The organism is Pararhizobium capsulatum DSM 1112 (assembly GCF_030814475.1).
Lineage (GTDB): Bacteria > Pseudomonadota > Alphaproteobacteria > Rhizobiales > Rhizobiaceae > Pararhizobium > Pararhizobium capsulatum.
The window spans coordinates 1,871,834-1,984,583 of record NZ_JAUSVF010000001.1; the positions used below are offsets into that span (position 1 = coordinate 1,871,834).

Annotated in this window: 113 protein-coding genes, 1 tRNA gene and 1 pseudogene (2 of these 115 cut by a window edge); 56 read left to right on the plus strand and 59 right to left on the minus strand. The window is 59.5% G+C overall.

The annotated features are described in order from the left end of the window. Nucleotides 1-153, minus strand: partial view of an endo-1,4-beta-xylanase gene (locus tag QO002_RS08960; RefSeq protein WP_307228771.1) — the start only. Its footprint begins 1,038 nt before the window's first position; the window shows 153 of its 1,191 coding nt (coding positions 1-153); its start codon is at nt 151-153; the stop codon falls past the left edge of the window. Nucleotides 154-340: 187 nt separating this feature from the next. Here QO002_RS08960 and QO002_RS08965 point away from each other — a divergent pair, with 187 nt between their 5' ends. Further along, nucleotides 341-703 carry a hypothetical protein gene (locus QO002_RS08965; RefSeq protein ID WP_307228774.1) on the plus strand — a complete coding sequence of 121 codons (363 nt, stop codon included), beginning with the start codon at nt 341-343 and terminating at the stop codon, nt 701-703. A 117-nt stretch (nt 704-820) separates the two neighbouring features. On the opposite strand, the gene QO002_RS08970 is transcribed toward QO002_RS08965, so the two are convergent. Beyond that, a complete protein-coding gene (locus tag QO002_RS08970; RefSeq protein ID WP_307228776.1) occupies nt 821-1,039 on the minus strand; it encodes a hypothetical protein in 219 nt (72 codons plus the stop codon). 306 nt (nt 1,040-1,345) lie between these two features. Between QO002_RS08970 and QO002_RS08975 the strand changes: the two genes are divergently transcribed. From QO002_RS08975 to QO002_RS08985, 3 genes are all read left to right on the plus strand, one after another. Next, nucleotides 1,346-1,435, plus strand: a tRNA-Ser gene (locus QO002_RS08975). An 851-nt stretch (nt 1,436-2,286) separates the two neighbouring features. After that, entirely contained in the window at nt 2,287-2,922 is a 636-nt protein-coding gene (locus tag QO002_RS08980; RefSeq protein WP_307228777.1) for a hypothetical protein, read from the plus strand. Nucleotides 2,923-3,120: 198 nt separating this feature from the next. Next, nucleotides 3,121-3,510 (plus strand): nuclear transport factor 2 family protein, encoded by a 390-nt coding sequence (locus QO002_RS08985; protein WP_307228779.1) that lies wholly within the window; start codon nt 3,121-3,123, stop codon nt 3,508-3,510. Between the two features lie 331 nt (nt 3,511-3,841). Here QO002_RS08985 and QO002_RS08990 read toward each other — a convergent pair whose 3' ends face one another. The 4 genes from QO002_RS08990 to QO002_RS09005 all read right to left on the minus strand — a co-directional run bounded on the left by QO002_RS08990 (nt 3,842) and on the right by QO002_RS09005 (nt 8,088). After that, on the minus strand, nt 3,842-5,221 hold the full coding sequence (locus QO002_RS08990) for a transposase (protein ID WP_307228781.1): 1,380 nt from the start codon (nt 5,219-5,221) through the stop codon (nt 3,842-3,844). A 537-nt stretch (nt 5,222-5,758) separates the two neighbouring features. Next, nucleotides 5,759-6,388 (minus strand): hypothetical protein, encoded by a 630-nt coding sequence (locus tag QO002_RS08995; protein ID WP_307228783.1) that lies wholly within the window; start codon nt 6,386-6,388, stop codon nt 5,759-5,761. Nucleotides 6,389-6,535: 147 nt separating this feature from the next. Then, complete coding sequence (locus QO002_RS09000; RefSeq protein ID WP_307228784.1) at nt 6,536-7,642, minus strand: hypothetical protein; 1,107 nt, start codon at nt 7,640-7,642, stop codon at nt 6,536-6,538. Nucleotides 7,643-7,653: 11 nt separating this feature from the next. Continuing rightward, nucleotides 7,654-8,088, minus strand: coding sequence for a helix-turn-helix domain-containing protein (locus tag QO002_RS09005; RefSeq protein ID WP_307228786.1), 435 nt, complete (start codon nt 8,086-8,088; stop codon nt 7,654-7,656). A 38-nt stretch (nt 8,089-8,126) separates the two neighbouring features. On the opposite strand from QO002_RS09005, the pseudogene QO002_RS09010 reads away from it, so the two are divergent. Further along, a pseudogene (locus tag QO002_RS09010) lies at nt 8,127-8,259 on the plus strand (integrase core domain-containing protein); the annotation flags it as partial. A 19-nt stretch (nt 8,260-8,278) separates the two neighbouring features. Here QO002_RS09010 and QO002_RS09015 read toward each other — a convergent pair. From QO002_RS09015 to QO002_RS09025, 3 genes are all read right to left on the minus strand, one after another. After that, nucleotides 8,279-8,506, minus strand: a complete 228-nt coding sequence (locus QO002_RS09015; protein ID WP_307228788.1) for a hypothetical protein — start codon at nt 8,504-8,506, stop codon at nt 8,279-8,281. A gap of 827 nt (nt 8,507-9,333) precedes the next feature. Next, nucleotides 9,334-9,852, minus strand: a complete 519-nt coding sequence (locus QO002_RS09020) for a hypothetical protein (protein WP_307228790.1) — start codon at nt 9,850-9,852, stop codon at nt 9,334-9,336. Nucleotides 9,853-10,149: 297 nt separating this feature from the next. Continuing rightward, a complete protein-coding gene (locus tag QO002_RS09025) occupies nt 10,150-10,593 on the minus strand; it encodes a hypothetical protein (protein ID WP_307228792.1) in 444 nt (147 codons plus the stop codon). A 442-nt stretch (nt 10,594-11,035) separates the two neighbouring features. On the opposite strand from QO002_RS09025, the gene QO002_RS09030 reads away from it, so the two are divergent. Further along, the gene (locus QO002_RS09030; protein ID WP_307233273.1) at nt 11,036-11,290 is read left to right on the plus strand and encodes an HGGxSTG domain-containing protein; all 255 of its coding nucleotides are present in this window, start codon (nt 11,036-11,038) and stop codon (nt 11,288-11,290) included. 263 nt (nt 11,291-11,553) lie between these two features. Here the strand turns inward: QO002_RS09030 and QO002_RS09035 are convergent, their stop codons facing one another. From QO002_RS09035 to QO002_RS09055, 5 genes are all read right to left on the minus strand, one after another. Next, on the minus strand, nt 11,554-13,719 hold the full coding sequence (locus tag QO002_RS09035) for a DUF3987 domain-containing protein (protein ID WP_307228794.1): 2,166 nt from the start codon (nt 13,717-13,719) through the stop codon (nt 11,554-11,556). Next, the gene (locus QO002_RS09040) at nt 13,709-14,005 is read right to left on the minus strand and encodes a hypothetical protein (RefSeq protein ID WP_307228796.1); all 297 of its coding nucleotides are present in this window, start codon (nt 14,003-14,005) and stop codon (nt 13,709-13,711) included. Before QO002_RS09040 ends, QO002_RS09035 begins: the two co-directional genes overlap by 11 nt. After that, entirely contained in the window at nt 14,005-14,244 is a 240-nt protein-coding gene (locus QO002_RS30885) for a helix-turn-helix domain-containing protein (RefSeq protein WP_370878470.1), read from the minus strand. The genes QO002_RS09040 and QO002_RS30885 overlap by 1 nt, the downstream gene beginning before the upstream one ends. 970 nt (nt 14,245-15,214) lie before the next feature. Next, on the minus strand, nt 15,215-16,384 hold the full coding sequence (locus QO002_RS09050; protein ID WP_307228801.1) for a tyrosine-type recombinase/integrase: 1,170 nt from the start codon (nt 16,382-16,384) through the stop codon (nt 15,215-15,217). Nucleotides 16,385-16,795: 411 nt separating this feature from the next. After that, complete coding sequence (locus QO002_RS09055) at nt 16,796-19,021, minus strand: caspase family protein (protein WP_307228803.1); 2,226 nt, start codon at nt 19,019-19,021, stop codon at nt 16,796-16,798. 277 nt (nt 19,022-19,298) lie between these two features. Here QO002_RS09055 and QO002_RS09060 point away from each other — a divergent pair, with 277 nt between their 5' ends. The 3 genes from QO002_RS09060 to QO002_RS09070 all read left to right on the plus strand — a co-directional run bounded on the left by QO002_RS09060 (nt 19,299) and on the right by QO002_RS09070 (nt 21,538). After that, nucleotides 19,299-19,655 carry a PilZ domain-containing protein gene (locus QO002_RS09060; protein WP_307228806.1) on the plus strand — a complete coding sequence of 119 codons (357 nt, stop codon included), beginning with the start codon at nt 19,299-19,301 and terminating at the stop codon, nt 19,653-19,655. A gap of 254 nt (nt 19,656-19,909) precedes the next feature. Continuing rightward, complete coding sequence (locus QO002_RS09065) at nt 19,910-20,281, plus strand: PilZ domain-containing protein (protein ID WP_307228808.1); 372 nt, start codon at nt 19,910-19,912, stop codon at nt 20,279-20,281. 135 nt (nt 20,282-20,416) lie between these two features. Beyond that, nucleotides 20,417-21,538, plus strand: coding sequence for a pyridoxal phosphate-dependent aminotransferase (locus QO002_RS09070; RefSeq protein ID WP_307228809.1), 1,122 nt, complete (start codon nt 20,417-20,419; stop codon nt 21,536-21,538). A gap of 100 nt (nt 21,539-21,638) precedes the next feature. Here QO002_RS09070 and QO002_RS09075 read toward each other — a convergent pair whose 3' ends face one another. Beyond that, nucleotides 21,639-21,899 (minus strand): SEL1-like repeat protein, encoded by a 261-nt coding sequence (locus QO002_RS09075; protein WP_307228810.1) that lies wholly within the window; start codon nt 21,897-21,899, stop codon nt 21,639-21,641. A gap of 532 nt (nt 21,900-22,431) precedes the next feature. Here QO002_RS09075 and QO002_RS09080 point away from each other — a divergent pair. The 3 genes from QO002_RS09080 (at nt 22,432) to QO002_RS09090 (ending at nt 23,642) form a co-directional block, all read left to right on the plus strand. Next, on the plus strand, nt 22,432-22,773 hold the full coding sequence (locus QO002_RS09080) for a DUF2147 domain-containing protein (RefSeq protein ID WP_307228812.1): 342 nt from the start codon (nt 22,432-22,434) through the stop codon (nt 22,771-22,773). A 484-nt stretch (nt 22,774-23,257) separates the two neighbouring features. Then, entirely contained in the window at nt 23,258-23,440 is a 183-nt protein-coding gene (locus QO002_RS09085) for a hypothetical protein (protein ID WP_307233274.1), read from the plus strand. 28 nt (nt 23,441-23,468) lie between these two features. Beyond that, a complete protein-coding gene (locus tag QO002_RS09090) occupies nt 23,469-23,642 on the plus strand; it encodes a hypothetical protein (protein WP_307228814.1) in 174 nt (57 codons plus the stop codon). A gap of 76 nt (nt 23,643-23,718) precedes the next feature. Here QO002_RS09090 and QO002_RS09095 read toward each other — a convergent pair whose 3' ends face one another. Then, nucleotides 23,719-25,083: a glycosyltransferase family 4 protein gene (locus QO002_RS09095; RefSeq protein WP_307228816.1), complete on the minus strand. Its 1,365-nt coding sequence runs from the start codon at nt 25,081-25,083 to the stop codon at nt 23,719-23,721. A gap of 607 nt (nt 25,084-25,690) precedes the next feature. Here QO002_RS09095 and QO002_RS09100 point away from each other — a divergent pair. The 11 genes from QO002_RS09100 (at nt 25,691) to QO002_RS09150 (ending at nt 39,080) form a co-directional block, all read left to right on the plus strand. Beyond that, nucleotides 25,691-27,169 carry a VpsF family polysaccharide biosynthesis protein gene (locus tag QO002_RS09100; RefSeq protein ID WP_307228818.1) on the plus strand — a complete coding sequence of 493 codons (1,479 nt, stop codon included), beginning with the start codon at nt 25,691-25,693 and terminating at the stop codon, nt 27,167-27,169. Continuing rightward, complete coding sequence (gene recO, locus QO002_RS09105; RefSeq protein WP_307233276.1) at nt 27,072-27,758, plus strand: DNA repair protein RecO; 687 nt, start codon at nt 27,072-27,074, stop codon at nt 27,756-27,758. The genes QO002_RS09100 and recO overlap by 98 nt, the downstream gene beginning before the upstream one ends. Before the next feature lie 30 nt (nt 27,759-27,788). Continuing rightward, nucleotides 27,789-28,301, plus strand: coding sequence for a PaaI family thioesterase (locus tag QO002_RS09110; protein ID WP_307228820.1), 513 nt, complete (start codon nt 27,789-27,791; stop codon nt 28,299-28,301). A gap of 101 nt (nt 28,302-28,402) precedes the next feature. Next, the gene (locus QO002_RS09115; protein WP_307228822.1) at nt 28,403-31,279 is read left to right on the plus strand and encodes a DUF2339 domain-containing protein; all 2,877 of its coding nucleotides are present in this window, start codon (nt 28,403-28,405) and stop codon (nt 31,277-31,279) included. A gap of 30 nt (nt 31,280-31,309) precedes the next feature. Beyond that, a complete protein-coding gene (locus QO002_RS09120) occupies nt 31,310-31,966 on the plus strand; it encodes an HD domain-containing protein (RefSeq protein ID WP_307228823.1) in 657 nt (218 codons plus the stop codon). A 79-nt stretch (nt 31,967-32,045) separates the two neighbouring features. Then, the gene (locus QO002_RS09125; protein WP_307228825.1) at nt 32,046-32,891 is read left to right on the plus strand and encodes an MOSC domain-containing protein; all 846 of its coding nucleotides are present in this window, start codon (nt 32,046-32,048) and stop codon (nt 32,889-32,891) included. A gap of 180 nt (nt 32,892-33,071) precedes the next feature. Then, nucleotides 33,072-34,313 (plus strand): MFS transporter, encoded by a 1,242-nt coding sequence (locus QO002_RS09130; RefSeq protein WP_307228827.1) that lies wholly within the window; start codon nt 33,072-33,074, stop codon nt 34,311-34,313. 162 nt (nt 34,314-34,475) lie between these two features. After that, a complete protein-coding gene (nadA, locus tag QO002_RS09135) occupies nt 34,476-35,552 on the plus strand; it encodes a quinolinate synthase NadA (protein ID WP_307228829.1) in 1,077 nt (358 codons plus the stop codon). 295 nt (nt 35,553-35,847) lie between these two features. Next, on the plus strand, nt 35,848-37,446 hold the full coding sequence (locus QO002_RS09140) for an L-aspartate oxidase (protein ID WP_307228831.1): 1,599 nt from the start codon (nt 35,848-35,850) through the stop codon (nt 37,444-37,446). Nucleotides 37,447-37,597: 151 nt separating this feature from the next. Beyond that, a complete protein-coding gene (gene nadC, locus QO002_RS09145) occupies nt 37,598-38,500 on the plus strand; it encodes a carboxylating nicotinate-nucleotide diphosphorylase (protein ID WP_307233278.1) in 903 nt (300 codons plus the stop codon). Between the two features lie 67 nt (nt 38,501-38,567). Further along, nucleotides 38,568-39,080 (plus strand): superoxide dismutase family protein, encoded by a 513-nt coding sequence (locus QO002_RS09150; RefSeq protein WP_307228833.1) that lies wholly within the window; start codon nt 38,568-38,570, stop codon nt 39,078-39,080. 36 nt (nt 39,081-39,116) lie between these two features. Here the strand turns inward: QO002_RS09150 and QO002_RS09155 are convergent, their stop codons facing one another. The 9 genes from QO002_RS09155 to QO002_RS09195 form a co-directional block, all read right to left on the minus strand. Beyond that, a complete protein-coding gene (locus QO002_RS09155; protein WP_307228835.1) occupies nt 39,117-39,935 on the minus strand; it encodes a mechanosensitive ion channel family protein in 819 nt (272 codons plus the stop codon). A gap of 68 nt (nt 39,936-40,003) precedes the next feature. Next, a complete protein-coding gene (locus QO002_RS09160) occupies nt 40,004-41,014 on the minus strand; it encodes an NUDIX hydrolase (protein WP_307228837.1) in 1,011 nt (336 codons plus the stop codon). Continuing rightward, the gene (locus QO002_RS09165; RefSeq protein ID WP_307233280.1) at nt 41,004-41,585 is read right to left on the minus strand and encodes a tyrosine phosphatase family protein; all 582 of its coding nucleotides are present in this window, start codon (nt 41,583-41,585) and stop codon (nt 41,004-41,006) included. Before QO002_RS09165 ends, QO002_RS09160 begins: the two co-directional genes overlap by 11 nt. 1 nt (nt 41,586) lies before the next feature. Then, nucleotides 41,587-42,195: a YfbR-like 5'-deoxynucleotidase gene (locus tag QO002_RS09170; protein WP_307233282.1), complete on the minus strand. Its 609-nt coding sequence runs from the start codon at nt 42,193-42,195 to the stop codon at nt 41,587-41,589. After that, nucleotides 42,192-43,037: a CAF17-like 4Fe-4S cluster assembly/insertion protein YgfZ gene (gene ygfZ / locus QO002_RS09175; RefSeq protein WP_307228839.1), complete on the minus strand. Its 846-nt coding sequence runs from the start codon at nt 43,035-43,037 to the stop codon at nt 42,192-42,194. Before ygfZ ends, QO002_RS09170 begins: the two co-directional genes overlap by 4 nt. Before the next feature lie 88 nt (nt 43,038-43,125). Then, a complete protein-coding gene (locus QO002_RS09180; RefSeq protein ID WP_307228841.1) occupies nt 43,126-43,890 on the minus strand; it encodes a hypothetical protein in 765 nt (254 codons plus the stop codon). A gap of 12 nt (nt 43,891-43,902) precedes the next feature. Beyond that, the gene (locus tag QO002_RS09185; RefSeq protein WP_307233283.1) at nt 43,903-44,172 is read right to left on the minus strand and encodes a hypothetical protein; all 270 of its coding nucleotides are present in this window, start codon (nt 44,170-44,172) and stop codon (nt 43,903-43,905) included. A 126-nt stretch (nt 44,173-44,298) separates the two neighbouring features. Continuing rightward, nucleotides 44,299-44,727, minus strand: coding sequence for a TIGR02301 family protein (locus tag QO002_RS09190; RefSeq protein WP_370878471.1), 429 nt, complete (start codon nt 44,725-44,727; stop codon nt 44,299-44,301). Between the two features lie 55 nt (nt 44,728-44,782). Next, on the minus strand, nt 44,783-45,196 hold the full coding sequence (locus tag QO002_RS09195; protein ID WP_307228844.1) for an NUDIX hydrolase: 414 nt from the start codon (nt 45,194-45,196) through the stop codon (nt 44,783-44,785). An 86-nt stretch (nt 45,197-45,282) separates the two neighbouring features. On the opposite strand from QO002_RS09195, the gene QO002_RS09200 reads away from it, so the two are divergent. Further along, nucleotides 45,283-46,050 carry an SOS response-associated peptidase gene (locus tag QO002_RS09200; RefSeq protein ID WP_307228847.1) on the plus strand — a complete coding sequence of 256 codons (768 nt, stop codon included), beginning with the start codon at nt 45,283-45,285 and terminating at the stop codon, nt 46,048-46,050. On the opposite strand, the gene QO002_RS09205 is transcribed toward QO002_RS09200, so the two are convergent. Beyond that, nucleotides 46,047-46,190 (minus strand): hypothetical protein, encoded by a 144-nt coding sequence (locus QO002_RS09205; RefSeq protein ID WP_307228849.1) that lies wholly within the window; start codon nt 46,188-46,190, stop codon nt 46,047-46,049. The two genes, QO002_RS09200 and QO002_RS09205, sit on opposite strands and share 4 nt — an antisense overlap. A 409-nt stretch (nt 46,191-46,599) precedes the next feature. Here QO002_RS09205 and cysS point away from each other — a divergent pair, with 409 nt between their 5' ends. The 9 genes from cysS to cimA all read left to right on the plus strand — a co-directional run bounded on the left by cysS (nt 46,600) and on the right by cimA (nt 53,443). Continuing rightward, nucleotides 46,600-48,054: a cysteine--tRNA ligase gene (gene cysS / locus QO002_RS09210; protein ID WP_307228851.1), complete on the plus strand. Its 1,455-nt coding sequence runs from the start codon at nt 46,600-46,602 to the stop codon at nt 48,052-48,054. A gap of 58 nt (nt 48,055-48,112) precedes the next feature. Next, nucleotides 48,113-48,355 (plus strand): antitoxin, encoded by a 243-nt coding sequence (locus QO002_RS09215; RefSeq protein ID WP_307228853.1) that lies wholly within the window; start codon nt 48,113-48,115, stop codon nt 48,353-48,355. Between the two features lie 14 nt (nt 48,356-48,369). After that, a complete protein-coding gene (locus QO002_RS09220) occupies nt 48,370-48,801 on the plus strand; it encodes a type II toxin-antitoxin system VapC family toxin (protein WP_307233288.1) in 432 nt (143 codons plus the stop codon). Beyond that, entirely contained in the window at nt 48,798-49,181 is a 384-nt protein-coding gene (locus QO002_RS09225; RefSeq protein ID WP_307228855.1) for a VOC family protein, read from the plus strand. Before QO002_RS09220 ends, QO002_RS09225 begins: the two co-directional genes overlap by 4 nt. A gap of 13 nt (nt 49,182-49,194) precedes the next feature. Continuing rightward, complete coding sequence (locus QO002_RS09230; RefSeq protein WP_307228857.1) at nt 49,195-49,686, plus strand: GFA family protein; 492 nt, start codon at nt 49,195-49,197, stop codon at nt 49,684-49,686. After that, nucleotides 49,683-50,183 (plus strand): GFA family protein, encoded by a 501-nt coding sequence (locus QO002_RS09235; RefSeq protein ID WP_307228859.1) that lies wholly within the window; start codon nt 49,683-49,685, stop codon nt 50,181-50,183. The genes QO002_RS09230 and QO002_RS09235 overlap by 4 nt, the downstream gene beginning before the upstream one ends. After that, nucleotides 50,180-50,656 carry a GFA family protein gene (locus QO002_RS09240; RefSeq protein WP_307228861.1) on the plus strand — a complete coding sequence of 159 codons (477 nt, stop codon included), beginning with the start codon at nt 50,180-50,182 and terminating at the stop codon, nt 50,654-50,656. The genes QO002_RS09235 and QO002_RS09240 overlap by 4 nt, the downstream gene beginning before the upstream one ends. Continuing rightward, a complete protein-coding gene (gene pip / locus QO002_RS09245; RefSeq protein ID WP_307228863.1) occupies nt 50,653-51,603 on the plus strand; it encodes a prolyl aminopeptidase in 951 nt (316 codons plus the stop codon). The genes QO002_RS09240 and pip overlap by 4 nt, the downstream gene beginning before the upstream one ends. A gap of 217 nt (nt 51,604-51,820) precedes the next feature. After that, nucleotides 51,821-53,443, plus strand: coding sequence for a citramalate synthase (cimA, locus tag QO002_RS09250; protein WP_307228865.1), 1,623 nt, complete (start codon nt 51,821-51,823; stop codon nt 53,441-53,443). A gap of 155 nt (nt 53,444-53,598) precedes the next feature. Here cimA and QO002_RS09255 read toward each other — a convergent pair whose 3' ends face one another. Together QO002_RS09255 and QO002_RS09260 are read right to left on the minus strand one after the other, a co-directional pair. Next, nucleotides 53,599-53,994, minus strand: coding sequence for an ester cyclase (locus QO002_RS09255; RefSeq protein WP_307228867.1), 396 nt, complete (start codon nt 53,992-53,994; stop codon nt 53,599-53,601). A 25-nt stretch (nt 53,995-54,019) separates the two neighbouring features. Continuing rightward, complete coding sequence (locus tag QO002_RS09260; RefSeq protein WP_307228869.1) at nt 54,020-56,005, minus strand: bifunctional 2',3'-cyclic-nucleotide 2'-phosphodiesterase/3'-nucleotidase; 1,986 nt, start codon at nt 56,003-56,005, stop codon at nt 54,020-54,022. Between the two features lie 202 nt (nt 56,006-56,207). On the opposite strand from QO002_RS09260, the gene rarD reads away from it, so the two are divergent. Further along, nucleotides 56,208-57,146: an EamA family transporter RarD gene (rarD, locus tag QO002_RS09265; protein ID WP_307228871.1), complete on the plus strand. Its 939-nt coding sequence runs from the start codon at nt 56,208-56,210 to the stop codon at nt 57,144-57,146. Between the two features lie 74 nt (nt 57,147-57,220). On the opposite strand, the gene QO002_RS09270 is transcribed toward rarD, so the two are convergent. Further along, on the minus strand, nt 57,221-57,841 hold the full coding sequence (locus tag QO002_RS09270; RefSeq protein WP_307228873.1) for an LOG family protein: 621 nt from the start codon (nt 57,839-57,841) through the stop codon (nt 57,221-57,223). A gap of 258 nt (nt 57,842-58,099) precedes the next feature. On the opposite strand from QO002_RS09270, the gene QO002_RS09275 reads away from it, so the two are divergent. From QO002_RS09275 to pssA, 4 genes are all read left to right on the plus strand, one after another. Further along, nucleotides 58,100-59,965, plus strand: coding sequence for a LysM peptidoglycan-binding domain-containing protein (locus tag QO002_RS09275; protein WP_307228875.1), 1,866 nt, complete (start codon nt 58,100-58,102; stop codon nt 59,963-59,965). Between the two features lie 186 nt (nt 59,966-60,151). Beyond that, nucleotides 60,152-62,035 (plus strand): ABCB family ABC transporter ATP-binding protein/permease, encoded by a 1,884-nt coding sequence (locus tag QO002_RS09280; RefSeq protein ID WP_307228877.1) that lies wholly within the window; start codon nt 60,152-60,154, stop codon nt 62,033-62,035. A 209-nt stretch (nt 62,036-62,244) separates the two neighbouring features. After that, nucleotides 62,245-62,943, plus strand: a complete 699-nt coding sequence (locus QO002_RS09285; protein WP_307228880.1) for a phosphatidylserine decarboxylase — start codon at nt 62,245-62,247, stop codon at nt 62,941-62,943. A 29-nt stretch (nt 62,944-62,972) separates the two neighbouring features. Beyond that, a complete protein-coding gene (gene pssA / locus QO002_RS09290; RefSeq protein ID WP_307228883.1) occupies nt 62,973-63,845 on the plus strand; it encodes a CDP-diacylglycerol--serine O-phosphatidyltransferase in 873 nt (290 codons plus the stop codon). A 72-nt stretch (nt 63,846-63,917) separates the two neighbouring features. Here pssA and QO002_RS09295 read toward each other — a convergent pair whose 3' ends face one another. From QO002_RS09295 to QO002_RS09325, 7 genes are all read right to left on the minus strand, one after another. Next, complete coding sequence (locus tag QO002_RS09295) at nt 63,918-64,658, minus strand: SDR family NAD(P)-dependent oxidoreductase (RefSeq protein ID WP_307228886.1); 741 nt, start codon at nt 64,656-64,658, stop codon at nt 63,918-63,920. Nucleotides 64,659-64,788: 130 nt separating this feature from the next. Then, nucleotides 64,789-66,273 (minus strand): amidophosphoribosyltransferase, encoded by a 1,485-nt coding sequence (purF, locus tag QO002_RS09300; protein ID WP_307228888.1) that lies wholly within the window; start codon nt 66,271-66,273, stop codon nt 64,789-64,791. Nucleotides 66,274-66,422: 149 nt separating this feature from the next. Further along, nucleotides 66,423-67,052 carry a CvpA family protein gene (locus QO002_RS09305; protein WP_307228890.1) on the minus strand — a complete coding sequence of 210 codons (630 nt, stop codon included), beginning with the start codon at nt 67,050-67,052 and terminating at the stop codon, nt 66,423-66,425. 146 nt (nt 67,053-67,198) lie between these two features. Then, a complete protein-coding gene (gene radA, locus QO002_RS09310) occupies nt 67,199-68,602 on the minus strand; it encodes a DNA repair protein RadA (RefSeq protein WP_307228892.1) in 1,404 nt (467 codons plus the stop codon). A gap of 70 nt (nt 68,603-68,672) precedes the next feature. Then, a complete protein-coding gene (locus tag QO002_RS09315; protein WP_307228895.1) occupies nt 68,673-68,879 on the minus strand; it encodes a type II toxin-antitoxin system ParD family antitoxin in 207 nt (68 codons plus the stop codon). Between the two features lie 69 nt (nt 68,880-68,948). Beyond that, on the minus strand, nt 68,949-70,085 hold the full coding sequence (gene alr / locus QO002_RS09320; protein ID WP_307228898.1) for an alanine racemase: 1,137 nt from the start codon (nt 70,083-70,085) through the stop codon (nt 68,949-68,951). Nucleotides 70,086-70,090: 5 nt separating this feature from the next. Continuing rightward, nucleotides 70,091-71,593, minus strand: a complete 1,503-nt coding sequence (locus QO002_RS09325; RefSeq protein WP_307228900.1) for a replicative DNA helicase — start codon at nt 71,591-71,593, stop codon at nt 70,091-70,093. A gap of 339 nt (nt 71,594-71,932) precedes the next feature. On the opposite strand from QO002_RS09325, the gene QO002_RS09330 reads away from it, so the two are divergent. From QO002_RS09330 to QO002_RS09340, 3 genes are read left to right on the plus strand one after another with little or no spacing between them, the layout of a single operon-like run. Beyond that, nucleotides 71,933-72,379 (plus strand): MarR family winged helix-turn-helix transcriptional regulator, encoded by a 447-nt coding sequence (locus tag QO002_RS09330; protein ID WP_307228903.1) that lies wholly within the window; start codon nt 71,933-71,935, stop codon nt 72,377-72,379. A 7-nt stretch (nt 72,380-72,386) separates the two neighbouring features. Then, nucleotides 72,387-74,096, plus strand: coding sequence for an MFS transporter (locus QO002_RS09335; protein ID WP_370878472.1), 1,710 nt, complete (start codon nt 72,387-72,389; stop codon nt 74,094-74,096). A 21-nt stretch (nt 74,097-74,117) separates the two neighbouring features. Continuing rightward, the gene (locus QO002_RS09340; protein ID WP_307228905.1) at nt 74,118-75,167 is read left to right on the plus strand and encodes an HlyD family secretion protein; all 1,050 of its coding nucleotides are present in this window, start codon (nt 74,118-74,120) and stop codon (nt 75,165-75,167) included. Nucleotides 75,168-75,356: 189 nt separating this feature from the next. Here the strand turns inward: QO002_RS09340 and rplI are convergent, their stop codons facing one another. The 5 genes from rplI to QO002_RS09365 all read right to left on the minus strand — a co-directional run bounded on the left by rplI (nt 75,357) and on the right by QO002_RS09365 (nt 80,128). Next, entirely contained in the window at nt 75,357-75,932 is a 576-nt protein-coding gene (rplI, locus tag QO002_RS09345; protein ID WP_307228907.1) for a 50S ribosomal protein L9, read from the minus strand. Between the two features lie 25 nt (nt 75,933-75,957). After that, nucleotides 75,958-76,929 carry a DUF2232 domain-containing protein gene (locus tag QO002_RS09350; protein WP_307228909.1) on the minus strand — a complete coding sequence of 324 codons (972 nt, stop codon included), beginning with the start codon at nt 76,927-76,929 and terminating at the stop codon, nt 75,958-75,960. 209 nt (nt 76,930-77,138) lie between these two features. Continuing rightward, nucleotides 77,139-77,387, minus strand: a complete 249-nt coding sequence (gene rpsR, locus QO002_RS09355) for a 30S ribosomal protein S18 (protein WP_307228911.1) — start codon at nt 77,385-77,387, stop codon at nt 77,139-77,141. 18 nt (nt 77,388-77,405) lie between these two features. After that, a complete protein-coding gene (gene rpsF, locus QO002_RS09360; protein ID WP_307228913.1) occupies nt 77,406-77,852 on the minus strand; it encodes a 30S ribosomal protein S6 in 447 nt (148 codons plus the stop codon). Between the two features lie 275 nt (nt 77,853-78,127). Further along, complete coding sequence (locus QO002_RS09365) at nt 78,128-80,128, minus strand: putative bifunctional diguanylate cyclase/phosphodiesterase (protein ID WP_307228915.1); 2,001 nt, start codon at nt 80,126-80,128, stop codon at nt 78,128-78,130. Between the two features lie 279 nt (nt 80,129-80,407). Between QO002_RS09365 and QO002_RS09370 the strand changes: the two genes are divergently transcribed. After that, on the plus strand, nt 80,408-81,451 hold the full coding sequence (locus QO002_RS09370) for a class I SAM-dependent methyltransferase (RefSeq protein ID WP_307228917.1): 1,044 nt from the start codon (nt 80,408-80,410) through the stop codon (nt 81,449-81,451). A gap of 105 nt (nt 81,452-81,556) precedes the next feature. On the opposite strand, the gene QO002_RS09375 is transcribed toward QO002_RS09370, so the two are convergent. After that, nucleotides 81,557-82,600 carry an aldo/keto reductase gene (locus tag QO002_RS09375; protein ID WP_307228919.1) on the minus strand — a complete coding sequence of 348 codons (1,044 nt, stop codon included), beginning with the start codon at nt 82,598-82,600 and terminating at the stop codon, nt 81,557-81,559. Between the two features lie 262 nt (nt 82,601-82,862). On the opposite strand from QO002_RS09375, the gene fabD reads away from it, so the two are divergent. From fabD to gmk, 7 genes are all read left to right on the plus strand, one after another. Beyond that, the gene (gene fabD / locus QO002_RS09380; RefSeq protein WP_307228920.1) at nt 82,863-83,804 is read left to right on the plus strand and encodes an ACP S-malonyltransferase; all 942 of its coding nucleotides are present in this window, start codon (nt 82,863-82,865) and stop codon (nt 83,802-83,804) included. Between the two features lie 79 nt (nt 83,805-83,883). After that, a complete protein-coding gene (gene fabG / locus QO002_RS09385) occupies nt 83,884-84,621 on the plus strand; it encodes a 3-oxoacyl-[acyl-carrier-protein] reductase (protein ID WP_307228922.1) in 738 nt (245 codons plus the stop codon). A 313-nt stretch (nt 84,622-84,934) separates the two neighbouring features. Next, nucleotides 84,935-85,171 (plus strand): acyl carrier protein, encoded by a 237-nt coding sequence (locus tag QO002_RS09390; protein ID WP_056314938.1) that lies wholly within the window; start codon nt 84,935-84,937, stop codon nt 85,169-85,171. A gap of 219 nt (nt 85,172-85,390) precedes the next feature. After that, a complete protein-coding gene (gene fabF, locus QO002_RS09395) occupies nt 85,391-86,653 on the plus strand; it encodes a beta-ketoacyl-ACP synthase II (RefSeq protein WP_307228925.1) in 1,263 nt (420 codons plus the stop codon). A gap of 335 nt (nt 86,654-86,988) precedes the next feature. Continuing rightward, nucleotides 86,989-88,167 (plus strand): endolytic transglycosylase MltG, encoded by a 1,179-nt coding sequence (gene mltG / locus QO002_RS09400; protein ID WP_307228927.1) that lies wholly within the window; start codon nt 86,989-86,991, stop codon nt 88,165-88,167. A gap of 172 nt (nt 88,168-88,339) precedes the next feature. Then, nucleotides 88,340-89,227: a YicC/YloC family endoribonuclease gene (locus QO002_RS09405; protein ID WP_307228929.1), complete on the plus strand. Its 888-nt coding sequence runs from the start codon at nt 88,340-88,342 to the stop codon at nt 89,225-89,227. A gap of 2 nt (nt 89,228-89,229) precedes the next feature. Beyond that, nucleotides 89,230-89,892, plus strand: a complete 663-nt coding sequence (gene gmk / locus QO002_RS09410; RefSeq protein WP_307228931.1) for a guanylate kinase — start codon at nt 89,230-89,232, stop codon at nt 89,890-89,892. Between the two features lie 27 nt (nt 89,893-89,919). On the opposite strand, the gene rsmA is transcribed toward gmk, so the two are convergent. The 6 genes from rsmA to lptF all read right to left on the minus strand — a co-directional run bounded on the left by rsmA (nt 89,920) and on the right by lptF (nt 97,573). Continuing rightward, complete coding sequence (rsmA, locus tag QO002_RS09415; RefSeq protein WP_307233292.1) at nt 89,920-90,750, minus strand: 16S rRNA (adenine(1518)-N(6)/adenine(1519)-N(6))-dimethyltransferase RsmA; 831 nt, start codon at nt 90,748-90,750, stop codon at nt 89,920-89,922. Continuing rightward, nucleotides 90,750-91,778, minus strand: coding sequence for a 4-hydroxythreonine-4-phosphate dehydrogenase PdxA (pdxA, locus tag QO002_RS09420; RefSeq protein ID WP_307228933.1), 1,029 nt, complete (start codon nt 91,776-91,778; stop codon nt 90,750-90,752). Before pdxA ends, rsmA begins: the two co-directional genes overlap by 1 nt. A gap of 6 nt (nt 91,779-91,784) precedes the next feature. Continuing rightward, nucleotides 91,785-92,738, minus strand: a complete 954-nt coding sequence (locus QO002_RS09425; RefSeq protein ID WP_307228935.1) for a SurA N-terminal domain-containing protein — start codon at nt 92,736-92,738, stop codon at nt 91,785-91,787. Between the two features lie 238 nt (nt 92,739-92,976). Further along, nucleotides 92,977-95,313 (minus strand): LPS-assembly protein LptD, encoded by a 2,337-nt coding sequence (locus tag QO002_RS09430; RefSeq protein ID WP_307228937.1) that lies wholly within the window; start codon nt 95,311-95,313, stop codon nt 92,977-92,979. Beyond that, on the minus strand, nt 95,313-96,398 hold the full coding sequence (gene lptG, locus QO002_RS09435) for an LPS export ABC transporter permease LptG (protein WP_307233294.1): 1,086 nt from the start codon (nt 96,396-96,398) through the stop codon (nt 95,313-95,315). The genes QO002_RS09430 and lptG overlap by 1 nt, the downstream gene beginning before the upstream one ends. Further along, nucleotides 96,398-97,573, minus strand: a complete 1,176-nt coding sequence (gene lptF / locus QO002_RS09440) for an LPS export ABC transporter permease LptF (protein ID WP_307228939.1) — start codon at nt 97,571-97,573, stop codon at nt 96,398-96,400. Before lptF ends, lptG begins: the two co-directional genes overlap by 1 nt. Before the next feature lie 405 nt (nt 97,574-97,978). Between lptF and QO002_RS09445 the strand changes: the two genes are divergently transcribed. The 3 genes from QO002_RS09445 to QO002_RS09455 all read left to right on the plus strand — a co-directional run bounded on the left by QO002_RS09445 (nt 97,979) and on the right by QO002_RS09455 (nt 101,017). Beyond that, entirely contained in the window at nt 97,979-99,469 is a 1,491-nt protein-coding gene (locus tag QO002_RS09445; protein WP_307228941.1) for a leucyl aminopeptidase, read from the plus strand. A gap of 7 nt (nt 99,470-99,476) precedes the next feature. Further along, nucleotides 99,477-99,926 (plus strand): DNA polymerase III subunit chi, encoded by a 450-nt coding sequence (locus QO002_RS09450; RefSeq protein ID WP_307228943.1) that lies wholly within the window; start codon nt 99,477-99,479, stop codon nt 99,924-99,926. 296 nt (nt 99,927-100,222) lie between these two features. Continuing rightward, nucleotides 100,223-101,017, plus strand: a complete 795-nt coding sequence (locus tag QO002_RS09455) for a hypothetical protein (RefSeq protein ID WP_307228945.1) — start codon at nt 100,223-100,225, stop codon at nt 101,015-101,017. 56 nt (nt 101,018-101,073) lie between these two features. On the opposite strand, the gene QO002_RS09460 is transcribed toward QO002_RS09455, so the two are convergent. After that, a complete protein-coding gene (locus tag QO002_RS09460; RefSeq protein WP_307228947.1) occupies nt 101,074-102,000 on the minus strand; it encodes a Gfo/Idh/MocA family protein in 927 nt (308 codons plus the stop codon). 151 nt (nt 102,001-102,151) lie between these two features. Here QO002_RS09460 and QO002_RS09465 point away from each other — a divergent pair, with 151 nt between their 5' ends. Further along, a complete protein-coding gene (locus tag QO002_RS09465; RefSeq protein WP_307228950.1) occupies nt 102,152-102,994 on the plus strand; it encodes a GNAT family N-acetyltransferase in 843 nt (280 codons plus the stop codon). 3 nt (nt 102,995-102,997) lie between these two features. Here QO002_RS09465 and QO002_RS09470 read toward each other — a convergent pair whose 3' ends face one another. The 5 genes from QO002_RS09470 to QO002_RS09490 all read right to left on the minus strand — a co-directional run bounded on the left by QO002_RS09470 (nt 102,998) and on the right by QO002_RS09490 (nt 107,464). Beyond that, nucleotides 102,998-103,219, minus strand: coding sequence for a hypothetical protein (locus QO002_RS09470; RefSeq protein ID WP_307228952.1), 222 nt, complete (start codon nt 103,217-103,219; stop codon nt 102,998-103,000). 82 nt (nt 103,220-103,301) lie between these two features. Further along, complete coding sequence (locus QO002_RS09475; RefSeq protein WP_307228954.1) at nt 103,302-105,185, minus strand: ABC-F family ATP-binding cassette domain-containing protein; 1,884 nt, start codon at nt 105,183-105,185, stop codon at nt 103,302-103,304. 69 nt (nt 105,186-105,254) lie between these two features. Next, nucleotides 105,255-106,334, minus strand: coding sequence for a GGDEF domain-containing protein (locus tag QO002_RS09480; protein WP_307228957.1), 1,080 nt, complete (start codon nt 106,332-106,334; stop codon nt 105,255-105,257). Between the two features lie 138 nt (nt 106,335-106,472). Further along, on the minus strand, nt 106,473-106,880 hold the full coding sequence (locus QO002_RS09485) for a Rap1a/Tai family immunity protein (protein WP_307228959.1): 408 nt from the start codon (nt 106,878-106,880) through the stop codon (nt 106,473-106,475). Between the two features lie 68 nt (nt 106,881-106,948). Next, nucleotides 106,949-107,464 carry a DinB family protein gene (locus QO002_RS09490; RefSeq protein WP_307228961.1) on the minus strand — a complete coding sequence of 172 codons (516 nt, stop codon included), beginning with the start codon at nt 107,462-107,464 and terminating at the stop codon, nt 106,949-106,951. A gap of 206 nt (nt 107,465-107,670) precedes the next feature. On the opposite strand from QO002_RS09490, the gene ndk reads away from it, so the two are divergent. After that, nucleotides 107,671-108,093, plus strand: coding sequence for a nucleoside-diphosphate kinase (gene ndk, locus QO002_RS09495; RefSeq protein WP_307228963.1), 423 nt, complete (start codon nt 107,671-107,673; stop codon nt 108,091-108,093). A gap of 255 nt (nt 108,094-108,348) precedes the next feature. Here the strand turns inward: ndk and QO002_RS09500 are convergent, their stop codons facing one another. Further along, on the minus strand, nt 108,349-108,846 hold the full coding sequence (locus QO002_RS09500; protein ID WP_307233296.1) for a hypothetical protein: 498 nt from the start codon (nt 108,844-108,846) through the stop codon (nt 108,349-108,351). Nucleotides 108,847-108,875: 29 nt separating this feature from the next. Then, entirely contained in the window at nt 108,876-109,436 is a 561-nt protein-coding gene (locus QO002_RS09505) for a CGNR zinc finger domain-containing protein (protein WP_307228965.1), read from the minus strand. 65 nt (nt 109,437-109,501) lie between these two features. Here QO002_RS09505 and QO002_RS09510 point away from each other — a divergent pair, with 65 nt between their 5' ends. Next, complete coding sequence (locus QO002_RS09510; protein WP_307228967.1) at nt 109,502-110,398, plus strand: branched-chain amino acid ABC transporter permease; 897 nt, start codon at nt 109,502-109,504, stop codon at nt 110,396-110,398. Nucleotides 110,399-110,499: 101 nt separating this feature from the next. On the opposite strand, the gene QO002_RS09515 is transcribed toward QO002_RS09510, so the two are convergent. The 3 genes from QO002_RS09515 to pgsA are packed head-to-tail and all read right to left on the minus strand — an operon-like array spanning nt 110,500 to nt 111,825. Next, nucleotides 110,500-110,970, minus strand: a complete 471-nt coding sequence (locus tag QO002_RS09515; RefSeq protein ID WP_307228970.1) for a molybdenum cofactor biosynthesis protein MoaE — start codon at nt 110,968-110,970, stop codon at nt 110,500-110,502. Between the two features lie 4 nt (nt 110,971-110,974). Next, a complete protein-coding gene (gene moaD / locus QO002_RS09520) occupies nt 110,975-111,235 on the minus strand; it encodes a molybdopterin converting factor subunit 1 (RefSeq protein WP_307228973.1) in 261 nt (86 codons plus the stop codon). Continuing rightward, on the minus strand, nt 111,232-111,825 hold the full coding sequence (gene pgsA / locus QO002_RS09525) for a CDP-diacylglycerol--glycerol-3-phosphate 3-phosphatidyltransferase (protein WP_307228974.1): 594 nt from the start codon (nt 111,823-111,825) through the stop codon (nt 111,232-111,234). The genes moaD and pgsA overlap by 4 nt, the downstream gene beginning before the upstream one ends. Before the next feature lie 273 nt (nt 111,826-112,098). Between pgsA and QO002_RS09530 the strand changes: the two genes are divergently transcribed. After that, nucleotides 112,099-112,750, plus strand: partial view of a helix-turn-helix transcriptional regulator gene (locus QO002_RS09530; protein ID WP_307228976.1) — the 5' portion only. Its footprint extends 443 nt past the window's final position; the window shows 652 of its 1,095 coding nt (coding positions 1-652); its start codon is at nt 112,099-112,101; its stop codon lies off the right edge, out of view.

Genomic DNA, 112,750 nt, shown 5'->3' on the forward strand with positions numbered 1-112,750 from the left:
TGCTGCAAAGCCCGAGCGGCCGCGGCAGTGTCGCTCAAGACCTGCCGCATCGATGCGCGTGCTGCCGCTTGCGGTGACCCGAAGACTATCGCCCGGCGGGTGCCCGGGCGGGCCTCCCTGAGATAGCCCAACTTCAATTCCTCCAGCCTGCATTGATAATGTCCTTTCGCTCCGGTGCCGCGTGCTGGCGCGGACAATTCGGCCAAGCATGCGGCTGCGGCGAAAGGCGGGAATGAACGGGGACGATCACCCCATTTTTGGCGCGAAGGCGACGGATGAGCGGGATATCGGCGCATTCGACGAACTGCTAAAACAACGGTCCATCTATCGGGGGAATCACATGAAAAGATATCTCTCATACGCGCTGGCAAGCATGGCATTTGCTCTGCCCGCACAGGCGCAGACCGTCAGCGCCGGCACCTATACTGTCGAGGGTACGAACCTCGACGGCTCTGCCTATGGCGGTACGGCGACCATAACGCTGACCAGCGAAACGACCTGCGTCATCGAATGGAAGACGGGGGAGACAACGTCGGAAGGCATCTGCATGCTGCATGAAGACGCCTTTGCCGCCGGCTACGTGCTCGGCGACGCCGTCGGTCTTGTCGTCTACAAGGTCAAGGATGGCGGCGTTCTGGACGGCACCTGGACCATCACCGGCAAGGACGGCGCCGGCACCGAAAAACTGACGCTGCAGCCATAAGGCAATTTCAAATCAGTTCTACCGATAAAAAAATCTCCGCCGGCAACGGCGGGGACCTATCTGCATGCGTTCCAGCGTCCGGCCCTCTCCGTGGCAGGGGGAAAGCGCCGAGCAAGTTCAAATATAGTCTGCGCGAGCGCATGCAATCGCAAGGCTTTCGCCGATGTAAATCTCGGTCAGTGCCAACTCTTCGCGAAGCCTTTTGCGCTCGTTGAGCAATCCACGGATAGTCGCCCGCACGTCGCCGTCATGACGGCTGAGCGCGGCTGCAACCTCGTCGATAGGCGCGCTGTAGATGACGTCATGGGTAATGCTGTCCATCGCCCTCACAGACATGGATTCATCCTTTTGCGTCCTCAGATTTAGAGGGTAGGGCGGACTGTCCAAGATTTGTTCTTATTGTGTTCCGTTTCAGGCAAGAGTCAATGACGGTCAGACAAGCCTATTGAGATTCCTCCACCGGGCATTGCTCGTTCCGGCGCTTGGTTTCCATAGCGACCCGATTATGGTGAGCATGTCGATGTTGACAGGAAATACCACCTTAGTCCCACCGAAATCGCATTTTACGGATTTCGGATTTTCACGGCATAAACTGAAAAACCGCTTGATCACCAAGGCATTTCACCCTATCAGGGCGCTAACGGAGAGGTGGCCGAGTGGTCGAAGGCGCTCCCCTGCTAAGGGAGTATACCCGGAAGGGTATCGTGGGTTCGAATCCCATCTTCTCCGCCATTTGCTACCATTATATTATTGGTATCATTCACTTTTTTCTTTGACCGAAATTCTTCCTGCACTTCTTCCTGCACCGGCTGACCGCAGAGCCAAGGTTTCTCAGTCCCGCTCCCTGCCGACCAGGTTATCGCCTCGAGGAGTAGTTCACCTCAGATATGCGCTTAGGATGGGTGAGGCATCCTATGAGAGCTTGCCCGATCCGATGGTGCGAAACTCGTCGCTTGTTCAGAACGACCTGTGTGCCCCACAAAGTACCTACCCTCATTAACGAATGGGGCATGGTATGAGCCCGCCAGCCCCCATACCCCTAAGATTGTCGTCCGCGTTGGGAATGCGCGCATATTATTTCGCACAGGCGGGCTGCTAGGTTCTAAATTTTTTTCAAAAAATTTCACACTTGCGGATATGTGAAAACCAAGGCCCTGGTTAACCGTCTGTATTAAAAGGATATTTGTCGACGTGGTAACAGCGTTTCTGCCCGCTATCCTGCACCTTTTTGTTGTGCTTGGCTCGGAATGCTGGATGCTGGCTGGGTGGCTGTGACTGCCATCGCAATTCCTCACAAGTACGGACGGCCGAATAGGGCAATTGCAGGTACCTATCCCTTGAAAAATATGGGGCCATAGGGAGGCCCTCCACCCCGCCCCCCATGGATTAGATGGCGCTCCCAAATCGCTGCAAACTAATTAGCTCGAACACCAGCGAAAAAAATCTCAAAGAAAAAATCGCGGGTTGTGGAATTCTTGGTATTGTCGGAAGGTCCAGTGACAATCCCGGTCAGCGGTTCAATAGCGACTGCGATCTCGGCACGTCAAAACGTACGATTGGCTCAATAGTCGTGAGTGGCGCTGATGAACGAAAAAAAGTCCGACAATGCGCAGTGGCTTCTGACCTTTCTGCATTCGGCTGTTACGGACAAATTATGTACCAAAATCAGCTGCACTACGTGCGGCGCGCGCAAATTCAGGGTGCGGTTGGCGGCGGAGACACAAGAGGCATTCGCCCGCTACGACAGAAAAGAAATTCAACGAAAGGCGCTTCAATTCGACCGGGGCGGAGATAGCGATATTGTGTTCATGTTGACAGAAAGCTTCGCTCAGGTATCTCCGCCAAAAAGCGATCAACTTCGAATGCGTGACGCGGCGATGCTCCTCCTGTTTGATCTCGACCGGATTTTTTTGCACGGCGGAGATCAGTTCTTGCTTGACGAGATGCTTGGAAAAAGTTGGGCGGGCGACGTGCTTGCAGCCATGCGAGCCCGTTACGAAATTGATGAACAGCGCCGACGAGATCAGGCACTGCGCGCGAACCCAAAATTTGTCCAGGCAGAGAGGGAGCGGAAGAAAGCCGAGAGAAACAAGCTCCATTTGGCAAGAGTGGCCAGAAAGGAAGAGAGGCTAAGAAAATGGTTAGACAGCAACGCAAAAAAGGAAGCATTGTTGCCAACATCGACATTGATAGACGAGAAAAGTGAGGGCTCTTACTAGGTTAAACTGTGAACGTTTGGCGATCCAAATGGTGCGTTCGCAGTTGCGATGAATTATGTGGTGGCTGTTTGGGGGATTAGAAGAGAAGTTAATGGTACTTGGCCTACATCGCGACCGTGAAAGCGAAGAGATGGACCTTGAGCATGCTGCTCGGGGCCGACCTACCGCTGGCGGCAGATACTAGCTGGGAAATCAACATTGACATTGACCGTTAAAGACGCCTTACGAGCATATGCACGAATGCTCAACACTTGCGATCTCGAACCGCTATCGCCTTTTCTCAGTGATGATTTTCGCTATACGTCGCAAATGGTGCTCACCAGCATAGGGAGCAAGGCGGACTTTCTCACCTACATGCGAGAGAAACTGGATGTCATCCGGGGTCGCGATGATCGGCCTGTAGCGGAGATGGGCTATTTACCAGCGATGTTTAACCGGCCGTGCCTTGTCTTGTCTGAGCGCGACAGTAATACGGCGATCTGCACTGTTCTCACGGAAGTAAGCAATCAAAAGCTTGTGCAGATTGACCTCTGTCTGATCCCAACTCCGGGTAGCGCGAAACGAACTGGCGAGCGACCAGGAGAATGACGAAAACATAGTGCAAAGCGGCGCGACAGCGTTGTAACTCCGCATTGCTTCGTCTGCTCCTCAGGATTAGCTTCAATGCATGTGGCCGCTATCATTCGGCAACAACGCTGGGAGGCAGTTGGCGGATCGCCCTCCGATCCGCGCGGCGATTAGGATACAAGCTTGAAGTTGTTGCGATAGCGTTCAAACAGCTTGTTGATTTCATCGATACGCCGATATCGTTGAAAAACTCGACGGATTATCCGCTCACACGCCCTTTTCGGTCTTTTGGGCGGTGCACTATGCTGCGATCTGCCTACGCCTTAGCGCAGGGTATCGGTCGATGCCGCCCTCAAGCGGCGATGGCACCGCATGGCGGCATCTGAGGCCTGAGTTTGGCCAGCCTCCTCAGGTTCTGTGCGGTTGCGGCAAGCAGGAATTCGTCTCTCGCACCACACGGCCCTCGAAGCCTTAAACGTGCCATCCGTAGTATGCGCTTGAGGTGAGCGAAGAGCATTTCGACCTTCTTTCGACGATGCCGTGACTGCTCATACTCCGGTGTCTTGGCAATCGCTCGGGCGACATCGCGTGCATCCTCATTGAGATCGCGCGGTACTTTGCGCATAGGCATGTTCGGGCAGCATCGAGGCTTCAGTTCACACTGATCACAGTCCTTCTTGCTGGCACGATAAAGCCGGGTTCCCTCGGCCGTGATCCCCGATCTGGGTGGGTCGTAAGTGCGGTGGAATTGTTTCAGCTCCTTTCCGGCAGGGCAAAGGTATTGCTCCTTCTCGGCTTCCCAGGTGAAGTCGGAACGCGAGAAGGTGCCATCCGTCCGCTTCGACTTGTCGAAGACCGGAATGTGCGGCGCGATCTCCTTCTCGTTGACCAACCAGGCGAGGTTGTCGGCAGAACCGTAGGCACTGTCGGCCGCGAGGTAATCGGGCCGCAAGCCGAAGCGGTTCTCGGTCCTGCCGAGCATTGTGCGGGATGCACCGACCTCCGCCTGGCGGATCGCCCGTGTCGCCTCCACATCCAGAATGACGCCGTGGTCTGTATCGATCAGATAGTTGGTCGCATAGGCGAAGAAGGCGTGGCCTTTGTGGGCACCGGTCCATTGGGCGGCCGGATCAGACGAGGAGATGAACTTCGGCGTGACCGGCGAGGCAGCGCCGAAAGCAGCATCATCGAGAACAGCCAGATATTCCTGTACCGAGCGTCCCGCATCTTCTTTGGCTTCCCATTCCGATCCTGGTACCGAGCGCTGCTTGTTTGCATCCGCCGCGATCAAGCTGGCATCGACTGCAAATCCTTCCGTACCAACCAACCCTTGAGAGAGGCAGCGCTCCACTACCGTTTCGAACATATGCCGCAGGATGTCGCTTTGCCGGAACCGGCCATGGCGGTTCTTCGAGAAGCTTGAGTGATCAGGGACCTTGCCGTCCAGACCGAGGCGGCAGAACCAGCGATAGGCGAGATTGAGGTGGACCTCTTCGCAAAGCCGTCGCTCCGAGCGAATGCCCATGGAATAGCCGATGATCAGCATTCGCATCATAAGCTCGGGATCAATCGAGGGGCGACCCGTGGCGCTGTAGAAAGGCTTCAAGTGCGCTCGTACGCTGTCGAGTTCGAGATGGCGGTCGATCCCGCGCAGCATGTGGTCGGCAGGAACGTGATCATCAAGGCAGAAGTCGTAGAAGAGCTGCGCTGGAGCTGTCTGGCATCCCATCATCACTCAATCCCCCGCAAATCAATGCGACGATTGAATCATGACATCCCAATGCCGACAACGGTTAGTTTTTCAACAGTATCCGCCAATAGCGGACATTGGCAGTCTTGGAGGTTGGCTTGTCTTGGCGGGCCACCGCATTGGCAGCGCCGGTCTGCGGCGTGAACACGTGGTTGCAACCGTTTCGCTGGCCCGCCGGGCGCGTCGAGTTTCGCCATGATCTACGCCAAGGGCGCTGGCGCCGCACTTCTTGCTGCTGCGGGTCGGTTAGGGCCATTTCCTTGGCCTCGACCATCACTCCGGCGGGGGTCGGTGCGATGTGGTAGTTCGGTCGTCGAAGCTGCTCAGACCTTCGCCAAGGAAGTACTGCCGAAGCTGGGCCCTCACAACATGTGGAACGCCTTTTCGATCCTGAAAGCGTGCTTCGCCCTGTTCAGTGATTGCCGCAATTAGCCCGCATTGACGACATCGTAACAGACCTTGCGGGAACCCGACACCAGCATGTCGATGCCGTTGTTACCTCGGAACCGCTGTTGCCGCTCATCTCGGCCCCCCGCGCCACAAGCGCAGAACCAGCATGCGCGCCTGATGCAGAAATCCGGGCCGTCGGGGCGGCAGCGGTGCAAGAACAGCCGCCCCTGCCGTTGCTAGTTTGTGAAACTCGTCATCTGGCGGCATCCGGCCTGCGGCGACTTCCCGGCCTGTTATCTCCGCCAGCGCTATGGGATCGATCAGGCCATCCGTTTTCCCGATCATGACTTCCTTGATGAGCAGCAAATTATAGTCCTGCCGCCTCGTTTTCCTGAAGCACTCTACGTCACTGACCGCGCCGTGCCGCTCGACGGCATCCATGATGGCTTTGTGCACGCCCAAACAAAGCACCCGCTCCGCAGCGTTGGTCGCTAGGTCATGCGCGTCATGTATCTCCTCGCGTGCCTGACGCCAGTCGATCTGGCCGCTTTGGCCGCGCGCCAAGATCCGCTCGACCAGCAGTTCGGCGGGGGATTTCTGTTCTTCTTGCTGGGTCATTTCAAAGCTTCCGGTCCGCTGTGTCGTCGATAACGCTTTTGATGATATACCTGCCTGCTCACAAATGGGAAGTAGGCCAAAGCGCTGCTTGCCTTGCGATGCCACAGACTTGCTGTGGGGGTCGCGAAAGCGCAGAAGCAAGCCGCCCGTCGCCGGGTAGAAACCATGACCGGCAAAACGGGCTCTAAGCAAGTAAGCAAGTAACCAAAGATGTCGTAAGGTTGGCAAGGGGACCTGCGCGCTGGGGGTAGGCCGTCCTGCATCGACTTTAGCAATGACCTCCTCCCCTCAATTGCCATCCAGCCCCATCCACGAGCCGTTGGTTCGGATGGGGCGCGGTCCTTTCGATCTTGGTCCCAACGCTTTCGGTACGCCCGTCTTGACGTCTTGGGAGTTCGGCAAGATCGCGCCGGTCTTCTCGATGAACAGCTCGGCTGCGGACTTCACACCCGCAAGCTTCGCGCTTCCTGGAAGCGCCCCCTGATCCCTGCCGTAATGTTCGAACCACGGCAGTCCGGCATCGCTGTACTGCTTTGCCGTCGGCGGCTGATTGGGCGCAGCCTCGCCAGTGATCGTCTTCCAGTCCTTCGCGTGGAGCAAGCTGACGAAGACGCGGTCGGCGGCAGCGATATCCCAATCGTCGATCTGAAATGGATCGGGATGAATTTCTTGCACCATCCTGCCGCCAGCAGACAGACCCATCGGCTCAGCCACCGAAAGGGAAGGCATGCGATGCTCGGCAGACATTGGTACGTCTGCTCGCCGCTGCTGCTGTTCCAGCAGCCACTTTTGCTCCTCTTCTCGCCGCCGCTCCTGCTGTTCTTCCCATTCGCGCCGCCTCTGCTGCCAGACCTCGGCTTTGAGCGGAGCAACCGAAATCTGCAGGCCGCCCCACTCGGCCTCGCCGGTCAGCTGTTCTTCGACGGAATAACCTTCGCCGAGCGGCATGGCGACGAATTGCCGGATGACGCCCTTTTCGATTGCAAAGCCATCAAGCCAGGGTTGCTCGGGCGAAACCATGTAATCCTGGGGCTCGCGATGAAGTCCTGAGCGCCAGCTATCTCCCGTTACCGCGTTGATCTTGCCGGCTGCCACCTTGATCGCCACCGGAAAATTGAGATCCCAGTTCGGACCAGAGTTGCGAAAGCTCAACCACATTGCCTCCGCCTGCCACATCGGCAGGATGACACCACCGCGAGCCGTCGTCTCGGCTGGCAGTTTCCCTGGATAGTCTTCGACGTGCCGCAGAGGGAACGAGCCCAGCCCAGGCGGTAGGGGGTAGGTCTTCTCTGTATCCGGTATCCGCAGCGTACGTTGGAAATTAATGGAAAAGCGGGCGCTTTCCTCGATCTGCGGAAAGCGAAAGACGAGGCGGTTGTTTTCAAGTGTGGGCATAAGGTCCTCTTTTACCAGGCGCCGTCGCGGACTTCCCGCACGATGCGCAAGACTGTATTGTCAGGCATGGTCTTGATCGCCCGGATCAACTCGGCAAAGAGCTGTGGCCGGGCGAGAATTACGGAACGCAAATCGGCTGAAATCTTGCCAGCCATCGCGAGCATCACGTCTTTATCCTCGCCGAGTTCGTGCGCGAGCTTGACGAGGGTCTCCTCACTCGGAGGTGCCACTTCGCCGCGTTCGACGCGCGATAGATAGGCCGCAGTCACGCCGCAGCGCGCAGCCACCTGCCGCAGCGAGAACGTCGCGTCTGCCCCCATCCGCAGCTCTCTCAGCCTGCGAATGTGTTCCCCAAAACCGAGCCAGTCGATATGATGTTCATGGCGTTGCATGTTGCCTATATGGGTGACACTCACTGCTTTGTCAAGTTCGCTCTCCGTCGTCAAAATCGCGGGAAGAGCCGCCGGGGGATTGCGTTGAACGTAGCAAGACGGCCTACGTCATACCGGGCAGCCCCTGGGAAAACGACCTTCAATTCGAAGCTGAGAGACGAACTGCTCAACGGAGAAATCTTCAACACGCTGAAAGTGGCTAATATCATCATCGATGGCGTTCGTGCCTTATCACTTTCGATCCTTAATGGGAAAGCGAGCCCACAATCTCGGGCAAGACTTGGATCGTGAGGAAGACGAAAAGCGCGCCGACGAAGAAGTCTACGGCCCGGAACCGCCGTGCCAGCCTGCGCCTTGTTGTCGGCGATTGCGTCACGACCCGCTCGTGACTGATGCCGGTGCCCGGAAGGCTGGTCGACAGGTCTTTGATATGCCTAACGAGTTTCGGTCGATCTTCTTCGATATCACCCATGAATATTCTCCCTTGGGCTTCGATATGGTCGAAAATTTGGGCCGTCGGGTCGGCGCCGGTATTCTTCGGGCGCGGAAATCAGTTCGTCTGTAACGATGGCGCCGGAGGTTTATTTCAAGAGTTTTGGGGCGGTCTTGGCCACCTGTCTCAACTTGTATTCAGCTTTACCGAAGGGACGACGCGGTTGTTGACGTGGCGACGCCAGAAAGCCGGGCATTCGCGCCCAGTCAGTTCGGCGGAAATGTAAATATTCACGTCATTGAAAATTGCTCCACGTGATCGGTTGCCTTTCTCGACCACGACCACCTTCAGGTCGCCCTGATGGATGTCCACATCGGGGAAAACGCGCGCGATTGCTGGGCGGCAAGGAGCAGTTCAGGGCCTTTGGCAGAAAGGCGCAAAATAATGGCAACGGAGAACAAGACGACCCGCAAGCGATCAGTTCAAGGCGATGGTCGAGGGAAATCTTGGACGCCACCGCCTGACCTGAAAGTGAAGGCGAGGCTGCGATCCGGCATAGTTGGACGGGTTCGACACACTTGCGGGGTGAAGAAAAACTGCGTCACGCAAGGTTGATAGCGTTTCAGTCCTAAAGCTAAACCCGGGCTGCGCCGAGTTATCATGCCTCGCGGGGATTGTCCGGCGGTGGCGGTGCGGCGGCGATGAACGGGTCGTTGGTGATCTCGACCCGCCCGGTCATGCCGTTGTAGACAAGCAGAAAGTGCCGTAGGAACGACCGTTCCCAATGGCCATCACCACCGGGATGGCCTCCTTCCTGACCTTCGCTGACGAAGAACTCGCGCCAACGTCGTTGTCGTGACGGGGCTTCATTCGCTTTCCAAAGCGTCGGCGAGGTCGCCGGTTATATGGGGAAGAACTATGCCAAAATGTATCATATGAAAGGGCCCATCATATCTTCCGTTGGATAAGCCTGCATTTTCTAAGTCCGCCAAGGTATTGCTGGCACCGCTATAACAATGTACCGCTTTTAACCATAGATATAATTCGAATTGTTTATTATTACCAACTGACTGTTCTATCGATTTGTATACGTCAACACAATATTTTCCTAATTTCCTTAGCTGATCCAATGAATACTGGGAGGAGTTTATTGCTCGCGTCATACGCTCCGTATCCTTGCTATTCATTTCATTGGCTAGCCATTCATCGTCGATGGGCGAGTTGTTTGGAATTCGACCATAGAAGTTCTTCCAATACGCGAGGGAGGCCTGAGCTATCGCTTTGCGTTGAACCGGTGGATCTTTTGAGACCCACGTCGCCTTGTTCACGGCCACGTCGAGTTCAAAGGTGCTAGCTAGGCCGTTTCCCGCGACAAGGACCGTCATCAAGAAACTCGAAACAACAGCCACGTACTTTCTGCAGACAAACATCGTCTAAATCCCAATGATTGAACATCCCCAAGCGCGCACTCTTTGACGCAGTGAATGGCAAGTCAAGGGTGAACTCGGTTCGTTCGCTGCCGGTTCAGTAACCGCCTCGATTGCGGTAGGTTGGCTGGTAGGCCTTGGAACGTCGCCGTCATTGAATGGTCCAGCAGCCGCACGATGGTCCTGCATGTGGTCGCGCCCGGCAAGGCGTACTACGCCCTTCGCTTCGATGCTCTTCACCCACCTAGCGGCTGCTCACCGTCCGCTTCTCAGTGAGCGGACCATTGCCTTCTGGAGTTCGCGCAGCGGCCCACACTCCTGTGTAAATTGATCGGTGGATATTTGCGCGAAGCTTTCACCATGCAACTCACGCTTGGCCATCAGGTCGGCCAGCTTGATGTCTGACATGGTCTTGGCGATTTCTTCAGTATGGGGTTGCCGGTCGGGAGTGAGCCCGTCGACCAACATAACCACACCGACGAGTTTCCATCCCCGCTCGTTGTCCTCGAACGCGGTGACGTTCTGCGTCAAACCTGCGCGTCGGGCAGCGTCGGCACCCATGCGGAAGTAAGCGCTGCACTGGATGAGCGCCTGCCCAATCTCGTAGTGCTGCTGCGGGGTGAACGGGTCGCCCTGTTCCTGCGCATGTGCACTGCCAGCTATGCCAGCGGCAGCTATAAGCATCAGAAGTTTCTTCATTTCACTGACCTCTTGTCGGTTGGGTCATTGCTGATGGTCCGAGCGGCGCTTTGCCGATACGGGCTTTTAGCAACGTTATCGTGTTTTCCCTATGAATATCCAGATCGGAGCTTCAAAACCGAAAGCAACAGGTCCGGATTGGGAGTGCGACGGCAATTTGACCGGTTCGGGGCATTCGACAACATTGCATCACCGAGTTTTCCCGCTGGCGGCGAGCATGCCCACTCGCACCGCTTCTTTGCACAATACGTACGCATTTTTTAGAAAAAACAATGGATTAGAATGTACAGCACATCTTCGTAAACCATGATCTTATTGTCGCAAGAGCCGCAATCTGCAAAAATGAAAGCATATAAAGTTGGCATCAGAAATGACATCAACTCAGTTTCTCAAGGACAATCCCTTGAACGAGCAGAGACCGACCCCAAGACAATCCAAGTGGATGTTTGGTGCAGATTGGCCCGGTAAACGGTGCCTCGCCAAGACACGTGCCGGATACCTTTGCCAAAAGCCTGCACTGAAAGGGAGAACCCGCTGCCAACTGCATGGCGGACGAGCGGGCGCGCCGACCGGGAAGCGGAACGGGAATTACAATTCCGGCCGCTTTACCAAAGAGGCCATACTGGCAAGAAAGGAAGCAGTCAGGCGCATCCGGGCTTTGATCGAGCTTGGGCGAACGGTTGGCATGTTTCGTTGACAAATGGCTCCGCGTCGGCGGCATCACACGGCCTGCTGTTCGTGCCGGATCCGTGGAAAACGTTGTCACCCAGTTATTCAATGGCACCATTGTCTGGCAGCCACTCCGCTTTCACATGCGGCTACGTGTTTCAATCTGTTTGGTAGACTTCGCCAACCGAAGCCCTCTTCCGCTGCTACATCTGCTACACGTCCCTAACTTTGGGGGTGGTGTAGCGGATGTAGCAACGTCCCTGCATCTCCTCAGGAGAAACAGCGGCAATTTCATTGCGCGCCTTTCACGATCCGGTAGGCTTCCTTGCGTGGAGCACCATCCACGACCGCACCGTCGGGAAGGCGCACAAGCCAGCCGTGCTTCACCAGCAGAGCAATTGCAGTCTGCACTTTGGGGCCTTCGCGGAGCCGGCTTGGTCCGTACTGCAAGATATCGCGCGGCGTCACAAGTTGGCGTTCACAACTTTCCAACAGCCATTTGCGCAAGGCTTCGGCATTGGCGACCTCCCTGCTCACATTGGCGCTGTTGGTCAGCTTTAATGCATCTGACAGATAAAATTTCGCCAAGCTGATGGCATCCGACATCGTTGCAGCGGTGACCTCTTTGGCTCGAAGGTCACCCCATGCCGTCAGGACACCGGCGATGCGTGCGGCCTGTTCGGCCGATTTGGAAGCATACCCCTGAATGGAAGAATACGCCCCGCTAGGTGCCTGCTTAAGTTCAACGTCATCCGCATAGCCGGAAAGCAAAGCACGGGCCGCGTCCGACAAAGGCAACAAGGTGGGCATCAGTTCCCGTGTTGCGTTGTCCATCGGCAAAGCCGTTTCCAGAATAGCTTTCAGTCGCGCCCCAAAATCCGAAAGGGGAGCGTTGTTGCGCTTGATTTTTGCCTGAAACCGCGTGCCTACAGTGCTCGGCGGCTCGCAAATCAGAAAGCGCGGCAAAAAACCGGTACCCGTAGACAAAGGATCAGCCATGAAATTCCTCGCAACCTCAGGCTGCACCATGAGGTGTACTGCGAGACGCCGACCATAAAGAGTAGACGTCCCCTCGCCGGAGCGAGTGCGACGAATTGTATTGCCCTGCCAGAGATCGTTCAGCGCGGTCAAGGTCTTCTGTCGGTTGTCGGGCGACATTGCATATCCGCCGAGAAACTGCCCGCCTTCATCAGAGAAAATGCCAAGCGTCGGCATTCCTTCTGAAAACTTGCGCGTAAGCCCTTCATAGGTCGGTTCTGTAACCGTGCGTTCCGCCAAGGGCGGAGGAGCAGGTTCCGCGCCAAGCTTGCTCAAACCATCCTCAATGCTCTTCCGGTTTTCCGTTTTCTTCTTCGCTTCCGCGAGGAGTTGTTCCTTGTCGCTCTTCCACAATGCTTGATTACTTGACCATGCGCTCACAGCATCTCGCCGCACTGCATCCTCGTTTTTCTCAAACTGGCGCAGGGCTTCCATGATCACCTCGTCACAGGACGATTTCCGCTCGCCGGATTGCGCAATGGTCAGGACGTAGAGCGACAAAGGACGCTTTCCGCCCAGTGTCTCGACGTCGCGAAAGCCTTGCACTGCCAGAGATGCTACAGCCAATGCGGACGCAGCAGGGATGGCCATTGGCGCAAGCGTCATGCCTTGTACAGCCTCCACAACTGCTCGCAGAGGTCTCAGCGCTGCCACGGGGAAAGGTTCTTCAGGCGGGCTTTCCGGAAGCAGCGGCGTGGGTGTTTCGACAGAGGAAACCGGACGCTCTGCCGACGTCAGCAGTTGGGTCAGATCGGTGCCAGGAGGAACTGCATCCGCCAAATCCCATTTCGGCGGGAAGTTGGAAGGGACGTTGACGATACGAACCGATGCCGCCCCCGCGACGGTCGCCAGTTGAGCAACTTCATCGGCATACTTGCGTCCCGCGTCATCATTGTCGGGCCAGATCGTCACCGCGCGTCCCTTTAGCGGCGCCCAATCGGTTTTCCCCGCAGCGTTCGATCCGCCGGACGACGCGAGGACAATGTACTCTGGGAACAACCTCGATCCAGCGTCCGCCGCCTTCTCCCCTTCGACCACAATCACCGGCTTCTCGGGCCCAGCAATAAGCGCCCTCAAATTGAAAGGCGGACGGGCACTGGGCCACGCCTGCCTGCGCCATTGCCGGTGACCGTTCGGCCCCTCGCACCACGTAAAGGGAAAAATCATCTTTTCAGCGGGCGTAGTACCCGCCGAAGCACGCTCATAGCGTACGATATGAAAGAGAAGCTGCCCTTGTTCGTTGTAATAGTTCCATTTTTTGGTGAAGGTATAACCATACATAGCGGCGCGCCGGAGCATCACGTCAGTCAGCGGTGCACTGCCATTCGGCACAATGGGCTTCCACTCCGGCGGGGAAGCCGGATCATTAAAGTCGGTTGCATTGTTGGCCAACGGTGGAAACGTCGCGTTATTGCTCATACGGAACCCCCAGCATGGAGGCGAGGTTGCGGGCGGCTTCAGCCTGACCGATGCCAGAAAGAAAGGCCGCAAGCGAGATTACATCGCCGCCCTTGTCGCCGGTAGCGAAGTCAGCCCACTTGCCGGTGCGCATGTTGATCTGGAAGGAACCGGCGTGATGGTCGGCACGGCGGGGGTTGAGTGCAAGCCATTCGTTCTTGCGTTGGCGACCATCAGGCAGCCATTGACGGAGCAGATCGGGCAATGCGGCCAGCGCTGCGGCATTGATGCCAACAAAGTCGATCATCAGCGAGCCTCCTGACGCGATTTGCGCTCATTCGGCCTCGGCCATTTCCCGGAATTCAGCGAATGAAAGAAATCTGCGAGATCGTCCGCGAGAATGAAGGTACGCTTGCCGAGCTTGCGGCGCGTCAAGCGGCCTTCGTTGCAAAGCTTATGGATCGTCGCAGGCGACAGACCGGTTGTCGCACACACATCCCCGATTGAGTAGGCAATTTTGTTGCAATCGTTGTTAGGTACCTTCATGTGCTTCACCTATTTGACTATAGAAGACAATAGATGATCATAACGTCCGGTATAATGTCAAACCCCAGGGAAGCCATAGGGCGACATACTGTCGCAACATGGCGACATACTGTCTCATTACTTTCGTTCACCGCCTTGATTTTTCTGATATTATTTTTTAACATCATTTTTTCATGTTTTATTTCAATAAATAAAGAGGATTTATCCCGATTAATCTTAATTTGTTATTTCACGATGAACGCTTGTGGTCCATGTGGATCACCACAAATGGCGGGGCCAGGCGATGCCGCAAACGTCTCGGAAGTCCAAAGTGCGCGCATACCGAGTTTCGCGTCCTGTGGTCAAAGTGACCAGAGCGGCAATTGCTCTTACCGCTCTTTCGGACAGCGCCGGAATTCAAGGATGATTTTCAAGGTAACGTTCGAAGTCCGTCTTAAGTTGACGTCTTTTTTCAAGGGAACGTGTCCGACGGTAGGTGCGTTCGGTCGCGTCGCCCACAAGCGGGCCGGTAAGCAACAAGAGCCAATCGTCGCCTCCTGGGAAGACTTGATCGAAGGCATGGCATCGTGTACGCAAAAATCTGGGGGGACTTTCGATGAAGCATTTGTTTGGCCTGGCGTGGCTGTTGTTTGCGGCAGCTATGCTCGCTGGTTGTCAGGGTGTGGGAGGCGAAACCTACGTGGGTATGCCGACCTCACCAGCATGGTTCGCTACGGCGGGACCGAAAACGATAGCCGCCCACTTTCGCAAAAGCTGCGAAGGATATGGTTTCCAGCCTGACACGCCACAAATGGCCCAGTGCATACAGAATGAAGCTCTCATGGGCCGAGGAATTGCTGCCAGATTTTGACGTGCCCAACCGTCTAGCCAGTGAGGCGTTAACAACCCGGCGACTGATAATCGCTGGCTGATCAAGCCTGGGTCATGGCGTTGCGGTCCGCATACTTGGCGATGACCTTCAACGGGACGATCAAGCCGCGCCCCACCTGCAATACCGTGCCCAGTCTTCCAAAAGCGCCAGTCTTTTGGCCTGTGCTGTTGAACGTCGGTATGCACGTTCTGTCGCATCGCCAACGGTATGCGCGAGGGCTGTTTCGATTAAATCACGGGGATAGTCCGTTTCATCGCCTGCCCAGTCCCTGAAGGAACTGCGGAAACCGTGAACTGTATAGGCATCCCTATTCATGCGGCGCAGTAACATTTCCATCGCTGATGATGACAGTGGACGGCTTGGCCGTTGGCCGGGAAATACGTAGGGGCCGCTACGCACCTCGTGCAGGCTCTGCATGATTGACAGTGCGGCTTTACTCAGCGGTACTACATGTTCTCGCGCCGCCTTCATCCGGGCAGCGGGTATTGTCCAGACGCCAATACCAAGGTCGAATTCGTTCCATGTAGCACCATACACTTCGCCGCTTCTGGCTGCTGTCAGGATGAGGAATTCAAGCGCCAGCGCCGCAAGAGCTCCGCGTGTCCGAAGCTCTGCCATGAATGCGGGCAGATCCTTATAGGGCAATGCCGGATGGTGACCGCGCTGGAGTTTTTGCCGCGCAGGCAGGAGGTGCTGCAAGTTCCCGTTCCAGAGGGCGGGGTTCAACCCGTCGCGCCAGCCTTTCACCTTGGCAAAGTCCAGCACACGTTCGATGCGGCCCCGAAGCCTCGATGCGGTTTCATTCTTGCTGGTCCAGATGGGCGAGAGGATTTTCAGCACGTCATCGACAGTGATGCCATCGACCGGCTTGCTTCTGATCGGCTTGCAATAAGTATCGCCGAGCGTCATGGCCCACTGATCGCGGTGCTTACTGTTACGCCACGCCGGGCTGTTTGCAGCCAAGAAGTCATCAACAGTCTGTGCAAACGTAGGGTTGCCCTGTGCCTTCCGCTGCGATGCGACGGGATCGCGGCCTTCGGCCACGTCAGCTTTCGCCTTTGCCGCCTTAGCGCGAGCGCTTGCCAAGGTCACAGTCGGATAGCTGCCAAGCCCCATCGCCCGTCGCCTGCCGCTGACCTTCCACATAAACAGCCATGACTTGGTTCCACCCGGTGCTGCCTCCAGATAGAGGCCACCCCCATCACCGTGTCGTCCTACTTTCAAGCCCGACCTGATCTTTGCATCTGTGAGTTTGTGTATCCCAGCCATCGCCGTTTCCCTGCACTATTTCCTGCACCTTTGTGCATTGATGATGGGAGGCAATCGGAGACAATACAAGACTTGCGATCGCATATCATGTTGAATTATATTACTATAACTTTGTTATAAAGAACCGCTGGAGCCGATAGTACGGCGGACATCTTCTCCGCCATTCAATCTGTTGAAATATCCCGATTTTAAGGCCTGGAGACGCATCCAGTGTGCCCGAGGGCAGGCCAGCGAGCCCGACTGTTCTTCGATCAATCAAAAAGATCCGACCTGTCGACAAGGATTGCCATCAAGTCGGGCCTTTTCGATTCGCCCATAAGGCGACCAGAGCCATGTGCTCCGATCGCGGTCCGCAACTACGATTGTGAGCAAGTTTAGCGGCCATTGCATACTCGAAGGCTTCGCTTCTTCTCACCCTCGCTGGGCCAACCGGTCGATGGCTGTCTGCGTGGATGCGCCGAAGTCGCCGTCCGTGGGGCCGCTGTAGAAGCCGCGCTCCTTCAGGAGGGCCTGGAATTCGCGACGAAATTCCGGGGTGAAGTTGTCGGGCTTGGTGCGGACTTCATCCAGCTTTCCCTGGTCGCCACCTTCGATGCTGGCTGCGGCCCAGCGCACGGCTTCCTTCGGGTCGGGCTTGGTACCGAGGCCGAAGTCGTAGAGGCGGCTCAAGCCCCCCATGGCATAGGCACTGCCGGCATTCGCGGCCATCTCGTACCAGTTGCGCGCCTGTTCGTAATCCTGCGGCACACCGTTGCCGACGTCGTAGAACCAGCCGAGCAGGGCCATCGAATAGGCATCGCCGACATTGGCGGCCTTTTCGTACCATGCCTTGGCCTGCGTATAGTCCTGGTCGGTGCCGAGGCCGTTCTGATACGCCCAGCCGAGGGATGACATGGCGTTGGCATCGCCCCCATCTGCCGCCTTGATGTACCACTTGAGCGACGCCGCATAATCCTGTGGCACGCCCTTGGCTTCGCGATAAAACCATCCGAGCGTTGCCATCGCATTGGCATAGCCCTGCGCTGCCGAAGCCTCATACAACTCTTTCGACTGCGCAAATTCCTGCGCTACGCCGCCGTAACCTTCGCGATAGAGCCAGCCAAGCGAGGCCTGGGCATAGGGGTTTCCGGCCTTGGCCGCCTGTTCGAACATGGCCTTTCCGGCATCGATATCAACCGCGCCATCGGTGCCATAGATCGAGAACCATGCGAGGTTGGTAAGCGCATACATATTGCCGCCATCGGCCGCCTTCTGGTAAGTGCGCCGTGCTTCGGCGTAGTTGCGCCCGGCGTCATAGGCCCGACCCAGCATGTTGACGAGCATCATGTCGTCGGGGTTCTCGTTGACCGCCTGCGCGCACGCCGTCAGTGCGCGCTCCGAATCGATCTTCAGGAAGTTGACGCCGAGGAAACCGGGCATGGATTGCGGCTCGCCGGCAAGCAGGTAGCAATCGCGTGAGGCCTGGGTGTCCTTGCCGGTCTCGGAGATGTTGAGGCCCTTCTTCGGTTCCAGCGCAGCGATCTGCGTTTCGGCCTCCGCCTTGTGGCTGCTGTCGGGATAGCGCTCGATGAAACGGGTGAGGGCGGCGGCGTCCGTGGATTGCTTCAGCGCTTCCCAGGCGATCTCGTCGGGGCTGACGCTTGTCGTCTGCTCGGCCTCGGTCAGAAGCTTCAGCTTCTTTTCGGCCAGCATCTTGTAGACAGGATCGCCGCTGTGTTTCTGAAGAAAGACCTCGATCAATTCCTTGTCTGCGAGGTCGCGTATGTTCTGCCAATCGGCGGCCGCGGCGGATTGGCCGTTGGGCGAAACCTCCTGCGCGCCGCCATTGGTGGTGACGTTGATGTTGATTTCCTTGATGTTCAGGAAAATCTGCGCGCCGCCGAGGGAACCGTAGACGAAGGGTTCCTGACCACGGTTGGTGACGTTGACCACTTCGTCGCGCACCTTGCCGAGCGCGATACGCACGTCGACGCCGGGCTCCGTCAGGTATTTGGCAAGCGCCGTTGCAAAGGGGCTGTTCTTGCCCTCGCCATCCATCGCCACAGTGCCTGCCTTGGATGCAAACGCGATCAGCAGATCGGCTGATTCCGGTTCCACACGTGCAAGCCCACGGCTGACCGCCCGGGTTGAAATCGAGCGGGACATGGATTGTTCGAACGGATTGTTGCGGCAGGCGTCGAGAATGACCAGTTTCAGCCGCGTCGCGCCCTCCAGTGAACGTTGCGCCCGCTCAAGCGGAACGGCCTCGTCCTCGACGTCCTTGTCGCTCTTCAGTGTCACATCCACCGGCAGCAGATAGTTTTCGCCGTTCATCTCCATGCCATGGCCGGAATAGTAGATGATGGCGACTTCGGCGCCGGTCGCAACATCCTCGAAGTCACGTAGAGCGCGCACCATGGCGGCGCGATCGACGTCGTGAACCGTGGTGACGCTGTCGAAACCGGCCTGCTCGAAGGCGGTTTTCATCAGTTCGACGTCGTTTGCGGGATTATTGAGCTGCGATGTCGCCTCATATTTTTCATTGCCGATGAGGAGCGCGACACGGGCGGCAGCCTCTGCCACGCCATATTGGCAAACCAGAACCGAGAGGCAAAAAAAAGCGGTCCGCAGGTGGCGCGGCGCAAGCAATCTCAACATGGTTCTCCCTCCACCGTCGATGCCGTCCCTCAACTCGCGTCTTGGGGGGCAGATACACGGCATATCCTCGCGCAAACGGTCCCGCCGCCACGTACTTTCGCAAAGTATTACGTATGGACAGGCCTGTTTCAATGCGTCGTCGTCGGGATTTTTTGAATGGATGAACCGGCAGGAGCCTTGGCAAGCTCAGGGCAAGCAAATGCGGAGAAAATAACCGCACGGGAAAGGACTGTTGAACTGCCGCCAAAGCTTGGCGTCTGATGTCCGGGAGTTTGAAATGTCGATGCGAATGCACGTCGCCGAGCCTCGCCCCGGCGAACTCACAACCACCTACAAGCATTTCTATATCGAACGGCCATGCCGTATCCTCATCATCGGTGAGCACCTGAAGGCAAAGACCAAGTACAATTGCCTGCTGCGCCATATTTCCGTGGGCGGCGCAATGCTGGATTTCAATCCGAACATTCAGCTGGCGAAGAATTTCTTTCTGGAGATCAAGGGTTTCAAGGAAGAGATCGGCTGCACGCAGGTCCACCGCCTCGGGACCGAACTCGGCGTGCGGTTCAACATGCTCTTGTCGCAGGAATTCATTCGCCGGCTGATCCGCAGCGCCTTCCAGACGGGTGGCTTCTGATCTGGAAACCCTTCTTTCCTGCTCTTTACGGCTGTCGCTAAAATACGAGCAAATCTTTTTATCGCATTGAAATATCCCTCCGCGATCCTGCTCCAACGGCATCATTCCAGGGAGGAGGGGTGCCGGAATATGTCGAATGCAACGCGGCATGAAGGCCGCAATGGAAAGCTCACCGGTGCGAGAGCGGATAAGCATCCGCACGTCTGGCGGGGCGATCCGCGTCAGGCGGGTGTTCGGGCCGCCAAGGAGGACAAATGCAACAGCAGTCGACGATGTATGCCGTGGTTCGTTCCAAGCTCTATGAGGAGCGGTTCGAACGCTTCAGGGTCGGTCAGGCCGGCACCCTCGTAGCAGTTCGGCCGGGACTTGCCGGCGTTTCGACGCGGATTTGCAGGATGCTGGAAATTTCCCGCGGTGGTGCCTGTTTCGCGGTCAACACCACGATCGGCCTTCCGCTGCATTATTATTTGTCGATCGTCGGCGCTAAGAAGAAGATCGGCTGCGCGGAAATCTTTCGCAAGGACAACCGGGTCGAGGTGCACTTCATCAAGCCGATCGAAGAGGCGTTTCTGCACGAGATCGTCCGCCACGAGTTCTTCACCGGCCAGAACCCTAAAAAGCACTGACGTCAGGAATAAACTGGTCGGATCCGTCGGGCGGTAAGGCTCTGATGTGGGGAATCGTGGCAGCGCCGATTTCGGTTTGGCGATTTATGCAGTAGTGTCCGGGCGATTTTCCCTGTTTCGGATTCGTTGCGCCTGATGTCCGCTTTTTCCCGTTTTACGCCGCTTGCTGCGTCGCTTCCCTCTACCGTTCCTTTCGTCGGCCCCGAGGCCATTGAGCGCCAGCGTGGTCGCCCGGTTCTGGCGCGGATCGGCGCCAATGAAAGCGGTTTTGGCCCGGCACCATCCGTGCTGACGGCGATGGCCGAGGCGGCGCATGGTATCTGGAAATACAATGACCCCGAAAATTACGACCTGAAGCAGGCCCTTGCCGTCCATCTCGGCATCGCCGCGCAAAATCTTGCGATTGGCGAGGGGATCGACAGCCTGCTTGGCCAGATCGTGCGCCTTGTGATCGATCCTGGCGCAGCCGTCGTGACCTCCTTCGGTGCTTATCCGACCTTCAACTTCCACGTCGCCGGCCATGGCGGACGGTTGGTTACCGTGCCCTATGCCGGTGATCGCGAAGATCTGGATGGTCTCCTCGAAATGGTCCGCCGCGAGGATGCGCCGCTCGTCTACTTCGCCAACCCCGACAATCCCATGGGAAGCTGGTGGGATGCCGAAAGCGTCATCGCCTTTGCCCGTGCGCTGCCGGAAACCTGCCTGCTGGTGCTAGACGAAGCCTATGGGGAAACTGCACCCTTTGGCGCCATTCCCCCCCTCGACGCTTTCATCAATATGCCGAATGTCATTCGCACGCGCACTTTCTCGAAGGCCTACGGCCTGGCTGGCGCTCGTGTCGGCTACGCGATCTCGACGCCGGGAACAGCCCAGGCCTTCGACAAGATCCGCAACCATTTCGGCATGAACCGCATGGCGACTGCGGGTGCTATCGCTGCGCTGAAAGATAAGGACTACCTCGCACAAGTATTGGCGCAGATTTCCGCCTCCCGCGACCGGATCTCCACGATTGTTGGTCAAAACGGGCTCGTCGCCCTGCCTTCCGCCACCAATTTCGTCGCCATCGACTGCGGCCGGGACGCGACTTATGCCCGCGCAATCGTCGATCGTCTGATGGCCGATCACGGCATCTTTATCCGCATGCCGGGTGTTGCGCCGCTCAATCGCTGCATTCGCATCAGCACCGGACCGGAATCCGACATGGTGCTTCTGGAGGAGGCCTTGCCCGCCGTGCTGAAGGCCCTCGCGACGCTTTGATGCCAGACCGAAAGCCCCTGCAGCCGGGAGGGAACCCGAGATGGCAAGGGCTTGCGGGCATGAGCGCCTTCTGGAGGCAGGCGCATTTGTATCGGGAAATTTAGTGGAGCGTCATCCACTCGCGAGCGGCGCGGAGCGCAACGGCGAGATCGGACTTGCTCATCGTTGTGGCGAGATCGGCGCGCAGCTCAGCTGCCCGGTCCGAACCCTTGATTGCTGCGATATTGAGCCACTTGTGAGCTGCAACCAGATCGACATCGCAACCGCGGCCGGTTGCATACATCAATCCCATTTCGCAAAAGACGTCCGCGCGGTTTTCGCCACCGGCATCTGAAGCATTCTGAATGTCAAAGCGTGCCATTTTTCGTGTCCCTGTTTGCCTGGTTGGTACCGTGGTAGTCCCTGTTTTGTGACCCTTGAGGGCCGTGCCATCTTTGTGGCTTTCAGTCCCCCAAGGTTTTGTCGGCGGGGTGTGTTCCCCTGCTCGTCTTGTGATTTCAAGTATGCCCAAGCTCTTTCAATGCACGCTTAAAATGCATGATTAATTTGACGCAAACAAAGTTCAAACGATTGGTAAAATTGGATTTTTGTTAAACATGGAAGTCGTTTGAAAACGGGGCTTTCGCCTCAATTTTTACGGAAAATTCAATTCCCGATTTCAACGAATTGCTAACCACGAAAAACGGTCGGTCTGGGCGAAGGGAGGGGAGACAGTCTCAGCGTTGCAGGATCTTGGGCGTCCGAAATGCTCGATTTTCGCTGGAAATCCGAATATGCTTGTTTACCTTTACGTTCGCGTAATTTAATATTTGACGTCGAGACGGGAGGAGCCGTTGACGGCGCGCGCTACCGTATGCCGGGAGCGTTCCACGCTGGGGATCGAAGGAGGAAAGATGATCCGTATAGTGACAGTCGCAGTCGCCTTGACGTTGGCAGCGGCCACAGCCAGCTTTGGCGCAGAGCCCATCGTCGGCAATTGGAAGACGGTTAGCGGCGAAACCGCGGTGATCTCCGCTTGCGGCGGTGCCTATTGCATCACGCTCAAGACCGGCAAGCATGCCGGCAAGAAAATCGGCAGCATGTCTGGCGCAGGCGACAGCTATAGCGGCGAAATCACCGACCCCGAAAACGACAAGACCTATAGCGGCTCGGCAGCGATCCAAGGTGTCTCGCTGAAGCTTCAGGGCTGCGTCCTCAAGATTCTCTGCAAATCGCAGACCTGGACGAAAATGTAAGCCAGTCTTCAAGCGGCGAGACGGACAGGAAAGGCGCCTCAGCAATAACGCGGGCGCCTTTTCCCATAATGAGCGGCATTCCCGATTTGCAGCGCTTGGCGCATGAGACTTGATTTCCGAACGGTGATGAGAAGATGTCCTTCATCACGAGCCGTTTCTGAATGAATAGCATTCGGCAGATTGGTGACCAGTATTCGTAGTTGAAACTGCCTCGGGATACTCATTGTCGGGACCCCTTGATAGAGCAGATCCAAAAATCGAATACCATATTGTTTTCAAAGATTTTTTTCAGAATTCAACCTATCGATGAAGCCGTTTCCGCATCAACGGCGAACGTGGTGTCGTCCGACGGCATGAACGGAGGACGTGCGAAGATGAACGGGAGATGAACCGCGATCTCAGAAACAGTTCAGTTTGTATATGCGAAAAAGGTTCCATCGAATTGAACCCCGATTGCGCACTCGCAGACAAAACGGACAAAACCATGGATATCCTCGCTCGCCGCCTCACTATCATCAGCATGCTCATGGTTGTTTTTGCTCTCATGCTGGCCGCAGCTGTGAGCGCAGATACACAGCGCCGCCGCTCCTATGCAGGCTCGATTGCCGACTGCACCGCGCACACTGCCCAGTTCTGCCAGACGAAACTCGCCAACGCGAAATTCTAACAGCTCGCCAGAGCCTGAGAGGCCTCCTATGTCCGCCCTCCTGACACCTGCCACGATTATCTTTCGGATGTTTCTGCTGGCAGCCATGCTCATGGGGCCGATCGGTGCGATGGCCTACAGCAAGGCGGCCAACCTTGGTGTTGGCAAGCAGGGCGCCGGCCTTGTCCTCTTCGTCACGCTGCAGCGTCAGTCGATGAGCTGATCGCAGCGCTGTCTTCAAAGGGCTGCGTCGACGGCAGTCGCGCCATGTCCGATCTCTGTGACCGCCGAACGAAGCTTTATGCTTTGGAGCGGAACGACAAAGAAAGTCGAGTGGGGAGAGTAGCGCGCACAGGTTCATTCATATTCGGAATATGCGTTTGCCCGATCTGATGATCGACAAGACGAAAGACGTCGAGAGCCTGCCTCGCGACTGCGGGCCAGCGATATCGATGTAATTGTGCGCTCCAATCCTTCGCGCTACCGTTTGAAGCCGAACGTTCGACAGCGTTTCTCATCCTATCTGCAAGGAAATGAATATCGCCAACAGGATGGTAGCTCTCCTCCGCAAAAGCGAATTCGCGATGCGGTTCGATATCGCTGACCACAAGCTCACAGCCATGGGCCATTGCCTCCAGAAGCACGATCGGCAACCCTTCATGACTTGACGGCAAGGCGAACGCTGCAGCATTGGCATAGAGCGCTTCAAGGTCTGCTCCCTCGCGGAATCCGGCCATGATCACGTTCAACGAGCGTGTGGCTTTGTCTGCTATCTGCACCACGTGATCGGAACCAGTTTCCCCTCCGCCGACAATAACCAGCTTCATGTCGGTGATCGCCGCAGCGTTGAAGGCATCGATCAGATCGCCTTGCCGTTTTTCGGGAACAATCCTGCCCACCGTGAGGATGTAGCCGCCCGGTCTAAGAGCCAATTTGTCGAGTATCGCCGAAGCGTGGCAGGCGCCAACCTCGTTCACGCCGTTTGGAATATAAGTATAGCTGCGGCGATAGCGCTTCGTCAGCCTTTCGCTGAGCGACTTCGAAACACAGATAATCTCGTTTGCCGCAAGCGCCTGCATCACCTCGCCGGTGTGCAACACGAAACGCGCCAGCGCTCCCCATTTTTCCCGATGATAATCCTGCCCGTGATGGGTCGCGACGACCCGCAAACCCAGCACGCTCGCGAGCGGCGCCACGATACCTGGGCCTATGGCATGGATATGGACGATACGAGGACGAACAATCGCGGCATAGAGAATGCAGAGCAGGCTGTGAACGATCGCTTCAAAGGCGACGAAACGAGGGGACCAGATTGGAATGATCAGGATTTTATTGCCGGCGGCCTTTTCCCCGGTCGAGAGAAGTTCACCCTGATTGGTATTTATCCCCATAGCCCCGTCCGATGAGCCATCCGTTGCGTCGGGAAATATCCTGCACAGGCGGAAATCAACGCGTGTCCCGGAGGCGGAAGGGTCCATCGATCGATATGGCGCGTGTGCTTTCGCGGCGTCGGCGGGTTCAATCCGCCGTCGTTTCCTGACGGCCACGGCGACATTCAGGCCAAGAGATGCCAATTCCTCTGCCAAATGCCGTACATGGGTTTCGATCCCGCCTTGCGTTGCCTGTACATGGCGAAACCCGATCATCAGGACATCGATTTTCATATTTCCCCCCTACATGGGCGTGCGTCAACGCATCGCCGAAACCGCGCCTTGGCAATGTTTCGTGAAATGGTTGTGTTCTTCTATATGACGCAGACACGGCAAAACGAGCCGCGTGACATAACTGTGCACGCGGATAGGTTTATCCGCAGCTTGGGATGCCTATGAGTTCCGCTGCTGAATCGCGAAACGGGATCGCGGTACTCTGGCGGATATCCGGCTACGTTTCGGTAGGCCGCTGTACGAGCTTCTGAGGCAATGGGAATGATGCCATTTCACAGAAGTTTAAATTTTTTTCTTTATGTTCAGTGACGTATCATCGCCCGACGGCCTGGCTTGAGCCGTGCGAGTGGTCTCCTCTGTCGAATTTTCGATCAACCCCAACTGACGATAATACTCGTATAGGTATGACGTAATTGCAGGTGGGTTGATTCGATTTTTCGCTAATTGGTTGCGAAGAAAAATCAACCGTGAAATTCGACTGGTAGTGATTATTTCCAAAACGGAAAGACTGCACTCTTTACCGATGCCTCCATTTATGCTGAATTATGCAGCCTTGAGTTGGCTTCAATTGTAGGTCCGTCGTTGTGTTCCAGCGTCGTTGTGGGTATTGGCCGTCTCGCTTTTCGTGCTGCCGAACAGCCTGCTGTTCAGCGTGGGCATCCGGTATATGAGCGGGGCCGGTAGCTTTGCCGAGAAATTGCATCCGTCTTTCTATTTGCTCTTCCTGATCTGCTGCATGACAGCGATGCTTCGACAAGGTGCCAGGAGGAATATCTCTCTCTGGATCCGCAACGGTTGGCGCGCGCCATGCCTGTGCGCTGGCTTTGCCCTCTCGATCGTTTCATTTCTGGCGCGCAGCGGTGGTGGCGATCTCTCTTCGATCATCGTCACGTTCCTGGCACCGGGCATGCTCGCCTATGCCCTGCAATTTGCCAGCCGTCGGACGATCTCGATAGTTTCCACCTTCCTTGCATTCTTCTTCGTCGCCAATTCCATGCTCGGCATATTCGAGTTTCTGTCGGGACTGCGGCTCCTGCCTTTCTACGCGGCAGACCAGCTGATCACATTCGACAACAGGCCGACTGCGCTGCTTGGTCATCCGCTCATCAATGCCCTTCTGACTTGCGCCGTGCTGTTGATTTCGCTCTCAAAACTCGTATCCCTTGGCCTGGCGTTGCGTCGCCTCTTCTGCGCAGGCCTGCACCTCTGCGCGGCGGTTGTTTTCGGCGGGCGCGCGGCACTCGTCCTCTCCGGTTGCCTCGCCACGTTTTTTCTGTTCCGACATTTCGGAGTGCTGTCGAAGGTGAGGGTGTTTTTCAGTCGCCGCGCGATGACGCTGGCTTTGCTGGGCCTCATCTGCCTCGCCATGCTTTTCATGTCTGGTATTGCCGATCCGCTGCTCGAACGCTTCGTTGCCTCCGCCAAGAGCGATCACGCGCGCATCGCATCTGCAGCTGTTTTGACGCAGTTGACCCCGGTCGAATGGCTGATCGGAATGGAGCCCGATCTTCGTCGCGCCTACCAAGCAATGCTCGAAACACCCTTTGGTTTCGAGAGCGCGCCGATCGCAATGACGACAGCCTACGGCTTGCCGCTGACTTTACTCCTCTTGCTGTCAACCTGGAGCCTGCTGTCCCGTTTCGCCCGCGATGCCTTTGCAGGTTCGCGTGCTGTCATCGTCTATTTAATGCTGGCGAGCTGGACATCGTTGTCGATTGGCTCGAAGTCGCTGCTGATTTCCCAAATGCTGATCATTCTGCTCTGCGCCCGCATTCCAGCTGATGGAACAATGCCTGCACGCGCCGTGGCGAAGGATCGTCGGCCATCGGCCTTCCGCCGTTTTGCCTTCAGCCCGAAGTCGCGCTTCATCCTGACCGATGCGCCGGTGCCGCTTGTGGCGCGTGAAGCAAGCGTTATATGTTCACATCATGCAGTGGAGCGACCAGGCCATTATTCTCGGCGTCAAACGCCATGGCGAGACTTCGGTCATCGCCGAGGTGATGACCCGCTCCCATGGGCGCCATCTGGGTATGGTGCGTTCGGGACGTTCGCGGACGATGCAGCCGGTGCTCCAGCCGGGCAATGAGGTGGAGCTGGTCTGGCGCGCGCGGCTTGAGGAGCATATGGGCGATTTTCGCATGGAGCCGGTGCGCCTGCGTGCCGCGCAGCTCATGGAGAGCGCTACGGCTCTTTACGGCGTTCAGGCGATGGCGGCGCTCCTGCGGCTTCTGCCGGAGCGGGATCCGCATCTCTATCTCTATGATTCGCTTTCGATCATCCTTGACCATCTCCACGATCCTGCCGATGCCGGCGAGCTTTTCGTGCGCTTCGAGATTTCGGTGCTGAATGATCTTGGATTTGGCCTTGATCTTGCGGAATGCGCGGCGACCGGCGCTAGAACTGATCTGATTTATGTCTCGCCAAAGTCGGGCCGCGCCGTGAGCCGCGAGGCCGGCGCACCCTATGCGGACCGGATGCTGGTGCTGCCCGCCTTCCTTTCCGACCGCTCGCGCGGTGCCGATCATGACAGCCTGCTCGCCGCCTTCCGCATGACCGCGCATTTTCTCAACCGCCATGTCTATGAGCCGCGCGGTATCACCCTGCCTGCAGCCCGCGACGGTTTCGTGCAGTCGGCGCTGAAAGTTCTTAAATCGACGGCGTCTGCCGCTTCCTGAACCCGTTCCCAGAAAAGGTTTTGCGTTTCGATGACTGTTGAGATTTATCCCGGAGTGACCGTCCCCGGTATCGGCACCTTGCCGCTTGAGGTTATTGCACAGCAAAGTGGCCTTGAGGCGATGCAGGGCCTGCTGGATGGTAACTACCCTGCGCCGCCGATGGCCGCCACCTTGAAATTCACGCTGACGGAAGTGGAAGAGGGCAGGGTCGTCTTCAAGGGACTACCCACAGCCGAGTATCTCAATCCGCTCGGCACCGTCCATGGCGGCTGGGCCGCGACGATCATGGATTCCGCCCTTGGCTGTGTCGTCATGACGGCGCTGAAAGCGGGCGAGGCCTACACGACTATCGAGTTCAAGGTCAATCTGGTGCGTCCGTTGCTGCCGGGCATGGGCGAAGTCTTCTGCGAGGGTAAAATCGTGCACCGCGGTCGCACCATCGCCACGTCGGAATGCTGGCTGAGGGACGGCAAGGGCAAGCTTCTCGCGCATGGCACGGAAACCTGCGTGATCTTTCCCATCGAAAACCTGACGCGCGGATAACTATAGACATTGATCAGCTTCGACCGAATGAAGCATGGGGCCAATACGTCAAAGAACAACAGGATCGCGCTTGGCGTGGTCGGCAAGTTTGGGGGATATTCATGATCGAGATCGTCGCCCTTGTCGGTTTCGTCATCGCCATCATGGCGCTGATGAACGGTCGCCGCACGGCTGAGCGGCTGGAGACGGAACTCGAAGCCATCAGGGCGGAATTGAAGCGTCTTGAGGCAACCGGCGTTGTGGCCGCGCCCGTTCAGGTTAGCGACACTGTCCTCGAAAACAGCGATGCAACCGATGGCTCCTCTCAGGAGGCGCCCTCCACGGAGCCCCTTGCGCAGACAGCTTCATCGCAAGAGCTTTCCCGGCAGGAAAAGGTCGAGCGCGTGTCTAGTGGCGAGCCTTGGGGCAAGGCGCCGGAGGAAAAGACAGCCGATACCGTCGCGTCGCGCCCGAAGGAAAGTCTGGAAAGCCGGCTCGGTGCCCGCTGGGCCGTCTGGGTCGGCGGTGTCGCCCTGGCGTTGGGCGGCGTCTTCATGGTGCGTTATTCGATCGAGGCGGGCTTGCTCAGCCCGGCCGTACGTCTTTGCCTGGCGACAGTCTTCGGTCTCCTGCTGGTGGGCGCTGGCGAATTCATTCGCCGGCGGGCGCTGCCGACCACCGTCGGTGGCTTCAATACCGATCAGTTCAACAATGCGATGATCCCCGGTATCCTCACCGCCGCCGGCGCCGTGACGCTCTTTGGCGTCGTCTATGCCGCCTATGGCATCTATGGCTTCATGGGTGCCGGTTTGGCCTTTATCCTGCTGGGGTTGGTTTCGCTCGCAACGGTGGCTCTCTCGCTGCGCCACGGACAGGCACTGGCCGGTCTCGGACTCTTCGCCTCCATGATGACGCCGGGTCTGATCTCTTCGGAAAGTCCACAGCCTTGGGTCTTGTTCGGCTATCTGGCCGTCGCCTGGCTGGCGACATTCCTTGCGGCACGCCTTCGGCGCTGGGCCGTCGTGCCGTCGCTCGCCAATATCGGGCTCTGCCTCTGGTCGCTTGTCTATATCGCATCCTCTCCCCCCTTCGAGGCGATGCCGGTCGCTTTCATCGTTCTGGTCATGGTTGCTGGTGTCGGGTTGGTCTGGCCGGCCGGTGAGCCGCTTTCGGAGGGGGTGCCAGCGACTGCGCAGCCGGTTGCTGAGGAGGCCGGCGAAGATGACACCAGCGGCCCCAGGGAGGAGGTTCCGTCTCCGGCATACAGCCCATGGCAGGCTGCGCTGCAGCCACCCTTTGCCGCCATTGCCATCACGGCAGCCGTCAGTGGCGGGTTGATAGCGCTCGGTCTTGTCAGTCCCGTCTTTTCCGCTTCCGACAAAGGAGTGCTTGGCTTTGTAATCGCCATCGTGGCGCTGGCCTGCCTCGGCGCCTTCAGGGCGAATGCGATCTACGCAGCGATGGGCGCTGCCATTGCCGCCGTGCTTGGTCTGGGAAATGTGCTGGCGCTTGGCGAGATGGTGGCGCTTATCGACTCGGGCCTGAACGGAGTTGTTGCGACTTTGCCCGTCAACGAATTCGCCGCGCGTCCTGCTGCGCTCGCTCTGGCTTTCGCCTTTGTCGTTTTCGCTGCCGCCGGTCTCCACCTGCGAAGCCGCACCCAGATTGCGCTCGCTGAAATATGGGCCGCAATCGGCGGGGGCGTTCCAGCAGCGCTAGTGGCGACGTCCTTCGTGATGACCGGCAATCTCTTATTCGATCCTCTCCACGGCGGTGTTGCCGCGTTGCTCGGTGTTATTCTCATTGCACTTGCGGAATGGCTCTCGCGCCGGGAGGAGACGGGGCAGGACGTTGCACTGCCGCAAGCCTTCCTCCTTGCCGGATCGCTGGCCCAGTTCGTCATCGCTTTGCACGCGCTGACTGACGGCTTGGCGACCACCATACTGATCGCGCTTCTCGGGACGGCCTATGTCGCGGCAACACGCTTGCGCCAATGGCAGGCCTTGCCATGGATGATGGTCGGCGCCGCGCTCGTCGTTCTTGCACGCATTGTCTGGGACCCCACGATTGTCGGTGCCGATGCGCTCGGTCGCACGCCGGTGTTCAATGCGCTGCTCGCCGGTTATGGCATTCCAGCACTCCTATTGGCGCTGTGCGCCTGGGAAATGCGCAACTGGCAGGGCATTCGGATACGCAATCTTCTGCAGGCAATGGCAAGTCTCTTTGTTCTGCTGACCGCCGCTATCCTGATACGCCATGCGATGAACGATGGCGTTCTCGACAGTGCGGTTCCCACCCTTGCCGAGCAGTCGCTATATACCCTGCTGGCGATCGGCGCGTCGGGCATATTCATGGCGCTCGATTTACGCTCACCCAGTCCGATTTTCCGCTACGGCGGCATGGTCATCGGCGTCTGGTCGATGCTTTCCGTGCTGTCGGCGCATCTTTTTGCACTTAACCCATATTTTTCCGGCGAGCGTCTGGGCCGGTTCCCGGTCGTCGATCTCCTGATGATCGGCTATCTCCTGCCGGGCATCGGTTACGGCGTGCTTGCCCGCTATGCCCGCACGCGCCGCCCCATGCCCTATGTGATCGCGCTGGCCATATCGGCGGCCATCATGATCTTCGCCTGGGCAACGCTTTCTGTCCGCCGTTTCTGGCAGGGCGACGCCATCGCCAGCTGGAACGGGTTTATCCCGGGCGAGACCTATACCTATTCCGTCGTGTGGCTGCTTCTGGGCGTGATCCTGCTGGCCGTGGGTTCGCGCTTTGATGCCAAGAGCTTGCGCATCACGTCCGCCGTGCTGGTCTTCATCGCGGTGCTCAAGGTGTTTCTTATCGACATGGCCAATCTGGAGGGTTTCCTGCGCGCCTTGTCATTTATCGGTCTTGGTACGGTGCTAATTGGCATCGGCCTTTTCTATCAGCGGATATTGTCGAGCAGGGCGTTACCGTCGGTCGAGATGCCAACGGCTCCGGAACCGGCAACAGGCACCTAAGCCGCTATTGTTTCTCTTTCCGGATTGCCAATGACAGTCTCAGCACAGCTTGCCGCCACTTTTGCGCCTTTTGAAGATCTCGCAACACGCCTCTTGCCCCATGCCGTATCCAGCGATGACGGCTCCCATGATGTCGCCCATTTGCTCCGGGTCTGGAAAAATGCCTGTGCGATACAGGAAAAGGAGGGCGGCGATCTGCGTTTGCTTGCCGCTGCCGTTCTGCTGCATGATTGCGTTTCGGTGGAAAAGAATTCTCCACTGAGGTCTCAGGCTTCGCGCCTGGCAGCGGAAAAGGCATCCGGTCTCCTTGCTGACCTGGGTTGGTGCGTGTGGGATATAGGCGGTGTTGGCCATGCGATCCTCACGCACAGCTTCTCCGCCGACATCATGCCCGAAACGCTCGAGGCGAAGATCCTTCAGGATGCCGATAGACTGGATGCGATCGGCATGGTCGGCGCCGCGCGCTGCTTCTATATCGCCGGGCGGATGGGCAGTGCCCTCTATGATCCGCTCGATCCGCTGGCAAACAACCGCCCGCTTGACGACAAGGCCTATGCAATCGATCATTTCGAAACCAAGCTCTTTCGCCTGACGGATGGTTTCCAGACGACGGCGGGGCGGCGCATGGCCGAGAAGCGTCAGGCAAAGCTTGCCCAGGTGCTTGCGATGATGCTGGAAGAAATATAGCCATTACAAGCAATTGCGGCCATCGGCGGAATCAGTCGGACAAGGCCTTGAATCGAAATGCGAACCGACAGGGTGCATCATGAAGGTCATCGGATTGAACATTCACCCACTGAAGAGCGGCAGGGCGATCCCCCAGACGAGCGTCGATATCGATATCGACGGTTTGCGTGGCGATCGTCGCTTCATGCTTACCGATCCCGATGGCGGTTTCATCACGCAGCGCGAGTTGCAGAGCCTGGCGCAGGTCGAGGCAAGCCATGTCCCCGGCGGCGTTGCCCTCGCCATGAACGGCCACAAGCTTACTGCCATCTTCGATCCGACCAAACGCCTGGATGTTCGCGTCTGGTCGAGCGACGTCAATGCTGCCGTTGCAGCCGATCATGTCAATACGACACTTTCGGGCTGGTTCGGACGCCCGGTGAGGCTCGTTTTCATGGATGCGCAGGCAAACCGTGCAGCGGGGGAGGAATGGGCCGGCGAGGCCGCCCCGGTCGGTTTTTCGGACGGATTTCCCGTGCTGATCACCACCATGGCGTCGCTTGCCGATCTCAACGTCACGCTGATATCCAAGGGGCAGGAGCCGGTCGGCATGGATCGCTTCCGCACCAACATCCTCGTCGACAATGACGAGCCGTGGGAAGAGGATTTCTGGGAAAGCGTCGAAATCGGCGGCATCGTCTTCGATCTCGTCAAGCCCTGTGCCCGCTGCATCATGACGACGCAGGACCAGATGACCGGCGAGCGCATCGGCGGTAACCCCATCCAGGGACTGGCCGAGAAGCGCATGTCGGCTGACCGTCGCGTGCCGGGCGTGCTCTTCGGCTGGAACGCCGTGCCGCGCACAACAGGCAAGCTCGGGCTCGGTGCGGAGGTGAAAATTCTGAAGCATCGGGAAGAGCGCTGGCCGATGAAAATTCGCGCTTGATCATCCAGAGAAAGCGCCTGTCCAGTTGTGGCCACACCCGGAATCGCGGCAATCGATCAATTGCCTTGATCCAACGGTCATTTAATTTCGCTTTTTAGCCTCTGCTTGACGGCGTAATCTGCCGCCTCATGTCAGTGACGAGTGCCCGGATCGGGTGCCCGATCGATCCGGAGACTTTTCATGTCGGCTGTATCCTCATCCACCACGCCAGCGAGCGTCGATCGCGCGACGATGCCCTGGCTGATCATCGTCTCCGGCTCCATCGTCGCGATGCTCACATTCGGCCCGCGCTCGGCGATGGGCTTCTTCCAGCTGCCGATGCTTGCCGACACCGGCTGGGACCGCACCACCTTCGGCCTTGCCATGGCGCTGCAGAACCTGTGTTGGGGTCTCGGACAGCCCTTCTTCGGCGCCATCGCCGACAAATACGGTACCTGGCGTGTGCTCGCCATGTCCGGCATTCTCTACGCCTGCGGTCTCGTTATGATGGCCTTTGCCACCGCGCCGATCTGGCTGCATATCGGCGGTGGTGTGCTTGTCGGGCTCGCTGTCGGTTCCGGTTCCTTCGGCATCATCCTCTCGGCCTTCGCCCGCAACGTCACGCCGCAGCAACGCTCCATGGCCTTCGGCATCGGCACGGCCGCGGGCTCCGCCGGCATGTTCCTGTTTGCGCCGCTCAGCCAGGCCTTGATTTCCACCTATGGCTGGCAGGATAGCCTCGTCTATCTCGGCGTGCTGATGCTTCTGGTGCCGCTGGTCGCCATTCCGCTGCGCGGCAATGCTTCTTCCGGTTCGCAGAAGGAAGTGCAGTACAAGCAGTCGATCGGCGAGGCGCTGAAGGAGGCGCTGAGCCACAAGAGCTATCTCTTGCTCGTCTCAGGCTTCTTCGTCTGCGGTTATCAGGTCGCCTTCATCACTGCCCATTTCCCGGCCTATATCGGGGATATCGGCATCGATGCCCGTTACGCTGTGATTGCGCTGGCGTTGATCGGCTTCTTCAACATCATCGGTTCGCTCTCGTCAGGCGTGATCTCGCAGAAATATTCCAAGCCCTATTTCCTGTCGCTGATCTATATCGGCCGTTCGATTGCGGTCGCCGCCTTCCTGCTCCTGCCGCAGTCGCCGCTGTCGGTCATCATTTTCGCCATCGTCATGGGGCTGCTCTGGCTCTCCACGGTGCCGCCGACCAATGCGCTGGTCGCCATCATGTTCGGCACCCGCCATCTCGGCCTGCTCGGCGGCATCGTTTTCCTGTCGCACCAGATCGGCTCCTTCCTTGGTGTCTGGATGGGCGGTTATCTCTACGATCACTTCGGCTCGTACGATCCGGTCTGGTGGCTGGGCGTGGCGCTTGGCATCTTCGCCGCCATCGTCCACTGGCCGATCCAGGAAAAGGCGGTCGTCCGTCCGGCCATGGCCTGATCGCAAATTTGCCTCCCGATGAAAATTCGGGAGGCGATCTTGAAAACCGTCACAAAACTTTCTAAATCGACATCACCGGCAGCGCCGGTTTTCTTTTGGTCCTATTATGCTCAATTTGAGCAAAATAGATCTCCGCCGGAGGGGCGGAAGAAAGTGGGAGCGATGAGCGTCGTCGAAAACATCAGCGGCACCGGCACTTTGAAGCCGATCACCGCGGCCGAGCGCTTCGGCATCATCGAGCGGCCGGACCTGAGCTTCACGCCAGCCATCGCTGCCGAGACGGAACATCTCTACCAGCGCGTCAAGGATTTCATCCCAGCCTTCGAATGGCCGGTTTATGCGCCCTACGTCGCCGCCATCAACCGGCTGAAGAGGGAGCGCAACGCCGTCATCCTCGCCCACAACTACCAGACGCCGGATATCTTCCATTGCGTCGCCGATATCGTAGGCGATTCACTGCAACTGGCGCGTGATGCCACCAAGGTCGATGCCGAGATCATTGTGCAGTGCGGCGTGCATTTCATGGCCGAGACCTCCAAGCTGCTCAACCCCGAAAAGACCATCCTGATCCCGGATGCGAAGGCTGGCTGCTCGCTGTCGGAGTCGATCACCGGTGCCGACGTGCGTTTGCTGAAGCAACGCTACCCAGGCGTGCCTGTCGTCACCTACGTCAACACGTCGGCCGATGTGAAGGCGGAGACCGATATCTGCTGCACCTCGTCCAACGTGCTCGCCGTCGTCGAAAGCCTTGAGAGCGATACCGTTCTTTGCATCCCCGACGAGTATCTGGCGATGAACGTCGCCAAGCAGACCAACAAGAAAATCCTGACCTGGAAGGGCCACTGCGAAGTGCATGAGCGCTTCACGGCTGCCGAATTGCTCGCTTACAAGGATGCCAATCCCGGCATCGAGATCATCGGCCATCCCGAATGCCACCCGGACGTGATCGCCGTCTGCGATTTCGCCGGCTCCACCGCCGGCATGATCAACTACGTCAAGGACAAGCGGCCGCCGCGCGTGCTGCTCGTCACCGAATGCTCTATGGCCTCCAACATCCAGGCGGAGATCGAAGGGGTAGAGTTCGTCAAGCCGTGCAATCTCTGTCCGCACATGAAGCGCATCACGCTGCCGAAGATCCTCGACAGCCTGTTGTTCATGACGGAGGAGGTGCTCGTCGACCCGGCCATCGCCGACCGCGCCCGCCTTGCCGTCGAGCGGATGGTAAACTTGAAGCAGTAGTATCGCCTTTGCGGTCGAAAAGTTGTTCGGGAGGAACAATGACACGTGCTGGATATTGTGCTCGGAGCGCCCCACTTGCTCCCTCTTCTCTCCAGCGGGGAGAAGGTGGCGCGCAGCGCCGGATGAGGGGGACCGGTGGCTCAGAATGTGCGGCAAAGACCCCCTCATCGCCTCGCATGCGCTCGGCACTTCTCCCCGTTTGGGAGAAGAGGGAGATCGCTTCGGTTCTCTTCGCCCCAACGACGACCGTTTCCATTGAAGTCGAGATTCTCTTGGGTAGGCGGAAGGCAATGCCATGCTGACCGACAATTTCCGCCCGCAATCCTTCAACGGCATTGACGATATCGTCATCGTCGGCGGCGGCCTCGCTGGCCTGTTTTGCGCCCTGAAGCTTGCTCCGCGCCCTGTCACCATCCTTGCCGCCGCGCCGATCGGTCATGGAGCATCGTCTGCGTGGGCGCAGGGCGGCATCGCGGCTGCGATGAGCCCCGGCGATACGGTCGACAAGCATGTCACCGATACGCTGGTTGCTGGTGCGGGCATCGTCGATGAGAAGATGACACGCATGATGGTCGCAGAAGGCCCGGCGCGCATCCATGACCTGCTTGAATACGGCGTGCCCTTCGATCGCGACCTCGAAGGCAAGCTCGTACTCTCACGGGAAGCCGCCCATTCCGAGCGCCGCATCGTTCGCGTCAAGGGCGACATGGCCGGCAAGGCAATCATGGAGGCCCTCATCGCTGCCGTACGCAAGACGCCGTCGATCCGGGTGCTCGAAGGTTACGTCGTCGAAGACCTCGTGCGCGAAGGCCGCTTCATCGCCGGTGTCATCGCAAGGCCGGATGCCGGCCAGTCGAAGAAGCGCGTGTCGTTCCCCGCCCGTGCGGTCGTGCTGTGCTCGGGCGGCGTCGGACATCTCTTCTCGGTGACAACCAACCCGACTGAAGCCTGCGGGCAGGGCGTCGGCATGGCGGCGCGCGCCGGCGCCATCATCGCTGATCCCGAATTCGTACAGTTTCACCCGACCGCCATCAACATCGGCCGCGATCCGGCGCCACTGGCAACCGAAGCTCTGCGCGGTGACGGGGCGCATCTGATCAATTCTGCCGGGCAGCGTTTCATGCTCGATATCCATCCGGATGGTGAGCTGGCGCCCCGAGACATTGTCTCCCGCGGCGTCTTTGCCGAGGTCCAGGCCGGGCGCGGCGCCTTTCTGGATTGCACAAAGGCGGTCGGCGCGCATTTTCCCGAAATGTTTCCAACGGTTTATGCCTCCTGCATGTCAGCCGGTATCGATCCCGTAACGCAACCGATCCCGGTGGTGCCGGCGGTGCACTATCATATGGGCGGCGTCCTGACCGATGCCTCGGGGCGCACCTCGATCGACGGGCTCTGGGCGGCAGGCGAGGTGACCTCCACCGGCGTCCACGGTGCCAACCGGCTTGCCTCCAATTCGCTTCTCGAAGCCGTGGTCTTTGCCGCGCGCATTGCCGAGAACATCAAGGGCATGTTGCCGGAGCCGATGATCACCGACTGGGGCGGCAACGCCGGCGAAAACGACGACCCCGTCACCATCGAGGATAGCCCGGCCTTGATGCGGCTGCGGCGTGTGATGAGCGAGCATGTCGGCGTGATCCGCAGTCGGGAAGGGCTGATGCGGGCTATCCGCGAGATCGCGGCGCTGGAACGGGAAAACAGCCGCCTGCGCTTCACCAATATCCTCGCCACGGCAAAGCTGATGACCGCCGCCGCCCTGCAGCGAATGGAAAGCCGGGGCGGGCATTATCGCTCTGACTGGCCCGAGCAGAGGGCCGAATGGAAGCATCGCACTTTCCTGACACTTTCCGATGCCGAAAGCGTCATCGCGGAGGTCGCGGAACGGGAGCTGGCCTAAAGCTTCCTGGAGTTTGTCAGGGAAAAGTGGAAACCGGTTTTCCCGAAAAGACAAACGGAAACAAAAGAATCGAGAGGATGTCTGGCTCATTCTGAACCAGACATCCTCCAGGGCCGCCTTTTCTGGAACCAACAGAGATATGACCATGACAGTGACACCGCTTCGCCCCGAACTGCCGGCCCTCATGGTCGAGGAGCAGGTTCGTCTTGCACTTCTGGAGGATCTCGGCCGCGCTGGCGATATCACCACCTATGCGACCATCGCCCCCCATTTGACGGCGGCGGCCGAGATGACATCGCGTGAAGCGGGCATCATCGTCGGCCTGGAACTGGCGAGAACCGCATTCCGCCTCGTTGATCCGACGATCCGTTTCGAGGCGATGGTTGCCGATGGCGACCGGGTTTCGCCGGGAACGGTGCTTGCCCGTATCAACGGTCCGGCCCGCGGCCTGCTCTCGGCTGAGCGTGTCGGCCTGAATTTCATGATGCATCTCAGTGGCGTTGCAAGCTACACGGCCTCCTTCGTCGCGGAGATCGCCCATACCCGTGCCCGCGTCTGCTGCACGCGCAAGACCATCCCCGGCCTGCGCGGGCTGGAAAAATATGCCGTGCGGCTCGGTGGCGGCTCGAACCACCGCTACGGCCTCGACGATGCCGTGCTGATCAAGGACAACCATATCGCCGTTGCAGGCGGCGTGGCGAGCGCAGTGGAAGCGGCGCGTGCCTATTGCGGCCATCTCGTCAGGATCGAGATCGAGGTGGATGGGCTGGAGCAGATGCGCGAGGTGCTGACCGCGAGCCCCGACGTCATCCTGCTCGACAATATGGGACCGAACCTGCTGCGCGAAGCGGTTGACATCAACGCGGCGCACTGGTCGCTCGACACACAAGCCTATGCCGCCGATCCGCGCCGCACCAAGCTCGAAGCCTCTGGTAACGTCAATATCAGTACGATCCGCGCCATCGCCGAGACCGGCGTCGATTACATATCCACGTCGAAGATCACCATGGCTGCGCCGACGCTGGATATCGGCCTGGACATCGTCATCTCCTGATCTTGCCGGAACCGGGTGTTCCTCCATGCGTTGGGCTCTTGAATGCTCAACTCTGGAGGAAGACCCGGTGAACAGAATTCTTGCGACGATACTATTTGCGGCATGTTGCGGTTTTCCGGCCGCGGCACAGCAATCCTCACAGACGGCTGCAGCCAATTTTGTCGGCAAGGATGGCAAGGAGGCAGGACGTGCGGCCCTGACGGCCGGCAAGGACGGCGTGCTGATCGAAGCCGAAGTTACCGGCCTGCCGCCCGGTACCTGGGTTGCCTTCCATATCCATGAAACCGGCGAATGCGATGCAGCGCATGGTCACGAATCGGCCGGCGGCCACTTCAATCCCGGCAAGACCGAACACGGCTTTCTCGCCGCCAATGGTCCTCACGCTGGAGATATGCCCAATCAGTATGTCGGTGCGGACGGCGTGATGCGGGCGCAGGTGTTCAACAGTTTCGTGCAGCTTGACGACGAGAAGATCGGTATCCGCGGCCGAGCCTTGATAGTCCACGCCAAGTCCGACGACAACCGCAGCCAGCCGTCCGGCGATGCCGGAGAGCGGCTTGCCTGTGCGCCGATCAAGTAAGCCCGCCGCGGCCAACCGTCCCCTGATCTGCGCTACTCAGACGAGTTCTTCGAGCGGCGCGGCATTGTCCGGCACGACCGTATAGAAGGTCCGCCTGGTCCGCTCCAGCATGTCGCGCGTCGTTGCCCACCAGTTGCCCGTCGGCACCCAATAGCGCAATGTCAGGGTTGTCGTATCCGTGCCAAGCTCCGAAATGAACGCCGATGGCGGGGGCGTCTGTTCGACCCGTTGGTCGGCGTTGGCCATTTCGATCAGCTGTGCCTTGGCCGCCTCCATATCGACGCTGTTGCCCACCACGACCGCCAGATCGTGCCGACGCACCCGCTCGCGGCTGTAGTTCGTGACCGGCACATTCCACAGGATCGAGTTCGGTGCCAGTCGGTAGAGGCCGTCGGCGGTGCGCAATTCGGTGGCAAACAGGCCGACCTCGGTCACCGTGCCGCTGACTGCGGGCGTCTCGATAGACTCGCCAACGCGAAAGGGCCTCAGCACCAGCAGCATGATGCCGGCGGCGATATTCTGCAGCGTGCCTTGAAGAGCCAGGCCGATGGCGCCGAGGGCCGCGATGATCGATGCCGTCTGAACACCGAACTGTCCGAGCACGGTGATGAAGACGAGGATCAGAACGACATAGCGGATGATGCTCGAGAAGAAACGCGCAAGCGTCTCGTCAATCCCCTTGATGCACGAAAGGCCGGAACAGGCCCAGTTGTGCAGGAGGCGCGAGATCGCCCAGCCGAGAAGGAGCAGCAGGACGGCGCCGATGACCGAGAAGGAATATTGCACCGCCAGTGCGCTTGCCTGACTAAGTGCCGTTCTGGTGGCGATGATTACGTCGGTTGCCTGCTGTTCCACGCTGTCTTCCGTCCTTGCTGCCGTCCTGAAGGTCAGGGAGGTGGAGCAGGGATCAACCCCGAAAGTTGTCAGCGGCCGCCGAGTTTCAGGCCGGGAGCAGGTCGTTCGCCCAAAATCTGGCGGCGGAAGCGGAAGAGAGCTGCCGGCCTGCCGCCCGTCGCTGCCGACATAATGCCCGTCGGCTCGACGAGCTCTGCGCCTTCGACCAGCCGACGGAAATTCTGCTTGTGCAGATGCCGCCCTGAGATCGCCTCGACGGTCGCCTGCAGGTCCGTGAGTGTGAACTCCGGCGGCATCAACTCAAAGATCACCGGCCGGTATTTGATCTTGCCGCGAAGCCGGGCAATGGCGGTTGCCGCGATGCGGCGATGGTCGTGGCGCATGGCAAGACCCACGGGCGAGGGGCGGCCAGCGGTCGGAAGCTTGCGATCATCGGTGTGACCGTCGGCCAGTGCCTCTGCCACGAGGCCCGCCTCGTAAAGAAGTTCATATCGCTCCAGCACCCGCTCCTCGTCCCAGGGGAAATCGCCAAGCCCGAACGCGAGGCGGATGCGGGTTCGCCTTTGCGGCAGGCCGACGCCGTCATCGGTGCTGCCACGGGCCTCCCATTGCGCAAGCGCCGGGAGAATCACCTTGTCAAGCACAGCCGGCCTGCCTTGCCGCCAATCTTCCCAGGGCAGATAGGCATACCAGTCGCGCCAGTGCGCGCCCGCGTCGGCGAGCCGGGCATTGTTTTCGGCGTCTGTGCGGGTAAGGGCGAGATATCCGACGGAGACCATATGCGTGGCGATTTCGCCGGGAAGCCGCTGCCGGCCGCGATCGCCAAAGGTGTAGAGCTGCTCGATATAGCCGAGATCAAGCGCCGTCTGCTGTTCGACGCGGGCGCGAAGGCTGGTTTCGAAAGTGCGGTGGAGTGCGGGATCGAAAGGTCCGAAGGGCAGGGCGTCTCGCGCATCATCTTGGCTGTCACGCGTCGCCTCCTCGATTACGGCGAGAATAAGAGGCGTGCGATTAGCCACTGCAACGATCGCCGCATTGAGACCGATCTCGATCGTGCCAGGATGGTTGTCAGCTGCCATCCGTGCGATCCTCAGGCGAAGAGGGAGCAAGCCGCTCTTCATGTGGCAACCCATCCGCCAAGGGAGAAAAGACGAAGGGCACATTGCCGTCCGTATCCTTGCCGCGACCGATGGCCTTGACCGCAGCGGCAAGCCGGCCTTTTCGCGAAAGCAGGCGGTCGCCGATTTCCACGATCCTTGCATTCGGTGTCGCATAGGGGGAGGCTACCCGTAGGCGTAATGCTAGCTCCGCGTCGTCCTGATCGGGCTCGGCCGCAAGCGCCGCAACCAGCGCAGCGGCAGGCGAGCGTGAAACACCCATCCAGCAGTGAACGAGCAAGGGGGCGCTCCGATCCCAGCCGCGGGCGAAATCGATGATCTCGGCCACATGCTCTTCGCCAGGGGCTACCAGTCCGCCCGTGCCGGCAAAGGTGATGTCGTTCATGCCCAAAAGCAGATGGCGCTCGGCGTGGATGACAGCGGGGCGGTGAAAGCTCTGCTCCTTGGCCACAAGGCTCAACATCTCTCGACAGCCGTGACGAACGGCCATCTCGGCGATTCTCTCCAAAGGTGAAACGACGATGACCGGCATCTCAGGAAACAACGCCAATGGTCGCCCGCTCGGCTTCGATCTCGGCAAAACGCGCTGCAAACAGCCGCTGGGCCTCCATCGCCGGCACCGGAACGATCGGGATCATCTCGCGGGTGATGCCGCGCGGCTGCCCGAAGAATTTTCGAGCTTCGGGGAGTGAAAAACCGGCAAGCAACGTGGCCTCGAAATAGGCAGCGATCTGGTCGGCTTTCTTGATCCTGTCCTTAAGCTCAGGCGCTGTGATGGCTGGCAGTCCGAAGCGCAAGTGAATGGCGCTTTCCAGTCGTGCCTCCACCGTCTTGTAACCGCCGCCGACCACGGCCTTGAAGGGCGAGATCATGTCTCCGATCACATATTCGGCCGCGTCGTGCAGCAGCGCCATCTGGCAGTCTTCCGGGCTGCAATTGTTCTGCCGGCGAAAGATTTCTTCCACCACGAGGCTGTGCTGGGCGACGGAGAAAGCATGCTCGCCATCGGTCTGGCCGTTCCAGCGCGCGACTCGGGCAAGCCCATGGGCAATATCCACCAGTTCGACATCAAGCGGCGAGGGGTCGAGCAGATCAAGCCGTCGTCCCGAAAGCATGCGTTGCCATGCCCGCGCAGACATCAGGCGCTCGCCTCGTCCGAAGCGCTCGGGAAGGCAAGGCCTGTCCATTCCGGCAATGTCAGCGAAACGGCGACAGGACCGCACAGGATCGGCCGGCCTTCGGCAATCGCTTCGCCCGCCTTGTCGATGCGCACGATCGCAAGGCCGTTTTTGCCGGAAACGCTGCCGAGTGTGCCAATCGGCCGGTCATTGACGGTGATCGGCGTGCCGGTTTCCGGCAGTGCTTCGTCTCCCGCCACGATCACCACGCGCCGCCGTGCCGTTCCCCGATGCTGCATGCGCGAGACCACTTCCTGGCCGACATAGCATCCCTTCTTGAAGGAAAGCCCGCCGTTGAGATCGAGCAGCACGTCATGGGGAAAGGCATCCTGCAGCGGATAGTCCGCGCCGGAAATGGCGATGCCGGAGGCAATGCGCAGGTCGTTGTAGGCGTCCGTTTGCCCGGTCGCTTCGGGCGCTTCGCTGTAATGGCGATAAAGTTGTGTTCCCGCCTTGGCGAATCGCCCATCGCGGTATCCGCCGCCAGCTTGCGCCTCGTGGGAGAGCCAGACCGGGGCGGGCGATTGCAGCGAAAGCGTCACGGCCGCGCGCAGCTTGTACATGGTCAGTCGCTTCAGCAGTGCTTCCGCCTGCTCGACGCCGGTTTCCAGTCGCAGGCCGTCGCCGTGGCGCGTTACAACGAAGTCGAAAAAGATCTTTCCCTGCGGTGTCAGCAGCGCGCCCGGCCGGGCTTCATCATCGGCCAGTTGCTGTAGATCGGTGGTGATCAGGCTCTGCAGCAGATCCTCGGCATCCTTGCCCGAGATGGAGATGACGGCGCGATCGGAAAGGGCGAGAGGCTGCATGGACTGTTTATCCTTCTGACGGGATCAAACAGGTAAGACGCCGCGCGTCCCGCGGCAAGTGTCTTGTCTTGCCGTAATGACGACAGCCTCAATCGCCGCCGGTAAAAAACTTCCACTGGCCATCGGGCGTGATGCCGATTCGGTAGAAATTATAGCCACCAAACTCTTCCATACCGGCATAGTCGCCGGCTGTGACCAGCCGGAACAGATCCACCTTTTCCGGCGGGGTGAGTGAATCAAGAGGCTTTTCGGCGAAATAGGGCCAGACATACATCTCGTCCGGCGTTCCCTTGTCGATATTGACGAAACCTGTCGAAAGCAGGTCGAGAAGGATGGCGAGGATTTCCACGCCTTCGCCGTCTCCCGAAAGCCCTTTCAGGGTCGCGATGGGATCGTCCTGCCCGTCGCCGACCTGGGTCTGGGTCGGCCCCTTGCCGAGCAGGGGGCGAAGGCGTTCGATATCGCCGGAAGCGGCGGCCTCGACAATCAGTTCGCGCATCCGGGCTACCGGCGCGGGGATCTTGGAAACGTCCGACAGCACCTCTACAGGCGCGGCCGGAGGTTCATCATCGAGCGCATCGTCCTTGGTGTCGGTGGTGGGTTTTTGGACCAGCGGATCGGGCATCGGGATCTGCAGCGGTGCGACGCCCTGTTCAGGGTCTGCCGCGGGAGGCTCATCCTGCGTTTCGCCGGGGACCGGCTCCACATCCTGCGCGTCACCGGGAACGCGCTTCAGTTCGCTGAGGGCAAAGGCAGGGCTGCTCGGGAAGAAAGGCACCAGAGCGACGGTCGCCAGCAAAAGGGCGCTAAGACCTGCCGCTAGGGGCCGGTTTGCCGTGGTCTGGCGTTTCATGTCTGCCTCGACTTACTGCAGGATCCGTTCCGGAGAAAACTCGCCGGCAAGCATGCGCTCGCGCAGGGAGGTGAGCATTGCTTCTGCACCATCTTCTCCATGGAGGCGAATGGTTTCGCGCATCGCAAGTGCAATCGCCGCATCGGCGATGATTTCGGGCTCGATGCCATCGGCCATACCGTCAGCCCAAGCTTCGTTCTGGTGTTCGAGCGCTGCCTGCATCTTCTCGTGAACGATCATGTCGTCGATGTCGTTAAGACTTGGTTCCATCATACGTTCCATGCAGATCTTACGCTCTTTACCGGTTCCGACACTCATCTCGAAACCACTTCTTACCACTCTCTTAACGACCTTAGCAGCCTTTTCCCAAAACGACACGGGGTCATCGATAAAGAGGTTAATTAATCCTTAATTTCCAAAGCGGGCGACTATTTCTGACGCAAGTGTTGCACCTTCGGCACGGTAGCGGGTGTCTGCGAGCACTGCCGCGGGCGTGCAGGCGGTGTAGACAGAGGCGAATGTCCTGTACCCACGGTTGAAAGCAGCCGTCATGCGCGCGCGCCGCGCCGCTTCGCCGCTGGCCTCCTTGTCCAGGAGGTCCTGCATGGTCTGGCGCCAGTCGTCGGGAGCGGTCGCTTTGCACAACACCCGCAGATAGTGGACGGATCCGAGGATTTCCGAGAGCCTGAGCAGCCTGCCGTCATAGGGCGCGGGTTTTTCCACAGCCTCTGTCGGTTGCGCGGGCGCCGCGGCCTCCTGCGCATGCGCAGACATAGGGTGAAAAACGAGGCTGGCTACCAGCAGTTGACGTATGGCGACGGCGAAAGATGAGTTCATGGCCTGTGGAAACTCCGAATCGCCTCGTCCGGCAAGTCATAGATAGCAAAACCCCTCATCGCGTTGCCGCTCGCTCCAGCTTCTCGATGCAATCGCGCACGCTGTCTGGTGCGGGTAGCGCCGTGATTTCAGCGGCGGTGAACCAGCCGAGCGAAAGCGCGTCGTCGCCGGCGACCGCGATCGTCTGCGAATCAGCTTCAACCCTGAATACCGAAAGGAAAAAATGGCGGGTATCGGGACGGTCAGCCTCGCGTGGCGGCAGATCGTAGGTGGCAAACAGGGTTGCATTGCGCGCTTCAATGCCGGTTTCCTCTTGGAATTCTCGCAGCGCCGTCTCCGCGGGTGTTTCACCCGGCTCCGCCCGCCCACCGGGAAAAGCATACATGTCGGCCGAGGGCGGATTGGCGCGCCGCACGAGCAGGTAGCGGCCATCGCGTTCGAGAATGGCTGAAGAGGCAAGCTGGAGCATGGACAAACTCGATATGCAACCGGAAGAATCGCCCGCCAATTGGCGAAGACATTGACCCAGCATAGGTGAAGTGCCATCTGAATGCCATGTGTGGACGGTTTTCACTGACGGCCGCGGCCAAGGATCTCGCCGAGTTCTTTGCTCTCATGGAGGCAGAGGATTTTCCGGCGCGCTACAACATTGCGCCGACGCAACCGATCCTCGTCGTCATGACGGGAGACCGCCAGAACCCTGGCATCAACCTGCCGGACCGGAAAGCAATCCTCGTGCGTTGGGGTCTGACGCCGTCCTGGGTCAAGGATCCCAGAGATTTTCCACTGCTGATCAATGCCCGCTCGGAAACAGCCGCCGGCAAGGCTTCGTTCAAGACGGCCATGCGCCATCGCCGTGTCCTCATCCCGGCATCGGGCTTCTACGAGTGGCATCGCCCCGCCAAGGAGACCGGCGAGCCATCCCAGGCTTACTGGATCCGGCCGAAAAATGGCGGCATCGTCGCCTTTGCCGGCCTGATGGAAACCTGGTCTTCGGCAGATGGTTCGGAAGTCGATACGGGCGCGATCCTGACAGTCGCGGCCAATGCCGCGATCGCGCCTATCCACGATCGCATGCCCGTCGTCATCAAGCCGGAGGATTTTTCCCGTTGGCTGGACTGCAAGACGCAGGAGCCTCGACATGTTGCCGATCTCATGCACCCCATCGAGGACGATTATTTCGAGGCGATCGCCGTTTCGGATCGGGTGAACAAGGTTGCCAACATGGGGCCGGACCTCCAGACACCCGTTGAGCCCAGGCAGCGGCTCAAGGAGCCGCCAAAACCGTTACCGAAACCGAGCGATCAGCTCTCGCTGTTTTAAACCGTCTGCGGCTTCTTCTTCGGCTTGGGCTTCAGCTGAAGGGCTGCCGCCAGAACGGCCTTGAGGCCGAGAGGGCGGTACTGTTCGACAAGATTGGCGGTCGGGCGTTTTTCCGCCTTGTCGCTCTTCTTTACGGTCATTTCAAACTCTCCTTGAGATATGTCCCTAGTCCCGAACGTCTCGCTCCATGTTTCCCACGGATGCGCCGTCCTTATTGTTTCAAAGGAAACAGGCTACTTTGTGCGTGTCCCCGCAGGCCCGATTCCTCAGTTGGTGCGGCGCCCTTTGCCGTTCCAATCATGACAAAACGATGACGAATTGGAAGTCAATCCACCATATGATGCTTGAGCTGGCCTGACCTCTTGACCGAATGCCTTTCAGGCGCGATAAAGCTGCCCATGAAAACGGTTATCTGCATTCTCTGCGGGATTATTATTCGCTAGCTCCCCAGCTGGCCCGTCCGTTTTCGTCTCCTGAAATCCAAGATGACAACGCGAAGGCCAGCGCGAGCGAACGCGTACCTTGCAGCATGCACATGGGAGACTTGGAATGGCCGGAAAGCCGACGCTGAAATTGTACAATACGCTCACGCGCGAGAAGGCGGATTTTACGCCGATCGACGACCAGAATGTGCGTATGTATGTCTGCGGCCCGACCGTCTACGATTTCGCCCATATCGGCAATGCCCGTCCGGTCATCGTCTTCGATGTGCTGAACCGCTTGCTTCGCCATATCTATGGCAAGGATCACGTCACCTATGTCCGCAACATCACCGACGTTGACGACAAGATCAACGCGCGTGCCCTGCGCGACTTTCCCGGTCTTCCGCTGAACGACGCCATCCGGCGTGTTACCGAGAAGACCGAGACGCAGTTTATCGAGGATTCAAAGGCGCTCGGCTGTGTTGACCCCGACGTCCAGCCGCGTGCGACGGAAAACATCGTGCAGATGGTCGATATCATCCAGAAGTTGATCGACAAGGGCCATGCCTATGTCGCGACCGGCTCCGAGGGCAAGGAAGTGCTGTTTTCGACCGGCTCGATGGCGGATTATGGCGCGCTCTCCAAGCGCAAGCTGGAAGACCAGCAGGCGGGCGCCCGCGTGGCCGTCGAGGCCCACAAGCACAATCCCGCCGATTTCGTCCTCTGGAAAGAATCGGCCGGGAACGAGCCGGGCTGGGCCGCCGAGTTCACCGTCGAAGGTGTCAAGCAACCGATCTTCGGCCGTCCGGGCTGGCATATCGAGTGCTCGGCCATGAGTGGTCGCTACCTCGGCGATGTCTTCGATATCCATGGCGGCGGGCTCGACCTCATCTTCCCGCATCATGAGAACGAGATCGCCCAGTCGCGCTGCGCCCACGGCACGGATGTCATGGCCAATGTCTGGATGCACAACGGCTTCCTGCAGGTCGAAGGCCGCAAGATGTCGAAGTCGGAAGGCAACTTCGTCACCATCGTGGACCTCCTGCACAGCGACGTCTTCGGCGGCCGCAAATGGCCGGGCGAGGTGCTGCGGCTGGCCATGCTGATGACGCACTATCGCGAGCCGATCGACTTTTCGGTCAAACGGCTTGAGGAGGCGGAGCGCATCCTGAAGCGTTGGAATATAGTCGCGGAACAGCACGATCCGGCGATAAAGGTGGAGCTGGATGACGAGATCCTCGTCGCTCTTTGCGATGACCTCGATATGTCGAAGGTCGTGGCGCGGTTGCACGTCCTCACGAAAGAGTCGGAGGATTTTACCGAAGGTCTTGCGGCAAGTCTTAAATTCCTTGGCCTCTGGTTCCCGTCGACCGCGTGGCGCAAGGATGAGCCGGCTCTCCAGGACGATATCAAGGCGGCAATTGACGCCCTGGTGGCCATGCGTCTCGAAATGCTGAAAGCCAAGAATTTTGCCGAGGCCGACAAAATTCGGGACCAGCTCGTGGCTCAGGGCATCCAGCTCAAGGACGGCAAGGACCCCGCGACCGGCGAGCGCATAACCACCTGGGAGGTGAAGCGATGATCGACTTGTTTAGAGTCCGTTGTCGGCATATGCTTAGGCATATGTCTGGGAGATGACTATGGGCGCCGAGCGGCATGTGAAACTTTTTCGTAATGGCCGGAACCAGGCCGTGCGTATCCCGGTCGAGTTCGAACTGCCGGGCGACGAAGCCATCATGCGCCGCGAAGGCGATCGTCTGATCATCGAGCCTGCCGTGCAAAAGACGAATTTGCTCGAATGGCTGCAGTCGTTGGAGCCGCTGGACGAGGAGTTTCCCGAGCTTGACGAGAGGGGACCTCCGCCGAAGGATTTCGAGCTTTGAGCAGTCTTGTCTACATGCTCGACACCAACATTCTGTCGGACGCCATCAAGGATCCGTTCGGCAGGACGAGGCGTTACATGGAGCGCTTCAACGACGGCGTGATCTGCATCAGCGCAATTGTTGCTTCGGAAATGCGCTATGGCATCCGCAAGAAGGTCTCGCCCCGCCTCACAGAGCGCGTCGAGCAGACCTTGTCCCGCATACCTGTGCTTCCCTATGACGATCAGGCGTCCCGAAGCTACGGCATGATCCGTAACGACCTTGAGCGGCAAGGGCAGCCGATCGGTTGGGCCGATCTCTTCATCGCGGCTCACGCATTGTCTCTGGGCCTGACACTCGTCACGAACAACACGCGTGAATTTTCACGGGTGGAAAATCTCAAAATAGAGAATTGGCTGGCCGATGATGCCACGGGCATCAAAGTTCCTGAGGAGGACTTGAAATGATCGATCATACGGGCATTGCCGTTGCCGACTTTGATAAGGCAAAGAACTTCTATGACGCGACCATGGGTGCGCTCGGCGCCTCGCTGATGATGACGGTGCCGAAGGAATATACCGGCGGCCTGAATGTCGTCGGCTACGGCCGTGATCATCCGAGCTACTGGCTGCGGGAAGGTGGAGAGCCCGGTCCCGGTCGCCATATAGCCTTCACAGCCTCCAACCGCGCGATGGTCGATGCCTTCTATGCGGCGGCCATGGCGGCCGGCGGTCGTGACAATGGCGCGCCGGGCCTCCGACCCCATTACCATCTCAACTACTACGGTGCCTTTGTCTTCGATCCGGACGGCAACAATATCGAAGCCGTCTGCCACAGGCCGGAATAGGAAGGGTGCTGCCATGAGCCCAGACGAAACGCCCTGCTATACCGGTGGCTGCCAGTGTGGGGCCGTGCGGTTCCGTGTCGCCGGACAGTTGGGCGAAGCGTCGATCTGCCACTGTCGCATGTGCCAGAAGGCCTTTGGCGCCTATTACGCACCGCTTGTTTCCACGCGTGGCGCCGAACTCGTCTGGACGCGGGGAGAACCGAAGCGGTTCCGTTCGTCCAATTTTGTTCTGCGCGGCTTCTGTGCCGATTGCGGCACACCGCTGACGTTCGAGGCGCCGGACGGTGTGGCACTCGCCTTGGGTGCCTTTGACGACCCATCGCTGGCTCCGCCAACGGTGCAGTTCGGCGTCGAAGCAAAGATCGATTTCGTCGATAGGCTGCACGCTCTGCCCGCCCAGAATACGGAAGACGATCTGGAGGGCGCACCCTATCTCTCCTCTCTGGTCTCTTATCAACACCCCGACCATGACACGGCCGAATGGCCGCCGGAGGCGCTGTCATGAGCATCTCGCGGATCTATACGGGTGGATGCCAGTGCGGCGCGGTTCGTTACCGCGCCGAAGGCACGCTTGCCGATCCGCATCTCTGCCATTGCCGCATGTGCCAGAAGGCGGCCGGCAATTATTTCATGCCGCTCGCCAATGCTGCCCGCACGACATTTTCGCTGACGCGCGGCAAGCCGTCCTGGTTCCAGTCGTCCCATCTGGTGCGTCGTGGATTCTGCAAAAAATGCGGTACGCCACTGTTCTACGACATGCCGGGCGAGGATTTCATCAACATCGTGCTCGGCTCGCTTGACGATCCCGATGACGTGCGCCCTGTCGGACAATCCGGCACCGAATCGCGCATGCCTTGGTTTTCGCAATTGCCGCGCCCGCCGGGGAAGGAGACCGATGCGGATGGCAAGGCCTCCGTCGAGCGCCATATCGCGATCCTCGAATCGAACAACCAGCATCCCGACTACGACACTGTTCACTGGCCCCTGGAGGATGATCGATGACAGACACCGAACGCACCGGAGGCTGCCAGTGCGGCGCCGTCCGTTTCCGCATCAAGGGCCAGCTCGGCCGCCCGTCCATCTGCCATTGCCGCATGTGCCAGAAGGCGTTCGGCGGCTTCTTCGGCCCGCTGGTGACGGCGCCGGAAGGCGAGGTCGAGTGGACGCGCAACGAGCCGAATTACTTCCAGTCCTCGATCAACATTTCCCGTGGCTTCTGCGCCTCGTGCGGCACGCCGCTGACCTATCGTCATCCCGGCGGGCTGGAGATCGCCATCGGCGCCTTCGACGACCGCTCCGATCTCGCGCCGCAGATCCAGGTCAACTATGCCGCCCGCATTCCCTGGGTCACCACGATCTTCGACCAGCCGGTTCACAACGACCCGGACTATTATTCCCGGCAGGAGCACATTGTCTCCTTCCAGCATCCCGATCACGACACGGCCGATTGGCCACAACATGGCTTGAACCTATGACACTGCGCGCCCTTTACCCCGAAATCGAACCCTATGCCTCCGGCCGCCTCGATGTCGGCGATGGCCACGTCATCTATTGGGAGCGGGCAGGAACGCCCGGCGCCAAGCCAGCCGTGTTCCTGCACGGCGGCCCCGGCGGCACCATCTCGCCAAGCCACCGCCGCCTGTTCGATCCGGCACTCTACGACGTCACCCTGTTCGACCAGCGCGGATGCGGAAAATCGACGCCGCACGGCGAACTCGAGGCGAACACGACCTGGCATCTCGTTGCCGATATCGAGCGTCTTCGCGAGATGGCCGGCGTTGATAAATGGCTGGTCTTCGGCGGTTCCTGGGGCTCGACGCTGGCGCTCGCCTATGCCGAAAAGCACCCCGAGCATGTCTCGGAACTCGTCCTGCGCGGCATCTACACGCTGACCAAGGCGGAACTCGACTGGTACTACCAGTTCGGCGTCTCCGAGATGTTCCCGGACAAATGGGAGCGTTTCATCGCGCCGATCCCGGAGGATGAGCGTCACGAGATGATGCACGCCTATCATCGCCGCCTGACTAGCGACGACAAGGCGACCCGTCTTGCCGCTGCGAAGACCTGGAGCATCTGGGAAGGTGAAACCATCACGCTGCTTCCCGAGCCGTCCACCAGCGACAAGTTCGAGGAAGACGAATTCGCCTACGCCTTTTCCCGCATCGAAAACCACTTCTTCGTCAACGCCGGCTGGATGGATGAAGGACAGCTGCTGCGCGACGCCCACAAGCTCCACGGCATCCCCGGCACCATCATCCATGGCCGCTACGACATGCCGTGCCCCGCCAGATACGCCTGGGCGCTGCATAAGGCCTGGCCGGAAGCGGATTTCCATCTGATCGAAGGGGCGGGGCACGCATTTTCCGAGCCTGGTATTCTGGATAGGCTGATCCGCGCGACGGACCGGTTTGCGGGGAAGTAGAGGGCAACAGCCCCTCATCCGACCCCTCTTTCAGACCAAAGGGGCGGCCACCTTCTCCCCGCATGCGGGGAGAAGGGACAAGCGGCGATATCTGTCGTCCAATTGAATGTGGTCGCGGAAGCAGGCGGCAACCCCGATCGTTCCCTCTCCCCGCAGGCGGGAGAGGGCTAGGGTGAGGGGCAATTTTTGAAGTACAAAGTTCCTTGGAGGGAACACCATGAAATCGGCTCTTGAACGCATCTACCTCTTCGACACCACGCTCCGTGACGGTCAGCAGACCCCCGGCATCGATTTTTCCGTCGAGGACAAGATTGCGATTGCAACACTGCTGGATGATTTCGGCGTCGATTATGTCGAGGGCGGCTATCCCGGCGCAAACCCGACCGATACCGAATTCTTCAAGAAGCGCCGCACGAACCGAGCCCATTTTGTCGCCTTCGGCATGACGAAGCGGGCCGGCGTTTCGGCCTCCAACGATCCCGGCCTCAACGCCCTGCTTCAGGCCAACAGCGACGCTATCTGTCTTGTTGCCAAGAGTTGGGACTATCATGTGAAGGTCGCGCTCGGCTGTTCCAACGAGGAAAATCTGGTTGCGATCCGGGAATCCGTCCAGGCTGTGGTCAAGAGCGGCCGGGAGGCGATGATCGACTGCGAGCATTTCTTCGACGGCTACAAGGCCAACCCCGAATACGCGCTCGCCTGCGCCACGACGGCCTATGAAGCCGGCGCCCGCTGGGTCGTGCTCTGTGACACCAATGGCGGCACCCAGCCCCCGGAAATCCGCGACATTGTTTCCTCTGTCATCGCCGCGGGCGTGCCAGGCAGCCATCTCGGTATCCATGCCCATAACGACACCGGCCAGGCCGTCGCCAATTCTTTGGCCGCGGTTGAGGCAGGCGTGCGCCAGATCCAGGGCACGCTGAACGGCATCGGCGAGCGCTGCGGTAACGCCAACCTGATAACACTCATCCCGACACTGGCGCTGAAGGAGACCTACTCCACCCGCTTTGAAACCGGCATAGACGCGGAAAAGCTGCAGGAGTTGACGCAGCTTTCCCACGCCTTCGACGAGTTGCTCAACCGCTCGCCGGATCACCAGATGCCCTATGTCGGCGCCTCCGCCTTCGCCACCAAGGCCGGCATCCATGCGTCCGCTCTCCTCAAGGACCCGCGTACCTATGAGCATGTGACGCCGGAAAGCGTCGGCAACCTGCGCAAGGTCATGGTGTCCGACCAGGGCGGCAAGGCCAATTTCATCAACGCCCTGAAACGGCGCGGCATCACGCTTTCCAAGGATGATCCGAAACTCGACAAGCTGATCGCCATCGTCAAGGAGCGTGAGGCAACCGGCTACGCTTACGAGGGGGCGGATGCGAGCTTCGCCATCCTCGCCCAGCGGACGTTGAGTTCCGTCCCGGATTTCTTCCGTGTCGAGAGCTTCCGCGTGATGGTCGAGCGCCGCTTCGATGCCAATGGCAATCTGAAGACGGTGTCTGAAGCCGTGGTGCGCGTATCGATCGAAGGGGAGAGCACGATGTCGGTCGCCGAAGGCCACGGCCCTGTCAACGCGCTCGATCTGGCCTTGCGCAAGGATCTCGGCAAGTACCAGTCGGAAATAGAGGATCTGGAACTGGTGGACTACAAGGTCCGTATCCTCAACGGCGGCACGGAGGCCATCACCCGCGTCCTGATTGAATCCGTCGATGGCACCGGCGCTCGCTGGTGGACGGTCGGCGTCTCCGACAACATCATCGATGCCTCGTTCCAGGCGCTGATGGATTCGGTCGTCTATAAGCTGCTGAAGAACCGCAACCATCAGGGGCTGGTCGCTGCGGAGTAGGGATCGAGACGGGGTCCCCTCGTGATGATTTGGTGGGGGCTTTGCTTAGATTTTGTCAGTGAAAAGTGGGAGCCGTTTTCCCGAAAAGACAAACGAAAACAAAAGAATCTAGAGGACTTCTGGTTCAAACCAAACCAGACATCCTCTAGATGATCTCAAGTTCCGGAAATCTGGGCTTCGATGGCCGCCTTGTCGATGATCGACGAGACGCGTCGGATTCTTCCTTCCTGAAACCCATAGAATACGTTTTCGGCAAAGGAGACCTTCCGGCCGCTGACCGGAAGGTCGAGAAAGTTTCCACGCGGTGTGCAGTCGAAAAGCAGCCGGCTTGCTATCGAGGGCGGATCAACGATCAGCAGTTCGATATAAAAATGCAGATCCGGGATTTCATCGAAGTCCTTCTCCAGCATCGAGCGATAGCCTGACAGTCCGATCGAGCGGCCGTTATGGCTGACGTCTGCATGAACGAATTGATCGAGAGATGCCCATTCCTGCCGGTTCAGGCAGTCAATGTAAGCCCGGTAGAGAGTGGACAGCTCTTCTTTCAGCATCAGCGCGCTCCCGGCAGTCCGCGTCTCACAGCACCAGCCTGAACTTCGCAAACCCGTCCGCCCCATCGCCGGCATCCTCGATCTTGACGCTCTTGACCTCGCCAATCAGTCCGCGTGCCTTCGGTCCGGTCTCGAAGATCGCTGTCGTGCCCGGCAGCGGCTTGAAGGTCCAGTTGCCGTCGGCGGAGGGGTTGATGGTTTTCTGCTCGTGAATATAGCGCACGATCACGTCGCGGTTGGTATCGGGGGCGGCGAAGACCACCTTGTCGGCCGCGATCTCCGGGAAGCTACCCCCGCCACCGGCGCGGTAGTTGTTGGAAGCGACGACGAATTTCCGTGCCGGATCAATCTGTTTTCCCTCGAACATGAGGTTCTGGATGCGGTTTGAGCCTGGGTTCACGGCCTTGCCATCGCCGTCGTATTTCGCCGGTTGCGACAGGTCGATCTCATAGGTCACGCCGTCGATGATGTCGAAATTATAGGAAGGAAAATCCGCATTGAGCAGGGGGGCGTCCTTCGCTCCGGCCTCGAGCGTGTTGAACATGCCGGCCGACATTTCCAGCCAGTTTTTCACCTGCTCGCCGGTGATGACCACGGCCTGTACCGTATTAGGGTAGAGATAGAGATCGGCGACATTCTTGATGGCGATATCGCCGGCCGGCACATCCGTATAATAATCCACGCCGCCGCGACCGCCTGCCTTGAAGGGAGCCGCTGCCGAAAGCACCGCCAGGTCCTTGTACGCGGTGTCCTTCAGCATCTCCTTGATATACCAGGTCTGGGCGTTGGAGACGATCTGCACGGACGGATCGTCGGCCACCAGTGCGAAATAGGAATAGAGCGGCGCCGAGGTCTTGCCGACTGGAGTGCGCACATAGGCAAGCGTCGCCTGATGTTCGGCTTCCGCTGCTGAAAGCACGTCGGCACGATCCACGACGTCGGCCACCACCTTCTTGTCCTCGCGGTGATAGATCGGCCGCGCCTCGGTGGTGAAATCGACGATCTTCCAGCTGCTGCCATCCTTCTCCAGCAGCAGGTCGATCAGCCCGAGATGCGACCCCCAGAATCCGCCCATGACGGCCGGCTTGCCGAGCAGCGTGCCCTTGACCGGATCGACGCCTTCCATGCCATCGAAACTTTTCGGGCCGGGGAAGACGAGATGCTGATGCCCGGTGAAGACGGCGTCGATACCTTCGACACCGGCGAGATAGAGCGAGGCGTTCTCCATCCTGTCGGATGGTCCCCCGCTGTCGATGCCGGAGTGGGAAAGCGCGATGATGATATCGACGCCGTCTTCCTTCATGACGGGCACCCAGGCCTTGGCCGCCTCGACGATATCGCGCGTCTGCGCCTTGCCTTCGAGGTTCTTGATGTCCCACACCATGATCTGCGGCGGCACGAAGCCGACAATGCCGATCTTCAGCGGGCTCGTCGCGCCGGAGCCGTCGGTGACCACCTTCTCGACAATCGTGTAGGGCTTGAAGAAAAGCTCGTCCTTCGTGGGGTCGGAGGCAAGCTGCCCCTTGGTCAGGTTGGCGCAGACATAAGGATAGTTGGCGCCGGCAAGCACCTTGTTCATGTAATCGAGGCCGTAGTTGAACTCGTGGTTGCCGAGCGTGCCGGCCTCATAGCCCAGAACGTTCATCGCCTTGATGATCGGGTGGACGTCGCCCTCCTTCATGCCATGCTGATAGGCCATGAAGTCGCCCATCGGATTGCCCTGCAGGAAGTCACCGTTGTCGACGAGCAGCGAATTTGTCGCCTCCGCGCGGATCGCGTCGATGATCGAGGCGGTGCGGGCAAGGCCCATCGTGTCGTTCGGCTTGTCGCCGTAATAGTCGTAGGGAAAGACGTGGACATGGATGTCGGTCGTTTCCATGATCCTCAGATGCGCCTGATTGTTGGCGGCGCGGGCTGCAAAAGGATGCAGCATGATGAGACCGGATGTTGCGGCGAGCCCGCCAAGCAGTGAACGACGGGTGATCGGGTGAGGTCCGAGACTGGCTGACATCAGAATGCCCCTTCTTTTCCATTTGCCTGAACCGAGGGTAGTGCCGGTTTGTGTGGAAAGCATGCCCCGAAATATGACGGTTTTTCGCCGCTGCCAGAGGTGTGTCAAACTTATTGCATCACGCTTCACTGAAATGAATTGGTCGCATCCCTGGCTTTGGGGTAGGACGGCGGCCAACAAGAAACATTCGGGATGAAACACCATGGCTGATGCCAAAGACACTCCGGCCCCGGTAAACGGCGATTCGCCACGGGGTTTCGCCTTCGCGCTGACGGCCTATCTGCTCTGGGGATTCCTGCCGTTTTTCATGAAGGCGGTTGCCCACATTCCGGCGTTTGAAGTCGTCGCCCACCGTATCGTCTGGTCGGTTCCGCTCGCCGGCTTGGTGCTCCTCTGGCTCGGCCGCACCAGCGACGTAAAGGCGGCGCTGCGCTCGCCGCGCATGGTGAAGATGGCAACCATCACTGCCGTTCTCATCACCATCAACTGGGGTATCTATGTCTGGGCGATCGGCGCGGGCAGGGCGCTGGAGACGGCGCTCGGCTATTATATCAACCCGCTGTTTTCGATCTTCCTCGGCGCCGTGCTCTTGAAGGAGCGCCTGAGCCGGGCGCAGATCGTCGCCATCGTTCTGGCCGCTGTCGCCGTCGTTGTCCTGGCGATTGATGCGGGCGGCCTGCCGTGGGTTTCGCTCAGCCTTGCTCTGTCCTGGGGCCTTTACGCGTTCTTCCGCAAGACGCTGCCGATCGGGCCGAACCAGGGTTTCTTCCTCGAAGTCCTGCTGCTCAGCGTGCCGGCGCTCGGTTATATCGGCTATCTCGAAGCAAGCGGGCAGGGACATTTCTTCGATACCGGCATCGCCGACGGTCTGTGGCTTCTCGCCTGCGGCATCGTCACCGCGGTTCCGCTGATGATCTATGCCAATGGCGCCAAGCTGCTCCGTCTTTCGACCATCGGCATCATGCAATACATCGCACCGACGATGATCTTCGTCATCGCCGTCTTCGTCTTCGATGAGCCCTTCAACACCGCCAAGCTCATCGCCTTCATCTTCATCTGGGCAGCGCTTGCCGTCTATTCCGGCTCGATGATCATGGAAAGCCGCGCCGCGCGCCGTCTGGTGGCGCATCCGGCCGAATAAATCTGTAACGACGCAAACGAAAACGCCGCGCTTCCTTCGAAGACGCGGCGTTTTCGTATTTGCCTTAACAAGGTTCAGAGCTTGGAGATGATCTCGTCTTCGCCGTCGCGATCGACCTTGCCGGACCAGTGCGCCAGCAGGGCGGGAACGATTTCGTCGACATTGTCGATGACCAGCGGCTGCAGCAGATGCGCCGAGTGGATGAAACCGGCATCCGCCATGTGACGGATCAGCTCCATCAGCGGATCCCAGAAGCCGCCGATATTGGCAAGTACGATCGGCTTGCGATGACGGCCGAGCTGCGCCCACGTCATGATTTCCACGACTTCTTCCAGCGTTCCGACGCCGCCCGGAAGCGTGACGAAAGCATCCGCCCGCTCGAACATCTTGTGTTTGCGCACATGCATGTCGGGCGTAACGATCAGTTCCGAGAGCTGGCCGAGCGAATGGCGCGTCGCCTCCATATCGACAAGAAACTCGGGAATGATACCGGTAACGCGGCCGCCATGGGAAAGCACGCCGCTGGCAACGGCGCCCATGATGCCTTTTGTGCCGCCGCCATAGACCAGCTGCAAATGGTTTTCCGCCATGGCTTTGCCCAGCTTGCGGCCGGAATCCATGAAGGCTTTATCGCGGCCGGGCTGGGAGCCGCAATACACGCAAACGGATCGAATCGGGATATTTTGCTCATTCATAGGAGCAAAGAGACATTGCCGTTTCCCGTGCGTCAAGAAAAATGAAGGGAAAGCTCACCGTTGCCGGTATTCCCGATGTGCTAAAGCTTGTGAAGAATAGCGTAAATCGTTAGCAATTTCAGGGTTGAATGACATGATGGCGCAGGCTGGCAAACCCGGGGGCGGGAAAGACAGTTATATCCTGCGCAGTTGGGGACCGAGCCGGAACGACGATAGAGACGCTTCAAGCGTCAACGGCTCTCTTGGAGATTTGGAAAAATGAAGAACAAGGCCGGTTTGGTGGCCCTAATCGTACTCGCGGCTGCGACGGCTCTGATGGTTTTCTTCGTGCTGCCGAATGTGAGCGGGAACAAAGAAAATCCGCCTGCTGAAAGCAAGAGCGAGCCAGTGCCTGCGGCGGAGCAATTGCCTGCTGCTGATGCGAAGGCCACACTTCCCGCAGCCGAGCCGGCGGCGACACCCGAAACGGTACAGCAGGGCAAAGTTGATACCAAGACCGACAAGCCTGCCGATCCCACCGCAGCCTGGGTCGTTCCGAGCTTCGATATCCTGCGTGTCGAGCCAGATGGCTCCACCGTCATCGCCGGACGCGCTCAGCCGGGCACCAAGCTTGAAATCGTCAATGGCAACAAGGTTGTTGCAACGGCAGATGTAAGCCAGGCGGGTGATTTTGCCGCCGTATTCGACCAACCGCTTGATCCCGGCGATTACCAGTTGCTGCTGCGCAGTCTTGGTGCTGGCAATCTTTCCAAGTCCTCCGAGGAAGTGGCGACGGTTTCCATCCCGAAGGACAAGAGCGGCGAGTTGCTGGCGATGGTGTCGAAGCCCGGTCAGGCAAGCCGCATCATCACCGCACCGAAGGAAGCTGTCGCTTCGCAGACCGCGCCGGCGCAGGAGACGGCTGGTGGCGAAAAGCCGGCAGCTGCCGCCGGCACAGAAGCGCCTGCCGATATCGCCAGCGCCGATGCAAACACCAAGCCGGTTTCCGAAGCTCCCGCGGCCAGTACCCCGGTCACAGCTGCGGAAAAACCGGCAGTCGCCGTTTCTGCCGTTGAGCTCGAAGGCAGCAAGATTTTCGTGGCTGGCACCGCCAAGGCGGGTTCGCTGGTTCGAGGCTATGCGGATGATCGCCTGATCGGCGAAGCAAAGACCAACGAGCAGGGTCGCTTTGTGGTGGATGGTAGTCTTGAGCTTTCGGTCGGCCAGCATACGATCCGGGTCGATATGATGGCCGAGGATGGAACCACCGTTGCCGTGCGTGCATCCGTGCCGTTCGATCGTCCTGCAGGTGAGCAGGTCGCAGCTGTCGCCCAGCCCGCAGCCAATGGCGCGATAGCACCGTTCGATGGCGGTGCTTTCGACGGACTTCGCATCGAAGCCGGCAAGGCTTTCGGTCTCCTGAAGGGCCTTTTCGCTGGCGGCAAGACGCCAAGTGCCGAGCAACTCGCTGCAGCCCGTTCCTCGACGGAAATCGCTCTCGGTTCGCTCGCCGAGTTCAAGGCGCCTGATACGCTGGAAGCAAGCGTCAAGGAGATGGTGGCCAAGACCGCGAAGGCGGCTGCCGATGCGCTGGCGCTTCTGAAGGCGCTGCCGCAGGACCCGCAGAGTGTCGCGGCCGCCCTCGACAAGATCGAGGCAGCGATAGGTTCTGCCCTGATGCCGCGCACAGATGGTGCCGGTGGAGCTGTTGCGCAGGAAAGCGCACCGGCTGCACAGACCCCGGCGTCCGAAACCACAGGAGCTGCTTCGACGCAGGAGCCGGCCACGCCAGCGCCCGTGGCCGAAGAGCCCGTTGCCCAGGCCCCGGCCGGCAACACCACCACGGAGCCCGCGTCAGGCGATGCCGCCGGCCAGACGGCTGCAGCACCTCAGACGGTTCAGCAGGCACCGCTCACCGAGAGCAAGACGTCGGTCATTATCCGTCGCGGCGATACGCTCTGGCAGATTTCACGTCGCGTCTACGGGGCGGGGGTGCGCTACACCACGATCTACATGGCAAACGAGGATCAGATCACCGATCCGGACAGGATCCAGCCCGGCCAGATCTTCGGTGTTCCGGACAAGGCCATGCCCGATGCGGAATCGGAAGAGATCCACCGCAAGCACATGAAGCATCTGCCTTGAGCTTTTCCTCGGCCGTTGCATTGTAGCGGTCATGGGAATGCCCTATCTGAAGATGACAAAGCGGCGCCGAGAAGGCGCCGCTTTCAATTAAAAACCAAGACATGTAACCGGAACCGTTCCTGTCGCGTGTCTTCTGCCGAGGGCGAGACATCTGTGCGCCATGGCATGACGGCAAAGCAGAAGCTCATGGCCCAGAAGAAAACCGTATCGGCGGATGCCGGCAACCCGCTCCAGACCATCCTGAACCTCTGGCCCTATATGTGGCCGAGTGATCGCGCCGACCTCAAGATGCGTGTCGTCTGGGCGACCGTCATCCTGCTCGTCGCAAAGATCGTGCTGCTCCTCGTTCCCTATTTCTTCAAATGGTCGACGGATGCGCTGAACGGCAAGTCCGATGTCGTCGGCATCCTGCCTGCCTTTCTGATGGGCGCCGTCATGCTGGTGCTCGCCTATAATTTTGCGCGCCTGCTGCAGGCGGGGTTGAACCAGCTGCGTGATGCGCTGTTTGCCAGCGTCGGCCAGCATGCGGTGCGCCAGCTCGCCTATTGCACCTTCGTTCACATGCACCAGCTGTCGCTGCGTTTCCATCTGGAGCGCCGCACCGGCGGCCTTTCGCGCATCATCGAGCGCGGCACGAAGGGCATCGAAACCATTGTCCGCTTCACCATCCTCAACACGGTGCCGACACTGATCGAGTTTTTGCTGACGGCCGTCATCTTCTGGTGGGGCTACGGTTTCAGCTATTTGGCTGTCACGGCCGTCACGGTCTGTCTCTATATCTGGTTCACCGTCAAGGCGAGCGACTGGCGCATTGCCATCCGCCGCTCGATGAATGACAGCGACACCGATGCCAACACCAAGGCGATCGATTCGCTCCTCAACTTCGAGACCGTAAAATATTTTGGCAACGAGGAGATGGAGGCCAAGCGCTTCGATCAGTCGATGGCGCGCTACGAGAAATCGGCGACCCAGGTCTGGACGTCGCTCGGCTGGCTCAACTTCGGTCAGGCGGTAATCTTTGGCGGCGGCACGGCCATCATGATGGTGATGTCGGCGCTTGCGGTCCAGCGCGGCGAGCAGACGCTTGGCGATTTCGTGTTCATCAACGCCATGCTGATGCAGCTGTCGATCCCGCTCAATTTCATCGGTTTCGTCTACCGCGAAATCCGCCAGGGGCTGACCGATATTGAGCAGATGTTCGACCTGCTGGAGGTGGAGGCCGAAGTGCTGGACAAGCCAGGTGCCTACGAACTTGTCATCGACAAGGGCGCCATCGCCTTCAAGGATGTGCATTTCGCCTATGACCCGGCCCGCCCGATCCTCAAGGGCATCAGCTTCGAGGTTCCTGCCGGCAAGACGGTGGCCGTCGTCGGCCCGTCCGGTGCTGGAAAATCGACGCTGTCGCGGCTGCTCTATCGCTTCTATGACGTGCAGGACGGCGAGATTACCATCGACGGGCAGGATGTACGCGATCTGACACAGAAGAGCGTGCGCGCCGCGATCGGCATGGTGCCGCAGGATACGGTGCTGTTCAACGATACGCTCGCCTATAACATCCGCTACGGCCGTCCATCCGCGAACGATGCCGAAGTGCAGGCCGCCGCCGAAATCGCCCAGATAGGCGAGTTTATCAAGCACCTGCCGGAAGGTTACGCTGCGATGGTCGGCGAGCGCGGCTTGAAGCTGTCGGGTGGCGAGAAGCAGCGTGTGGCCATTGCCCGCACGGTTCTCAAAAGCCCGCCGATCCTGATCCTTGATGAGGCGACTTCAGCTCTCGATACACGCACGGAGCAGGAAATCCAGGCGGCCCTCGAGATCGTCTCGCAGAACCGCACGACCCTGGTCATCGCCCACCGTCTTTCCACCGTCATTCATGCCGACGAGATCATCGTGCTGAAGGATGGGGTTATCGCCGAGCGTGGCACCCATGGGGAACTTATTGATCGGGATGGCCTTTACGCCTCCATGTGGAGCCGCCAGCGCGAAGCGACGCAGGCGGAAGAACAGCTGAAGAGGGTGCAGGAGGAGGATGATCTGGGCGTCGTGGTGCGTGGGCCGGTGGCAGGGTAGGTGGGAGCGAATAGGGGAAGAGGCAGTAGGGAATGGGCAATAGGCAGTAGGTAATGAAGAATGCACGCTCGTGAATGCGAGGGGCGATCAGGAAACCATCCCATTCGCTACTGCCTACTACCTGGTTCCTACTGCCTCTTCACCGCATTGCCCGCCGCTCCATTTCCCTGTAACCCGTGAGCGCAAAGAAAATCTGGAGACGAGAATATATGAGCCTCATCAATACGGTCCGTAACACGCTGGTTCCGGTGCATAAGGCGGGATACCCGTTCATTGCCGGTTTCTTCGTCGTTTCGCTTCTCCTGGGCCTGCTCTGGGAGCCGCTGATGTGGCTCGGTTTCGTGCTGACGGCGTGGTGCGCTTACTTCTTCCGTGACCCGGTGCGCATGACGCCGCTCGACGATGATCTCGTCATCAGCCCAGCCGATGGCCGCGTCTCGTCGATTGCTATTATGACGCCACCGGACGAGCTCGGCATTGGTACCGAGCCGATGCTCAGGATCACCGTGTTCATGAATGTCTTCAACTGCCATGTGAACCGTGCGCCGATGCGCGGCACGATCCGCCGCATCGCCTATCGCGCCGGCAAGTTCGTCAATGCCGAACTCGACAAGGCCAGCCATGAGAATGAGCGCAACGGCCTTGCCATCGAAACCGCCCACGGCACCATCGGCGTCGTGCAGATCGCCGGCCTTGTTGCCCGCCGCATCATCTGCTGGTCGAATGAAGGTGATACATTGCAGCCGGGCGAGCGTTTCGGCCTTATCCGCTTCGGATCGCGCCTCGACGTCTTCCTGCCGCAGGGCGCCCAGGCGCGCGTGACGCTCGGCCAGACGGCGATTGCCGGCGAGACCGTTCTTGCGGAGTTCGGCTCCGCAAAGGGTCCTGTCATCAGCCGCCGCGACTGATCGTCGGTCTCAAACAAAGGAGCGAGCCCATGGAAACACCTTTTCCCTCCTATGAGCCCAACGGCCCCAACCAGGAGGCGCGAGGCCCGCGCCTCAGGGAGATTCCGCTCCGGCTGATCGTTCCGAATGTCGTCACCGTGCTGGCGATCTGCGCCGGGCTTTCCGGGGTACGACTGGCAATCGAAAACCGTTTCGAACTTGCCGTCGCCATGGTGCTTCTCGCCGCGTTCCTTGACGGGATTGACGGACGTCTGGCCCGAATGATGAAGGCGACGTCGAAGTTCGGCGCCCAGATGGATTCGCTTGCCGATATCGTCAATTTCGGTGTTGCACCCGCTCTGGTGCTTTACGCCTTTGTTCTCGATCAGGCCCGCTCCCTAGGCTGGATCGCGGCACTCATCTACGTGATTGCCGCCGGCCTGCGACTTGCCCGCTTCAACGTGATGGCGGAGCGCGAGATCAAGGCGACCTGGCAATCGGAGTATTTTGTCGGCGTACCGGCCCCTGCCGGTGCGATGCTGGTTCTGCTGCCGGTCTATCTCGGCCTGCTGGGCGTCGTACCCGACAGGACGATCGCCATCATCAGCTCGGCTTACACGGTGCTGATCGGCTTCCTGCTGGTCTGCCGTCTCCCCGTCTGGTCGGGTAAATCGACCAACCGCATCCGCCGCGATCTGGTGCTGCCGATCATTCTGGTGGTGGTTCTGTATGTGGCTACATTGATGACTTACACTTGGGAAACCATGGTGGTCACCGCCATCGGCTATCTCGCGACGCTCCCCTTCGGCGCGCGCAAGTGGCAGAAGAAATACGGCAACTGGCCCGACCATCCGGACCATCCCGATCATCCCGCGGCGGGTGAGGATGGCCTGCCGGTCGAAGGCGGCAGCAATAAGCCATAAGTCTTTGCGATGGAAAAACAAAAGCCGCCCGTGAACAACGAGGCGGCTTTTTTGACGATCTCTACGTGACGCTCAGTCAGGCAACCGATAATCCACCATCCGGTTTTCCCTGACGATATAGAGCTTGCCGGTTTCGGTCTGGTCAGGACCGACCAGAGGCATAAGCTTTGCTGCAACCTCGGAAGGATGCGGGACGGTCATCGGGTCTTCACCGGGGATCGCCTGCGCGCGCATGGCCGTGCGTGTCGCCCCGGGATCGACGGAGAGGATGCGCAGCGGCAAGCGCTGCGTTTCGCCGGCCCAGGTACGCGCCAGCGCCTCGACAGCAGCCTTGGACGCGGAATAGGGCCCCCAGAAGGGTTTGCACTTGTGGGCGGCGCTCGATGAGAGGATCAGCGCACGGCCGGCATCCGACTGCTGCAGCAGCGGATCGACCGAGCGGATCAGCCGCCACGTCGCGTTGACGTTGATGTTCATCACCTTTTCGAAAACCTTGGCCTCGACATGCCCGATCGGCGAGATGACGCCGAGCATGCCGGCATTGGCGACGAGAATGTCGAGCTTGCCCCAGCGTTCATGGATCGCGCCACCGAGCTTGTCGATAGCCGCCATGTCGGCAAGATCGAAGGGAACGAGCGTGGCAGGCAGGCCGCCTGCGGCCTTGATCGTGTCGTCCAGTTCTTCCAGGCCACCGATCGTGCGGGCACAGGCAATTACCTGCGCTCCGGCCTTGGCCAGTTCCAGTGCGGTGAAGTAGCCGATGCCGCGCGATGCGCCGGTGACGAGCGCGATACGGCCCTTGAGATCGATCATGTCTGGAAGACTCCGAATTCAGAAAAGCAGGTCTGCTCTGCCACACGTTCCGTGCAAAACGCAAGGCGAGGACCTTGATTGCAGGAGGACGACGGATTTCCTCGGGTCGATTTTCGCCCGAGGAACAGGGTCAGCCGTTGCTGGCGAGCACCGACAGCTTCAGGCCGGCCGTCTCGCCGTTCTTGTCGAGCAGCCGGGTCGGATAATCACCGGTGAAATAATGGTCGGTGAACTGCGGACGGGCATTGTTACGGTCTTCGCCGCCAACCGCCCGGTACAATCCATCGATCGTCAGGAAGCCAAGCGAATCGGCGCCAATATACTTCGCCATCGCCTTGACGTCGGCATACTGGTTGGCAATCAGCTTGTCGGCGTTCGGCGTGTCGATGCCGTAGAAGTCCGGGTAAAAGATCATCGGGCTGGCGACGCGGAGATGGACCTCGGTCGCCCCGGCATCGCGGATCATCTGGACGATCTTCAGCGAGGTCGTGCCGCGGACGATTGAATCGTCCACCAGCACGACCCGCTTGCCCTCGATCATCGCGCGGTTGGCCGAATGCTTCAGCTTGACGCCGAAAGCGCGGATCTGCTGCGTCGGCTCGATGAAGGTGCGCCCGACATAATGATTGCGGATGATGCCGTATTCGAACGGAATGCCGCTCGCCTGCGCGAAACCGAGCGCCGCCGGTGTGCCCCCATCGGGAACGGGAACAACGACGTCGGCCTCGACCGGCGATTCCTTGGCGAGATTGATACCCATGTTCTTGCGGGCAACATAGACGCTTCGGCCGCCGACAACAGAATCGGGACGCGCGAAATAGACATATTCGAACAGGCAAAGCCGCTCCGGCTGCTGGTTGGCGGGCTTGCGCGCATCGATCTGGATCGAACCATCAGGCTGGATTTCGCAGATGATGACTTCGCCGTTTTCGACGTCACGAATGTATTTCGCGCCGATGATATCGAGCGCACAGGTTTCCGAACAGAAGATCGGCTTGCCGTCGAGTTCGCCCATGACCAGCGGCCGGATACCGATCGGGTCGCGGGCGGCGATCAGCTTGGTACGGGTCATCGCGACCATGGCATAGCCGCCTTCCATCTGACGAATCGCGTCGATGAAGCGGTCGGCAGTCGAGGAGTGGCGCGAGCGGGCAATGAGGTGGAGGACAACTTCGGTGTCGGAGGTCGACTGACAGATGGCGCCGGTGGCGATGATCTGGCGGCGCAGCGTCAGGCCGTTGGTGAAGTTGCCATTATGGGCAATGGCGATGCCGCCGACTTCGAGTTCTGCAAACAGCGGCTGGACGTTGCGAAGGGCGACTTCACCGGTGGTCGAATAGCGCGTATGGCCGATGGAGATCGTGCCGGGCAGCTTTGCGAGCACGGCCGGGTCGGTATAATGATCACCGACGAGGCCCATGCGCTTTTCGGTGTGGAACTGCTTGCCGTCGAAGGTGACGATACCGGCCGCTTCCTGTCCTCGATGCTGGAGGGCATGCAGGCCGAGCGCCGTCAGCGTCGCCGCATCAGGATGGCCCAGGATGCCGAACACACCGCACTCTTCGTGCAGGGTATCGCCATCGAGTTCGTTTTCAATCTCTGCGGAATGGGTCATCGCTTTGGCCTTTTGTCAGCACGGCTACGCGTTGCGCATATCGTATCGGATTGCCGGCCCGTCAAGTCACGAGGGTTGATGAGGCAGCATGGCATCATTGCAAAATGGACAAGGCCCGCCGGAGCGGGCCTTCATCCTATCATCGGACCTCAGCCGTTGGTAGCCGGACCGTTGGTCGCGGGCGCATCGTCCCCGGGTGCCTGTTCAGCCGGCGCCTGATCGGCAGGTGCCGCCGGAGTGTCGTTTTCGCCTTCGCCGGTCGTATCCTTGCCGCGCAGGCGATCAAGGATGGTGGCATCGGCATTTTCAGGCAGCAGCGCGATCAGCTTGCCGCCGAGATTGTCGAGCAACGGCTTGGATTTCGCCTGCGTTACCCAGAGGGGCTGCTGCTGTGGCGCAACCAGCCAGTTGAAGAACAGCATGGCGACGACCACGAGCAGGACGCCGCGGGCGGCGCCGAAGAGGAAGCCGAGCGTGCGGTCAAGCGCCCCGATACGGCTGTCGATGATGAAATCGGCGATCCGCATGGTGATGAAGGAAATGATGATCAGCGCGACGAGGAAGACGACACCGGCAGAGCCGATCATCGCAACCGTGTCGCTGGTCGTGTACTGCGTCGCATAGGGCAGGAGGTAGGGATAGAGGAAATAGGCGGCAGCCGCAGCGCCGACCCAGCTTGCGACCGACAGAACTTCCCGGGAAAAGCCGCGGACCATTGCCAGGATGGCGGAAAACAGCGCGACGCCGAGAACGATACCGTCGAGAATTGTGATGGGCATATTGACCTACTCCGAACCCGCACCTGAAGCGGCCTCATGTCGATGTGTGCGAACCATATATAACATCCCGAAGCAAGCGTCCCGGGCAGTCATGGCGGTGAACACTGTTTTCACCGGAATTTCGCCGTTTCCGTGTCGAGATCCCGTCAGTATTCCTCGTCTGCCTGCTTCAGCGCCCCCTTCGAGCCGGCAATGCGCGCCACCAGATCCGGGAGGCCTTCCATCTCGCTCCAGCGCAGACCCGTTCCCTTGGGAAGATCCGGCGAAGCCGATGGCAGGACTGCCTGTGAAAAGCCGAGCTTTTCGGCTTCCTTAAGGCGCTGGGCGGTGTGCGCAACCGGCCGAATGGCCCCCGACAGGCTGACCTCGCCGAAATAGACGCAATCGGGAGGAAGGGCAAGACCGGCAAGCGAGGAAACCAGAGCTGACGCCACGGCAAGATCCGCCGCCGGCTCCGTAATCCGATAGCCGCCGGCCACATTCAGGTAAACATCGTGTTGACCGAGCCGTATCCCGCAATGTGCTTCAAGCACTGCGAGGATCATAGACAGGCGTGCGCTGTCCCAGCCGACCACCGCGCGGCGCGGTGTGCCGAGAGAAGTCGGCGCGACCAGCGCCTGGACCTCCACCAGCACCGGGCGGGTGCCTTCCATGCCTGCGAAGACGGCAGCTCCCGGAGCTTTGGCATTGCGCTCACCCAGGAAGAGCTCGGACGGATTGGTGACCTCGCGCAAGCCCTTGTCCGACATTTCGAAGACTCCGATCTCGTCGGTCGGCCCGAAACGGTTCTTGACGGTGCGCAGGATGCGGTAGTGATGCCCGCGATCACCTTCAAAATAAAGGACGGCATCAACCATGTGCTCGACCACGCGCGGACCCGCGATCTGGCCATCCTTGGTAACATGGCCGACGAGGACGACGGTCGCGCCGGTCTGCTTGGCAAAACGGATCATCGCCTGCACGCCGGTCCGGACCTGGGTCACGGTACCGGGCGCCGAATCGACAATGTCGCTCCACAGCGTCTGGATCGAATCGATGATCACCAGGTCCGGCCGCTTGCCTTCACTTAGCGTGGCCAGGATGTCCTCGACATTGGTCTCTGCCGCCAGAAGCACGTCGGTATCTGCAGCACCAAGCCGCTGGGCACGCAGGCGCACCTGCGCCACGGCCTCTTCGCCCGAAACATAGATGACCCGGTGTTTCAGGCGGGATAGGGCGGCGGCCGCCTGCATCAGCACGGTCGACTTGCCGATGCCGGGATCGCCGCCGATCAGCACTGCCGAGCCGCGCACGAAGCCGCCGCCGGTCGCGCGGTCAAGCTCGGAAATTCCGGTCGCAACGCGTGGGGCTTCCTCGATCTCGCCGGAGAGTGTGGTCAGCGCGACGGGACGGCCTTTTTTCGGCGTCTTGCCGGGTCCGCCGCCAATGCCGCCCATCGGATCTTCCTCGACGATGGTATTCCATTGGCCGCAGCCTTCGCATTTGCCAACCCAGCGCGGATGAACCGTGCCGCAGTTCTGGCAAATGAATTGTGTACGGGCTTTCGCCATCAGGTCTCGCTTTCGGAAGGTATTGGAGGAGCCGACGCTCAGTCGTTATGCTTGCCACCGACGATGTCGTTCAGGAGCGCTCCGGGGCTTTCGTATTTGTAGGTGCGTCGGCCGCAATGTCATCGAGGTCCTCTTGAATAAGGCTTTTCAGCTCGATTTCGCGCTGAAGTGACTGAAGGCCGGCATGAATGACGTCGCTTGAATCCTTGTAAAATCCGCCGCGCACTTTCCCCTCGACAAAGCGGCGATCCTCGTCAGTCAGATGAATGTTATTCATTTTTTGATCCCCATTTGTTCTTGTCTACCGGATCGCCGTGGCGCTGCCAAGATCGGTCTGTAGAAAAGTTCAGTCGGCTGGAACATAGGCCCGATCGTACCTGCGCCCGAGGCTGGTCAGCATCTCGTAGCCGATCGTGCCGCCGGCGCGGGCGACATCGTCAATGGCGATGTTCTCGCCGAACAACTCGATATAGTCGCCGGCACGAACGAGATTTTCCGGCAGGTCGGTGACGTCGAACAGGCTGAGATCCATGGTGACCCGGCCGAGATGCGGCACCTTCTGTCCGTGCAGGAAGCCGAAGGCCCCTGAAATGTGCGCCTGCCGCAGCGTTACGCCACCGCCGGAGACGGATCGGTGATAGCCATCGGCATAGCCGATCGCGACGACAGCGACGCGGCTGTCGCGCGAAAACCGCGCAGAGCCACCATAGCTTCCCGTCTGGCCGCTCTTGACGCTGCGGATCTGCAGGATGCGCGCCTCGGCGGTGACGACCGGCTTCATCGGGTTGGGGACGTCATTGACGGCCTCGCCGCCATAAACGGCGATACCCGGGCGGGTGAGGTCGAAATGATAGTCCGGCCCGAGATGCACGCCGGCTGAGTTCGCAAGGCTCATTTCGACGCCCTCGAAGGCATCCGCCACGGCGCGAAAGGCGTCCAGCTGACGGCGGTTCAGCGGATGGGCCTGGTCGTCGGCGCAGGCGAGGTGGCTCATGGCAAGCACCGGCGAGAAGCTTGCCGGCCGGGCCGGATCGTTGGCGAGCGCCAGCGCTTCATCAACCGTCAGGCCAAGCCGGTTCATGCCGGTATCGACATGGAGCGCGCATGGGTATTCGCCGCGTTCGGAAAGGGCGGCCATGAAGAAGGCGAGTTGTTCTTCCGAATTGATGACCGGCACGAGGTCGTTGTTGAAAAACTGCTTCTCATTGCCCGGCCACATGCCAGCCAGCACAAAGATGCGACCCTCGGGCGTGTAGGGACGAAGCTCCACGCCTTCCTCGACGGTCGCGACGAAGAAATCGCGTGCACCAGCCGCGTAGAGCGTTTCTGCTACCGGTTCGAAGCCAATGCCGTAGGCGTCCGCCTTCAGCACCGCTGCCGTGCGCGCTGAACCTGAAAGTTGGGCCATCTTTCGCCAGTTATCCGCAAGGGCTGCAAGATCGATGATCAGGCGATTGGATGCTGCCGAAAAGATGTCGTCCATGCTCGTCAGTGTTCCTCGTACTGCGTGAACGACGGATCGGCGAGATCGGTAAAGCGGGTGAATTCCGCCTGGAAGGCGAGCTTCACGGTGCCGGTCGGCCCGTGACGCTGCTTGGCGATGATCACGTCCGCCGTGCCCTTCACCTTTTCGAACTGCATCTTCCATTCTTCATATTTCGGGTCGAACTCGTCACGCGGTTCCATGTTCTTTACGTAGTATTCCTCACGGAACACGAAAAGCACAACGTCGGCGTCCTGCTCGATCGAGCCGGATTCGCGAAGGTCGGAGAGCTGCGGGCGCTTATCCTCGCGGTTTTCCACCTGACGGGAGAGCTGGGAAAGCGCAATGATCGGCACGTTCAGTTCCTTGCCCAGCGCCTTCAGACCCGTGGTAATCTGGGTGATTTCCTGCACGCGGTTGTCGCTCGACTTGCCAGAGCCGGTCATCAGCTGGATATAGTCCACCACGAGGCAATCGAGGCCGCGCTGGCGCTTCAGGCGTCGGGCACGGGCGGACAGCTGGGCAATCGAGATACCACCGGTCTGGTCGATATAGAGCGGCACCTTCTGCATCATCTGGCTGCAGGCCACGAGCTTTTCGAAATCGGCTTCGGAAATCTCGCCACGGCGAATCTTCGAGGAGGAAACTTCCGTCTGCTCGGAGATGATACGGGTTGCCAGCTGTTCTGACGACATTTCGAGCGAGTAGAAGCCGACGACGCCGCCGTTCCTCGCCTTGAACGAGCCGTCCGCCTGGACCTCCGGCTCGTAGGCTGCGGCGATGTTGTAGGCGATGTTGGTGGCAAGCGAGGTCTTGCCCATGCCGGGACGTCCGGCAAGCACGATTAAGTCGGAGCGCTGCAGACCGCCCATGCGGGCGTCGAGCGAATGAATGCCGGTGGAAATACCAGAGAGCGATCCGTCACGCTCGAAGGCCTGTCCGGCCATGTCGATCGCGAGTGCCACTGCGTCATTGAACGCCTGGAAACCACCATCGTAGCGGCCGGTCTCGGCCAGTTCGAACAGCCGCCGTTCGGCGTCCTCGATCTGGCTTTGCGGCGGCATGTCGAGCGGCGCGTCATAAGCGATGTTGACCATGTCCTCGCCGATGGTGATCAGCGAACGGCGTAGCGCCAGGTCATAGATGGCGCGGCCATAGTCCTCCGCGTTGATGATCGATACGGCTTCGGCGGCAAGACGCGCGAGGTACTGCGCGACGGTCATGTCGCCAACCTTGTCGTCAGCCTTGAGGAAGGTCTTGATCGTCACCGGATTGGCAGTCTTGCCCATGCGGATGATATCGCCGGCCACTTCGAAGATGCGTCGATGCAGCGGCTCCAGCAGATGCACGGGCTTGAGGAAGTCCGAGACGCGGTAGAACGCGTCGTTGTTGACGAGGATGGCGCCCAGCAGCGCCTGTTCCGCTTCAAGGTTGTTCGGCGCCTCGCGATATTGCGGGTCCGACTGATCCTTGGCCATGGGGGCAAGTTTGCGCGCTATCTCGTTCATGGCGATCGTCTCTGTTCCTATCCGTTTACGGCATCGGTTTAGGCTAGTTGCGTCGAGGGTCAAGGCGTTTCGAGATCACTACCGGGACAGGGCGTCCTGCGACACCGGCTTTTCCCGATGTCCACAGGGTGTACTCTCGCAAACCGGAAGCCTGAAATTTTCCATTGACCCCCGCGCTCCTTTGAGTCCCGGCGGCAATCTCAAGCCTACCATGCCCGGCAGCCACCCCGGAAGATTTCTCATAGCTGCCAACCGAAATTGACAGGTTGAAAATTTGAGGAGGTTGAACTAAGTAGGAGCATAATAATTAGCAAGCTAGTAATATGTAAAAGGTATGAAATGCCGGATGTCGCCACCGATCGTGATCTCTTCGACGCCCTTGCGAACGTCAATCGCAAGCTGCGCGTGCTTTTTGATGCGCGGGTGAAGGAAACCGGTTTGACACTGTCGCGGGCGAGGGTGCTGTTCACCTTGCTGCGGCGCGACGGGCTCAATCAGCGAGACCTTGCCGAAGAACTTGGCATCGAGACGCCGACCACCGTGCGCCTGCTCGACGGAATGGAGAAGCAAGGTTTTCTGGAAAGGAGAACCGAAGCAACGGACCGCCGCGCCAAGCGCATCCATCTGACGCCGCATGGTCGACAAAGCGCTGAGGAAATCGAGGAACTGGCACGCCAGATTCGCATTGATGTTCTTGAAGGCATCGGGACGGCCGAAAAGCAGGCCACGCTGAAGGTCGTCAACACCATCGTCGATAACATCATGCAACAGATCGGCAAGGACTGAAGCCGTCATGAACGCCCTCCCACGCCCGTTGGAAAAGGAAGCCCAGCCTCTCATTGAAGAGGCGGATACTCCGGAGAGCTTCGCCCCGTCCGGCGAACCCAGTCCACCCGCACAGTCTACGCCTCCAGTACCGGTTTTGCATTCGCCACCCCGCGCCGCCCTCTACATCTTCACGTCGGTCCTCATGGCCCTGACGCAGGGGCTCGGCATGAACCTCATGTCGGCCAATATCTATCAGTTGCAGGGTTCTCTCTCTGCCACCGTCAACGAACTCGCCTGGCTGTCGGCCGTTTACCTTGCCCCCTATGCCAGCATGTCGATCGCGCTGTTCAAGATCCGGACGCAATATGGCCTGCGGCCCTTCGCGGAGTTCGGTATCGCCTGTTTTGCGGTTGCAACCATCGCCAATCTCTTTGTCTCCGACTTCCATTCGGCGCTCGTCGTGCGCTTCATCAGCGGCATGGCGGCAGCACCGCTATCGACCATTGGCTTCCTCTACATGCTGGAAGCGTTCCCGCCGGAAAAGAAGCTGACGCTGGGTCTGAGCCTGTCCTTGACGAACACGCTGCTTGCCGCGCCGCTCGCCCGCATCATTTCGCCGAGCCTGATCGAGTTTGGCGGCTGGCATGCGCTTTATACCTTCGAGATGGCTTTGGCGCTGATCGCGCTGCCGTTTATCTACCTCCTGCCGATTACCGCGCCGCCACGGGTCAAGGTGATCCAGAAGATGGACATTCTGAGTTACTTCATACTGGCGACCGCCTTTGGCTGTCTTGCCGTTTTCCTGACGCTTGGGCGGCTTTACTGGTGGTTCGAAGCGCCGTGGCTCGGCGTGCTGCTCGCGTGCGGGATCGGCCTGCTGACGCTGTTCGGCGTGATCGAACTGCAGCGCGCCTCGCCGCTCATCGATCTGCGGTGGGTGTTCAGCTGGCCCAACCTGCATATGGCCGCCGTGCTCATCGTCTTCCGTACGGTCGCCTCCGAGCAGTCCACGACGGCCGCCAACTTCTTCATGCAGATCGGCCTTATCAACGACCAGACCACAACGCTCTATACTGTCATCCTCTGCGCCTCGATTGCGGGCGGCTTGTTCTGCGCCCTGTTGATGACCACCCGTCACGTGGACCTTGCCCATATCCTGGCGCTGATCCTCATCGGTACCGGGGCTTTTATGGACAGCAATTCAACAGCGCTGACGCGGCCTGAACAGATGTATCTAAGCCAGGCCATGGTCGCGGCCGGCGCTGCCATGTTCCTGCCGCCGGCGATGGCTGCGGGATTGAAGACGGTTTTTGCCAAGGGCATGCCCTATATCGTCAACTTCCTGGTGATCTTCCTGTTCACGCAGAGCATCGGCGGCTCCATGGCATCGGCCGCGCTCGGCACGTTCGTCACGCTCCGGGAAAAGTTTCATTCCAGCGTGCTCGTCGAAAAGATCGTGATGAGCGATCCGCTGGTGGCGCAGCGTGTTTCGCAGCTTGCCGGCTCCTACGGCAAGGTGATGACCGACAAGTCGCTTCTGAATGCCGAAGGCCTGACCCTGCTTGGCCAGCAGGTCAGCCGTGAGGCCTATGTCATGGCTTACAACGATACCTTCCTGATGATCGCCATCGTGTCGGCGGTGTCGCTCTTCTTCCTTCTCGCGCATCTAGGCTGGCGGTCCGTCGCTGCCCGATGGAAGACCCCGGATGGGGTCACTGTCGCCGCGCAATCCTGATCAAACCACGAGTCCGAGACAATGCTGAAAGCCCTTCGTTCACCCGCTACGCTCATTACGCTGATTGCCGGCATTGCCGGCGTCTTTCTGGCGCTTTACGCTTGGCGCCTGCCACCCTTTGCGACATCGGTCGAAACCACTGACAACGCCTACGTGCGCGGCATGGTGACGACGATGAGCCCGCAGGTCAGCGGCTATGTCGTCGAAGTGCCGGTCAAGGACTATCAGGCGGTGAAGCAGGGTGATCTGCTCGTGCGGGTGGACGATCGGACCTATGTCCAGAAACTTGCACAGACGCAGGCGTCGTTGGAGGCGCAGAAGGCCACCTTGGCCAGTTCCCACCAGCAGGAGCTTTCCGCCAAGGCCAACATCACTGCGGCGGAAGCGCAGGTCGCAGGCAGCCGTGCCGCTGAAAAGCGCTCCGAATTGGCATGGAACCGCATCCAGGGCCTCAACGCCCGTAACATTGCCCCCACAAGCGATGTGGAGGAGGCGCGTGCGACGCTAGATCAGGCGAAGGCGACGGTTGCCCAGCACGAGGCGGCACTTGATGTCGCAAGACAGAGCCTGCAAACGATCCTCGTCAACCGGGCTTCCCTTGAAGCAGCCGTTTCCGGGGCGGAAGCGACTGTCGAGCTGGCGAAGATCGATCTCGGCAATACCCGGATCGTTGCGCCGCGTGATGGCCATGTCGGCGAAGTCGGCGCGCGCCTTGGGCAGTATGTCACCGCCGGCACCCAGCTTCTCGCGGTCGTGCCGAAAGATCTCTGGATTGTCGCAAATTTCAAGGAAACCCAGCTCGACGGCATGCAGATCGGTCAGCCGGTCACCTTTACGGTGGATGCCTTGAAGGGCAGGGAGGTCAGGGGACACATCGAACGTTTCTCACCGGCCGCCGGCTCCGAATTCAGCATCATCAAGGCAGACAATGCCACCGGCAACTTCACCAAGATCGCCCAGCGTGTCGGCGTGCGCGTGTCGATCGATCCCGGCCAGGAATTGAGCGAGCGGCTGTCGCCGGGTCTGTCGGTAATCGTACGCATCGACAAGTCGGCTGAGCCATCGAGGTAACGTGGCCCAGAAGTTTAGAGTTTGTCAGGGAAAAGTGGGAACCGGTTTTCCCGAAAAGACAAACGAAAACAAAAGAATCTAGAGAATGTCTGGTTCAATCTGAACCAGACATTCTCTAACGAAAAAAGCCCGGAACGATTTCTCGATCCGGGCTTTTCATTGAATATCGGCTGAAACGCCGGACGAAGATTATTCTTCGTCTGCGTCGAATTCAGCTTCCGGGTTGAAGAAGTCTTCCGGCTTCAGGGCATCTTCGTCAACGCCGTAGATGGCGTCGGCGGAAGTCAGGCTTTCGCCCTTTTCCTGGCGCTCTGCTTCGTCAGCCGAACGGGCAACGTTCATGTTGATCGAGATTTCAACTTCCGAGTGGAGGTGCAGAACCACCTTGTGCAGGCCGATGGTCTTGATCGGGTTGTTGAGGTCGACCTGGTTGCGGCCGATGTTGAAGCCTTCGGCAGCCAGTGCATCGACGATATCGCGAGCAGCGACCGAACCGTAGAGTTGACCGGTTTCGCCGGCCGAGCGAACGACGATGAACGTCTTGCCGTCGAGGGTTTCAGCAACGCCCTGGGCTTCCGACTTGCGCTCGAGGTTACGGGCTTCGAGCGTTGCACGCTCAGCTTCGAAACGCTTCTTGTTGGCTTCGTTGGCGCGCAGCGCCTTGCCGAGCGGCAGGAGGTAGTTACGGGCAAAGCCGTCGCGAACCTTTACGGTTTCGCCCATCTGGCCAAGCTTGGCAACGCGTTCGAGAAGAATGACTTGCATCGGTATTTCCTTTCAAGTTGATGTTTCAGGTGTCTTTGGTTTCAGTCGTTTTCCCTGTCGGCGACAGCGCAATGGCGCGTCGCGTGTCCATCAGGCCCGACAGGAGAAAGAAGAGCGCCGGTATCGTGAAAAGCACGACCGACAGATATCCGATCCACAGCACCGGCAGTCGCCATGACTTGCCGCGTGTACGGAAATGGAAAACGGCAAAGCCGGAGAGGAGAAAACCCGCTCCGAATGTACCGCAAACGAGGGCGCCGAGCGCGCCGATCGTGCCGCCGACGAAGCACAGCAGCAAGCCGCCGAGGAAGGCGAAGATCGCATAGCGATGCATGCGAAGCGTCGAGGGCATGTCCTCGCGCGGGCGAAGGTTGTTGCGGGCGATCTGCGTGACGCGGGTCGCGATATAATAGGCAGCAAACAGCATCAGCATCCAGACCGCGCCCTGGATCAGCGGCAAGGCCACGGAAAACACGGCCTTGAACTGGGCAATGGCGGTCGCATCCGGGTCGTAGAGCGGTTCCTGGGCCTTCAGCGCCTGAAGCACGAGATCGACCATGCGATCCGACATCGACTGGTCATAGCCGACGATGACGCCGACGACGATCATGCCGATCGTCACCAGCAGCGCAAGCTGGGTCAGGATGTCCGAGAGCGGATACCATGCCATCGCGTTTTCCGGGCCGCCAAGCTCGGAAGCCGGGCGTGCGAGATTGGCGAGGTGGCTGAGCCACGCTGCCGGGATGAGCGTGATGACGAGAATGAGAAGAGCGAAATAGGGCGAGACCAGCACGGAACCGGTGAGCCCTGCTACGACGACAGCGGCAATGGCGGCGAGATTGCCCCAGCCGAGGCCGGCAATCAGGATCGGAAGCGCGGATCCGGCGTAGAGCACGATCGCAAACGACGACTGCGTGTTCGCGCCAAGCGAAAGCAAGGCGGCGGTCACACCGGCGAGAGCGCCGATCAGCAGTGATGTCGAATTCACGGTCTTCACGTTCGCTGTCCTGCTATCAAGCAGTTAGAGGCGTTCCCTGAGAAAATGATTCAAGGACTGCGCCCCAACATGGGTTTTAAGCGCGCTATGCGCCGGCTTGCCGATCCGCGCCCAACGCGGAAGGGAAAAAGGTGAGGCGATGCCATCTGGCGCTCGCCTCACCTCAGAGCGGTTTCCGCAGAGTCAGAAGACTGCCGCAGAGTCAGTCCTTAGGACATGACGTAGGGCAGCAGGCCGAGGAAACGGGCGCGCTTGATCGCCTGGGCGAGTTCGCGCTGCTTCTTCTGGGAAACGGCCGTGATGCGGGAAGGAACGATCTTGCCGCGCTCGGAAATGTAGCGCTGCAGGAGACGGATGTCCTTGTAGTCGATCCGCGGAGCGTTTGCACCCGAGAAGGGGCAGGTCTTGCGGCGACGATGGAACGGGCGGCGTGCCGGAGCGGAGGAAATATCAGCCATTGTTTTTTCTCCTAAACCTTATGCACGGTCTTCGCGCGGACGGCGCGGACGGTCTTCGCGGTCACCACGGTCCGGACGCGGACCACGATCGCCGAAGCTGCGCTCCGGACGGTCGCCATCACGACGCGGACGGTCGTCACGGTCGCGCTTCTGCATCATTGCAGACGGGCCATCTTCGTGCTTCTCGACAGCGATGGTCATGTAACGAAGAACGTCTTCGTTGATGCGCATCTGACGCTCGACTTCATGAACGGCCGGTGCCGGAGCATCGATGTCCATGAGAACGTAGTGAGCCTTGCGGTTCTTGCTGATGCGGTAGGTCAGGGACTTGAGGCCCCAGTTCTCTACGCGACCAACCTTGCCGCCGTTGGCTTCGATAACACCCTTGTACTGTTCGACGAGGGCGTCGACCTGCTGGGCGGAAATATCCTGCCGAGCAAGGAATACGTGTTCATAAAGAGCCATAGTGGCTTGCCTTTCTTGCGTTAAACGTCACCCGGAAATCGGCGGCTAAGCCTCAACGACTGTTCTTAGTGGCCCGTGAGAGCCGGCAAGAAAGTGTTGTTTCGAGACGGTCGAGAGCGGAGACACGGGAGGCTGGACCCCTTTGGTCCTGACAGGTTTCTTATCGGGAAACCGGCCCTCCGTTCAGCCACCAGCCAGAAGACCGGGTGTTTCGAACACGGCGGCTTATACGGATTTTTGCCCGGATAGCAAGGGGTGAGGGGAAAATAAGGACCTCAGAGCCGCGCGGGCTTCGAGGTTCTGACCGTCACGGCGCTTTCGATGACGCTTGTGCGAAACCGGGCAGCCGGCTCAGGCCGTCCCACATGGTAACCCTGAACCTGGTCTATCCTGAACTTGTGCATCAGCGAGAGCTGGCTGTCGGTTTCCACGCCCTCCACAAGGATTTTGTGGCCGCGGTTGCGCACCAGGCTGATGATGTCCTGCAGCATCGCCTTGCCCCGCTCCGTGTTGCAGTCATGGAGGAATGAGCGGTCGATCTTCACGGTGTCGAAGTCGATGAGCCGCAGCCATGACAGGCCGGCAAAGCCGGTTCCGAAGTCGTCGAGCCAGATCCGGATGCCGAGCATCTTCAGGTCGCTGATGCAGCGCAGGATGTCCGAATTCATCTCCATTTCGAGACCTTCAGTGATCTCGAAGGCCAACCTGCCGCCGGCAACCCCGGTTTCACCGAGGACGGCGGCAATGGAGGCGGCAAAGCCCGGTGTCTTCAATTGAATGGGAGAGACATTGACGCTTGCAACCGGAACGAGACTGTTCGCCAGAACCTCCTTGCACACCGTTTTGACTGCCCAGCGTCCCAATTCGAGAATCGCACCGGTTCTTTCCGCGATCGGAATGAAAAGACTGGGTGGAACAGAGGTTCCGTCCAGCATCTTGAGGCGCATCAGCGCTTCAGCCGCGTCAATCCGGCCCGAACTGAGATTGCGGATAGGCTGGTAGACCATGGAAACCAGGTTCTGGTCGATCGCGATCTTCAGCAGTGCCGCGATGTTTTCGCTTTCGTCGCTGCTCTGCGGATCGTTCGGATCGAAGAGCTTGGCACAGTTGCGGCCACTCGCCTTGGCGGCATAGAGCGCCCGGTCGGCTTCGTGAATGATCTTTTCCAGCTTGGTGCCCGACTGGTTGCGGGTGAAGGAGGCGCCGATGCTGACGGTGACGATGGACGTACCATCCCGCCGCTGGCCGTGCGCCAACGCCATGCCTTCGACGGTGCGGCAGATAACGTCGGCAAGTTCGCCCGCCTGCTCGCGCCTGTCGAGACGCGCAAGAACGATGAATTCCTCGCCGCCGTAACGTCCGATGGTGGCATTGTGGGGCGAGATCGCGTCACTCAGTCCGTTGGCAACCCGCACGAGGCAGCGGTCGCCTTCCTGGTGCCCGTAGCAATCATTGTAGCGTTTGAAGAAATCGACATCGATGAGGAGAACGGCGAAGTTGCGCCCGTATTTCTGCCAGCCTTCCCAGCAGCCGCGCAGCCGGTTGTCGATGGCGCGACGGTTTTCAAGGCCGGTCAGCGGATCGGTGTTCGAAAGTCTCAGCAGCGCCTTGCCGCGTTCCGCGGCTTCGTTCTGCTGGAACCGTGCCTCAAGCGCGTTGAGGAAGACCTTGTAGCGCTCCTTGTTGAGCTTGAAATTCACATAGGACGTAAAAATCAGGCAGGAAACGCAGAATGCCCCGAAGGTCAGCTTATAGATCAGCGCCATCGGCGGAAACGTTACAAGCGCAGCCAGGAAGATCAGCATCATCGTCCCCGAGGCGAGGATCGCCAGCCGGAACTGGAAGCTGAAGAAGAGGTTGACGCTCATCATGAAGATCGCGCCGAACACCATGTAATAGGAAATAGCCTGCGTATCCGCCGTCATCAGGGCAGTGCAAAGCCAGCCGAGATAGGCGAGCACGACAGCCGTGGCCGAAGTGGCGTCAATCACATCGGCGCTGGTCCTCAGGCGAAGTTGAATTTCGATGGTCGAGACAGCAAGGATACCGACCACGAAACGGGCGAGGATCGTGTAGATCGCCACGTCAGGAACGAGCAGAAGGTCCGTCAACGAATAGAGCAGGTAGGCAGCGACGGCGATCCACAGGCCCTGCCGCGTGGCACGCTTGCGCGTGTCTTCGCTCTCCTCGCGATAGAGCGTGCGCAGTTCTTCGGACGCCGGTTTCGGCGGCTCGTGTTGGAGATCGGTCTCAACGTCGGCCAGCGTGTGCCTCATGCACCATCCATTGCGTTGCGTCGTGCTTTCCAGAGCGAGGTTCATTCCTGCAACCGGCAGTCATGTGGAACGCCCAAGCGCCTTGAAACGCCTGACAACCTATCAGGGCGGCAAAGCGCATCAGGGCACCATAGGCGATCTGCATTAAGTTTCTCTAAATTCAACAAACCCCCAGATTTTATGGGGAGTTAACCATATACAACGAAAATCTGTGCCATAGCTGGAACTACGCGCAATCTTACGCATAATGTTAATATTCCAGTAACGAAAGAGGTTCGCGTGTCACAGCTCCAGATTGCTCTCGACGGCCATAGTCTTATTACACCCCAAGCTATTACATCCGAACTGTCTTCTTCCAAAACAAATCGTCACGAAGAGCTGCTGCCGACAGCAAAGGCAGAGCTGGCTCTTGTCATGCGTATTGCGACGCAGCGGATCGACGAGGGACGGGATCCGGCGCAAGCCGTAAAATGGCTTATCGGCGCGCTTCATGATGTCCGGCGCAAATATGAGCCCAGCATCTGGCATGAACTCATCCCGATCGTGCAGGAACATTCCTCGGCAAAGATCTTCCAGCAGGATCCGTTCACGCGCTGGTCGTTCGAGAAGCCGCGTGGCTATTCCGGCGATGCAAGCCTGATCGACTTTATTTACGGCCATCCGGCCGTTGCCCACGAAGTTGAAAAATCGACGCCGCTGGGGCTTGGTATCTATGAATACACCCGCAACGCGCCGGGTCCGGTTGCCGTCAGGGAGCGCCGCGATATTCTGACGTGGCACGTCGATGAACTTGCCGCCGAAAAGGGCGCCGAAACCGAGATATTGACCATCGCTGCCGGCCATCTGCGTGAAGCCGACAATTCCGTTGCGCTCAAGCAGGGTGGAATAAAGCGCTGGGTCGCCCTCGATCAGGATCCGATCAGCATCGGCTCGATCACCAGGGATTTCCAGGGCACCTGCATCGAGGCGATCGACGGTTCCGTCCGTGGACTCCTGAGCAAGAAGCACCAGCTGGGCACGTTCGATTTCATCTATGCGGCCGGTCTCTACGACTATCTGAACGACAAGGTGGCGATCAAGCTGACGCAGACCTGCATGGACATGCTGAAGCCTGGCGGCGTTTTCCTGTTCGCCAACTTCGCCGACGAGATGGTCGATGACGGCTATATGGAATCCTACATGAACTGGGCGTTGTTGCTCCGCTCCGAAGCGGACATGTGGCGCGTCGTCAACTCCAGCGTCGAGCGCAACAGCGTCGAGGCGAAAGTCTGGTTCGGGGAAAACCGGAATATCGTGTACGGCACGATCCGGAAGAACGCCTGATATCAAAGCGGGAAACGACAGCCGGAAACGACAATGGCCCGCCAATCGGCGGGCCATTGTTATATGCGAGACTGTTCGATCCGTAATTTCGACGGGTATCGTCTCTCAGATTGGCATCGGATACGCGCGGAAGATTTTGCCGATGCCGGACATGACTTCCTTGGAAAGCTGCACATCCGCCGCGGCGATATTGTCCTTCAGCTGAGCCATCGATGTCGCGCCGATGATGACCGAAGCCATGAAAGGACGCGTCAGGCAGAAGGCCAGCGCCATCTGCGACGGATCGATGCCGTGTTGGCGCGCAAGGTCGATATAGGCGGAGACGGCTGGTTCCTGGTGCGGGGTGTAACGCCCGCCGAGATCGCCATTGATTGTCAGGCGCGTACCGGCTGGCTTGCTGCCATCGAGATACTTGCCGGACAACAGGCCGGCGGCGAGGGGTGAATAGGCGAGAAGCCCGACATCTTCGTGATGGGAGAGTTCCGCAAGGTCGAGGTCGTAGCTGCGATAGAGAAGATTGTATTCGTTCTGGATCGAAGCGACGCGCGGCAGGCTATGTTTCTCGGCAAGATTGAGCAGGCGATGCGCCCCCCAGGCCGTGTCATTGGAAAGGCCGATGGCGCGGATCTTGCCGGCACGCACCTGTTTTCCCAAAGCTTCGAGAATGGCGAGCAGTTCGGCGGCGACTTTTTCGCGATCTTGCTTGGACGGATTGTAGGTCCAGGAATTGCGGAAGTGATAGTGGCCACGATTCGGCCAGTGCAACTGGTAGAGATCGACATAGTCAGTCTTCAAGCGCTTCAGGCTTGCGTCGAGCGCAGTCTCGATTGCTTCCGGCGTGATCGGTCCACCGCCGCGGATATAATCGCGGCCGGGGCCGGCGATCTTGGTCGCGACCACCACGTCATCGCGCCGACCGCGCTTTTCGAGCCAGTTGCCGATGATGCGCTCGGTATTCCCGTAGGTTTCCACAGACAGCGGCGTGGTCGGATAAAGCTCCGCCGTATCGAAAAAGTTCACGCCCTCTGAGACCGCGTAGTCAAGTTGTTCATGGGCGTCGGCCTCGGTATTCTGCGACCCCCAGGTCATGGTGCCCAGGCAGATTTCGGAGACCTGGATATCGGCAGAGCCGAGCGACTTGTATTGCATCGGGAGAATGACCTCTGGTTTGGAGACGGCGCCGGCGCGGTCCTGAAGAGGCAGCGTGGTCAGCCGGGAAGATGATGATATGAAGCCGGCCGGCAGCCTTTAGGGATGAGGCGCGGCGGCAGGGTGTGCGGCGCAAACTTAAGCCCCCGCGAGCCAAGTTCAAGCCGAATTTGCGGGGCAGAGGCATTTCGTTGATGTCTGCCAAGCCTTGACTCGCGGCAAAGGAATGTGAATGGAGAGGAAAACAGGGAAGGATCGTCCCATGGGTATCGCATTCACATTTCCAGGTCAGGGCAGCCAGGCCGTCGGCATGGGCAAGGAACTGGCCGAGGCATTCCCGCAAGCCGCCGCCGTTTTCGCAGAGGTCGATGACGCCCTGGGCCAGAAACTTTCGGACATCATGTGGAACGGTCCGGAAGAAACACTGACGCTCACGGCGAACGCCCAGCCGGCGCTGATGGCAGTCTCGATCGCGGCCCTCAGGGTTCTTGAGGCCGGCGGTCTCGATCTGAAATCCAAGGTCTCCTACGTCGCGGGCCATTCGCTCGGCGAATATTCGGCGCTCTGTGCAGCCGGCACCTTTTCGCTCGCCGATACGGCGCGGCTCCTGCGCATTCGCGGCAACGCCATGCAGGCGGCGGTGCCTGTCGGCAAGGGTGCGATGGCCGCGATCATCGGCCTTGAGCACAGCGACGTCGACGCCATCTGCAAAGAGGCCGCGACGCTTGGCAGCTGCCAGATCGCCAACGACAATGGCGGTGGCCAGCTGGTGATCTCCGGCGAAAAGGAAGCCGTCGAGAAGGCCGCTGCGCTGGCGACGGAAAAAGGTGCCAAGCGCGCCATCCTTCTTCCTGTATCCGCACCGTTCCATTCCAGCCTGATGGCGCCGGCTGCGGAAGCCATGCGCGTGGCTCTCTCCAACGTGAAGGCCTCCAACCCGGTCGTTCCGTTGATCGCCAATGTACGGGCAGCACCCGTAACAGATGCGGCCACCATCACCGGCCTGCTCGTCGAGCAGGTGACCGGGCAGGTGCGATGGCGCGAAACGGTCGAATGGTTCGCCGCCAATGGCATCACCACCCTTTATGAAATCGGCTCCGGCAAGGTGCTGACCGGTCTTGCGCGCCGTATCGACAAGTCAGTGAACGGCATTGCCGTCAATACACCTGCCGATATCGAGGCCGCGCTCGCTGCACTCATCTGAAGGAGCAAATAGGGAACAGCTTACCCCGCATTCCCTATTCGCAACTCCCTATTCGCTCTAAAAAGAGGAAACTCGCACAATGTTCGATCTTTCCGGCCGCAAGGCCCTGGTCACCGGCGCATCCGGCGGCATCGGCGAGGAAATCGCCCGCATTCTCCATACGCAGGGCGCGACAGTCGGCCTGCACGGCACCCGCGTCGAAAAGCTGGAAGAACTCGCCAACTCTCTCGGTGAGCGCGTGCATCTGTTCCCGGCCAATCTTTCCGACCGCGATGCCGTCAAGGCTCTGGGTGAAAAGGCAGAGGCGGAGCTCGGTGGTGTCGACATCCTCGTCAACAATGCCGGCATCACTAAGGACGGTCTCTTCGTGCGTATGAGCGATGACGACTGGGATGCGGTTCTGGAAGTGAACCTCACCTCCGTCTTCCGTCTGACGCGCGAGCTGACCCATCCGATGATGCGCCGCCGCCATGGCCGCATCATCAACATCACCTCGATCGTTGGCGTTACCGGCAATCCGGGCCAGGCCAATTATTGTGCATCGAAGGCCGGTATGATCGGTTTTTCCAAGTCGCTGGCGCAGGAAATCGCCACCCGCAACGTCACGGTCAACTGCGTTGCCCCCGGTTTCATTGAAAGCGCCATGACAGGAAAGCTGAACGAAAAGCAGAAGGACGCCATCATGGGCGCCATCCCGATGAAACGCATGGGAACGGGTGCGGAAGTCGCTTCTGCGGTTGCCTATCTTGCCTCAAACGAGGCCGGCTACATCACAGGCCAGACCATCCATGTCAACGGCGGCATGGCAATGATCTGATCCAGCTTTCGATCCCTTGCCGCGGCGTGGTCTCGGCAAGGGTGAAAGAGCATGGTTAAAGTCCGGAAATCGCATGTTGACCAAGCCGTTGTCGGTAATTTTCAGGCTTTGCGCAGGCGTTAAACCGTGTTAATCGGGCCATGACTGTGCGCAGTCGGCGGAAGTAGTGTAGGCGTATGCAGGCTTGTGGCCGCGTGCAGCCACTCTTCCGATTGCAAGGATTGCCCGGTAGACCGTCTTGGTCTATCAGGCGTTATGGAGATACCGGTGTCAGAACGGCGCCGTATAGAAAACAAAGGTCGAGGAATCCGACATGAGCGACACCGCAGAACGCGTGAAGAAAATTGTTATCGATCATCTTGGCGTTGATGCCGAGAAGGTTACCGAGGGCGCAAGCTTCATCGACGACCTCGGCGCTGACTCGCTCGATACCGTCGAACTGGTTATGGCTTTCGAAGAAGAATTCGGCGTCGAGATCCCGGATGATGCCGCTGACTCGATCCTGACCGTCGGCGACGCCGTCAAGTTCATCGAGAAGGCCCAGGCCTGATCTCGAGGCAAGGCGGGGCGCGACGCGGCCCGCCAGCAGCCCTTTCGCGAGGAGGGCCTCATTCCCTCGCGGGATGTAAAAAGGGGTGGCTTAGGAAGGCCGTTTCGGCTTCCGTACCTGGCTGCTCCTGTTAAAATTTAAGACGTGGATGTACGGGTCCGGAAATAAGCGCGAGGTCCGGTCCGGTTCTGGAACAACAGGCAGGGTGGATCACGCTTTATGAGACGTGTCGTTATCACCGGTACCGGCATGGTATCTCCCTTGGGGTGCGGAACCGAGGTCAGCTGGACCCGGCTTCTGGCTGGCGAAAACGCCGCTCGCAAGGTTACTGAATTCGAAGTCGAAGATCTCCCAGCAAAAATCGCCTGCCGCATTCCCTTCGGTGATGGAACCAAGGGCACGTTCAATCCCGACGATTGGATGGAGCCGAAGGAACAGCGCAAGGTCGATTCCTTCATCATTTATGCAATGGCGGCCGCCGACATGGCGTTGCAGGATGCCGACTGGCATCCGCAAACCGACGACGACCAGATTGCTACTGGCGTTCTGATCGGCTCCGGTATTGGCGGTCTCGAAGGCATTGTCGAGGGCGGCTATACGCTGCGCGACAAAGGCCCACGCCGCGTTTCCCCGTTTTTCATTCCCGGCCGCCTGATCAACCTTGCCTCCGGGCAGGTGTCGATCCGCCATAAGCTGCGCGGCCCGAACCATTCCGTCGTTACGGCCTGTTCCACCGGCGCGCATGCCATCGGCGATGCTGCGCGGCTGATTGGGTTCGGCGATGCCGATGTCATGGTGGCCGGCGGCACGGAATCGCCAATTTCGCGCATCGCACTTGCCGGCTTCGCCGCTTGCAAGGCGCTTTCCACCCAGCACAATGATGATCCGACCAAGGCATCGCGACCCTATGACACGAACCGCGATGGTTTCGTCATGGGCGAGGGAGCCGGCATTGTCGTGCTTGAAGAGCTGGACCATGCGCTGGCGCGCGGCGCCAAGATCTATGCCGAGGTCGTCGGGTACGGCATGTCCGGCGACGCTTATCATATCACCGCTCCGTCCGAAGATGGTGATGGCGCCTATCGTTGCATGAAGATGGCACTGAAGCGGGCCGGGATCGATCCGTCCGAAATCGACTACATCAACGCCCATGGCACTTCGACCATGGCCGATACGATCGAACTCGGCGCTGTTGAGCGCGTGGTCGGCGAAAGTGCATCGAAGATTTCCATGTCTTCGACCAAATCGGCTATTGGTCATCTGCTCGGTGCCGCCGGTGCTGTCGAGGCGATCTTCTGCGCCCTTGCCATCCGCGACAACATCGTGCCACCGACGCTTAACCTTGATGACCCGTCCGTCGAAACCAAGATCGATCTGGTTCCCCACAAGGCACGCAAGCGCGAGGTCAATGTCGCCCTGTCGAATTCCTTCGGCTTCGGCGGCACCAATGCGTCGCTTGTCCTGCGGCGCTATTCCGCCTGATATGCTCGCCATATCTGTTGCGCAGGCCACCTTCGTGGTCCGCGCGGCCGGCCCGGCATTGTCTCCTAGCTGACGCAAGAGGGTGGCGGGTACTGTATAGATGGATAATTTTGCGATTATCCTGTTTTTGCCGCATTGCTCGGATCAAACGTGCGATGCGGGCGGTGGTCTTCTGGAGGAGCGCGTCAGTCATCAAGAGTGCGCGTTGCCGTGTTAAACGGCCTTTCTTCGCAAACTGCTGCGTATAAATATTTGCTCCTTCCCGACTCTCTTCCGGAGTTCGCGTCGGGAAGACGAGACACGGGAATGATGCGAAATCCGGATTCAGGACAATCGTGAGCGACGCAAACGACAACAGCGCAGTGCCTTTCGGCCGTGGTGAAGCAAGCAGCAAGGGGCCGATCATCCCCAAGTCGGCCAATGAGGCGCTTCGCCCCGAAAAGGTGCCGATGCCGCCGAAGCGGTCGCGCAAGGCGCGCAGCCAGCTCGTCATCTTCCTGAACTTCCTGATGACGCTCATCGTCTTCCTGACGATTGCCGCAGCCGGAACCGTCTATTACGCGATGACCGCCTATGAGGCGCAGGGCCTGCTGACCGCCAACACCAATTTCATCGTCCGCAACGGCGCGGGCATTCAGGAAATCGCCTCCAATCTCGAGCGCAACCAGATCGTTTCGGATGGCCGCGTGTTCCGCTTCATGTCTGAAGCCTATCTGGACGACGATACGCTGAAGGCCGGTGAATATGAGATCAAGGCCGGCTCGTCCATGCAGGAGATCATGCAGCTCCTGAAATCGGGCAAGTCGATCCTCTACTCGGTGTCCCTGCCGGAAGGGCTGACGGTCCGCCAGATGTTCGACAGGCTTCGCAACGATCCTGTGCTGGAGGGTGACCTGCCGGCTGAGCTGCCGCCGGAAGGGTCTCTTCGCCCGGATACCTACAAGTTCTCGCGCGGCACGAAGCGCGGCGAGATCGTGGCCCAGATGTCGGCGGCGCAGAAGGCGCTTGTCGACCAGATCTGGGATCGGCGTGATCCGGACCTTCCGGTCGCCACCCGCGAAGAGTTCTTGACGCTTGCCTCCATCGTCGAGAAGGAAACGGGTATTGCGGACGAGCGCTCGCGCGTCGCCTCGGTGTTTCTCAATCGGCTCGACAAAGGCATGCGGTTGCAATCGGATCCGACGATCATCTACGGTATCTTCGGCGGAGAGGGTAAACCGGCCGATCGACCCATCCTGAAGTCCGACCTCGACAAGAAGACACCGTATAACACCTATATGATCAAGGGCGTGCCGCCGACGCCGATCGCCAATCCGGGCCGCGCAGCCTTGGAAGCCGTCGCCAACCCGTCGCGTACCGAAGACCTCTACTTCGTTGCCGATGGTACGGGCGGTCACGTCTTTGCCACGACCCTGGACGAGCACAACGCCAATGTCCGCCGCTGGCGCAAGATCGAGGCGGAAAAGGCTGCTGCAGCGGGCAAGACGTCGCCGGATACTCCCGTTCAGGAGTAATCTCGAACGGCAGCTGTGGATCACGCGGCCTCGGTGTGCTTACCGCTTGCGGGAGGCACCACCGGGGCCGTAAACATTTTCGCAAGGTCGCCAAGCCCATTTGAGAGGTTGCGACCCAAACAGCCTCGCTGCTGCCGTCCTGGAGCGGGAAGCGCGATGCCGGAGGATAATCATGCCATTGCAGTCGATGACCGGGTTTGCCCGCCGCGAAGGTTCCTCAGGCCGTTACAGATGGGCCTGGGAGCTCCGTTCGGTCAATGGCAAGGGGCTTGATTTACGACTGCGCCTGCCTGTCGGCACGGAAAACATCGAGGCGGATGTGCGAAAGCTGGCGGGCGAGATGTTTTCGCGCGGTAACATGCAGATCGGGCTTTCGATCAGCGCCAGCGAGGCGGGCGTCGAAACCGTCGTCAACCAGGGCGCGCTTGCTGCCGTGCTCTCACTGCGTGAACAACTGGCCGGGATGATTGATCCTGCGCCCCTGCGCCTGGACACGCTGCTTTCCGTACGCGGCATCGTCGACTTCCGCGAGCCGGAGGAGAAGGAAGTCGAAAGGGCAGCCCGCGATGCCGACATCATGGCTGCACTGCGCCTGGCTCTCCACGACATCATGCTGATGCGCGAAACGGAAGGGGCAGCCCTCCGCCATGTTCTGTTGGGTCAGATCGCCCGTATCGAGGAGCTGGCGCGCACCATCGAAGCGGATCCGTCCCGCAGTCCCGAGACGATTGCCGCGCGTCTGTCGCACCAGGTCTCGCTGCTGATGGATGGTTCGGTATCGCTCGATCGTGACCGGCTCTACGGCGAAGTGGCGCTGCTCGCCGCCAAGGCCGATATACGCGAGGAAATCGACCGGCTACATGCCCATGTGGCCGCCGCCCGCGATCTCATCGACAAGGGTGGCCCTGTCGGGCGTAAACTCGATTTCCTTTCCCAGGAATTTAACCGCGAATCGAATACCATCTGTTCCAAGTCCAATTCGGCGACCGTCACGGCTGCCGGCATTGAACTGAAAGTCGTGATCGACCGGTTCCGCGAACAGGTCCAGAATCTGGAGTGACCATGAGCCCCACCCGCCGCCCTTCCTCCATCACCATTCCGCGCCGCGGCCTGATGCTGGTTATCTCATCGCCCTCCGGTGCGGGAAAATCGACGATTGCACGCCACCTGCTGGAAGCCGATCCGCAGATGAGCATTTCCGTCAGCGTCACCACCCGCCAGCGCCGGCCGAGCGAAATCGAGGGGCGCCACTACTTCTTCAAGTCCGTCCGCGAATTCGAGAGCCTGCGCAAGACCGACGCACTGCTCGAATGGGCGGAGGTTCATGGCAATTTCTACGGAACCCCGCGAGACGCTGTCGAGCAGGCGATGGCCGCGGGCCGCGACATGCTGTTCGACATCGATTGGCAGGGCGCCCAGCAGCTTCAGGAAAAGATGGCCGGCGATGTGGTCTCTATCTTCATCCTGCCGCCCAACATGGCCGAACTGCAATCACGACTGCACCGCCGCGCGGAAGACACCGAAGAAGTCATCGCCACCCGGCTCGCCAACTCCCGCTCCGAGATCGAGCATTGGCTGGAATACGACTATATCGTCGTCAACGAAGACCTCGACAGCGCCTTCGCCTCGGTCCAGGCGATTGTCGAGGCTGAACGCCTGCGCCGCGACCGGCGGCCCGGCCTGTTCGAATTCGTCAATGGATTGCTGACGGAAAATCCGTTCTGAGGCCGCACCGCGGGTGCGACGTCGACCTCAAAGGCAATTCGCCAGCCGGCAGAATTCCTCGACCGACAGCGTTTCAGCCCGTCGCTGCGGATCGATATCTGCCTTGGCCAGCAAAGCTTCGCCACCAAGCGATTTGACACTCTGGCGCAGCATTTTGCGCCGCTGGCCGAAGGCGGCGTGCGTGACGCGTTCCAGGGCTTCCGTGCGGCAGGGGATCGGGTTTTCATTCGGTTCGAGATGAACGACCGATGATGTGACCTTGGGCGGCGGCGTGAAGGCCTGTGGCGGCACATCGAAGGCCATGCGGGCGTTCGTGCGCCAGCCGCAGAGCACGCCGAGCCGGCCGTAGTGGTCGTCATCCTCCTGCGCCACGATCCTGAGGCCCACCTCACGCTGGAACATCAGTGTTAGCGACTGGTAGAAGGGTGGCCAGGACTTGACCAGCAGCCAGTTGAGAAGCAACTGCGTACCGACATTGTAGGGCAGGTTGGAAATGATGCGCACGGAGCTGCCGTCAGTCACCAGCGTTTCGAAATCCACTTTCAGTGCATCACCCTCGATCACGTCGAGACGACCGGGATAGTGATCGGAGATTTCGGCAAGGGCCGGCAGGCAGCGGCTGTCGCGCTCGATGGCGATGACCTTCTTCGCTCCGAGCGACAGGATGGCGCGGGTGAGGCCACCGGGACCGGGGCCAACCTCAATGACGGTCACACCGTCGAGAGGCCCAGCCGTACGGGCAATTTTCTGCGTCAGGTTCAGATCAAGAAGGAAGTTCTGTCCCAACGCCTTCCTGGCATCGAGTCCGTGGCGCGAAATGACGTCGCGCAGCGGCGGCAGGCCGTCGATCGCCGCCATCATGCTTGCTCCCTGTCAACATTGTCCGCAAGCTCGCGCGCCATCCTGAGCGCTGCCATCAGGCTGTCTGCACGAGCGATACCCTTGCCGGTGAGGCTGAAGGCCGTGCCGTGGTCGGGCGAGGTGCGAATGAAGGGCAGGCCGAGCGTCGCATTGACGCTGTCGTCGAAGCCGAGTGCCTTGGCGGGAATAAGCGCCTGGTCGTGATACATGCAGATCGCCACGTCATAGGTTGCGCGGGTACGGTCATGGAACATGGTGTCTGCGGGCCGGGGGCCGGTTACGTCATGTCCCTCGTTGATAAGTCTTTCGATGACCGGGCGGATGATCGCGTCATCCTCCAGTCCCAGCGCACCGCCTTCGCCTGCATGCGGATTGAGGCCAGCAACGGCAAGGCGCGGCTGGCTGAGGCCAAACCGTGCCTTGAGATCGGCAATCACCACGGCGCAGGTCCGGTAGATCAGGTCGGCTGTCAGCTGCTCCGGCACATCCTTCAGCGGAATATGGATCGTCACCGGCACCGCACGAAGCTTTGGGCCTGCAAGCAGCATGACCGGCAGGAGCTTGCGGCCGATGGCGCGTTCACCGAGATCGGCAAGGAATTCGGTATGGCCTGGAAAGCCGAAGCCAGCATCATAAAGAACGGATTTGGCGATCGGGCAGGTAACGACGGCCGCTGTCTCGCCCGCCATGGTGAGGCGTACGGCTTCCTCGATCGCTCCGATGATCGCGTCCGCATTGCGCGAATCCGGCACGCCAGCCACGACAGGCGCGGCGCATCCTATTGGCAGGACGGGAAGGGCATCTGGAAACATCGAGGACGCACCGCGTGCTTCGACTTCGCGGACGGAAACGTCATGGCCCAGCAGGTGCGCGCGTTCAAGGAGCGCCGCCGGATCGCCGATCAGCAGAAAAGGCGGCGTCTTCCATTCACGCCGCCTCAGCCAGGCTTCCAAGCTGATGTCGAGCCCGATTCCGGCCGGATCGCCCATGCTAAGCGCCAGCGGCGCCGGATTGTGCTCTGTCATGAACGCTTACTTGTTGAGGATCTGGGCCTTGGCGCGCAGTTCGTCCAGATATTTCTTGCTGTTGGGATCCTCGCCTCCCTGCTTCTTGCCGATATCTTCGGCACGGAAGACGACCTCCGCCGCGAGGTCGTCATTAACCTCGCGCTTCTTGCAGATGGCAAGATATTCGACGCCCTTTTCCGTGACGCGGGTGCCTGTCGTGTTGCCTTCTCCGGCCTTTTCGACCAGTCCCTTCCAGTCCTCTGGAATTTCCTGGATCATCATGCGGCCGAGGTTGCGGATCGAGACGTCACGCATGGTCGCGGCAAAAACCTTGGCCTGTTCGCAGCCGGGGAATTTAGCGCGTGAGGCATTCGCCTCCGCCTGGCGCTTGCCAATGATCGAATTGCGCTTGGCCGCCGGCACGACGAAAATGACCTGCTGCAGGAAGTACTCGGTCGTGACCGGCTTCTTGCCGCCGTTTTCCTGCATTCGGCGTACCAGTTCCTCATTTGAGAGGCGACCGTTGTTGCCACTGTTGTAACGCAGGTTAACCGCCCGCGGCCAGCTCATGGCAACGGCGACATATTGCTTGAAATGGTCGAGTGTGACACCGGACTTATCCAGGATCTGGGAGAGCTGCTCGACGCTGAGCTTGTTGCCGGCAGCAAAGCGCGCCACGGCGGCATCCACGTCGCTGGTGCCCACGGAAACGCGAATACGGAGAATTTCGTCACGCTTGAGCGCCTCATCGATCAATTCCTTGCGCGCTTCGGCGGCACCGCCACCCAGCTTCTGCAGGCGCATGAAGGCCACACGCTTGGCAATATCCCCCGATGTTATGGGAGTATTGTTGACGATAACGGCCACAGAGCTCGCTGCATAGGCTGACGGAGCCGTCGCTGATACCATGGAGCCGGCCAGCATGCCGGCAATGATTGTTGCCGCCAGCGCGCGCTTCACCGAAAATGTTCCACCCATGTCCTGTCCTCTTTCAAGCCCCGGTTCGCGAAACAGATCACCTCACGTGACAATCCGTTCAAGCGGCTCCGGAAATTTCGGCTCGGCCGCACTTCTGTGGCCATTTGTCGGATGAAATCCATAATCTTGCAGCCTTGGGATGACAAGGCCTGCCCATGGCCGTGCAAGCCGGATCGCAGGGCAATCCGGCCGATTTACGGCATCAAGCACATTTTGACGTTATGGGCGGGGCGATCCATCAGTTCAGGCCGTCGAAGCTCGTGTCGCCCACATTGATATCTCCCAGCGTACGGAAGCTGATCCGAGCGCCGATCGACCAGTCGTTGGCGACGGAATCCTGGTTGTCGCGCTCTCGACGATAGACCAGGGAGAAAAGCGTATCCTGATCGTCGTAGGTGATGCCGATACCGTCGCGGGTAATGATGTCGCTGTTGATATCATACGTGACCGAGCCGAAGATCGACCAGTAATCTTGAAAACGATAGGCGGCCGCCGTCTGGATTTCGTCCTGATCGTAAGGCGAACCATAGGCCGGCTGCGCTTGGATACGGGTATAGGTCAGTGCCGTCTGCCACTTGATGCCCTGATAGCCAAGGGTCGTGTCGGCGCGGCGAAGATCGAAGCTTTCCTCGTCGAATCGTCCGCTGAAGCTTGCCGTCAAGCCGGAAGGCGCATCAATGCCGATCATCGAAACATAATCGGAGCGATCGGTTTCAAGGCCGGAATCTGCGCCCACCTTGACCAGATCGTCGGTTGCGAAAGAGTTCAACCCATCGAGATGGAAGGATTGGCCCGCGATTGCGCGCAGCGAATAGCCGTTGCCCAGTGCGCCGGTGTAGCGCAGGCCTAGATTGGCGCGGCTACCGCCTTCAATCCGGTCAAAGCCGGAGAACTTGTCGCGGTCGAAAAGCGAGGCCGCATCGAAGACGAAGCTTTGGGCGTCTTCGTTCGGCAAACCGCCGGCATATTCTTCGTCCGGCCGGACATAGACCTGAGCGATCGGCTCGAAGATGTGGCTGCTGTTGTCGGTGGCGACGAGGATCGGATAGCGCGCCTCGATACCGGCCGTCAGCATGCTGCGAGTAGCGGCATCATCATCGTAGAAAGACCCGCTATACGCCGCGCCCGGGTCATCCATCGTCAGTCCGAGAATGTCACCGCGTGCCGCCAGAAGCGGGGTGAGTGTCAGGCCGCCCGGTGCGATGAAGGTACGTTGCCATTCGGCTTCGGCCGTCAGGCGATGCGACATGCCGCTGAGGCCAGGGAAGCGATCGACACCGAGAACCGTGTACTCGTCCTGACGATTGCGATGGATATTCGTCAGGTTGACGTCGGCATTGAGCTCGCCGCCAAGCACAGGTTCTTCCGAGGTGTAGGAATAATCGAGAACCTGTGCCACCGGCTGCTGGTTTTCAGCCAGGCTGTTGGTATCAGCATCCTGGATGTCAAAATAGAAGGCGCGGGCGTCGAAGTAGTTACGCTTGCCAAGACCGGTCAGGTAGACCTGGTTGGTCAGCGTGCGACCGTCGAAGGTCGAGAGCTCATAGGTTTTGGCGAAATTGTTGTCGCTCTGGACGAGCACGTCCCAGCCGAAGGTCCAGCGCGGATTGATCTCGAATTTTGCCTTGGAGGCGATCATGCCTCGGGCCTGTTCCTGCTCATCGACCGTTCCCGCCGAGAAGGAAGAGCGATCCATCTGGCTGATGCCTGCCATGCGCAGAATATGCTCGCCACTTTCGAAGCTCTGGCGGAACTCGCCTTCCATCAGGAAGCCCTGGCGGGTAAGGCCGGTCGCGGTCAGTGTTGCATCCATATAAGGCGAGATCGCCCAATAATAGGGAACGCTGACGCCGGCACCGAGCTTCTGGGTGTATTTCAGCGTCGGAAACAGGAAGCCGCTCTTGCGCTTCACGGTGTGATCCGGAATTTCCATAACGGGCAGAAAAACGATCGGCTTGCCGAACAGTTCGAATTTGGCATTTTCCAGGCGAACGGTGTGCGTCTTGCCGTTCTGGATGATGCGCTGCGCCTTGATCTGCCAGAGCGACTTGTGATCCGGATTGGTCGCGCAGGGTGTGCAGGCGGTGTAGACGGCATTGTGGAGGATGATCTCCTCGCCGTTCACGCGCTCACCGTTGACCGCCGCGAGCTTTGTCAGATCCGTCGTTTCGATGCGCATCGCTTCGACAAAGCCGTTACCGAAATCGTCGGTCACGTCCATGCGGTCGGCATAAACCTTGTTGCCGCCGGGCTCGATCAACTCGATCTCGCCGGTCGCGACGATTCGGCCGGTTTTCTGACTGTACTCGACCTGCTGGGCCACCATCTGGTAGCCGCCATAATTGATCTGCACCGCACCGCGAACAATGACCCGTTCGGTGTCACGGTTATAGACCATCTCGTTTGCCGAAAGCAGCATCTTGGCGTCTTCGGGCACGGATGGCTGGAGCGAATCGATATTGGTGGTTTGCGCCCATGCGGGCGCAATCATTCCGGGGATCATTGCCGTAAACGCAACGCCGGAAAGCAGAATGGCCGTCAGCAGCCTGTTATGTTTGCGGTTGCCTGCCGCCACTAGCCATCTTCCTCATGCAACAGAATCGTTGCCCCCAATGCCATCGCCACGACGACCGGCAGCCAGGCTGCAACGAAGGGAGGAACAATACCGCTACTCCCGAATGCTTTTACAAGCACGGTGACGACATAAAGCACGAAGCCCGAAAGGATGCCACCGAGAATCACCGGCCGGGATTGGTTAAACCGGCTAAATTTTAACGAGACGCTTGCAGCGATCAGCGTCATCGCAACGAGAAGAAGAGGCAGCGCCAGCATGGAATGAAACTGCGTTTCCATTCCGCTGGTCGGCAAGCCAAAGGACTTCGCCACGTCAATCTTGTGCCGCAGGTCGAAAAACTGAATGGAATCAGCCTTCGTCAGAGTCTCCTGAATGAATTCCGGCTTCAGGTTGGTTGGAAGCTGTGCCGTTTCGAGAATCCGCGGCAGCTCTCCGTTGCGAGTTTCCGTCACCTTGCTAAGGAGCCAGTAACCATCTTCGAGTTTTGCGCTCTGCGCATCCTGTCTTGAAACGATCGCGCCCTGTGGATCGAAGTGGATCACCGTCACTCCAACAAGGGTCTGGCCCCCGTCCTGAACGGAGCGGGCACCGATGATCGTGTCATCCTTGTTATAGATCTGGCGAAGCCACGGAATCGACAGGCGCGAGCGCGACGATGAACTGCTGCCCCACGACGCTTCCAGCGCTTCCGCCTGGCTTGTGCCCCAGGAGGCGATCGGATTGAGAACGACGACGGCCAGTATTCCGAAGAGGAAAGAACCGAAGACGAAGGGCTGCAGGAACTGCCAGGCCGAAATCCCGGCCGCCCGCGTCACCACGAGCTCGTAGCGACGATTGAGCGAAATCAGAGAGGCCATCCCGGCAAACAGCGCAACGAAGGGCACGGTCTGTTGCAGAATCATCGGAATGCGAAACGTCGTCATCAGCAGTGCGCCCGAAATCGAATAGTGCGGCAGCTGCGACATCCGATTCGAAAGTTCGCTGAAGTCGATAATGAAAATCAGCGAAAAGATGCCGGTCAGGAACCAGAAGGTGGTGATCGCGTAGCGCGTGAAGAAATAACGCCCGAGTGTTGAAAACAGGATCATGGTGTCCCGCCTCCGTCAGCCGTCGGCTGCGAACGCATCAGGCCGAGCCGTACCATCCGGTCCTTGATGAGCTTTTCCCAGGTAATGGGGATTTCGAGCCTGCGATTGCCAAACAGCTGCCGCACGGCCAGATAGCCGGAGGCGAGGGGGATCAGATACATCACCGGCACGAAGGCGGGCGATTCCTGGGCGCTGTTGGCAGCGTAGAATGTCGCCCAGCGAAGGAAGAGACAGGTCAGGAGTGCAGCGACCATCGGATGCAGGCGTGCTTCGCGATGGGACCGTGCATCGCTTGAAAAAACCAGGGCCACGAGGGCGAAAAGCAGCGGGAAGGTCCATTCCGTGAAACGGCGGTGCAGCTCGGCGGTAAAGCTCAGAGGGTCCTTCTTGAAAATAGGATCCTTGGGGTCCGGGTGGAAAAGATAAGGAAGGTCCCGGTCCTTGGCGCGGATATTAACCTCGCCGGCCATCCGACTCATGTCGGTGAGATCGAAGGCGTAGGAGTCGAACTTGATGATCGACACACCGCCATCCGGCAGCTTGCGATGCACTTCCCCATCCTTCATCACCAGCGCCGAGCTGTTTTCGTCCACCGCGCCTTCGCGCGCGTAATAGACGAGCTCATAGGCGGGATTTCGCGAATCGGCAACGAAGATGCCGTGCAGTACGCCGCCGCCGCGGCGCGAGGCGACCTGGACATACAGGCCGTCAGCAATCTTTCGGAAAGTGTTTTCCTGCACAACGGAGGAGAGCAGATCCGCATGGGCGGTCGCGATCATCTTGCGCACCGCCATGCGCGAATAGGGCTCGACGAAATTGTCGACGGCAAAGGAAAGCATGCTGAGCGCGATGCCGAGATAGAGCACCGGCCGGATAATGGTCATGCGCGAACTGCCGGCGGCATTCAGCACGGTCAGTTCCGAATCGGTGTTCATCGCGGTCAACGTCTGTGCCACGCCGATCACCAGCGCGAAGGGCAGGATGAGAGGCACGATCGACGGCAGGATCAGGGTCGCGAGCTTGATAAAGGCGAAAATGGACTGGCCGCTGTCGGTCACGAGATTGATGCTGGTGAGGGCCTGCGTCACCCAGACGATCGCCATCAGCGGTAGAAGCGTCGCGAGGAACATGCCCGTCGCCCGCTTCAATATATAGCGCTCGATCAGTTTCATCTCAGGCCTTTGCCAGTGCGCCGCAGCGCCCGGGTTTCTAAAGCCGGCGTGCCCCTGGGGCAGTCGCCGGATAAGCTTGCTGTCACGCTGTACAAGAGGATCTGCAAATTTTCCACGGCAACCAAGTTGTAAACGGACACGGATAAATTAGTCCCAACGGGAATGGTTAACCTGATGTAAACACGTCTGCGTGCGTTGCCAAGCGTCTCAGACTGGACGATCGGGCGAAGCCCCGAAAGCGGCGCCGGAATGTTCATTAGTGTAACAGGACGGTAACAGATCGCTGGGGCAGGTTGTGCCGAACAAGAAACTGCGACTTGCAAGCTGGCCAGCGGGGAATACAAAGGAGCCAAAGCCGCTTCGCAAAATTTCCGGGCGGCACAGTTTTCCATTCCGGAGTGTTCCATGTCTTTCAAGTTCGATATCGGTTTCTCGAAGTCGGCCGCCGTGTCCGGCGGCGTTGTCATCCTGGCGAAGGTGGTCGATGGCGCTGTTGCCGGTGCAGCCGACGTGGACCCGGCCGGTATCCTCGAAAACGCCATGCGCATCGGCAAGTTCACCGGCAAGTCGCTGGCCGTGCTTGATGTCGTCGCACCTCACGGCTCGGCCGCTGATCGCATTCTGGTGCTCGGTCTCGGCAAGGTACCCTCCATCATCGCCCATGATTGGCTGAAGGCAGGTGGCGCCGCCGCCGCCAAGGTGCGCAATGCCGATGCGGTGACCGTTTTCATAGATGCTCCCGGGATCGAGGTCACGGCCAAGGCAGCAGTGGATTTCGCTCTTGGCATGGAGATGAACGCCTACAGCTTCGATACCTACAAGACCAAGAAGGATGAAGACGAGGAAAAGGCGCCGAAAAAGCCGGTGAAGGTCACCATCGTCACATCAGTTGCCGGCGAAGCGAAGAAACTCGCAGGCGTCATGGAAGCGGTCGCGGGTGGTGTCTTCCTCGCCCGCGACCTCGTCAATCTGCCACCGAACGCGCTGGGACCGGTCGAGTTTGCTGACAAGGCCAAGGAGCTGGAGAAGCTCGGTGTCGAAGTCGAAATCCTCACCGAAAAGGATATGAAGAAGCTCGGCATGGGCGCGCTGCTTGGCGTTGCTCAAGGGTCGGTGCGCCCGCCACGGCTGGCGATCATGAAATGGAACGGCGGCAAGTCCAAGGAGCAGCCGGTTGCCTTCATCGGCAAGGGCGTCGTCTTCGACAGTGGCGGCATCTCGATCAAGCCGGGTGCCGGCATGGAAGAGATGAAGGGCGATATGGGTGGCGCTGCCGCCGTCACCGGCCTTATGCATGTGCTCGCCGCCCGCAAGGCCAAGGTCAACGTCATCGGCATCATCGGCCTTGTCGAGAACATGCCGGATGGCAATGCCCAGCGCCCCGGCGATATCGTCACGTCCATGTCCGGCCAGACCATCGAGATCATCAATACGGATGCCGAAGGCCGCCTCGTGCTCTGCGATGCGCTCTGGTATTGCAACGATCGCTTCAAGCCGAAGTTCATGATCAATCTGGCAACGCTGACCGGCGCCGTCATGGTCGCGCTCGGCAGTCATCATGCCGGCCTGTTCTCCAATGATGACCAACTGTCCGCGCAGTTGACCGAGGCAGGCCTTGCCACGCAGGAACGCCTCTGGCGCCTGCCGCTGGGCAAGGAATACGACAAGATGATCGACAGCAAGTTCGCCGACATGAAAAATACCGGCGGCCGTTACGGCGGCTCGATCACGGCGGCGCAGTTCCTCAAGCGCTTCGTCAAGGATACGCCGTGGGCGCATCTCGATATTGCCGGCACGGCCATGGGCTCACCGACGGACGAGATCAACCGCTCCTGGGCCTCCGGCTTCGGGGTGCGCCTGCTCGACGAGCTTGTCCGCGCCCACTACGAGGCTTGATCCGCGCGTGACGGAAATCCTTTTCTACCATCTGACCGAATCGAAGCTCGAAGACGCGCTTCCCGGCCTGCTCGATCGAAGTGTCGAGCGTGGCTGGCGCGTGGTTGTGCAGACGGTGGACGAGGAACGCCGCGACCGCCTGGATCAGCATCTATGGGTTTATCGTGACGACAGTTTCCTTGCTCACGGCACGCCCGACATGGCCCTTGCCGAGGAGCAGCCGGTGCTGCTCACGGCCGATACTGAAAACTTGAATGGTGCCACCGTCCGCTTCATGGTCGACGGCGCGGCGCCCCCCGACGTCTCGCCATACGAACGCGTCGTTTTCTTGTTCGACGGCTACGACAATACCCAGCTTGAAGCGGCCCGCGCCAATTGGAAACGCCTGAAGGGCGAGGGGCATGCACTGACCTACTGGCAGCAGAACGACGATGGTCGCTGGGTGAAGAAGGCGTAATTTTCAGCGCTTTCTCATCGGCGCGGCAACGAAGAAATCGGCATTGGGTCCAGGTTTCTTCACGATCGGTCCCCTTGCGTTCGTCCGCCGATTTCAATTTATTGTACGTATTTCTATTTCTGAATGTTTGATTGAACTGGATTTCATCCCTTGGTCACAAGATGCGTTCGATACAGCGCCATCTCGCCATAGGCTCGCGATAGGAGGCTTTGCACCGTCTTCGACGACGGTTTTCATGATCGGTCGTCCGGCCACCGCCAGGGCATGGCGGTTGCAGAGTTCTCAATGGGGTTTTTATGGATTTTCTCATTTCGCTTGCGGAATACAGCCTGTTGGCGTTCGCAGCCCTGCTACTCCTGGCGCAGTTGCTGGCCCATGAGGTCGGTTACCGCTTTGGAGCGCGCAACAAGGAGCGCGCGACTGGCCAGACGGAAAATGTCGGTATTGTCGTCGCCGGCATGATGGGCCTTCTGGCCTTCGTGCTCGCCCTTACGCTTTCCTATTCCAACGCCCGTTTCAGCGAGCGGCGTCAAGGCACGCTCGCCGAGTCTAACGCCATCGGTACGGCGTGGTTGCGGGCCAACGCGATCGGATCTCCCGATTCGATCGAGATCGCCAAGTTGCTCGAGGAATATGCGAAAGTTCGCGAGGATTTCGTCCTTACGGGTCGTGACCCCGAGGCACTTGCGAAGGCGAATGCGGATACGTCCGCCCTCCAGCAAACCATCTGGCAGCATGTGACGACCATCGTACGGGAGCATCCCGATCCGATCTCTGCGTCGCTGATGGCGGCCGTCAACGACACATTCGATACCAGCACGTCCGAGCGGTTCGCGACCGTCATGCGCCTGCCGGCACAGATCTTCTGGCTCTTGCTTGGCGTGATGCTGCTCAGCATGGCGGCGCTCGGCTATCAGTTCGGTCTCAGAGGAAAGCCGGTCCGCGTCATGATCGTGGTGCTGATGATCGTTTGGACGACGATCATTGTCAGCATTCTGGACCTTGCCGCCGCCAGGGTTGGCAATTTCCGCACCGATGCCCGCGTCTATGAATGGACACGCCAGGGATTCAAGGGGACGACGAACCCATAAAATCTGCAAAAACCGGGCGGGCTGCTTTGCAAAGCAGCCCGCCCAAATCTCGGAAATCAATCGTGAAAAGCTTCGACGAACTTGCGCTTGCCGAGCATGAAGGCATCTGCAACGTGGCGCAGCGGCGCCAGATCGACGTCGGACTTGCCGGCCTTCACGATTTCAGCGAAGCGCTCGTAAAGCGCCGGATATTCGCGCTCGGGCGTGTCCTTGCGCAGTTCGCCATTGATCGAGAGCTTGGCGCCGCCTTCGGCCAGAACCATCCGGCCTGCATCCGTTTCCGCGATGATGTCCCAGCTCTGGTGGCCGGTCTGGCGCCAGTCGAATTCGGCGGAAACCGGAAGAGCGTCTGCATCCCGGAAGGTGATGCTGGCTGCGATCGGAGCGTCGCGATTCTCGGGGAATTCGAGCGTAGCGGCGGTGATGAATAGCTGTTTCGGCAGGATATGCGTGACGATCGACAGCGCATTGATGCCCGGATCGAAGACGCCGAGACCGCCGGCTGCCCAGATCCATTCCTGGTTCGGATGCCAGTGGCGCACGTCTTCTTTCCAGATGACCTGGACACTGTTGATCTTCGTCGAAGCAAGGAATGCCTTGGCTTCCTCGACGGCCGGTGCATAGCGCGAATGCCAGCTGGCAAACAGCGACAGGCCCTTCGAATCGGCCAGCGCCTGCAGGTCTGCCACTTCGCTCAGCGTCGCCCCCGGCGGCTTTTCGAGGAACACATGCTTGCCGGCCTGCAGCGCCGTGTGCGCAGCCGCATAGCGGTACTGCGGCGGCATGCAGAGCGAAACAGCGTCGATTGCCGGTACGGCTTCGAGCATCGCTTCGATCGACTTGAAATTGTCGATCCCGTCGACGACGCCGTGGCGGCTGGCTGCAGCGATCAGCTTGTAGTCGGAATTGGCGGCGATGGCGGGCAGATGCTGGTCGCGGACGATCTTGCCGACACCGACGATGGCGATATTGATGGGGCTCATGGTGTTTCGCTCGATTAGTATGATTTTATGATGCGCTTTGTATCAGAAAGCGGGATACGGGCAAGCGGCGCTGACGCAATGATCGATGACGATCATGGACAAAGCGATGGTGAGCCTGTTTGCATAATGCGAATCGCACACAGGAGCCGCCATGCCGCCGATCTATCGAAAAGCCACCCGCGCCGATCTCGACATGATGCTGGACTGGGCGGCGCGCGAAGGCTGGAACCCCGGTCTCGGAGACGCAACGCCGTTCTTCGCTGCCGATCCCGATGGTTACTGGCTCGCAGAGGAGGAGGGCCAGATCGTGGCTGCCATCTCGCTCGTCCGCTACGGCCCGGATTATGCCTTTCTCGGCTTCTACATGGCGCATCCGGATTTCCGCGGGCAGGGTATCGGCCATGCTCTGTGGAAGAAGGCGCTCCGCGAAACAAGCGCCAGGACCATGGGTCTTGATGGCGTGGTCGCGCAGCAGGAAAACTACCAGAAATCGGGCTTTGCCTATGCTTACGCCAATTTCCGCTACGGTGGCGAGGTGACCTGCAGCGAACCTCCGTCCTCTGAATTGACTGAAGTTTCGCCCGTGCATATCCCCTCGATCATCGCCTATGACCGCCGCTTTTCGCCCGGCCCACGGGATGCTTTCCTCAAGGAATGGCTGCGGCCGCTGCCCAATCGAAACAGCGTCGCGTTCATCCGCCATGCGGAAATATCAGGCTACGGCACCATCCGCGCCTGCCGCGAGGGCCACAAGATCGGCCCGCTGTTTGCGGATACGGAAACCAATGCCGACCTCATCTTCCGCAAGCTGGTGACGATGGCCGGTGGAGGCCAGATCTTCCTCGATATACCTGAACCGAACGCCGCGGCAAAAGCGTTGTGCGACCGATACAATCTTAAGCCGGTCTTTGAGACGGCGCGCATGTATCGCGGCCCGGTGCCCGATCTGCCGCTGTCGCAGATTTACGGCATCACCACTTTCGAACTTGGCTGAATTTTAAAGAAGACGCGTGTCGGTCGCGATCAGGAAAACGCTGGCGAAGGTGATGGCCGAAAGGCAGGCGACGGCGATCCAGAACCATAGGCCGGCCGCCTCCCGCTCGCCCTCCGCCATGGCCGGCGTCACGTTGCGCAGCTTCGTCAGCTGGTGGCGCGGGTTGCCCCACTTCACCCGGCGAAACCGGTAGACATCCGTTCTTTGCGTGCGCTCTTTCCTCATGGCTCAAAAGTTTAAAATGAGTCGATGAAGGCCATATTAAAGAAACCGCTAAAATTTTAACGAATCGTTTAGCACCGATGAATCAGCTCGCCATCGCCTCTTCATATTCGGTCGAAAGCTCCATCCACTGGTCTTCGGCCTTGCTCAGGCGAGACGCAACCTCTGCCCGTTCCTTGACCTTGGTGGCCGCCTTGTCGGGGAATTTTTCGTAGAGTTCCTGGCTCTCAAGCTCCGCATCAAGGGCCCGAATCTGCTTCTGAAGCTTTTCCGTCAGGGATTCGATTTCATTGATCTTTTTCTTCAGCGGCGCAAAGGCGGCGCGCTTTTCCGCGGCTGCCTTGCGCTGGTCGGCCTTGTTCACTGTCTCGTCTGCAGGCTTGGTCTTGGCGCCCTTGGTCCTGCTGCTGGCGACGATGACGCTGCGGTAATCCTCGAGGTCGCCGTCATAGTTCGTCACGGTGCCGTCGCGCACCAGCCACAGCCGGTCCACAGTCGCCTCGATCAGGTGGCGATCATGCGAGATCAGGATAACCGCGCCCTCATAGTCGTTCAGTGCCTCGATCAGTGCATTGCGGCTGTCGATGTCGAGGTGGTTGGTCGGCTCGTCGAGGATCAGCATGTTCGGCGCGTCGAAGGCGGCGAGGCCCATCAGCAGGCGCGCTTTTTCGCCGCCCGAAAGGTCCTTGGCCGGCGTGTCCATCTTTTCGGTCGCAAGACCCATCTGGGCGACGCGCGAGCGCACCTTGGCTTCCGGCGCATCCGGCATCAGCGGACGGATATGCTGAACCGCGGTATCACCGGGAACGAGATCGTCCAGCTGATGCTGGGCAAAGAAGCCGATCTTCAGGTTCGGTGCCAGCCGGATGTCGCCGGCATCAGCGGAAAGCCGACCGGAGATGAACTTGGCAAACGTCGATTTGCCATTGCCGTTCGAGCCGAGCAGGGCGATGCGGTCGTCATTGTCGATCCTGAGGTTCAGGCCCTTCAGGATCGGCTTGCCGGGCGTGTATCCGACAGAACCGCCCTGGATGGCGATGATCGGCGAGGCCGGTTGTTTTTCCGGCTCGGGAAAATGGATCGGATGGACATGATCCTCGATGACGGCGGCAACGGTCCCCATCCGCTCCAGCGCCTTGACGCGGCTCTGCGCCTGACGGGCCTTGGTTGCCTTGGCCTTGAACCGGTCGATGAAGGACTGCAGGTGCTTGCGCGCCGCCTCATTCTTCACCTTGGCCTTCTGCTGCAGCTCGATCGCCTCGGCGCGCTGGCGCTGGAACTGGTCGTAGGAGCCGCGGTAGAAGGTCAGCTTCTTCTGGTCGAGATGGATGATCGAATTGACAGCCGTGTTGAGCAGGTCGCGATCGTGGCTGATGATGATGACCGTGTGTGGATAGCGGCGGATATAGTCCTCCAGCCACAATGCGCCTTCGAGGTCGAGATAGTTGGTCGGTTCGTCGAGCAGCAGCAGGTCCGGCTCGGCAAACAGCACGGCCGCCAGCGCCACGCGCATGCGCCAGCCACCGGAAAAGGACGAGGCCGGGCGCTTCTGCGCCTCATGGTCGAAACCGAGACCAGCGAGAATGCTGGCCGCACGCGATTCCGCCGAATGCGCCTGGATGTCGGTGAGCCGCGTCTGGATTTCGGCAATACGATGCGGATCGGTGGCATGCTCGGCTTCAGTCAGCAGCGCCTCGCGCTCCTTGTCTGCTTTCAGCACGATTTCGATCAGCGGCTCTTCGGTGCCGGGCGCTTCTTGTGCCACCTGTCCGATGCGGGCATTCCTGGGGATCGAAACGGAACCTGTCTCGCTCTCCATCGTGCCGGTGATGATGCGGAAGAGCGTCGACTTGCCGGCGCCGTTCTTGCCGACGAGGCCGGCCTTGGTGCCGGCAGGAAGCGAAACCGTCGCCTGGTCGATGAGCAGGCGGCCGGCAATACGCGCGGAGAGATTGTTGATCGTGATCATGGCCGGCGTTTTGGCCGATGTTGTCGCGGAAGGCAAGTGTCCCAGAGGCCGCAGTCTTCGTGAAAAGGCCTATGCCGCGTGGGGAGAGTAGAGGCGCGGCGATCTCGCGCCGACGGCGGCCGAGAACACCAGCTGGCCCGGATGGCCGGAGGCCTTGACGGCGTGCAGCGCGAGTTCCGCCTGGCTGAAGAGATCGGCCTCTCCACTTGCGGCATCGGTCATCGCGATGCCTGCCGAGAGAGACAGTCGTTCCGGCGTGAACGAGCGTTCGGGCAGGGGGATGTCGATGGCTTCGATCGAAGCGCGTATGCGCGAGACGATTGCCTCTGCATTGGCGGCGCTGACGTCGGAAAACAGGAAGGCCAGTTCATCCAGTCCGATACGACCGACGAAGTCGTTCTTCTTGATGGATTTGCGGAAAATCGGAGCGAGTTTCTTCAGCGCCTTTTCCAGCGCGTCCACGCCGTACCGTTCGCCGACGCCGCGCAGGCCGTTAAGGGACACCAGCACAAGGGCCGTGGGCGGCGGCGCATCGAGAAACAGCGCCGATAGCCGCGCCGAGAATGCCGTACGGTTCGGAAGCCCGGTTGAGGGATCCCGCGTCGCCGCTGCCCGCAGCGCATCGATATCGCCTTCCATGGAAGACAGCTGTGCAACGGTTTCGGTAAGCCGCCCAGAGAAGCTTGCTTCGTCGCGCAGCAGCGCTGCGGCCTGATCACGGATCGCCTGCGTCGCATCGGCAAAGTCCGACATGGCAACCACCGGATCGTTTTCGAGCCGAAGCGCAAAATCCTGCAGCTGGCGGACGAAACCCGTCTTGCGATTGGTGGCCTCGCGCATCGCCACCGAAACGTCACCCAGGAGCTTCACGGCCTGCGCCTGAACCTTGTCGGCACTCAGTGTCGCGTGGCTTGCAAGATTGTGACGAATACCAAGTTCGTCAATCTTGGCTGCATCGGGAGAGGGCCCGAGTGCCGAAAGCTCGCGGGCAAGATCTGGATTGCGTCCCGAAAGCGCCTCGTAAAACAGCGCATAGTTGCGCGGCAGGGGAGAAACGCCAAGGCTCGCCATGGCCTGGGCAATCCTGACGAACACGGCGTCGATTTCCGTCCGTGCCGGCCGCTGCGCGTTCTGCTTGGGGTTCGTCATCGGTTCAATCCCTGAAACAGCTGATATTGCCATCTTGCGGCCTTGCCGCCGTTTTCCTTGTTATGGAATTGGATAAGCCGTTGACATTAAAAGAGCGTCAATCTGCGATTGCGCCTGTATGTGATGGTTACAGAGCGCTTAAGAACATGGCCATCTCAGCGCTGTCGCAGTCTGCACCAGGATGTCGGCGCTACGCCCCAGCTCCAGCGGGTTAGCCTCCAGAAAGGCGCAGACAACGTCGATATGCTCCTGCAGGATAATCGTATCGGGCGCGCATATATTGGCGCGGATCTTTGCCGTCACACTGATCGTGCTCTTCGGCCGATTGTTCTCCGCATCGACGACATCCGCCAATTCCGCATGATGCAGATCGCGGGACCAGCGGTCGAGGACACCGGCAACATAGCCGGCAAGGGCAGGATTCCTCGGTGGCTGGCAAAACGCGTGCAGCGTCACGCCGTCAACGAACTGCGCCCGTGCCGTCGTTGGTGCTACAGCAGCCAGCGCGGCTAAAACAATCATCGGCAGGCGGCATCGTCCCGGCATTGCCCTTCCTCCTACCAAGCTCGCGCGGCATGGTCGTATGCTACGCCAAATGCACGCCCACGCAACTCTCAGCCCGCATGCTTGCGCCCCTCTGGCGTGCGCTGGAAAAAGACGAGGTCAAGCGAAAGGCTTGGCTTGCCCAGCGCGGTCAAAATCATGTGGCACTGGCCCCTATGATGGGTCTGGTGGTTGAAGAGATGGGCGAGCGCGGGTGCCAGTTTCTGGGTGATGAGGGTAGGAGTGCTGACGGGCGTATAGCTAAAGGTCGCCCGCAGATCCTCCTCCGTCAGATCGCGGATCCAACCGGCAATACGTTCGTCTTCAGCCCGCCGCGCATCGGCAAGTGCGGCAAACTCCGTGTGAATGACGGCATCGAGCCGCGTCGGCGCGTCGCCCGTGCCGGTGAAGCGGCGCATCCAGATGCGGTCGGTGGCAAGCAGGTGGTTGAGCGTGCCGGAGAGCGAGCCGAAGAAGGCTCCCTTGTTTTCCTGAAACTCGCTTTCGCTCAGTGTGGCGACAGCTTCGTAGACCAGTCTGTTTGCCCAGCCGTTGTAGTCAGCCATCATGAGGTAATGGTCGCGCATCGGTGTCTCCTGTGTTCGAAGGAGCATAACCGAAGATCGGATCGCTTTGGGTGATGGCACCGATGAAATTTGCTGATTGTGCGGCTCCGCAGGTGCGATCGGCCGAAATCCGGTGGCCACCCCTTGTTTTGCGGCGCGTGGGCGGCTATTGACGCGCAAAATCCACGAAAACCTCAAAATCCACGAAAACCCAAGGGAATTCACAAATGGCGATTGAACGCACCTTTTCGATGATCAAGCCGGACGCGACCAAGCGCAACCTCACCGGCGCGATCACCAAGATGATCGAAGACGCCGGCCTGCGCGTCGTCGCGTCCAAGCGCGTCTGGATGAGCACCCGCGAAGCCGAAGGCTTCTACGCTGTTCACAAGGAACGCCCGTTCTTCGGCGAACTTGTTGAATCCATGACCTCGGGTCCGACGATCGTTCAGGTTCTCGAAGGCGAAAACGCCATCCTGAAGAACCGCGAAATCATGGGCGCCACCAACCCGGCAAACGCCGATGAAGGCACCATCCGCAAGACCCACGCCCTGTCGATCGGCGAAAATTCGGTTCACGGTTCGGATGCTCCGGAAACCGCAGCAATCGAAATCGCCTACTGGTTCTCGGGCACCGAGATCGTCGGCTGAATCAGTTTCTAAAGCATGTCGCGCAAAAGTGCGCAGCGGTTTTGCGATAACGACAAAGAGTTAAAGCGTGGGAAGCGAATCTGAAAGATCGCGACACGCTTTAAGGGCTTTGTCCCGAAGGTCTTGAAAAGATTATATTTTGAAAGCCGGGACGGAAACGTCCCGGCTTTTGCCGTTGTTGCCCATCGAACTTGGAGATCGGCCCCACGTCCGGCAGTGACGGATATCTCGGTCAGTCGGCAGGCAATCTCTTCGTCAGGAGGCACAGGAGGCCGTCTCGAAATGGGCGGGAACCTTGCCATCCCTGAAGACCTCGGGGTTTTTCTCGTAGGCCGGGCCGATGACCAGTGGCTTGGCCGGCAAGACGTTCTGATCGAGATTGGAGGTCACGGTGGTTTTCAACGTTTGCAGGATATCGCCATCAGGCCCCCTGAGCTCGACAGTCACCGCGTAAGGCTTTTCCTTGTGCACGCAGGTTATATCCGGGCTTTCCAGCACGATCTTGGTCTGCTTTGCAAAGACCTTGCGCTCCAGCGTCAGCGGCGCCCCACCGGCCGGGTTCTCGAAGCTTGCGACCACGAAGCTACCCTCGGGAAGGGCTTCCTTCTTCTCGAATGTCAGCATGTAGGTCGCATAGGCGAGCCGGTAGTTGAAGACGAAGATCTTGCCGGTGAGTTGCAATGGTTCGTCGCCGGTTTCGCGCTGACAGCCCGAGAGCCCGACGCAGGCAATCGCCGCTATCCCGAAAGTCATGGTGCGGATAGGCGAAATGCGGTTCTGGGTCATGCGTTCGCCTCCTTGCGTTTCTGGTAATGCCGGCTTGCCTTTGTTCGATTGCCGCAGACGGCCATGTCGCACCAGCTTCGACTGCGGTTTCGGCTCCGATCGATGAACAGCCATTGGCAATTCGGGCAGATCTTCATCCGGTTTTCGCCAGTCGCAGCGGTCAGGCGAAGAGCCGAATGCGCAGTCGCCGCCTCAAGCGGAACGGGGCCGCTACCACTATGCGGCTGGTTGCGAATGGAGGCCGATATGGCCGAAAGCAGGTCGGCAAGCAGATCGTTCGAACCGCGCCCTTCGATATCAGCCCGGAAATAACGATCCGTCGCCTCGCGAAGAGCAAGCAGATGCGGCCGCCGCGCCGGTGTCGCCGGCGCAATTGGTCCCAAGGCAGATCGCTCGCCGCAGAACTTTGCGGCCGCCCCGGCAAAACTGTCCATCGCCACCGGGTCGGCAAAGCGATCGATCCGCCGCAGGGGATCGAAGCGCAGCACGACGGAATTGGCGACATCGAGCGCCAGTGCGCCGCCGGAAAACCGATGGGGTGTCCAGGAAAAGGTCATGAGTAAATTCTAACTGGTAAAAGCGTTTTTACAAGTTATAATTCGCGAACGCAACGGGACCCGCCATGGCCTATTTCCTGCAACAGCTTGCCAATGCCGTCCCCGTTGCCGCGCTCTACGCGCTGCTTGCCTTTGGCTATGCCATCGCCTTCGCGGTCACCCGCCGGGCGGACCTGACCTACGGTGCTCTCTTCGGGTTTTCCGGGCAGATTTTCCTGCTGTTTACCGATTTTGCCTGGAACAAGCTCTGGCTGGTGCTGCCGGCGTCGCTGGCAATCGGCGCTGCGGCGGCACTGGTCTACACCGCCGGTACCGGTATCTTCCTCGGGCGAAGCGTCATGCGGCGCGTGGTGCTGAAGTCGCCCAACACTGTCGTCGTGGTGTCGCTCGGGCTTGCGATCGTGCTGATGGAAATGTCGCGGCTTGCGGCGGATACCCGCGCCATCTGGCTGCCGCCATTCCTGAACTCGCCGCTGGTGCTATGGGCGAACCCGCGCTTTCCGGTAACCCTGACATTGATCCAGATCATCAATACTGCTGCAATGTTGGCCTTGGTCGTTGCCGGAAACCTCTTCCTGATCCGGTCTGCCTGGGGAAGGAAATGGCGGGCCGTTGCCGATGACGGGCATGCGGCGGCGCTGTGCGGTATCGACCCCACCCGTATCTTCGTAGTCGCCTACGGCGCGTCAGCCCTGTTGGCGGCAATCGCCGGCATTCTCGCAACAGCCTATTACGGCACGATGGATTTCGGCGCAGGCCTCGTTTTCGGCGTCAAGGTGCTGTTCATTGCCTCGATCGGCGGGCAGACCACGCCGCTTCTCGCCGCAGCAGGTGCTGCTCTCATGGGGCTCGCGGAAACAATGTGGAGCGGCTACGGGCCGATCCTGTGGCGCGATTTCGCGATCTTCAGCTTTCTCGTGCTGCTGCTGGTGCTGACACGGCGGGAGCGCGTTCAGCCTTAAAGCATGTCGCGCAAAAGTGTGCAGCGGTTTTGCGACAACGACATGCGCAAAAAAAGAGCTAAAGCGAGGAAGCGAATCTGAAAGATCGCGACGCGCTTTAGTCAGTCGTCCGTCCACCGATCCCGTGCACTATCGTCGGCATCCCTGGCCGAGACCCATTCACCGGCCTCGCCGCTGATGCCGATCTCCTTCTTCCAGAAGGGGGCGGATGTCTTCAGGAAATCCATGACAAAGTTTGCTCCGTCAAAGGCGGCCTGGCGATGCCTGGCGGCCGCGATGACGAGAACGATGTTCTCCCCCGGAACGATCCGGCCATGACGATGGATCGCCCGCAGGGCCTGCAGGCCGAAACGTGCGCTGGCCTCTTCGCAGATGCGCAGGATTTGCGCCTCTGCCATCCCGGGATAATGTTCGAGTTCCAGCGCCCCGAGCGTGCCGGCTTCGTCCCGGCAAAGTCCCGAGAAGGTCACGACGGCACCGATATCGGTGCGTCCCCTGGATATCTCCGCGACTTCTGCGGCAAGGTCGAAATCCTGTCGCTGCACCCGCACCGAAATCGTCGGCTGAGCCATGGCCTCAGCCGCCGGTCATCGGTGGGAAAAGCGCGATCTCGCGGGCGCCGGCGATCGGCTCGTGATGATCGACATGCTCCTGGTTTATGGCAACCCGGATGACATTTTCATGCTCCAGCGCCATCTCATATTCCTCGCCGAGACCCTTGAGATGCCTGAGCAAATCGCCGGCCGTCACGACGCTGTCCGGCAGCACGATCTCTTCTTCGTCCTTGCCGATCCGCTCCCGCACCCAGGCGAAATAGACAAGCCGGACGCTGCTCATTCGTTGATCACATGCTTGAGGCCGGCACGGAAATAGTCGTAACCGGTGTAGATGGTCAGAACTGCAGCAATCCAGAGCAATATTCTGCCTATCTCCGTCGTGTATGGCAGAACCTTATCTCCAGCTGGACCTGCCAGAAGAAAAGCAATCGCTAACATCTGAACCGTTGTTTTCCATTTGGCGATCTGCGTTACGGGTACGCTAACCTTGAGCGCCGCTAGATATTCACGGAGTCCGGAAACGAGGATTTCCCGGCAGAGAATAATGATCGCGGCCCAAAGAGACCAGCCGGCAATTGTCTGTTCCGTGTCTGCGGCCATCAGCAGCAGTGCGGTTGAAATCAGCAATTTATCAGCGATCGGGTCGAGCATTCGTCCGATGTTTGACGTTTGATTCCAAATTCTCGCGAGATAACCATCGAGAAAGTCCGTTATCGAGGCGATGGCGAAAATCACCAGAGCCGACCAGCGTGCGAAATCCGAACTCTGCAGCCGGCCTTCGACGAAGAAGCACAGCACGATCAGCGGAACGGCAAGAATACGGCCATAGGTGAGCAGATTGGGGATGTTGTAGGCAGCAGGCGTTGACATCGACTTTTGTTCTCTGGGAGGCATGGGCGACAAATGAAGACTTTATGACCGTAAGGTCAACCGGTCGCGGAGAAATCAGGGTGAATTATGACGATATCCACCTGAACGCATGCTGAACCCCCCGATTGCGACTCCATGCCGCCATTTTGGCTTCCGGGGCGATCACGACAACGTGAAGACTGCCTTCTGCGTCGTCTCCGCCCTTTGAATCGTTCCCCAGTCTGATATCAAGAAAAACCCCTCAATTTCAGGGAAAAATGTGAGCTGGCATTCGTGATTCTCGATAAACCCGCACTTATCGACCGCATTTACGAGGCGGCGGTCATTCCGGAACTTTGGTCGGATGTCTGCGACAGCCTTGCAGCTGCGGTGGACGGCTATTCGACCTGCATATGGTCGATTGATTCAAACCAATCGGCCCGGTGGGTTTCTTCTCCCCACATTCAGGATGCGCTGGAAAAGTATTCTCGCAGTGAACTCCGATTTGAGAATGTGCGTCCCGGACGCTCGATTCAGATGTTTCCCATGTCTTTTGCCCGCGACATCGATGTCATGACCGCGAAGGAGATAGAGGACGACGCGATCTACAATGCCTTCTTGCGCCCCTTGGGAGTGGGCTGGAGCATGGGCAGTGTCTTGCCGGAGCCATCAGGCCACACACTGATTTTCGATTTCATGCGCAGGACCGATCTCGGGCCTTTCGAGCCCCGGCATCTGGATTTCGTCAACAGCCTGAAGGGCGATCTGGCGCGGGCGACGCTGATTTCTTCCCGCATGGTTTTCCAGCAGGCGCGATCGATTGCGTCGGCGCTGTCGCTGGTGGGCCTGCCGGCCGCTGTTCTTGGCGATGAACAGCAGGTCCTGGCCATGAACGACGAGATGGAAGCCTTGGCTCCGCGCATCCGCACGGGCGCGGGAGACCGTA

Excerpts from the sequence above, each read along its gene's own strand:
- lptF (WP_307228939.1), bottom strand. The coding sequence starts at position 97,573 with ATGAAACTGATCGAGCGCTATATATTGAAGCGGGCGACGGGCATGTTC.
- QO002_RS09165 (WP_307233280.1), bottom strand. The coding sequence starts at position 41,585 with ATGCCGGTCATCGTCGTTTCACCTTTGGAGAGAATCGCCGAGATGGCC.
- QO002_RS09375 (WP_307228919.1), bottom strand. The coding sequence starts at position 82,600 with ATGCAATACAAGTCGCTCGGCTCTGCCGATATCCAGGTCTCCGAAATC.
- QO002_RS09025 (WP_307228792.1), bottom strand. The coding sequence starts at position 10,593 with ATGAAGAAACTTCTGATGCTTATAGCTGCCGCTGGCATAGCTGGCAGT.
- QO002_RS09465 (WP_307228950.1), top strand. The coding sequence starts at position 102,152 with ATGCCGCCGATCTATCGAAAAGCCACCCGCGCCGATCTCGACATGATG.
- QO002_RS09115 (WP_307228822.1), top strand. The coding sequence starts at position 28,403 with ATGATCGAGATCGTCGCCCTTGTCGGTTTCGTCATCGCCATCATGGCG.
- QO002_RS09225 (WP_307228855.1), top strand. The coding sequence starts at position 48,798 with ATGATCGATCATACGGGCATTGCCGTTGCCGACTTTGATAAGGCAAAG.
- QO002_RS09255 (WP_307228867.1), bottom strand. The coding sequence starts at position 53,994 with ATGCTGAAAGAAGAGCTGTCCACTCTCTACCGGGCTTACATTGACTGC.
- QO002_RS09335 (WP_370878472.1), top strand. The coding sequence starts at position 72,387 with ATGAACGCCCTCCCACGCCCGTTGGAAAAGGAAGCCCAGCCTCTCATT.
- QO002_RS09365 (WP_307228915.1), bottom strand. The coding sequence starts at position 80,128 with ATGAGGCACACGCTGGCCGACGTTGAGACCGATCTCCAACACGAGCCG.
- ygfZ (WP_307228839.1), bottom strand. The coding sequence starts at position 43,037 with ATGCAGCCTCTCGCCCTTTCCGATCGCGCCGTCATCTCCATCTCGGGC.
- QO002_RS08970 (WP_307228776.1), bottom strand. The coding sequence starts at position 1,039 with ATGTCTGTGAGGGCGATGGACAGCATTACCCATGACGTCATCTACAGC.
- fabG (WP_307228922.1), top strand. The coding sequence starts at position 83,884 with ATGTTCGATCTTTCCGGCCGCAAGGCCCTGGTCACCGGCGCATCCGGC.
- QO002_RS09260 (WP_307228869.1), bottom strand. The coding sequence starts at position 56,005 with ATGTCAGCCAGTCTCGGACCTCACCCGATCACCCGTCGTTCACTGCTT.
- QO002_RS09015 (WP_307228788.1), bottom strand. The coding sequence starts at position 8,506 with ATGGGTGATATCGAAGAAGATCGACCGAAACTCGTTAGGCATATCAAA.
- QO002_RS09020 (WP_307228790.1), bottom strand. The coding sequence starts at position 9,852 with ATGACGGTCCTTGTCGCGGGAAACGGCCTAGCTAGCACCTTTGAACTC.
- QO002_RS09035 (WP_307228794.1), bottom strand. The coding sequence starts at position 13,719 with ATGAGCAATAACGCGACGTTTCCACCGTTGGCCAACAATGCAACCGAC.
- fabF (WP_307228925.1), top strand. The coding sequence starts at position 85,391 with ATGAGACGTGTCGTTATCACCGGTACCGGCATGGTATCTCCCTTGGGG.
- rpsR (WP_307228911.1), bottom strand. The coding sequence starts at position 77,387 with ATGGCTGATATTTCCTCCGCTCCGGCACGCCGCCCGTTCCATCGTCGC.
- QO002_RS09200 (WP_307228847.1), top strand. The coding sequence starts at position 45,283 with ATGTGTGGACGGTTTTCACTGACGGCCGCGGCCAAGGATCTCGCCGAG.
- QO002_RS09190 (WP_370878471.1), bottom strand. The coding sequence starts at position 44,727 with ATGAACTCATCTTTCGCCGTCGCCATACGTCAACTGCTGGTAGCCAGC.
- purF (WP_307228888.1), bottom strand. The coding sequence starts at position 66,273 with ATGACCCATTCCGCAGAGATTGAAAACGAACTCGATGGCGATACCCTG.
- QO002_RS09295 (WP_307228886.1), bottom strand. The coding sequence starts at position 64,658 with ATGATCGATCTCAAGGGCCGTATCGCGCTCGTCACCGGCGCATCGCGC.
- QO002_RS09000 (WP_307228784.1), bottom strand. The coding sequence starts at position 7,642 with ATGCCCACACTTGAAAACAACCGCCTCGTCTTTCGCTTTCCGCAGATC.
- QO002_RS09140 (WP_307228831.1), top strand. The coding sequence starts at position 35,848 with ATGCTGACCGACAATTTCCGCCCGCAATCCTTCAACGGCATTGACGAT.
- QO002_RS09515 (WP_307228970.1), bottom strand. The coding sequence starts at position 110,970 with ATGGCTCAGCCGACGATTTCGGTGCGGGTGCAGCGACAGGATTTCGAC.
- QO002_RS09040 (WP_307228796.1), bottom strand. The coding sequence starts at position 14,005 with ATGATCGACTTTGTTGGCATCAATGCCGCAGCGCTGGCCGCATTGCCC.
- rsmA (WP_307233292.1), bottom strand. The coding sequence starts at position 90,750 with ATGGCGGCGATCGACGGCCTGCCGCCGCTGCGCGACGTCATTTCGCGC.
- moaD (WP_307228973.1), bottom strand. The coding sequence starts at position 111,235 with ATGAGCAGCGTCCGGCTTGTCTATTTCGCCTGGGTGCGGGAGCGGATC.
- QO002_RS09325 (WP_307228900.1), bottom strand. The coding sequence starts at position 71,593 with ATGAACGAGATAGCGCGCAAACTTGCCCCCATGGCCAAGGATCAGTCG.
- QO002_RS09425 (WP_307228935.1), bottom strand. The coding sequence starts at position 92,738 with ATGGGTGGAACATTTTCGGTGAAGCGCGCGCTGGCGGCAACAATCATT.
- pdxA (WP_307228933.1), bottom strand. The coding sequence starts at position 91,778 with ATGACAGAGCACAATCCGGCGCCGCTGGCGCTTAGCATGGGCGATCCG.
- QO002_RS09460 (WP_307228947.1), bottom strand. The coding sequence starts at position 102,000 with ATGAGCCCCATCAATATCGCCATCGTCGGTGTCGGCAAGATCGTCCGC.
- QO002_RS09060 (WP_307228806.1), top strand. The coding sequence starts at position 19,299 with ATGTCGATGCGAATGCACGTCGCCGAGCCTCGCCCCGGCGAACTCACA.
- QO002_RS09305 (WP_307228890.1), bottom strand. The coding sequence starts at position 67,052 with ATGCCCATCACAATTCTCGACGGTATCGTTCTCGGCGTCGCGCTGTTT.
- QO002_RS09445 (WP_307228941.1), top strand. The coding sequence starts at position 97,979 with ATGTCTTTCAAGTTCGATATCGGTTTCTCGAAGTCGGCCGCCGTGTCC.
- QO002_RS09475 (WP_307228954.1), bottom strand. The coding sequence starts at position 105,185 with ATGATCACGATCAACAATCTCTCCGCGCGTATTGCCGGCCGCCTGCTC.
- QO002_RS09275 (WP_307228875.1), top strand. The coding sequence starts at position 58,100 with ATGAAGAACAAGGCCGGTTTGGTGGCCCTAATCGTACTCGCGGCTGCG.
- QO002_RS09235 (WP_307228859.1), top strand. The coding sequence starts at position 49,683 with ATGAGCATCTCGCGGATCTATACGGGTGGATGCCAGTGCGGCGCGGTT.
- QO002_RS09455 (WP_307228945.1), top strand. The coding sequence starts at position 100,223 with ATGGATTTTCTCATTTCGCTTGCGGAATACAGCCTGTTGGCGTTCGCA.
- QO002_RS09205 (WP_307228849.1), bottom strand. The coding sequence starts at position 46,190 with ATGACCGTAAAGAAGAGCGACAAGGCGGAAAAACGCCCGACCGCCAAT.
- rpsF (WP_307228913.1), bottom strand. The coding sequence starts at position 77,852 with ATGGCTCTTTATGAACACGTATTCCTTGCTCGGCAGGATATTTCCGCC.
- QO002_RS09085 (WP_307233274.1), top strand. The coding sequence starts at position 23,258 with ATGGATATCCTCGCTCGCCGCCTCACTATCATCAGCATGCTCATGGTT.
- QO002_RS08965 (WP_307228774.1), top strand. The coding sequence starts at position 341 with ATGAAAAGATATCTCTCATACGCGCTGGCAAGCATGGCATTTGCTCTG.
- QO002_RS09160 (WP_307228837.1), bottom strand. The coding sequence starts at position 41,014 with ATGGCAGCTGACAACCATCCTGGCACGATCGAGATCGGTCTCAATGCG.
- cimA (WP_307228865.1), top strand. The coding sequence starts at position 51,821 with ATGAAATCGGCTCTTGAACGCATCTACCTCTTCGACACCACGCTCCGT.
- nadA (WP_307228829.1), top strand. The coding sequence starts at position 34,476 with ATGAGCGTCGTCGAAAACATCAGCGGCACCGGCACTTTGAAGCCGATC.
- QO002_RS08990 (WP_307228781.1), bottom strand. The coding sequence starts at position 5,221 with ATGATGGGATGCCAGACAGCTCCAGCGCAGCTCTTCTACGACTTCTGC.
- QO002_RS09405 (WP_307228929.1), top strand. The coding sequence starts at position 88,340 with ATGCCATTGCAGTCGATGACCGGGTTTGCCCGCCGCGAAGGTTCCTCA.
- QO002_RS09130 (WP_307228827.1), top strand. The coding sequence starts at position 33,072 with ATGTCGGCTGTATCCTCATCCACCACGCCAGCGAGCGTCGATCGCGCG.
- QO002_RS09080 (WP_307228812.1), top strand. The coding sequence starts at position 22,432 with ATGATCCGTATAGTGACAGTCGCAGTCGCCTTGACGTTGGCAGCGGCC.
- QO002_RS09120 (WP_307228823.1), top strand. The coding sequence starts at position 31,310 with ATGACAGTCTCAGCACAGCTTGCCGCCACTTTTGCGCCTTTTGAAGAT.
- QO002_RS09180 (WP_307228841.1), bottom strand. The coding sequence starts at position 43,890 with ATGAAACGCCAGACCACGGCAAACCGGCCCCTAGCGGCAGGTCTTAGC.
- QO002_RS09505 (WP_307228965.1), bottom strand. The coding sequence starts at position 109,436 with ATGACCTTTTCCTGGACACCCCATCGGTTTTCCGGCGGCGCACTGGCG.
- pssA (WP_307228883.1), top strand. The coding sequence starts at position 62,973 with ATGGAAACACCTTTTCCCTCCTATGAGCCCAACGGCCCCAACCAGGAG.
- alr (WP_307228898.1), bottom strand. The coding sequence starts at position 70,085 with ATGGACGACATCTTTTCGGCAGCATCCAATCGCCTGATCATCGATCTT.
- QO002_RS09185 (WP_307233283.1), bottom strand. The coding sequence starts at position 44,172 with ATGGAACGTATGATGGAACCAAGTCTTAACGACATCGACGACATGATC.
- QO002_RS09510 (WP_307228967.1), top strand. The coding sequence starts at position 109,502 with ATGGCCTATTTCCTGCAACAGCTTGCCAATGCCGTCCCCGTTGCCGCG.
- pgsA (WP_307228974.1), bottom strand. The coding sequence starts at position 111,825 with ATGTCAACGCCTGCTGCCTACAACATCCCCAATCTGCTCACCTATGGC.
- QO002_RS09330 (WP_307228903.1), top strand. The coding sequence starts at position 71,933 with ATGCCGGATGTCGCCACCGATCGTGATCTCTTCGACGCCCTTGCGAAC.
- radA (WP_307228892.1), bottom strand. The coding sequence starts at position 68,602 with ATGGCGAAAGCCCGTACACAATTCATTTGCCAGAACTGCGGCACGGTT.
- QO002_RS30885 (WP_370878470.1), bottom strand. The coding sequence starts at position 14,244 with ATGAAGGTACCTAACAACGATTGCAACAAAATTGCCTACTCAATCGGG.
- rplI (WP_307228907.1), bottom strand. The coding sequence starts at position 75,932 with ATGCAAGTCATTCTTCTCGAACGCGTTGCCAAGCTTGGCCAGATGGGC.
- QO002_RS09195 (WP_307228844.1), bottom strand. The coding sequence starts at position 45,196 with ATGCTCCAGCTTGCCTCTTCAGCCATTCTCGAACGCGATGGCCGCTAC.
- QO002_RS09340 (WP_307228905.1), top strand. The coding sequence starts at position 74,118 with ATGCTGAAAGCCCTTCGTTCACCCGCTACGCTCATTACGCTGATTGCC.
- QO002_RS09220 (WP_307233288.1), top strand. The coding sequence starts at position 48,370 with ATGCTCGACACCAACATTCTGTCGGACGCCATCAAGGATCCGTTCGGC.
- QO002_RS09055 (WP_307228803.1), bottom strand. The coding sequence starts at position 19,021 with ATGTTGAGATTGCTTGCGCCGCGCCACCTGCGGACCGCTTTTTTTTGC.
- QO002_RS09095 (WP_307228816.1), bottom strand. The coding sequence starts at position 25,083 with ATGAAAATCGATGTCCTGATGATCGGGTTTCGCCATGTACAGGCAACG.
- QO002_RS09230 (WP_307228857.1), top strand. The coding sequence starts at position 49,195 with ATGAGCCCAGACGAAACGCCCTGCTATACCGGTGGCTGCCAGTGTGGG.
- QO002_RS09030 (WP_307233273.1), top strand. The coding sequence starts at position 11,036 with ATGTTTGGTGCAGATTGGCCCGGTAAACGGTGCCTCGCCAAGACACGT.
- QO002_RS09315 (WP_307228895.1), bottom strand. The coding sequence starts at position 68,879 with ATGAATAACATTCATCTGACTGACGAGGATCGCCGCTTTGTCGAGGGG.
- QO002_RS08980 (WP_307228777.1), top strand. The coding sequence starts at position 2,287 with ATGAACGAAAAAAAGTCCGACAATGCGCAGTGGCTTCTGACCTTTCTG.
- ndk (WP_307228963.1), top strand. The coding sequence starts at position 107,671 with ATGGCGATTGAACGCACCTTTTCGATGATCAAGCCGGACGCGACCAAG.
- cysS (WP_307228851.1), top strand. The coding sequence starts at position 46,600 with ATGGCCGGAAAGCCGACGCTGAAATTGTACAATACGCTCACGCGCGAG.
- QO002_RS09500 (WP_307233296.1), bottom strand. The coding sequence starts at position 108,846 with ATGACTTTCGGGATAGCGGCGATTGCCTGCGTCGGGCTCTCGGGCTGT.
- QO002_RS09125 (WP_307228825.1), top strand. The coding sequence starts at position 32,046 with ATGAAGGTCATCGGATTGAACATTCACCCACTGAAGAGCGGCAGGGCG.
- QO002_RS09485 (WP_307228959.1), bottom strand. The coding sequence starts at position 106,880 with ATGCCGGGACGATGCCGCCTGCCGATGATTGTTTTAGCCGCGCTGGCT.
- QO002_RS09270 (WP_307228873.1), bottom strand. The coding sequence starts at position 57,841 with ATGAATGAGCAAAATATCCCGATTCGATCCGTTTGCGTGTATTGCGGC.
- gmk (WP_307228931.1), top strand. The coding sequence starts at position 89,230 with ATGAGCCCCACCCGCCGCCCTTCCTCCATCACCATTCCGCGCCGCGGC.
- QO002_RS09110 (WP_307228820.1), top strand. The coding sequence starts at position 27,789 with ATGACTGTTGAGATTTATCCCGGAGTGACCGTCCCCGGTATCGGCACC.
- QO002_RS09215 (WP_307228853.1), top strand. The coding sequence starts at position 48,113 with ATGGGCGCCGAGCGGCATGTGAAACTTTTTCGTAATGGCCGGAACCAG.
- QO002_RS09075 (WP_307228810.1), bottom strand. The coding sequence starts at position 21,899 with ATGGCACGCTTTGACATTCAGAATGCTTCAGATGCCGGTGGCGAAAAC.
- QO002_RS09280 (WP_307228877.1), top strand. The coding sequence starts at position 60,152 with ATGGCCCAGAAGAAAACCGTATCGGCGGATGCCGGCAACCCGCTCCAG.
- QO002_RS09090 (WP_307228814.1), top strand. The coding sequence starts at position 23,469 with ATGTCCGCCCTCCTGACACCTGCCACGATTATCTTTCGGATGTTTCTG.
- QO002_RS09070 (WP_307228809.1), top strand. The coding sequence starts at position 20,417 with ATGTCCGCTTTTTCCCGTTTTACGCCGCTTGCTGCGTCGCTTCCCTCT.
- rarD (WP_307228871.1), top strand. The coding sequence starts at position 56,208 with ATGGCTGATGCCAAAGACACTCCGGCCCCGGTAAACGGCGATTCGCCA.
- QO002_RS09065 (WP_307228808.1), top strand. The coding sequence starts at position 19,910 with ATGCAACAGCAGTCGACGATGTATGCCGTGGTTCGTTCCAAGCTCTAT.
- fabD (WP_307228920.1), top strand. The coding sequence starts at position 82,863 with ATGGGTATCGCATTCACATTTCCAGGTCAGGGCAGCCAGGCCGTCGGC.
- QO002_RS09480 (WP_307228957.1), bottom strand. The coding sequence starts at position 106,334 with ATGACGAACCCCAAGCAGAACGCGCAGCGGCCGGCACGGACGGAAATC.
- QO002_RS09470 (WP_307228952.1), bottom strand. The coding sequence starts at position 103,219 with ATGAGGAAAGAGCGCACGCAAAGAACGGATGTCTACCGGTTTCGCCGG.
- QO002_RS09050 (WP_307228801.1), bottom strand. The coding sequence starts at position 16,384 with ATGGCTGGGATACACAAACTCACAGATGCAAAGATCAGGTCGGGCTTG.
- QO002_RS09490 (WP_307228961.1), bottom strand. The coding sequence starts at position 107,464 with ATGCGCGACCATTACCTCATGATGGCTGACTACAACGGCTGGGCAAAC.
- QO002_RS09285 (WP_307228880.1), top strand. The coding sequence starts at position 62,245 with ATGAGCCTCATCAATACGGTCCGTAACACGCTGGTTCCGGTGCATAAG.
- QO002_RS09240 (WP_307228861.1), top strand. The coding sequence starts at position 50,180 with ATGACAGACACCGAACGCACCGGAGGCTGCCAGTGCGGCGCCGTCCGT.
- pip (WP_307228863.1), top strand. The coding sequence starts at position 50,653 with ATGACACTGCGCGCCCTTTACCCCGAAATCGAACCCTATGCCTCCGGC.
- QO002_RS09390 (WP_056314938.1), top strand. The coding sequence starts at position 84,935 with ATGAGCGACACCGCAGAACGCGTGAAGAAAATTGTTATCGATCATCTT.